Here is a 101138-nt window from a genome sequence, read left to right on the forward strand (position 1 = left end):
CGTTCCGCTCGAGCAGTGCCGCCGTGACGCCGTCTCCTGGCACCAGCTCCCCGGCGAACGACCCGTCGTAGACGACACCCCGTCCGCACGACGGACTGCGCGGCATCAACAGTGCCTCCGTGCAGCCTCTGTGCCGCGCCGCCGCAAGTGCGCGCCGCGCTCCGTCCACGAACTCCGCTGTCACGTCACGTCCAGTGTCCTCGACGACCCGTGCCGTCCCGTCGAGCACGTCGTTCCCGTCGCCGCCCACCAGCTCCGCGGGCCGTCGCGGGGTCGGGAGCCCGCCCGCCACTTCTGGGCAGAAGGAGACGACTTCGCGACCCGTCACTGCCTCCGCGATCTCCGCGGACGCCTTGTGCTGCCCGTCGAACCGGCATGGCACCCCGCGCAGACACGCGCTGACCAGGATTGCTTCCATGCCGACAGACTAGCCACAGTCACAGCCGAGGGCGCCGAGCCGTTGTGCGGCCCGGAGCGATCCCGGCCCCCCACCGTTCTCCCCCACCGGTCTGCCCGTGGTCACCACGACAGACCGGACATCAACGGTCGGCCGGGGGCGTCGACTTGGCGAGCGGCAAGGTGGCCAGGGTGCGGCGGTCGGTCTTGCCCGAGGGGGTGACCGGCAGCTCGGGCAGCTGGACGAACCGGGTGGGGATCATGTGTGCGGGCAGGGTGCGGCGGGCGTGGTCGGCCAGCCGGGTGCCGAGGTCGTCACCGGGGGCGGCGGTGTAGAAGGCGGTCAGCGCCGGTTCGCCGAGCCGGGTGACTGTCTGGACGACCACCAGCTCTCGGACGGCGGGTGCGTCGCTCAGCCGGGCCTCGATCTCGCCGAGTTCGATCCGGAACCCGTTGATCTTCACCTGGTCGTCGACCCGGCCCGCGTAGCGGTACGCGCCGTTGGGCAGCAGCCGGGCCAGGTCGCCGCTGCGGTAGGAGCGCCTCGTTTCGCCGCCGGGGACGGGAAACTCGGGGAAGCGTTCGGCGGTGAGTTCCGGCCGGTCGAGGTAGCCGGCGGCGACGCCCGCCCCCGAGACCACGATCTCCCCGGTCTCGCCGGGCCGGATGTCCGCACCGTCCGGGCCGACGACCCGAAGTTCCCAGCCGTCCAGCGGTTCGCCCAGGTCGAGGGCGAAGTCCGGGTCGGTGGACGCGTCCGGCGGGCGGTCCAGTTCCTCGTCGGTGAGCGGCCGGGAGGTGACGAAGACGGTGGTTTCGGTGATGCCGTACGTGTTGACGAAACGGGTGGCCCGGCCGAAGACCGCCCGCCATGCCCGCACGTCCCGCACGTCGATGGACTCCCCGCCGAAGATCACGTACCGAAGCGCCGGCGGGGCGCCGCGCCCGGTCCGCGCGACCCGTGTCAGGTAGCGGAAGACCGAGGGCACCACGTTGAGAACGGTGACGCCCTCGCGGCTGAGCAGGTCCAGCGTCGCCTGCGGGGAGGCCGCGACCGCCTGCGGGACCACCACCAAGGTGGCGCCGCTCAACAGCGCGCCCCAGATCTCCCAGACCGAGAAGTCGAACGAGTAGGAGTGGAAGAGCGTCCATACGTCGTCCGGACGCAGGTCGTAGCGGTGTGCGCAGGCCCGGATCAGTGCGATCACGTTGCGGTGGGGAACCGGGACTCCCTTGGGAAGGCCGGTGGAGCCCGAGGTGTAGATCACGTATGCGGGGGTGCCGGGGTCGACCGTCGGCCGGGGCGTACGGTGCGGCTCGGGATCCGGTTCAAGGGGTACATCCAGCCGCAGTACCGGCGTCGCGCCCGTCTCGGCGGGGACGGGGCGGTCGGACAGGATCAGCGACAGGCGCGCGTCCCGTGCGGTGAAGCGCAGTCGTTCGGCCGGGTATCCGGGGTCCAGCGGCACATAGGTGTGCCCGCTCCTGAGTACGGCGAGCATGGCGGTGACCACGTGGGCGCCGCGTTCCAGGTGCAGTCCGATCCGGGCGCCGGGTTCGGGGCAGTGTTTCCTCAGCAGCGCTGCCAGGTGATCGGAACGGGCGGCGAGTTGGGCGTACGTGACCTCGCCTTGCTCGTCGCGCACTGCGATGCGGTCGGGCCCGTGCGCGGCCCGTCTGTCGAAGAGGAGGTGGATGAGCGGTTCGCCCTCGAGCCCAACGGGTTCGGTGATTTCTCGGACGGCGATGTGGTCGGTCATGGGCAGCCGGCCTTTCCGGGGCGGGGAATGGTGGTCACGTGGCGGGTGGCGGCCGGGGTGTTCACAGGACCAGCCGGACGCGGCGCCGGCGCAGCCAGGCGTCGAGTTGGAGCACCATCTCGGCGTCCGCCCGGCCCAGCCAGCCGCCCCGGTCCAGTCGGCGCGGGTCGTCGACCACCTGTCCGGCCGCGGCCCGGTCGAGCAGCGGCAGCACGGGGGCGTCGCGGTCGTGGAGCAGGTCGCGCATCCGGTCCGTCAGCGACTGCTTGTACCCGGTGTGGTACGTGATGGGGAACGGCACCTTGGGACGGTCCAGCACCGAGGCGGGCAGCAGGTCGCGGGCGATGGCCCGCAGCAGGCTCTTGTCCCGGCCGTCGAACGACTTCATCCGCCAGGGAACGTTGTACAGGTACTCGAAGAGCCGGTGGTCGGAGAAGGGGAAGCGGACCCGTAGTCCGGCCGCCGCGCCGAGCCGCTCGGAGTGGTTGACGGCCTGTTCGTAGAGCCGGGTCATGTGGAAGTGGTCGATCTCCCGGGCCCGCCGGTCGTCGGCGGGGGCGTCGGGCAGGTGTGCCACCTCCTTCCTGGCCTCCGCGTACCGCTCGGCGCAGAAGCCGGTGAGGTCGACCCGGCGCAGCAGCCCCTGGTCGAACAGGCCGTTTCCGATGCCGTTCGTCAGTCCGAAGGAACGGGCGCGTTCGATCCACGGGAAGGTGCGGTGCCCGGCGTCGGCCCGTTCCTCCTCGCTGATGAGGCCGCCGAAGACGGCGTCGGCGGCCTCGCCGCTCAGCGCGGTCGGGGCGAGGCCGGCGACCCGGCGGTAGAACAGGTAGGGAGTGAGGTTCTTGTCGCCGAACGGCGACGGGTGGTCCTTGGCGTCCAGTACCGCGTCGAGGATGCGCGGGTCGGTCAGTCCGGCCGGATCCACCAGGATTTCGTGATGGTCGCAGGCGAGGTGGTCCACCACGGCCTGGGCGAACGGCCGGTCCGGTACCGGCGCGGCGCTGTCGCCGAAGGAGACGGTGAAGGTCTGTGGGCCCGTGCCGGCCCATGCGGTCACCAGGCCGGTGAGGGCGCTGGAGTCCAGGCCGCCGGAGAGGAGCACGCCGGCGGGCGGGCCGCCGGGCCCGTCCCCGGCGGTGGCCTCCCGGGCGATCGCCTCGCCGAGCAGTCCGCGGGCGGTGTCGATGGTGGTGGCCAGGTCGTCTGTGTGCGGGCGTGCCGTCAGTGACCAGTAGCGGTGTTCGCGCGTCCCGTTCTCGCCCATTCGCACCAGGTGGCCCGGACGTACCTCGCGCACCCCTCGCAGTACCCCGCTGCCCGGTCCGCGTACCTGGGCGAGGAGCGCGCACAGTCCCTCGGCGTCGAGTTCCGGCTCGAGCAGCGGATGCGCGGCGAGGGTCGCCACTTCCGAGGCGAACAACGCGCCGGTCGCCAGGGGGACGTAGCTGAGCGGCCGGATCCCGAATCGGTCCCGGCACAGCACCAGTTCCCGCGAGCGGGCGTCCCAGAGCGCGAACGCGAACAGCCCGTGCAGCCGCTCGGCCACCGCGTCCCCCCACCGCAGGTATGCGCGGAGCACCAGGTCCGCGTCGGTGGCGGGGCACGGCCCGGGGCCGGCGAGCAGGGAGCGCAGTTCCCCGGCGTTGTCGAGGACGCCGTCGAAGACGATCACGGCGGCCGGACGGCCGTTCTCCGTCACCATCGCGGGCTGCGCCCCGACCGGGTCGAAGGCGTCGGCATGGTGGCGGAGCACGGCGGACGGGCCGGCCCACCGTCGTTCGCCCGCTCCGCCGCGGCTCGAGGGGAACGCGGGCGCGGCGCCCTCGTGGGTCAGGTCACGGCCGCGGTCGATCCAGCCGCTGATCCCGGACATGTGCACCTCTGAAAAGCTCGTACGGAAAGGGGAAGCCGTGGTTCAGGACGCGACGGCCGGCGGGTCGAGCTCTTCCAGGGGGATCGTCAGCCGGTCCGGGAACGTGGTCAGCAGCGAGGCCAGGAACCGGCCGAGCCGGGTGACGTCCGCGGGGTCGAACCGGTCGCCGCGGTACGACAGCCCGGCCCGAAGGCGTGTGCCGTCCTCGACGAAGGTGACGGTGAGCCCGAACTTGGTGTCGTAGCCGTAGCGTTCGTCGGAGTGCAGCGGGGCCATCTCCGCTCCGGCGACGGACACGGGCGCCGCGGAGCGGGAGCTCATGTTGAGCATCACGTCGGCGAACGGGGTGGAGGTCGAGCTGCGTGGCGGGGCCAGCCGGGCGATGAGGTCGTCCAGGGGTGCGCGCGGGTGGTCGGCGAGGAGCAGCACCGTCTCGCGTGTGGCGGCCAGCAGATCGCCGAGGGTGTCGCCGGAACGCCGGGTGGAGCGCAGGACGGCGGTGCCCAGCCGGGGTCCCAGCAGACCGGCGAAGCCGTCGCCGGGGGAATCCGCGACCGGCACCGCGAACGTGATGTCCTCGTGTTCTGTCAGCCGGTGCAGTGCGGCGGCCAGCGCGGTGGCGGCCACCATGAACCAGGAGGTCCCGCGCTCGCCTCCCACCGCGCGCAGCCGGGGCAGCAGATCATCGGGCAGCTCCAGGGCGAAAGCGCCGTCCGGTCGGCTGGGCGACGGCGGATCCAGGGGGAGCCGGGCCGGGGCGCCGGCGAGCCGGGCGGCCCAGAAGTCCACCGCCGCGGCGGCCTCGGCCCGTGCCCGGGGGTCCTCCAGAGCGGCGACGAAGTCCCGGTACTGCCTGGCCGGCGGCTCGCTCGGCAGGCCTTCGCCGGCGACCCGGTAGCCCGTGGCCAGTTCGGCCGCCAGTGTCTGCACCGACGCGCCGTCCAGCACCAGGTGGTGGGCGCAGACCAGCAGGGCCTGTCCGCCCGCGGGCAGTTCGGCCAGGGCGAAGCGGACGAGCTGTCCGCTCTCGGGGTCGAAGCGGGTACGGGCGGCTTCCCGCAGCCACGCCTCGACGGCCGCCGACGCGTCCGGTTCGGGCATCCCGTCCAGCTCGAGGAGTTCGAGCACTGGGTTCCATGGGGCCTGGATGCTCTGGACGAGCCGTCCGTCGTCGTCCAGGAACCGGGTCCGCAGGATCTCGTGCCGGTCCACCAGCACCGCCAGGGCCTTCTCCAGAGTGCCTGGATCGAGCCGGCCGTGGAGCCGCCAGGCCAGTACGACGTTGTAGAGCGCCCGGCCGGGGTCGAGGCGTTCCGCCAGCCAGATGCGTTCCTGGAAGCCGGACGCGGGGAGCCGGGCGGCGCGCGGGGCCGGACCGGTCGGCGGTGCCGCGGGGGCGGGCGCGGTGCGCTCGTCCACGAGTGCGGCCAGTTCGACGAGCCTGGGGTGGTCGAAGACGTCCCGCAGGGTGATCTCCGCGCCGAGGTCCTCGCGCACCTGGGTGACGAGCATGCCCACGAGCAGGGAGTGGCCGCCGAGTTCGAAGAACGACTCCTCGGGGCCTGGTGGTTCGATGCCCAGCACCTGCCCCCACACGTCGGCGAGCTCGTCGAGGCAGGCCGGTGGCGTCTCCGCGTCGGCCGCCGGCCGGGTGGGTCCGCCGGGCTCCGTGGCCGGGGCGAGCAGTTCCAGGCGTGCGCCAGGCAGCCATCGGGCCCGCAGGCCGGTCCGCCGGGCGGAGTCGCCCGCGGCGGACAGCGGCTGCAGGGCCGGCAGCCGTCCGGGGTCGTCGTCCGGGACAGCGTCGGAGGCGGCGAGGGCCGCGGCCTGCCCGGACAGCCACAGCCGCCCGGGAACCCCCGGCGCCGCCGGGTTGCCGTCCTGGTCCACGACGTACGCCGTCATGTCGTCGGGCAGAACACCGTGGGCGCCGTCGTGCGCCGAGAGCAATCCCCGCCAGGGCGGCGGGAGTTCACCGGTCACCACAACCTGTGCCGGGGTTTCCTCGGTACGCCGCAGCACGGCGGCGACCTCGCCGATCGGGCGGTGCGGGGTGGCGCAGGCGTCGTCGAGCAGCGCCAGGTAGTCGTCGGCCATCGCGGTGAGCAGGGTCGGCCCCAGGGTGCCGCCCGGGTCCTTCAGCAGCATGGAGAGGCCACCCTTGTCACCGCGGAGCATGAAGGCGGCCCGGTAGTCGGCGGTGCTCTCCAGCTGTCGCAGTCGCAGGATGCACGACGGTCCGCCGGGTGCGGACAGCCGCAGCGCGCGGACGTCCACCCGCGGGTGCCGGCCGGCGTCCCACCACTGGAACACCACCTGGTGGGTGCGTGCGTGGGCGTCCGGACCGCTGAGTCCGGCGGCACGCAGGAGGGCCGGCAGGGGCAGGTCGCCGTGGGCCGTGAGGGCCCGCATGTCGTGGTGGAGGCCGGTGATCAGCGAGGCGTAGTCGTCCGTCCTGGTGACCGTGCGCAGGACCGGCAGGACGTTGACGAAATAGCCCACCGCCTCTTGCGTCCCGGGCAGGCTCCGGCCGTGGAAGGGGACGGCGGTCAGCAGCCGGTCCTGTCCGCCGTAGCGGCGCAGCAGAACGAAGAAGACGCCGAACATGACCGTGAAGCGGCTGACTCCCAGGCGCTGGGCGAGTCCGGCGACCCGGTCGAGCAGTGCGCCGTCCAGCGGGCGGCCCAGCACCTGGTAGCCGGTGGGTTCCAGGGGTGCGGGCAACTCGAAGGAGGGTGGCTCGCCGCCGAGGGCGTCGCGCCAGAACCGCCGGTGCACCTCGCCCTCCGGGCCTTCCGCCAGCGCCCGTGAGCGGTCCGCCGACGCGGCGAACGTCTCCGTGCCGTCGGGGTCTCCCAACTTCTCGCCGCGCCAGGCGCGTTCCAGCGCGTCCAGCAAGGTCAGTACTGACGCGCCGTCGCATACGAGATGGTGGATGGCGATCAGCAGCACGGTGCCCTCGGGGTGGCGGATGACGTCCGCGCGCAGCAGTGGCCCGGCGGTCAGGTCGAAGGGGTACTGCCAGGCGGCCCGCGTCGCCCGGTCGGCGCTGTCGGCGGTGGTGCGCTCGCGGACGGCGACAGGGGGCATCGCCGACCAGTCGAGGACGGGGGTGCCGTCGCCGGTGTCGCGGACCCGGCCGCGCAGGTGCGGGTAGCGCTCGGTGAGGGCGGCCAGCGCGGTACGCAGCCGCTCGATGTCGAGATCGCCCTCGATGTCGAAGGCGAGGGGGATGATGTGCGTCCACTGGTCGCGGTCGAGCTGCCAGGCGACCCACATGGCCTGCTGTCCCACGGACAGCGCGACCTGCCGGCCGTCTCCGGCCTCCGGGGCCGCGCCCCCGGACTGATCGGTTGCCATGGTCTCCTCCTGCTGCGGTGGCACAGGCGCGCTGCGCCGGTGGGTGAGGCGTGGGGGCGTGTCCGGCCGCGCGGTCCGCGAGGGGGTCCGGTCGCGGTGCGCCGGGCCGGCGGAGGGAAGCGTGCCGCCGTCCCGGAATCGGCAGGGAAGGATTTTCCGTCACATTCGGGAGCGGGTCGGCGAGCGGCGACTGTATTTGCTCGGCGAATCATCCCCGGTGCTGCCTGGCGTTTTTCTCCGGCGCGCATATACGGAGCGCCGCGTTGGTGCGTTCACCATGCAAGTAAACCGGTTCACGTGGCGAAGCCGGAGAGGCCGCCTGTGGATCAACGTAACTTCTCCGTAGCCATCACGCCAGACTTCTCCGTGATCTGACGCAGTCACACCCGGGCAGCAAATCCCTCTAATCCCGCATAAGATCGGTCATTTTGCCACGCAAAACGCGGTATTCGGGGGGAGTCATCCCCCCTCTGAGGTGATCCATGGGTGCAATTTTGGACGCTCGTATTCAGAGGTTGACGGATTCACGGATTCGCCTATGCTCATGCCGAAACAGCCGATGGATTCACATCGGACCCCCCATTCAAAAACCGTGCGCACGATGACCCGAGCGGCAGACAGCCGAATTCCCGGCGCACCGCGCGGACCTTTGCCGCGAACACATCCGAAGGAGAGTCGGCCAGATGTCTCCTGCTTTACCTTCCCTGCCCGAGGCGTTGGCCGAACAGACGCTCCGCACCCCGGACGCGACGGCCATCCGCCACCAGGACGGCACTCTCACCTACCGCGAACTCGCCGACCACGTCACCCGCTGCGCCTCGGTCCTCCACGACCGAGGAGTGCGCCCCGGTGACGTGGTCGCGCTCCAAGCCCCCCGCGGCGCCCCCGCGGTGCTCGCCCTGCTGGGGATCCTCGCGGCCGGAGCGGCCTACCTGCCACTCGATCCGGCCGAACCCGCCGCCCGCGCATCGGGCCTGTTCGCCGACAGCGGCGTAGCGCTGGCGGTGGTCGACACGGCCGCCTGCGACCCCCCGCCGACGGCCGGAGGCATCACCGTGGTGCCCCTCACCGAACTCCTCTCGGCCCCCGCGGCCTCGGGACCGCCGCCCGGACCCGCCGACGCGGGGCAGCCCGCCTACGTGATGTGCACCTCGGGCACCACCGGCCGCCCCAAAGCCGTCTCGGTACCCCACCACGGGGTGGTCCGCCTGGTCCGGGACCAGTGGTACGCCCGCTTCGGTCCCGACCACACGGTGCTGCTGCACTCCCCGCTCTCCTTCGACGCCTCGGTCTTCGAGATATTCGCCGCCCTCCTCAACGGCGGTCAGCTGGTGATCGCCCCGCCCGGCCGCATGTCACCGGCGGACCTGGGCAAGGTGCTGCGCCACTACGCGGTCACCACGCTGTACCTCACCGCGTCGCTGTTCCGGCTCGTGGTGGACGAGGAGCCGGCGGCGCTCGACGGGGTGCGTCTGCTGTTCACCGGTGGTGAGGCCGCCTCCGCGGAGCACCTGGAGCGGGTTCGCCGCCAACTGCCGGGGTGCCGGCTGGTCAACCTCTACGGCCCCACCGAGAACACGGTGTCCAGCACCATGTACCCGATCGACCCTCACTCCCCGGTCCCCAGCCCCGTACCCATCGGCCTGCCGGTCGACGGCGCCGAGGTCCACATCATGGGTGAGGACGGCCGCCCGGTGCCCGACGGCGGGACGGGCGAGCTCTGGCTCGGCGGCGTCGGCCTGGCCCACGGCTACCTGGGCGCCGCCGGACAGGACGCCTCGAGGTTCGTACCGCACTTCGACGGCGTCCCCGGCCACCGCCTCTACCGCAGCGGAGACCTCGGCCACCGCCGCGCGGACGGCGACATCGTCTTCGAAGGGCGCATCGACGACCAGATCAAGATCGAGGGGCACCGCGTCGAACCCGGCGAGATCGAACACGCCCTGCGCCGCCACCCCGCGGTCGCCGACGCCTTCGTCCACGCCCGGCGATCGCCCGGTGCCGGACAACGGCTCGTCGCCTACCTGGTCCCCCGAACCGGCGCCGCCGCCCCGCTCGACGCCCGCACGGCCCGCGAGCACCTCGCCGGACTGCTCCCCGCCTACCTGGTGCCCGGCCAGTACGTAGTGCTGGAGCGGCTGCCGCTCAAGGAGAACGGCAAGGTGGACCGCACCCGGCTGCCGGCCCCCGAGGCATCCCGGGCGGCTCCGGAGCGCCTGTCGCCGACGGAGCGTCAGGTCGCCGGGGTCTGGTGCGAGGTGCTGCGGCTGGACACCGTCGGCCCACGGGACGACTTCTTCGCCCGGGGCGGCACATCGATCGGCGCCTCCCGGGTGGTGGCCAGGATCCGCGGCCGGCTGGGCGTGGAACTGCCACTCGCCGTCATGTTCGACACCCCGACGTTGGCCGAGGTGGCCCGCGCGGTGGACGCGGCGGCGGGCCGCCCCGCACCGTCGCCCCCGCCGGCGGCGCCCCGCCCGTCGGCCGGATTCACGGTGGAACTCTCCGCCCAGCAACGCGCCCGCCTGAACGCCAACCGCGCGGCGGCCGACGGACGCACCCAGCCGGTGCTCATCGTCCACCGCCTCACCGGCCCCCTCGACGTAACCGCCCTGCGCTTGGCCCTCGACGCCCTGGTGGCACGGCACGACATCCTCGCCACCCGCTACCCCCTCGTCGCCGAGCCGGTCGGCGTGGTCGCCCCGGCCGACGCGCGCCACTGGCCCCTGGAGGTACGCCTGCGGCCGAGGGAGCGGCACGACGCCGAGGTCGACGCCCTGCACGCCGAACAGGGCTTCGGCCGCCGTCCGTTCGACCTGGCCGACGGCCCCGTGGTCCGCGGCCTGCTGATCACCGACGGCGACCGGGACCACCTCCTCGGCCTCGCCGTCGACCACATCGCCTTCGACGAACTGTCGGCCGAACTCCTCACCACCGAGCTGGCGGCGCTGTACGGAGAAGCCCGCGGCACCGCGCCGGCCGGTCTGGGCCCGGTGACCCAGTACCAGACCTACGCCCGCATGCGGGCCGAACGCTACGCCGGCCCGAAGGACGGCGGCCGTGGACCGCGCCGTCGACGAACTGCGCACGAACGGGTTCCGGCCGCGCTGCCGCTGCCGCCACCCCGGACACGACCGCGCGCGACCGGAGCGACCCGGACCTGGAACGGGACCTGCCCGCGATCCGCCCCGGCCGCCGACCGGCTCGCCGCCCAGGGCATCACCCCCAACGGCCTCCACCTGTGCGTTCTCACCCGGGCGGTCTCCGCCTTCGCCGTGCAGGAGCGCTTCGGCTTCCAGATCTCCCAGTCCGGCCGCCACCTGCCGGGCACCGACACCACCATCGGCTGCCTCACCGAACTCGCCTTCGTCCACTTCGAACGGACCTGGTGCGCCGACCTCGCCGAACTGTGCGAGAAGACCCGACGGCAGTTGGTGCGGCTCGCCACCGACCCGCCGCCGCTCGCCGCCGCACTGGCCCACTTGCGCGCGGACGGCCACCGCCAGGAGGTGGAGCGGTTGCGCGACCGCCCCTACCTGCTGTTCCACCATCGCCAGGAGACTCCCGTGACCCCCTTCGCTCCCGACGTCAGCCTCACCCCCTTACTGCGTCCGGCACCTCGCACGGGCGCCCGCCGGGATCCCGCCCTCACCGTGACCACCCGCTCCGGCCCCGGCGGTGGAAAGATCACCGTGGAGTACGTCGAAGCCGCCTACCCGCGGGAATTCGTCGCCGACCTCACCGACGCCGCCGCCGACGCCCTGACCGACCTGACCACCTGGGCCGGCTCCCGGTGAGCCCGTCACGCACCCGCCCGACCACGGCGCACCTGGCGCAGCGGGCCGCGCTGGCCGCCGTGCTGGGGTACACGGCCGTCGGCGCGCGCAACATCGTCCGGTCGGCCCGCTGGAAGGGCCGCGCCCGGGCCGACTTCACCGCCCGGCCGGCCGGCTCCGCCCCCGGCGCCGCCTACGTCTACCTGCTCGTACCGGCCCTGCGCGAGCAGAACGTCATCGAGGACACCCTCGCCCACCTGCGTCGCCTGGACTACCCCGCGGACCGGTTCGAGATCGTCGTGGCCGTCGACGACAAGGAGACCGACGAGCCCACCACCGCCCGCGTGGTCGAGGAGTACGCCAAGCACCACCCCGACGGCGCCCCCATCACCGTCGTCGCCCACACCGGACCCGGCCAGCGCCGCAGCCTCCAGCTCAACGTCGCCCTCGACCATGTGCTGGAGCGCGTGGCGGAGCGGCCACCGCAGGAGCGTGTCCTGGTCGGCGTCTACGACGCGGACTCCCGCCCCGAACGGCAGGTGCTCGCCTACCTCGACGACCACCTGCTCCGCCGCCCTGAGGCGATGGCGTTCCAGCAGACCGTCACCTACCTGGACAATCACGAGGAACTGGCCGGACGCGGACTGGTGCACGCCAACGCCGTCTACCAGAGCCTGTGGAACTACGTCTTCGAGATCCCCCGGCTGCTCGCCTCCCGGGACCGGCTCACCACCGGCCGCACCCTGCGGTTCCCGCCCTACTGCATGGGCCACGGAGAATTCTTCGACCTGCGGGCCCTGCGCCTGATCGGCGGGTTCCCGAGCACCGGACCGTGCGACGGCATCCAGATCGGCTTCGCCCTGTCCCGCGCGGGCATCGCCGTCCACCCGGTGCCCTTCGACGACGCATGCCAGTCGCCCACCTCGCCGGCGACCATCGTGCGCCAGCACACCTTCTGGTACTCCGGACTCCTCCAGTTCTTCCACTGGTACACCCCTCGTCGCCTGAGCCGGGACACCGCCCTCCCCCTGCTCTGCCACACCGCGCACTCCACCAAGTGGCTGGTCCGACCGGTGGTGTTCACGCTGGCCGCGGCCGGCGCCCACCGCGCCTACGGGCGGCGCGGCCCCCTGGCCCTGACCGGGCTGGTCTACGCGTACTACGAACTCGGCGCCGCGGCGCTGCGCCGTACCAGTGCCCCGGAAACCGGCGCCGCCGCGCGCCGGGTACGCGGACGGATCCCGCTCGCGGTGGCCTTCAAGTCGCTCGGCGCGGCCAACGCCGTCGGCCGGATGCTGCTGGGCAGATCGACGTTCAACAAAGTCGAGCGATAGAGAGGACAACACGATGGACGAGACCTGGGTCTCCGACTTCCTCGCCCACAAGGAGATGGAACCGAACCGCACCGGCCACGCGGCCCTGCCGGCCGGACCGCCCGGATGGGGCGGGCGCGACGCGCCGGACTCCGTCCGCTCCGAACACCGCGAGCGGCTCGGGCTCGGCTGGCTCTACTACGGCCTGGCCCGTGCCCTGGAACCACGCACCGTACTCAGCATCGGCTCCGGACGCGGCTTCGTGCCGATCCTGCTCGCCAAGGCGCAGCGCGACCGCGGCGCGGCACCCGTCACCTTCGTCGACCCCTCCTTCGACGACGACTTCTGGACCGACGCCGAACGGGTGCGCAAGTGGTTCGCGTCCTTCGGCGTGGAGGACCACATCGTCCACCACCTGATGACCACCGAGCAGTTCGCGACCACCGAAGCCTGTGCCCAGCTCCCTCCGGTGGACCTGCTGTTCATCGACGGCGGGCACTTCTACGAGCCGGTGGAGGCCGACTTCCGGCTGATGTCCCCCCGCCTCGCCCCCGGCGGCACGATGGTCTTCCACGACACCGTCAGCCGCAGCGCCAACCCCAAGTGGTCCGGCCCGCGCCGGCTCCTGCTGGAGATCGAGGAACGCGAACCGGGCCGCTGGCAGATGCTGGACCTGCCCTTCGGCGCCGGGGTGACGGTGGTCCGCGAACGCGCCGAGCAGTCCCTCCCCGGCTATCTCGCGGGGCTGCACGAGCGGTGGCCCGACCCGGACTCGACGGAATTCTGACGGAGGCACACACCCCGTGACGACAACACAGCGACACCTCCAGGAACGCATCGAGGCCCGCATCCGCGACAACCTGGTGGGCCTGGTCGACAGCAAGCAGTGGAACATCTACCGCGGGCGGTTCGTCAACGCGGTGGAGGCCCACGCCCGGGAACTCGTGGGCGTGCCCTGTCTCACCACCAACGCGGGCACTTCCGCCATAGAGCTGGCCCTGCGCGCCCACGGCATCGGACCCGGCGACGACGTGGTGATCCCCAGCTCCACCTTCGTCGCCACCGTCCAGGCGGTCCTGCTCACCGGCGCTCGCCCTGTGCTGTGCGACGTGGACGACGCCACGTACAACCCCGAACCGGAACACGTGGCGGCGGCGCTGACCCCCGCGAGCCGGGCAGTGCTCTTCGTCCACACCTTCGGCAACCCCTCCGGCGCCGCTCGGGTGGCGGCGTTCTGCGCCGGGCGAGACCTGATCCTGCTGGAGGACGCCGCCCAGGCGTTCGGCGGCCGGATCGGCGGCCGGCCGGTCGGCACCCTCGGCTCCGGCGCGGCCTTCAGCTTCAACAGCTCCAAGCCCATGAGCTGCGGCGACGGTGGGATGTTCGCCACCGGCGACCTCGAGGTCCACCGACGGGCGAAAGCCATCCGGCACGCCGGACTGCGCGAGGTGCCCGACGGCCGCTTCCTGGCCCACGAGATCGGCGGCAAGTCGCTGATGACCGAGTTCCAGGCGGCCGTCCTCGAACCGCAGATGGACCTGTTCGACGAGTTGTCGCGGGTCCGTACCGGGGCCGCGATGTCGCTGCGCGAGGCGCTGCCCGAGGTGTCGCCGCACGCCCGCCTCCAGCGGGTGGACGACGACGCGGTCAGCGCCTGGCAACGGGTCGCCATCACCCTCGACACCCCGGCCCGGGCCGAGGAGACACTCGCCCGCCACCCCTGGCTGGAGCGGTTCTACGCCGCGGCCCTGGTGGACGAGCCCGTCGTGGCCCGGCACGCCGTCTTCACCGACGACGTCGCCCACCGCTGCCGCGATCTGTGGGGACGCCTCATCGGCGTCACCCTGTGGCCGTTCCAGGACTTCGGCGACGTCGTGGCCAAGGCCCTCGAGGCGAAGGGAAGCCATGTCTGACCCGGCGGACCCGGCCGACCCGACGTGGGCCGCCGGCTCGACCCTCCTGGTCACCGGCGGCGGGGCGGGCATCGGGGCCGCGGTGTGCCGGGCCTTCGTCCGGGCGGGCGGTGAGGTGATCAGCCTCGGACGCTCCCCGGCCGAGGGCCCCGGCGTCCGCAACCACCTGGTGGACCTCGGCGACGCCGAGGCGCTCGACTCCGTACTCGCCCACCTCGCGGACACCGGCACCCCCGTCCGCTATCTGGTCAACAACGCCTCGCTGCGGCAGACCCGGCCGCTGCCCGACGCCGACCGCGGGCACTGGCGCGAGACCTTCGAAGTGAACCTCTTCGCGCCCATGGAGATCTGCCGGACGGTCGGCGGCCGGCTCCCGGCCGGCGGCGCCGTCGTGAACGTCACCTCCAGCGCCGCCCGCCACCTCAGCCCCGGCACCGCCGCCTACGCCGCGTCGCAGGCCGCGCTGGAGGCGGCGTCCACCGTGCTCGCCCGCGAACTCGCCGACCGGGGCGTCCGCGTCAACACCCTCGCACCCGGCCCGACCCGGACCCCCGGGCTGAGCCGCGCGGTGCGCAGCGGACAGTCCCTGGACGAGGTACGGCTGGCCGAGCGCATCCCGCTGCGGCGACTGGGGCGGGCGGAGGAGATCGCCGCGGTCGTCATGTTCCTCCTCTCCCCGGCCGCCGGTTTCGTCACCGGACAGGTCCTGCCCGCGAACGGAGGCCTGTGATGCCCGCCATCGCCCTGCGCGCCCGCCGGGACGGCCGGCAACCGCCGCACGGCCTGGACGCGGCGGCCGGCACGGCGTTCGCGGCCGACCTGCATCACTGGCGCCGGCAGGCAGAGGAGGACTGGCGTGCGCTGGGCGGTCCGGACGAGGACTCGCCGGTCTCCCGCACCGTCCCCGGATACCTGCTGGACCGGTACGCCTTCCGCGCGTTCATGCGCGCCGCCTGCGGGGTACGGATCGCCGACCGCTTCGCCCGCCCCACGGGGCCGCAGGCCGCACGCTGGGAAGAACTGACCCGGTCACGGCTGCGCGGCGCCCCCAGCGTGGGGCTGGCGCCGGTACGGCTGACGGACCCGGTCACCGACACCCCGCTCGTACGCGACCTGCTCCGCCGCTGGCGAGGCCACCTGGCCGCGCTCGGCATCGACCACGACCCGGCGCTCTTCCGACCGCCCACCGGGCAGAACTGGCTGGACCTGTACCGCGCCTCCGCCCTCTACCCGTTCTACCCGCCGGCCGTCCTCGGCCCGTCGTTCATGGAGCGGATCAGCGCGCGGCAACGCGACGAGATCCTCGCCACGCACGGCCCCACCGGCATCATGAGCCTCTACACCTTCCTCCTGGAGTCGCACGAGGACACCCACCGCGCCCAGCGCGGCGAACCCCTGCTGTGCGAGTACGTGCTGGCGATCCTGTGGTGCCGCTTCCTCGACGAACACGACCAGTGGTACTGGGAGCGCAACGAGGACACCGGTGTCTCCCTCAACGTCGAGGAGCCCTACGTACGCCGCGTCCATCTGGCGGACGGGGCCCTGCGTGCCCTGTTCCGCGACACCGCGACCGGCGTCCACGAGGTGCTGGGCCCCACCGCCTACGACGAGTTGTGCCTGACGGGGTGGCTCTTCGACGCCCGGGCCATCGCCTACCGCGACTATCTGGAACTCATCACGCTGCGTCTGACCGGCCACCCCCTGCACGACCGGCTGGCCGCGCTCACGACCGCGCTCGACGACCGCCTGGCGCAGCGGCCCCGGCCCGATGCCGGCGACACCGCCGGCTCCGCGGACCCCGCCGACCCAGCAGAAGGGACGCACCGTTGACCCCGACCGACCCGGCAGGGCTGCCCGGCACCGCCTACCTCTCCCTCCAGAACCCCTGCAACGCGAGCTGCCCGATGTGCCTGAGCTGGCGCGACGACAGCGCCCTGCCGATAGCGGCGGTCCGCGACACCGTGCGCGCCCTCGCCGACCAGGGCTGGCAGCGGCTGATCTTCACCGGCGGGGAGTTCGTCACCTACCCGGGCTACGACTCCCTCCTCGCCCTCGCCACCGACCTCGGTCTCGACCACGGGTTCATCACCAACGGCACCGCCCTCGACCCCGCCTACGACGCGCTGCTGGACTCCCCCGGGCTGACCAAGGTCGTCCTCTCCCGGGACTTCGCCGACCCCGCGCGGCACGCCAAATGGCGCAAGCTGCCGGAATTCTCCGACGAGACCATCGCGGACGTCTTCGCCCGGCTGTCCGGCCGCGGCGTCTTCTGCCAGGTGAACACGGTGCTCATGCCGTCCAACGCGGACGCCCTGGTGGACTTCCCCGCCCTGCCGTTCTGGACCAGCCTCCACCTGTGGCACCTGATCCCCGTCAAGGGTCCGATGGCCAGGCGGTGGACACACGAGGCGCGCGAGCGCTTCGCGGCCACCGCGGAGGCGCTGGAGCACGGGCCGGGCCCGGGACCGACCCTGGTGACGCCGCTGCCGTCCGGCTTCGCCGAGCTGCCGCTCGCCGACATCCGCGGCTCACGCCCCACCGAAGCCACCGTCCAGGGGCGTTCCTGCGCGGTGGAACGTGCCCAGATCTACGTCGACGCCTCCGGCCACGTGCTGCCCTGCAACTCCATCGCCTGGGAGGAGCGCAGGACGGTCGGCTTCGGCAGCCTCCACGACGACCCGGCACATGTCATCCTCGACCGCCGCCGCCGTGCCCTGGAATCCGACCACAACAGCGAACGCCGTGGCTGTCACGCCTGCGATCCGCTCAACTTCGCCGTGAACGCGAGCGCGTCCAGGGTGTGAGCGCACGGTCCCGTGCCTCGGCGGGCTGTCCCGGCCCGCCGAAGGCTGAGACTGTCTGACCCTGCCGGCCGTTCCCAACAGCCGGGCCTGAACGAAGTCCCCACCGGCGGTGACCTGTACGTGCTCAAGAACATCCTGCACGACTGGCCCGACGAGGACTGCCTGCGCATCCTGACCGTCTATCCGGTGGTGCTCAGGGTTCCAGGACTCTGGCGGTGAAGGCTGCCAGGTGAGCCCGCATCTGTTCACGGGTCGTCCCCTCCCGGCCGACGAGGTGTTCGACGAGGTCGGCGCGGGTGGCGGCAAGCAGAGCATGCGCGGTGAAGTTGCTGTCGGCGAGTCCGGGAACCCGTTCCAGCGCGGCCTGGAGCGTGCCGTGCCACCGCTCGTAGTGCTCTGCCGCGTAAGGACTGTCGCCACCGGTTCCCTCGAGTGCCAGGGCAAGGTGCCGGTTGTCGATCTTGAAGCACAGGACGGCATCGAGGAGAGCGGATACGCGCTGGAGCGGCGGGGCGGCCGGCCCCAGAGGTGGCGTCCCTTCTTCGATGGCGCGCCGGATCGGTGCGAGCCGCATCTCGTACAGCGCATGGATCAGGCCGGTGCGGTCACCGAAGCCGCGAAAGAGCGTTGCCTTGCCGACGCCGGCCGCTGCCGCGATGTCGGCCATGGTGACCGCCTCGGGGCTGTCGCAATCGGCGAAGAGGGCATCGGCGGCCGCGAGGACGGCCTCCCGGTTACGAGTGGCGTCCGCGCGCGGCTTGCGCTCGGGGCGTTCGGACCGTTCGGGCATGAGGCTCCTCCTTTACAAAACGGACCCCGGGTCCGTATCGTCGGGCCCCATGAAACGGACCCGGGGTCCGTATCGTACGGGACGGAGTAACTCATGAGCGCGAGCACCGCACCGGCGGATCTGTACCGCCACGGCCTGCGACTACTGCTGGACAAGGACATCCCCGCCTGGGTCGACCTGTGGGACGAGAACGGGATCTTCGAGTTCCCCTTCGCGCCGGAAGATTGGCCCAAGCGACTGGAGGGCAAGGCAGCCGTCGCCGACTACATGCGCGGCTACCCCGACCACATAGACCTCCACGACTTCCCCTACGTCGAGATTCACCAGACCACCGCCCCGGAGACCATCGTCGTCGAAATGCGCGGTGTGGGCCGTCTGGTAGACACCGACAGCCCCTTCGACATGTCCTACATCGCTGTCGTCACCATCAAGAACGGCCTCATCACCCGCTACCGCGACTACTGGAACCCGCTCGCCGTCCAGAACACCGCCGCCGACTTCGCCGGGAGCAACCGATGAACGAACCCCAAGAGTTCACCCTCGTCATCGGGGCCACAGGTACCACCGGCAGCCGCGTCGCCGCCCAGCTGGCCGCCGGGGGCAGGCACGTCAAGGCCGCCAGCCGACGCGCCACCCCCGTGGACGGATCGCGTTCCGTACGGTTCGACTGGGGCGACCCCGCGTCCTTCGAAGGCGCCCTGGAAGGCACGGACCGGGTCTACCTCATCCCACCGCTCGGCGATCCGGACCCGGCAGCCGTCATGTTGCCCTTCCTGCATCAGGCCCGCAGCGCAGGGGTCCGCCGCGCGGTCCTGCTCAGCTCATCGGCGATCCCCGCCGGCGGCCCTGCCGTGGGGCAGGTCCACCAGGCCCTGCCCGGCCTGTTCGACCAGTGGGCGGTCCTGCGGCCCTCGTGGTTCATGCAGAACTTCACCGGCAACCACACGCACGCCCGGACCATCAGAGCGGACGGAACCATCCACACAGCGGCCGGCGACGGCCGCGTCGGGTTCGTCGACGCCGACGACATCGCCGCTGTCGCCGTGCACGCACTGACCGAGACGCAGGCCCCCGACACCGACCTGATCATCACCGGACCCCAAGCACTGAGCCACAGCGACATCGCCGCCATCCTCACCGACGTCACCGGCCGGACCGTCACCCACCGCAGGCTGACCTACGAGCAGATGCGCGACCGCCTGGCCGCCGACATCCCCGCCGAGTTCGCCACACTGCTCGCCGACATGGACCAGGCCATCGCCCAAGGCGCCGAAGACCGCACCACCGACACCGTCCAACGCCTCACCGGCCGTCCACCGCGCACCTTCCGCGCTGTCGCAGAACGGGAACTGGGCCGGCTCCGGAGCTGACATTCCCGATTCCCACCGCGGCGAGGGTGCAAGTGAAGCGATGACCTGACGGGCTCGAGTGGAGACATCACCCAAGGCTGGGTATCGTCAAGTAGGCGTTTTAGCCGGATGCTGTCGGCGTGCAGGCATTGGTATCAAAAGCCAGAACGGCACGCCCACACATGGCCATCCCGCTGCGTTTCGCTTCGGCATTCACACCCCGATTCCCCAGCACTACGCCGCAGGCCGTGGCCGCGCCCGCCCATGCCACGGTGGCGGCCGTACCCACGGTCGCGTGGGAATACGCGACCGCGCCGCTCCTCCCGGGGACGACCAAGCAGATTCTGGACTTCTGGGGCGCGGACGGCTGGGAGCTCGTTCAGGTCGTCCCGAACCCCGCCAACCCGGGTCAGCTCGTGGCCTATTTCAAGCGGGCGCTGCCGGCGTAAAGGTCGAATCTCGGGGGTTCACGGCCGGCCCGAACGCCATCAGCTCTCGCCCCGCGCCTCCCGCCACATCGACCAGAGAGTCGGGCCGCCCCCGGGTACGTGGATCTCGCCCCGCACGGTGAACCCGAAGCGCTCGTAGAAGCCGATGTTGGCCTGCTTCGACGATTCGAGGTGTACCGGCAGTCCGGCCGCGTCCGCCTTGGCCAGGCCCGAAAGAAGCAGGGCGGCGCCGTGTCCGTTGCCCTGGGCTGCCGGGTCGGCGCCCAGCACCGCCAGGTACCAGTGAGGCTCCTGGGGGGCTGCCTCGCCGACCAGTTCCAGCATTTCTCCCAGCCGGGCCACGTGCTCGCCCAACAACCCGTCGATACGGGCCAGCGTCCCCTCGTCCGGGTGCTGCTCGGCCGTACCGGGCGGCGTCCAGAAGGCCGCTGCCGCGTCGGTGCGTTCACAGTGACCAAGTGGGCCGTACTTGTGCGTGAGCATGACGTCGAACCACTCGGCAAGACGCTCCCCACGCCCATCTTCGTCGGGGAAGAACCACAGCATCATCGGATCGTCCCCGAATGCGCGGGCCAGGATGCGTGTGATCTCAGGGGTGTCGCCGGTCTCGATCGGCTTGGGTGTGTTCGGTGACTGCATGCGACCAACGTAGGTTCCAAGATCCTTCCGGCACATCGGTCGTTCTGCCGATACCCGGGCCCCGGGTACGGCCCCCTGCAGCGCAGGGACGGCACACAGGCCGCCCCCTCGAGAGACACACGACTGACCGGATTCCCACCCGAACACCTGTCACTTTGAGTGGCGAAACGATTACCCTTTGTAGGGTCTCTCCTTGGTGCGCTCACGCCCTGCCTGAGCAGGCGAACACGGAGGAGCAGACATGCATGCTTGGAGGACGGCGGCCGCCGCCGCGTCGATGGCGATCCTGGTGCTCATCGGCGGCACCTCCCCCGTCGCGGCGAGAGGAGCGGCGGCCCCCGACCCGTCCGCTCCGGCGACCGTGCCCGCCGGGCAGGGGGCCGCCGAGGGCCACGTGGAAGCCGGGAAGTCCGGCTCGGACGCGGACGCGTCCGCAGTGATCCGCTGTGAGGGACAGGTGCAGCGCCCGCACAACTCCACCCACGTGCCCGGCACCATCAACGTCGTCGTGACGGTCTCGTGCACGGCACCGGTGCCGGAGATCACCACCCGGGCGGCCCTCTACAAGAACGGACAGCTTGTCAATCAGTCCGCGCTGAGGACACAGAGGAACACCCGAAGCGGCCAGAACAACGCGGCCGTGAGGTGCAGCTCCGGCAACTACCGCGGCTGGATGTACTTCAAGGTCGTCTTCCCGCCCGGCTACCAGCCGCCGACCGGCTCCGGCAACGGTCTCGGTCAGGAAGTGCCCATCAGCTGCTGATCCCCTGCCGCCGGAGGGGCGGCACCGCGTTGCACGGGGGCGCCGCGGGGGAAGAAGTTCTGGCATGCACCCCACCCCCACCCGGATCCTGCACCGGCGCGTGACGCAGCTCGACGCGGCATCGGACCTGACCGCCGGCACGGACGCCGGGCTGCGCCATTTCGCCTCCGTCATGACGGGGTGGACCGAGCCCGAGATGACGGCTCTGGCGGGCGGTCCGGCCGTCCTGGCCCCGTCCGAGGTGGAGGAGGCGGACGAGACGGTCGACGGCTGCCTGCTGTTGGGCCGGCTCGTCCGGGACGAGGCGAGTCTCGTCCGGGGGCCTCTCGACCGGACGCGCCAGCACTGGATCGGCACCAGCCCGCACGAGCTGGTGCCGCACCGGTGGCCCGGCCTGGACCGGGAGCGGTTCACCGCGCCCGGCGGGGACGCCGGCCCTCCCAGTACGAAGCCGTTCCGCCTGGGGCTCTACACGTCCACGGCGCGGCATGACGGGCCGGGCATGTGGCGGATATACCTCGACCTGGGGTCGAGTCTCCATCCCCGACCCTGGCAGACGTGGCAGTTGCCGGTCACCGATCCCGCCGCCGATGTCCTCGAAATCGGCGGCGCGGGCGACTGGGCGGCTTTCGTCGGGCGCTATCCGCTCGTCCACGGCAACGACGTCTACCCCGATTGGGCCAAGGTCGCCCGGGACTTCGCCGGGGTGCACATGACGCTGCGCGCGATCGTCGCGGCCCAGGGGTTCCGCATCCCGGTGGCGGACGGCCTGGCCGCGGCGCCGTTCTGGGACATCGAGTCGGTGCTGTGGCTGCGCTGGTGCTTCGACACCCCGCGCCTGGTAGAGGTCACATCACCCCACGTCCGGCCGTGACGGGGGCCGGCTCCTGACTCTGCTCGCCACCGCTACGGGCCGGCCTGCACCCGACCCGTACGTCCCTGCGGCCTGCAGGGGGAGCGCGGTCACAGTCGGATGGCCTGGATTCCCTCCGAGGACAGCGCGTACAGGACTCCTGAGGCGATGTACGGATCGGCCATGATGGTGGAGGTGTCGGGTAGTTGCCACCGAGGTCTGCCGGTGCGGGCGTCGTAGGACCACATGTTCCCCGCGTGGGTCACGATCACGTCGTCGCCGGCAACGTAGGGGCGTGACGAGCACCTCGTCATGCGGTCCACCCGCCACAGCTGCTTGCCGGTCTCTGCGGACACTGCCAGGACGTAACCGCGGTAGCCGCCCAGGCCGAGGATGCTGTCGGATCCGAATTCCAGGGCCGAGGTGACGAACACCCGGCCGGCGTGCTGGGTGACCAGCCGCTCGCAGTAGCCCTCGGCCACGGTGCGTCGCCAGCGCCGGTCGCCGCTGTGGGGGTCGTAGGCCGCCAGGTCACCGCGAGGGTGCAGACGTACACGGCGCTGCCGTCCTCAGCGACGGTGATCATCCCGTCCATGGCGGGGACGCGCCACTGCCGTCGGCCGGTTTCGGTGTCGTGGGCGCACAGCCGGTACTGCTCGTCGAGCAGGTAGAGGGCACTGCCGCCCGGTGCGACAGCGACATGTTCCTCGCCCCCGGGCGCCGGGATCTGCCAACGCACCGTACCGGTGCGCGGATCCAGTGCGCTGAGGGGGGGGTCGGTTCTGACGTCGTCCAGTTTTCCGGCGCGGGCCAGGAGGAGCTGCTGCCTGCGGAGTGACTCGAAGACGCTGGACGATTCGGCGGTCCAGCGCACCCTTCCGGTGCCGGCGTCCAGACCGCACAGGACACCGGGTGCGAAGGGTGCTTCGTCGTCGGTGTTGCGGTGCAGTCGGATACAGACGGTGGAGCCGAGGACCACCGGCGCGCTGGGCGCTCCGTTGCCGAGCGGCTCGGTGACCCACAGCCGCCGCCCGTCTTCGGACCGGAAGGCCATGGCGGTCCCTGTGGAGGAGACGAGGTAGACGGTTCCGTCGGAGACGGTGACGCCGCTGGGGTCCCAGTACTCCACTCCGACCTGCTTGTCCCATCGGCTGCGGCCGGTGGCGGTGTCCACGGCGAGGAGGCCGCCAGGCTGGTCGGTGGTGACGAAGAGGCAGCGCCCATCGCTGCTCATGCCGTAATAATTCAGCTTCTTCGGTGCAGTGAAGGACCACAGCGCTGTGCGCTGCGGCGGGGCGGGAACGTCCTTGTCCCGCCGCATTTCCCAGCCGGTGTAGCCACCGGCGCCGAGGACTCCCGCGGCCGCGGTCAGGAGAAGAGCCCGCCGCGACGGGAGACGGTTGTTCGAATTCAGGGACACGCACGGAAACTTACCGTGCAGTCTCGCGAAGAAAGGCCGCTCGTCGAGTCCCTCAAGGTGACGTGCCGGCCCGCCCCCGTGCCGTAGCTCCCGCGAGCCATCCGGCTCGGCGGCCGCGGGTTCACCTGGCCCAGCACTGCGGTCGGATCGACGACGTGGCACGTGGGAGATGACGCCGGTGGACCGCCGACGAACAGGTCGGGAATCACCGCTGCGGAACTTCGCCGAAGACCATGCGGTGCCCGCGGGCTGTGTCCGTGTACTCGCGAACTCGGTGGATCAGCCCGTCGTGGAGTTCGAAGACGAAGCAGAAGTCGTTGACGTAGTGGTTGCCATTGGCGAGCGTCGCCGCCACGGTCGCCTCTGCAACCCCCCACTCGCCGTCGGCGTGGAGGTGGTGGAGGGTGACATCGAGGTCACGCGCGAACAGGCGGGGGAAGTCCTCGGCGAAGAAGCGCACGATCACCGCCCTGCCCACCATGGGGCCTGGGGCGTCTTGAGCGCGACGGCGGTGGCGTTCCCGGGAGGCGACAGCCATTCGGCGTCCTCGGTAAGGACTGAGAAGATCTGGTCAGGGTCGCGGCTGACGAGTGCCCGGAGGGCGTTCTGGATGACGGTGTTGGTCATGGATCCACTGTCACCGTCGGTGCGCAGCGGCGTCTTGGACAAATGTTCCGACCGCTCCCGTTCTACCGCTCCCGTTCTACTGTGGGCACATGCGATCCGCGGTATGCGAGCGTGGTGGGGCTGTGGCTGGGTGGGAGGTCGTGAGGCCGCCGGGGCCCAGCCGGTTGGCGGGTGTCAGCATGGCCGGATTCCGCGATCGTGACGGAGGCCCGGTCGACATGCGGGTGGTGCCGCATCCGGCCGTCACAGTGGTTTTGGAGTTCGGTGCCGGGCCGCTCGCCGCGGCCGGGTCCGGATCGAGGAACTGGCGGCCGAGATCGGTTGGAGCCGCAAGCGCCTGTGGAGCCGGTTCCGGTCGCAGATCGGGCTTCCTCCCAAGCGTGCCGCGAAGTTGGTCCGCTTCGACCACGCCGTCCATCGCCTGGCCCTGGGTGAAAGCGCGGCCCGGATCGCGGCGGACAGCGGCTACGTCGACCAGTCCCACCTGCACCGGGACGTCCTGGCGTTCACCGGAGTGACTCCGGCGACCTGCGCCGGCGACACGGGGCTGGCGGTGGACGGCATCGCGTACGCGGAGTACGGCGCCCTCCCGCTGCGGCTGTCCCGTCTCGCGCCACCTGCCATGGCTCTTCACCTGTGATCCTTCTCAGCCCTGCGCGGGTGCATCAGGAGCAAGCGCCGTGCGGCAGGCCGACCAGGCGGATCGGCTCAGCATGGGGCGGAAGCGGGTGAACAGGGCCAGGAGTTCGGGTCCACACTTCTCCCGGAAGGAAGGATCGATGCCGGCGAGGTCGAGTTCGTTGGCGGCGGACAACTCGGCGAAGTCTCGTCGCAGTTGCCATTCCGGAGCGTAGACGCGGCCGGTGAATCGGTCGCGGAAGGCGGCGTCGGTGGCCGTGAAGGCCGGATAGGTGGCCTTCCGGTCACACGAGGCGTAGAGGAGCACGACGGCTTCGGCCTCGGCACCGATCATCATCGCGAGTTCGGCGCGACGGTCCAGCGTAAGCAAGGCGGTGGGAAAGCCGTCGGTGCCGTAGAACGCATGACACAGGCCTGCGAGCTGCAGCGCAGGCCGGGCATCCCATGCAGCGAGTCGTCCCTGGACGCGCTGGAGGTGTGCGAGGAGAGTGCCGCCCGGGTGGGCGATGGCCGCGGCACCGAGTTCGCGCAGGAGCGCGGTGGCCTGGTCGGCGGCGGAGGAGGAAGCAGGCATGGCGGTGTCCTTCCTGCGCTCGGGTCGGCACCCGTCCGTGCCTTCGCCTGTGGTCCGGACACCGCGAAGACGCCGGACGGGTTGCCGCCCTGGGCCCTGCACCGATCCTCCCCAACGTCCTGACCCCCAGTCAATCCTGAGGATTCATCGCCATATCCAAGCTGTAGCTTGGGTGTATGACTCTGGACGACCTTCGCGTCTTCGTGGCCGTGTGCCGAGCGGGAAACCTCAGCGCTGTCGCCCGGGATCTGGAGTGCACACAGTCGGCGGTGAGCCAGCATGTGAAGCGGCTGGAACGAGAGACCGGCGTCAGTCTTCTGGAGCGCCAGCCGCGGGGTGTCGTGCCCACTCAGGCGGGGCGCGTCCTGGAGGAGGCCGCCGCCGACAGCCTTGCCGGCCTGGACCTGGCCCTGCGACGCATCGGAGACCTTGTCAACGGCGACAGCGGCTCCGTGCGCGTCGCCACGGGCGGTACGACCGTACGGCACTTCATGTCCGAGGCCGTCGTCGCCTTCCGGCAGCGCTACCCCAAGGTGAGCCTGGAGTTCCAGACAGAGACGTCCGGTCGGCGGTGTTTCGACGCTCTCACCGCCGGCAACCTCGACCTCGCCTGGGTCACCATCGGCGACCCTGTGCGCGGCATCGAGCAGCGCCCCGTCGTCGACCTGCCCTGGGTGCTGGCCGTCCGTGCCGACGATCCGCTCGCCGGCCGCCCTCGTGTCGGCACCGCCGATCTCACCGGCATCCGCCTCATCCGGCTCCCCCGGAACTCCACCTCGGGTGCCCGCCTCGACGCCGCCTTCGCCGAGCTGGGCGTCCGGACCAGCTCCGACACCAGCGTCGCCGACTGGGACACCGCTCTCCTGCTGGCGGAGCTCGGCCTCGGCCGGGCCGTCATACCCGCCATGCCAGGCCGGCAGGTACCCGGCGACGGCCCCCTCCGCCTCGTGCCCCTCCCCGACCTGCCACCGCTCCCGGTCGGCTGGGCCGTCCGCCGCTGGGACGCCCTCACCCCCCTCGCCAGGGCCTTCGCCGACACCGTCGCCCGCCATTGCGTGTCGAGGGCGATGACGGGCCCGAACTGAAGGAGGAACTTCGGACCGTAGGCGAGAACGGGGACCACTCCGTCCTCGCGGCCCGGCGGCCGCCGGTCGGTGCCGGCGGCTGCATGACGGCGCGGAGGGGCCGGACAGGCCTGCTTCCCGTCCGGCCTCTCCGCGTGTGCCAGGCGCTACTTCGGGGTGACCCAGAGCTGGCGCTTGTTCGTGTTCGGGGTGTACAGCTGGATCTTGGTGCCGTTGGCGGTCCTGCCGCCGGTCACGTCGAGCACCTTGCCCGATGCGACGTGCACGATCTGGCCCTTCGTGTTCACCGACCACCGCTGCGACGGCTGGCCGTTGCAGTCGTAGAGGCTGATCCTGTTGCCGTCAGCGCTCGCGTTGCGCGCGTTGTCCAGGCACTTGCCCAGCGCGCGGAAGGTGCCGTCCTTCCCCAGGATCCACGACTGCGCCACGCCTCCGTTGCACGTGTAGAGCTGGATCTGCGTGCCGTTGGCCGCGGTCCCGCCCTTGACGTCGAGGCACTTGTCGCCGATTCCCGTCACCTTGCCCTGCGGGGGGACCGCCGCACCGGCGCCCGTGGCGAGGAGGCGCAGCCCCTGTACGTCGAACTGCTGGACGTAGGAGCCCGCGCGCTTGTCCTGATAGCCGCTGGTGATGCTGCACATGACCGGCTTCTCACCGGAGTCGCTGCCCTTGGCGCAGTCGCCTTGCTTCGCGCTGCGGTCCGCGTGCGTCAGCCCTATCGTGTGCCCGATTTCGTGGCTGACGTGGTTGCGCATGTACGTTTCGCCGCCCCAGGAAGGCAGGGGTTCGCCGTCCGCGGTGAAGAACTCACTGTCGATGTACGCGTGCCCGCTGGTCACGGTGTCGGGGACGGACGACGCGGTGAATCCGCAGCTCAGATTCTTGACCCCCGATCCGTCCCGCACGACCTTCCATCCCTTGTTGTTGCTGCCGTCCGCGGGCGGCAGGCAGGGGCGCTTCACGAGACCGACGACCACCTCGCCCTTGGGCCTGACGTAGTCCCAGCCCACCGGCTTGGTGTCGACGGTGAAGGGCAGGCCCGTGATGCGCTGCAGGTCCGCGGCCGACGCCTTCGCGTAGCGGGCCAGCCGGTCCGCGGACTTCTGGTCGTAGAACTTGACCGTGTAGCCGGTCGGCAGGTGCTTGGTCGCGCCGGAGAACTTCCATCCTTCGCCCTGGGGCGGCGCGGCGGCCGCCACCGCGACGGCGGCCTTCCTCTGCACGTGCGCCGTATTCAGCGACATCACACCGTTCTTGAACGTCGTCCCGTCGGTGTCGGAGGTTCCGAAATCCTCCGGGCCCTCGTCGTTCGCCTCCGCGGCCGCCGGTGTCACGGTCGACTGTGCGGCCTCCGGCTGCTCGTCCTGCGTGCCGAAAGCGCTGGGTGAGATCTGCAGACCCGCCGCGATCGCCACCGCGGTACATGCGGCGACGACAGATATTCGATACGTGCCTTTAAGTCGCAAGTCCCCGTTGGCCTTTCACTGAAGAATGCTCGTAAGGCCCCGGCCTGTGCCAGGCAGGTAACCGAGGCAAGGAGATGATAGGGACGGGTCTGACGTCCACCGGGGGCGGGATCAGGCTCAATCCCAACAATGGGGTCTTCCTCACCGCGTCGAACCCCGGAGGGCCGGGCTGGGACATCTCCGTCGACAACCAGAGCGACGAACCGCGCACCGTGACGCCTCTCGTGATCTGCGCGGCGGATCCGTCCATCACCCATCAGGTCGGCACCACAGCGAATGGCCCCACAGCTGAGAGCGCGGCGACGTGTCCGGCGGGCCAGTTCGTGGCCGGCGGCGGAGCCGTCGCCAAGGCCAAGAACTACCTCAGCCTGTCGATCTCCGACGCAAACCACTGGTTCGGCCGCGCCAAGAACGTCAACACCATCTTTACCGGAGTGGTCGCATTCGCGCGTTGCTCCAACCGGCCGCACTCCGCTGCGAACGGCGACCCCGTGACGCTGCAGCCAGGAACAACGGGAACGTCCCAGGCGCAGTGTCCAGACGGACAGGTACCGACTGCGGGCGGGGGAAGCGGCCACCCCAACGTTCTCCACAACGCGTCAGCCCCCACGGCGACCGGGTGGTCCCTGCGCGCCACGAACACCGACAACGTGCCGCGCCTGGTGGTCGCTCATGTGGTCTGCACCGCACCCTGAGCTGTACGCCTTGCCGATGCGACGCCTTCGCCTGCCCTGCGGCAGCAGAAGGGCTGCCGGCCGACTGCCGGCCGACGTCACACCAGCGTGACGTCGAGCGCTGGGCGGCGGGCGACCTCGGCTTCTTCGAGGGAAGCAACCTGACCCCGCCCCGGCAGCGAGCGAGGTAGACACTGTCTACCCCCATCAGGTAGACAGTGTCTATGGAAAGCGATAACTCCCTTCGGGAGCGGTTGATCGACGTCGGAGTGGATCTCGTGACGACCACGGGTTCGGAGTCGTTGGGGCTGCGCGAGATCGCCCGTCGCGCGGGGGTGTCGCATGGGGCTCCGCGTCGGTACTTCCCCACACTCCACTCCCTGCTCTCCGCGATCGCCCGGCGCGGCTTCGAAGACCTCGGGGCCCGGTTCTCGGGGGCTGTCGCCGACACGGCATCGCCGAGGGCTCAGTTGCAGGCGGCCGCGCGGGTGTACGTCGGGTACGCGCTGGAGTGCCGTGGAATGTTCGAGCTGATGTTCCGTCACGATCTGCTCGACAGCGAGAAGCAGGCATCGGACGGGCCACGGCTTCGGGAATCGACCCTCCCCCTGTTCGAGCACTTCGTCGCGCTCGTCGCCCAGTGCCGGACGGAGCAGGACACCGCGAAGGCCGGCGGGCCGGGCACGGACGCTCCCCCGCCCGCCGTGACGGCCGCTGCTCTGTGGGCGAACCTGCACGGCGTCGCCCAACTGTGGACGTGGGGCAGCCTGCAGCTCACCCTCGGCACCGAACCGCCCGACGATGCACCTCGTGGCGACCGACTCGACCGGCTCGTCGCGGCGGTGCTGGACGCTCACCTGGGCCCGGTGGCCTCGTGATCGCCCCCGCGCAGCGGCACGTCGCGCTCCTGGCCGGCGTGGCCGGCGCGATGCTCGTCGCGCTGGACGGCACGGTGCTGCTGGTCGCGCAGCCGAATCTGCAGCGTGACCTCGGCGCGAGCGTGGCGCAGGTGCAGTGGACGAGCACGGGCTATCTGCTCGCGGTGGCCGCGCTTCTCGTCATCGCCGGGCGTCTCGGGGACCGGTATGGGCACCGGCGGCTGCTGTTCGTCGGCGTGCTCGGGTTCGGGGCCGCCTCGGGCGGTATCGCGCTCGCGCCCGGGGTCGGCTGGGTGATCGGCCTGCGCGTCGCGCAGGGCGTGTTCGGCGCACTGCTCCAGCCGGCGACACTCGCGTTGCTGCGGCTGACGTATCCGGCGGACCGGCTCGGCAGGGCGGTCGCCATTCGGACCAGCGCGATCGCGGTGGCTGCGGGGGCCGGTCCGGTACTCGGGGGTGTCCTTGTCGCGCACCTGGGCTGGCGTGCCGTGTTCTGGATCAACGCCCCCGTCGCGCTCCTGATCGCCGCGCTCACCCTCGCCGTCCGGGCGCCTGTGCCGGAACGCACCGGCTCCCAGCGGCTCGACCTCACGGGCGCGGCCCTGCTCGCGATCACGCTCGCGGTCCTGGTCCACACCCTGGCCGGCGTACCGGCGCACGGGTGGACCACCGCGCCGACGCTGCTCGGACTCGCCGCCGTCGCGGGCCTCGCAGCCGTGCTCGCCGCGCACGAACGCCGCAGTGCGTACCCGATCGTGCCGCGTGCCGTGGCGCGGTCCGTGCCGGTGGCGGCGTCCATGGTGATGCTTCTGCTCACGGGCGCCGGCATGTTCGGTGCGCTGTTCACGGCCACGTTCTACCTCCAGGACGTACTCCGCCTCGATCCCCTCGCCTGCGGCTTGCGCGTCCTTCCGCTGACCGCGTTCATGGTCCTCGGCTCACCCGTCGCCGGTATCGCACTGCGCCGGTATGGCCCGCGCCGCAGCGCGATCGCCGGTACGACTCTCGTCGTCCTGGGTATCGCGGGGCTGTCCCGGCTGGGTCCGACGAGCACGTGGATGGCCATGGGCGCGACGTTCGCGGTGCTCGGCGCGGGGTGGGCCACCGTGATGGTCACCGCCACGGGGACCGTCGTCGGTGACGCCCCACCCGGGTACGCCGGGGTCGTCGGCGGGCTCAAGCAGACCGCCATGAACATCGGGCCGGCCTTCGGCATCGCCGTCGCCGCCGGCGTGACCTCGGTCGGCTCCCCTGACACGGCCTCGGCGTCCGCCCCGGCGATGGGTGTCACGTTGCTGATCCTGGCCGGATTCGCGGCCCTCGGCCTGCTACCGGCATCTCTGCTGGCCCCTGCCCGGACTACCGAGCGAGAGCTGCCGCGACCACCCCGGCCGGCACCCGCTCACGGTACAAAGGACAGGTGTGGCGAACCCGCTCCCCCGGTCGGTGACGCCTCACGCTGCGGGTGACCACGGGGCCCAGGGAAGAGCCTCACGCCAACCGGGTCGCCCGTAGGCCCAGGCCTGAAGCACCTCAGTCACAGGTTCTACGGCGAAGGTCTCGTGCTCGCGGGGTACCCATGCCTGGAAGTGCCTGTCCGGCCCTCCCTCCCGGTATTCCACCTGACAGCTCAGGTCGTCGTTGAGGTAGACCTGCATGAAGTGCTGGTCGGCAGGTTCCGCGTCGAGCCGCCTCACGACGACAAAACGCCACGTAAGGCTCATGTCGGCCAGCAAGTCGTGAAGTTGTTCCTCGGACGGGTCGTCCCAGGTCGTTCCGTCCGCCTCAACCGCTTGAAGTACTGGTGCTGCCATGCAGGTGACTCTAGTGGCCGATCAAGCCCTTGACCTCGGTGGGCTCGGCTACGTGCGGACCGGCCAGGCGCACGTAGCGGTGGCGGTCCTGCCGTTCCTCGGCCGGCAGGTTTCCGCACATGCAGGTGCGACGATCTTGGTATGAACACCTCTGAGCCGTTGCCTGCCGCGGAGAGCGCCTTCATGCTCAACGCGTTCGAGATCGACATCCTGCCCGGCGTGCGCGGGGACTTGGACGAGCCGCTCGCATCAGCTGCGCCCGAGGAGCTGCTCCGCGTCCTTCTTCCGCTCGTCGACAGGGGCTGGATCGAGGTGTGCCGCGTGATTCCGTGGGCGGGTCCGGACGGGCGGCGTGGTTTCCAGGCCGGCGCGCCCCTTGCACGTGAAGAACTGCCGAAGGTCCTGGCCGATGCCGCCAACTGGGAGTACCCCGGCAGCGGCGACTGGATCGGCTGCCTGACCCTCACCCTCACTGCCCAGGGTCGTCGGATTCCCTGGTGAGCGGCCGGTGGTCCCACCTCGGTGACACCCCGGACCATCCCGCATGCGCGGGGAGCAGACCTTCAGCGCAGCTTCGATCGCCTGCCACCCGGGCGTGCCTTCCCTGCGCGGGCCCGAGCCCGCTCGGGCAGGGCCGAGAGGTCGCGGTTGAGCCACCGCTCGGCCTGCGCCCATGCGGCCCTGGCCATGACGGCGCGCAGCCGCCCGGGCAGTGCCGCGCACTGCCGCCGGCACCGCTCGCTGCCGCAGTGCAGCGGGGAGGCCTTCGCGCCCGACCGCGGGTACTCCATCGACTTCGGCGGCAGGTAGACACAACCACAGACCATGCATGTGAACACCGGGCGCATCGTCGACTGCTCCCCGGCCGCTTCTTCGCTCGTGCTCATCAGCTCTCCGTCCCCGTACCGCTGCAGTGTGAGCAGGCCGAGACGAACCTGTGGGTGACGGCGACCTGGTTGCCGTTCTCGTCGAGCTCGACCGAGTGCTGCTCCTTCTCGGTCACCGCATCGCCGTTGCAGGCGCCGCATTTCCGCTCCCGCCCACCGGACATCGCCGGCCCCCTTCTTCCGAGGTCGCCCCGAGGCTATCGCCGGAGCTTCCTCACGGACAGGTGGCGAGCCCTGGCGCAGCAGGAAGACGGTGTCCTTCCCTTGACGGCATGCAGGCACAGTTCGTCGACCCGAACGGGGTGGACCGCGGTGTCGCCGACGGTCGCTCTTCGCCTGGGGCTGCTTCCGGACCCTGCCCACACTGTGAACAGCGTTGCGTCAGGTGCCGGGCACGCCGGCCGGGGCCAAGGTAACGGAACGGGGTCGAGGTTACCGAATCGGCCACGTCGCTCTTCGGCCAAGGGCTATACCGGTGGCGTGACTGTGCCAAGGGATGTGGACGAAACGCGCGGTGAACTGCGCGATGTTCTCGACCGGTCCGAGGCGTGGCTGCGCGATGCGGCCGCCCTCCCCGAGGTTCCGGGAGAATGGCCGGAGGAATTACGCGGGGAAGCCTCGACCGTGAAGCGGCTGAGGACGCGTGCGGCCTCGACCCTGATCAACGTGGCGCTCCTGGGGGCCTTCTCATCCGGCAAGAGCTTCCTGCTCAGCGGCTTGCAGGGCGGTCTGGAACTGGTCGAAGTGCAGACCGCCGACGGCCAGACGGCGGACAAGTTCGTGGGGCTGCTGCCGTCCTCGCCGGTGCCGACCACGGCCTGTCCGGCGAGCGTGGTACCGGTGGACGGCCAGTCCACGGTCGACGCGTCCGGGACCGGCTATCTGCGGGTGCGCTTCACCGACTCCGCCGACGGCGAGTGGGAGGACGTCGGGAACTCCCCGGCCCCGTCCGTGGTCGCGGCGTACGCGATGCAGGACGCGGACGTCACCGACCGGCTCAGGGAGCACCGGGGCCGTGAGGTCGCCGAGGTCGAGGTGCTCCTGGCGGACGCCAGGCTCCCTGCGAAGTTCTACGACCTTCCCGGCTACGGCTCCCCGAATCCCGTCCACGACATGATCGTCAGGGCCGCGATGGCCGATGCCGACTGCTTCATGTACGTCTCGCACGCCAGCCGGACGCTCTCGGAGAGGGACCTCGACCTCATCCGCTTCCTCTACGAGCACTATCTGCTCTCCGGCAAGCGGGTCGTGTGGGTGGTCACCGCCATCGACTCGGCATCGAACCTCGATCTGCGCAACGTCGTCGAGTGGAAGGCGACCATAGCCCGCAACAACAGCTACCTGAGGGAGAATTTCACCCTCCCCGACGGCCAACCGGACCTGGGTTTCATAGGCGAGGGTTTCCTCCCCGTCTCCCCCGCCCTGGAGGCGCGTGCGGCCAAGTTCGAGGCCGAGGAGGCCGAGGCGCCCGCACGGCGGTATCGTGCGGAGAGCCGGATGGACACGCTGCGTCAGGCGATCGAGGACCTGATCAGCACGGGAACCGGTACCCGGCACATCGCCGCCGTGGCCGCCGAAGCGCGTGTCCTGCTCGTTCCCCGGCTGCGGGTGGTCGAGGACCGGCTGCGGGCCGAGCGGCTCGAGGTCGACGGGCTGAAGGAACTGCTGGGCGCCCAGCAGCAGCGGCTGATGCTGCTGGACCGGGAGCTGCCGCAGTTGCGCGAGCAGCTCGAGCGCAAGCTCCAGACCCGCATCGGGCGGGCCGTCCGGCCCTTCGGCCGCCTGGCCGCCCATCTGCACGCCGCGTTGGACTCCACCATCAGGCGGACCGACGTCAGCAAGCCGGCCAAGGCGAACCAGGTCCAGGTGGCGAAGTCGCAGGCGCTCCGGGCATGGATGGAGGCCCCGGCCGGTCCGGCAACACTGTGGACCGAGCAGTTCGAGGCATTCAAGCAGGACGTGGTGCAGGCCGTGGAGCACGTCTTCGGTGACAAGGACCTCGCGGGACGGCTTCCCGACTCCGTCTTCGACGTGAACGATCTCTCCTTGCCTCAGCGGCCGCATCGCGCGACCAGTGCCCAGGACGTGGTCCAGCGTGCGGCGGCCCTGGTCGGCATCGCCACCCCCGTCGCCGCGGGCGGGACCTGGCTGTACGGTCTGGCGGCGGCCGGCACCGTCTTTCCTCCCGCCGGGTTCGTCGCGGGCACGGCCGCGATGGTCTTCATGGGAATCCAGTACCGCAAGAAGAAGATCAGCTCGCTCGAGGCCCTCCAGGAGGAGTGGATCAGCGCCATCGACGCCGAAGTCGCCGCGGTCAAGGAACAGTTCGCACTGTCCGCCGGCGTCCAGGGCACCGACGTCATCGACCACCTGAGCGACAATCTGGCGCAGTACCGGGAGCAACTGGAACAGACACGCGACTTCGTACGGCAGCGCATCGCCCACCCCGAGAACCAGGTCCGGCAGGGCCTGATCGAACAGCTCGAACCGGTCTACGAGGAAGGCCGGGCGCTCATAGAAGCGCTGCGGACCCTGGAGAAGGCCTGACAGGTCTGGAGGCGAGGGCGGCGAAGGACGCCAGCGGGGCGATCTGCCCATGCCCTGGCGCAGCTCGGTGCGGATTGCCGCACCGCTCCTGCGCGGGCCGGGCCGGAAGGGGCACCACGTGATGCGGCAAGAGGCTGTCAATGCGGAGCGGATGGACGGCTCTGCAGCGGCTCCTGCAGGCTCAGGCGCCCACAGTCCCGTCGACACCCTCACGCAGAAAGTCCGCGTGCCCGTTGTGGCGGCCGTACTCCAGGAGCACGTGCACCATCACCATCCGCAGCGATACGTCCTCGCCCCATCTTGGCTGATGCCCGGCCCGGTCCAGGGACTCGGCCTCCCGCTCGATGCGACGCGAGTTCTCCACCTCGGCCTCCCAGGCCACGAACGCCTCGTCCCTGGTCGACGCGCTCGCATCGTACGCCGCCTGGAAGTCGATCTCGTCGGACCAGACCATGGGCGCGTCGTTGTCCTCGAACACTCGACGGAACCAAGCGCGCTCCACCTCCGCCATGTGACGCACCAAACCGAGCAGCGAAAGCGTGGACGGCGGCATCGACTGCTGCCGCAGCTCCTCGTCGGAAATCCTTCGCACTTCATGGCGAGGGTCGCGCGGTGGTAGTCGAGGAAAGCCCGCAGCATCTCGCGTTCGCTTCCAAAACTGGGCGGTCCTATGCGATTGTCGCTGGTCACTGGCCATGCTCCTCATCCGCGCCTGTATTCAGGCCAGTATCCACTCCCGTCGGCTGTCCTCAGACGTCCGTTCCGGCACGTACACAGTCTGGGCGGCTCCTTCCACTGCGCCACCCTCGACCTCCGCCGCGCGGGCCGTGTCCGGGCCCGGCCTTCTGCCTCGCCTCCCGCCATTAGGAGGAGTCACGGGTGTGGCGGGATGCGGGCCGAGCGCGCCGCTCGTACGTTCAGGTGCTTGTCGAAGACCGTCAGCCGCGTGCGGCAATCCCGTCCGGAGCGCTCCCCCATGCCCTCTACCCTCCCCTCCCGTTCGCACGGGCCGACCCGACGTGGCGCGCTCGCCGCGGGACTGGCCACCGGCACCGGAGCGCTCGTCGCGGCTGCCACGCCCGCCCGGGCCACGCCCACTCCCGAACCCGACACCGGCACCAGCCCCTGCGCCGACCCGTCACCCACGTCGTCCCCGGCTCCCGGAGCCATGAGGCTCTTCGCAGACGAGTCGTTCAACTTCAGCGCTCTGATGGCACTCGGCGGCTGCGGCATGGGCGCGGGTGAGGTGGGCGAGGTGCTCAGCGCCGTCAACGCGATCAACGCCGCGGGGCTCGGCGCGCAGACGTACACCGCGGAGTTCCGACGCTGGGGAGACCGGCTCGTCGCCACAGCCGGGAACCACAAGGAGACCCGCCGGTGGCGTTTCCTGCGGGCGGCCCAGTACTACGCGCAGGCGCTGTTCTTCGTTCTCGGATCCGACAACCCCGGCGACGAGAAGAAGCTCTACCTCGCCGGGCGGCACGCCTGGGACTCGTTCGCCCGGCTCTGTGAGCCGGCCGCGCTGACGGACATCGTGCGGTACGACAAGAAGACGTCCCTTCCGGTGTGGTTCTTCCGGCCCGACGACTTCGGTAAGCCGCGCCCGACCGTCATCCTCACCAACGGCAGTGACGGCCAGAACGTCGACATGTGGACCTACGGGGTCTCCACCGCGCTGGACCGGGACTGGAACGCCCTCGTCTACGACGGTCCAGGTCAGGGCCAGTTGCTCTTCGTCGACCAGCTGACGTTCACTCCCCGCTGGGAGCGTGTCGTCACCCCGCTCGTGGACTGGCTGGTGCGCCGCCGGGACGTCGACGCCCGGCGGATCGCCCTGACCGGCCTCAGCATGGCCGGTGATCTGGCCCCACGCGCCGCCGCCTTCGAACCCCGTATCTCGGCCCTGGTCGCCATGCCCGGCACCCTGTCGCCCTGGCTGGCCTTCCCTCCGGAGATCCGGGAGATCGTCACCGCCGACAAGGCGGAGACCAATCGGATCTGGAACGAAGAGGTCGTGCCGGAACTCAACCCGCAGCAGGCATACACGCTCGAGAAGCGGCTCGAGCCCTTCTCCGTCGAGGCCATGCTTGCCGCCCGCTCCGGCCGAGTGCCGACGGACTTCTGGACACCGGCGCAGCGCATCATGGCGCTCGACATCAACGGTGTGGTGGGGCGGATCAAGGTACCCACCCTTGTTCTGGACTACGAGGACGAGCAGTTCTACCCGGGGCAGCCGGCCGAGTTCCACGAGAAGCTGCGCTGCCCGAAGAAGTACGTGAAGCTGACGGCCGCCACCGGCGCCCAGCTGCACTGCTCCCCCATGGCGCCGCAGCAGCACGGCGAGGTCGTCTTCGACTGGCTGGAGGACACGCTCGGCAGGCGCGCCGGCCGAGCTCACCAACGACGGTGAGCACCGCGAAGCCCTGGCAGGGAGCCCACTCGGCCAAGTCCTGGGGACGGGCGGCCGGGACGGCCCTGGCAGGGCGACCATGCGGCAGCCCCAATGCGAGACACCCAGTATTCGCCGACTTTGCCGTCAGGCTTGCGATGGGCTGTGCCCCACGCCAAGGTCGTCCGGCGGATGGGACCGCCACTCCTTCCGCGCCAAGGGTTCTCGCCGCACGCCGGGCTGCCACTGAGTCCGGATGCTCTCGGGACGAACTCCCACCTGATCGTGTACAGGCGTCTCCAGGGAGGCATCGATGCTCCACCTGCAACTGATACCCCGGTCGCCCACACGCGGAGGCACACGCTTCGCGCTGTGTGCCGTCGTCGCACTGCTCGCCACGCTGACAGCCCACCCTCAGACATCACACGCCACCGACAAGGCCGGTGCCAGGGCCACTCAGGCCGCCGACCTGCCCGTCATGGCATGGCGAGGCGCGGGGGCGGACAACGTGGTCTGGTGGTCGCAGTTCGACGGCACCAACTGGTCCCCCCAGCAAACGCTGACGGACCACCGCACCGAGGCCGCGCCCGCCCTCACGCGCGGCAGCAACGGACGACTCCTCATGGCCTGGCGCGGCGCAGCCGACAACCACATCTGGTGGTCCCAGTACAACGGCTTCAGCTGGTCCGGGCAGCAAGTGCTCAACGACCGCAGGACGGACGGCTCGCCGGCGCTGGGTACCGGAGCGGACGGCACGCCCGTGATGGCCTGGCGGGGCACGGGCCCTGACAACCTGATCTGGTGGTCGTACTTCGACGGCACCAACTGGTCCCCCCAGCAGGCATTGACGGACCGCCGCACCGAAGCCGCGCCCGCCTTGTCGCGCGGCGCCGACGGTCAGCTCCTCATGGCCTGGCGCGGGGCGAGCGACAATCACATCCTGTGGTCCCGGTACAACGGCTACAACTGGTCCGCACCGCAAGAGCTCTACGACCGACGGACCGACGGCGCCCCCGCGCTGGGGTTCTGACGGCTCCGGCTCTGCGCGGCCGGTAGCCGTGGGCGGGACGTCACCGCACGGCCGTGTCGACGGCCGGGCGGACGATCCGCTTGTCCAGGGTGCTTCCGCGGCAGGATCATCACCGCATGTTCGAATTCCTGCCCGAGGTCGGCATCAGGCTGCCCGGCCGCGCGGGCACGCTCCGGCTGGGAATGGACGAGCGTGCCGCGCAATGGGCCGTCGCCACGGTGGCGGACGTCCGTGAGGGGTGGGTCTGCGGCGCCGACTGGGCCTTCACCGCGCAGTACGACGGCCTGACGCTGCACGCCCACGGCGACACCCGGAACCGCAACGGTGAGTACGAGGATGTTTCCGGACTGGCCTATATCACCCTGACCCGCGCCCCGGACGCGCTCGCCGCCACGTCCGGCTGCCCCGTCGTCCTCCACGGCATCGATCTCTTCGGATATCCGGCCGCCGAGGTTCTCGACGCACTCGGCGGCGCGCTTCCCCCATTACCTTCTTTGGTGGCCCCGCAATGGGGCGCCCGGCCTCCGGAGTTGGCATGACTTTCTCCCCCTGTCGAACGTATGGCCTGGGGGGTGGTGTCACCGGCTCCGGAGGCATCGACAGACCGCTGATTAGGGGCATGACCACCGGCTTCTCCGCAGGTCGGGAGGCTCTTCGTAATGTGGATGTGGCGATCGGTGCCGTGGGACAGCCGGGCGAGGACGACCGAAGGACACACGTGATCGACGTCAGTGACATCGGTGCCTTCCTCGGCCTGGACGTCGGCAAGGGCGAACACCACGCCACCGCCGTCACCCCGGCCGGGAAGAAAGCCTTCGACAAGCGCCTGCCCAACAGCGAACCGAAGCTCCGCGAGGTCTTCGGCAAGCTCAAGACCAAGCACGGCACCGTGCTCGTGGTCGTCGATCAGCCCGCCTCGATCGGTGCTCTGCCGCTCGCGGTGGCCCGCGACATGGGCTGCGAAGTCGCCTATCTGCCGGGCCTGACGATGCGGCGAATCGCCGACCTCTATCCCGGAGAGGCCAAGACCGATGCCCGCGATGCGTTCGTCATCGCCGACGCTGCCCGCTCGATGCCGCACACCCTGCGGGAGATCGAACCAGCCGACGAAACGGTCGCCGAGCTGGAGATGATTGCCGGCTTCGACGACGACCTCGCCGGCGAAGCCACCCGCGTCTCCAACCGGCTGCGGGGACTGCTGACCCAGATCCACCCGCACCTGGAACGGGTCCTCGGCCCGCGCGTCCAGCACCCGGCGGTCCTGGCCCTGCTGGAACGCTTCGGGTCTCCGGCACAGATCCGCAAGGCCGGCCGTCGCCAGCTGGTGAACCTGCTCCGGCCGAAGGCACCCAGGATGGCCGAACGGCTGGTCGACGACATCTTCACCGCCCTGGACGAGCAGACCGTGGTCGTTCCCGGCACGGACGCGGCCGCGCTGATCGTCCCGAGCCTGGCCACTTCTCTGACCGCCGTCCTTGACCAGCGGAAACTGCTGGCCGGACGGATCGAGGAACTGCTGGAGGCCCACCCTCTTTCCAAGGTCCTGACGTCCATGCCGGGGATCGGCGTCAGGACCGGAGCAAGGATCCTCATCGACGTCGGCGACGCCAGCAGCTTCCCCTCCGCCGCCCACCTCGCCGCCTACGCGGGCCTCGCCCCGGCAACCCGAAGTTCCGGGTCCTCGATCCGCGGCGAACAACCGTCGCGGAGAGGAAACAAGCAGCTCAAACGAGCTTTCTTCCTCTCCGCGTTCGCCGCTTTGGCCGACCCCGTCTCCCGGGCCTACTACGACAAGAAGATCGCCCAGGGAAAACACCACACCCAAGCCCTCCTCTGCCTCGCCCGACGACGAGCCGACGTGCTCTTCGCCATGCTCCGCGACGGCACCTTCTACGACCCCAAGCCCGCCCCCACAGGTTGACGAAACCCATAGGGGCACCCCCCCACGTTTCGGCTCGGAGCGGAGGGCGGCGGCCTCTACCTGACCACCGCGTCGCTTCGTGCGGAAGCGCTCCGGAGTGCGGTCCCAGCAGATCCGGCCGCGCCCTTCGACGACTCCGCCAACCGGTCTGCACACGGCCGCCTCGGCGCCGTCTGAATGGGGACATGGTTACCCGCCGTCTGCACCTCCTGTGCTCCCGGGCCAGTCCGGCCGGGAGCACAGGCCCAGGCGCGAGCGCGGTACTGCCGTCGGCGGCACCTTCCCGTACTCAGTCCTCCCACGGCCAGCGGGCGTTCCGGCCGGCCTCCAGCAGCGGCACCATGCGGAACGCCGCGTCCGTCAGGCCGCCGAAGGTGTGCCGGTTGGCGGAACCCGACGGCCCGTGGGCGGGCCGGTAGCCGGCGAGGTTCCAGGTGTAGACCGGGACATTCGCCGGGATCTGCTCGGTCGGACCGCCGGCACGGTGGTAGGAGGCCTGCTCGTCGGTGACGATGAGCACCCGGTCGTGGCCGCGGTAGTGCCGCCGCACCGCCTCCGTGGTGTCGGTGCCACCCAGGTCCCCGAAACGCTCGAGCACCTTCAGGACCGACTCGCCGCGGCGGAAGGCCACGGGGGCGCTGCTGGTGCCGAACTCGACGAGGTCGGCGTCGGCAGCGCGCATCGCGACGGCCGTGCCGAAGATCGCTGCCGCGTCCGCGCGGTTGAGCTGGGAACGGTCGGACAGCGGCGCCCACATGGAGCCGGAGCGGTCGACCAGGATCAGGGTCCGGCCGGGGAGCGCGGGGACGTTCGTCAGCGAGTGGCCGAGGGCCTGCTCCAGCGGGTAGGCCCAGCGCAGCGAGGGGGCGTGCTGGTATGCGGCCAGGTAGCGGAAGGGGAACTGGCGGGAGCGGGCGACTTCTGCCGGGTCGGCTATTCGCGCCGCCACGTGCTGGGCGACCTCGTCGCTGACACCGGCCTCGTCGAAGTTCCGCAGATTGCGGACCAGGGCCATGGTGCCCATGGAGGGGATGACGGCCTCCCAGGCCGCCGCGTCCATCGGGCCCTGCAGCCACCCCGCCAGCGCCTCCCATGTCATGCCGGCCTCGGCGAGCCGCTCGGCGCCGCCGGGACCGGTGACCAGGGCGCGGCGTTCCTCGACGGGTACGGCCATCAGCGCGCGGTGCGCAGTCAGGGTGCGGTCCGAGGCGGGCGGCTCGGCGGTGTCGGGGTTGTGGCGGCGGTCGAGGGCGTACTGGAAGAGGTCACCCTGCCACGCCTTCTCGGGGTCGGGCGTGGGGTGGACGAGGTTGAGGACGTCGCCGAAGCGGTAGCCCTTGGAGGCGGTGTCGTACTTCAGGAGGCTGCGGCCGGTGTAGAGACGCCGCACGGCATCGGCGATGCCCCGCTTGACCGGCTTGGGCACATTCCGGCCGTACGTGGAGGCCCAGTACGCCAGCATCTCGCCGGGCTCGTCCGCGCGATGGAGCACCGATGCGACGACCTCGCGGTTCGTGGGGCCGTCCGTGGCGCCGGCCTCGAGCCGGGCCTTGACGTACTCGGCCGCGCCGACCAGGGAGGCGGTGCGCATCTGGCCGTCGCCGCGCAGCCACTTGAGGAGGCCTGCGGTCCAGGCCGGGTCCTCGACGGCGAGCTTGCGCACGAGCGCGGCGAACCGCTCGTCACGGCCGGTGCCGCTCTCGTGGTAGGTCTGCTGGGAGACGAAGTTGGCGATGGCGAGCAGGAACAGCTCGGAGCGGTCGTCCCGCAGGTGCCCCTTGCCACCGAGGTGGGTGCGGGTGCTTACGGTCGTGGTCACGGGCGAGGCAGCGCCGGCCGTCTTGGACGCGCGGGTGTTGAAGCGTGCCATGTGAATTCCCCCGAATTCCTCCGGGGAAGCACGACACAGGGGCGTCCGAGATCGGGATCGGCCGACGGTACGTAGACAGCTGCTCCTCCTGACTGAGCTGCACCAGCCCTTGGCTGGGACGGGATTCGAACCCGCGACCCGCTGTTCCGGGAAGTAACCGTCACCTGCGCACCGGACGCCCCGGTGCCGCGCCTCCCGAGTTCAAAGTGGCCGCGGCATGGAATTCGATCACAACGAAGTAGCCGTGGCCCGCGCACCGGGAGGTGCGTGAAGTCTTGCGTCCAGAGATCGAGGCGGCGGAACCGACAAGGCGCTCTGTCCCCTGAGCTACGCCGGCCTGAGTACCGGCGGCGGGATTCGAACCCGCGACCTCCCGATGTGGAGTCGAAGTAGGTCCTGCCTTCGCACCTGGACGTAGATCAGCTTAGGGGTGCCGGGGTTCCGGGTGCCAATGGTTTTTCGCGCGACCGCGGGATGCCTTCCCCCCTGGCGTTCAAGTGCCAGGCGCCCTCGTGGAGCCCACCTGAGGCGCAGCGCCTCGGCGACATCCGTGACGGCCCCGTGACATGCTGGCCCGCATGGGCGATCACACGCATCATGACTCGGTGCGCCGCAGCTACGACGCCGTGGCCGAGGAGTACGCGGCCCGGCTGCACGACGAACTTGCCGGGAAGCCGATGGACCGGGCACTCCTCACGTGCCTCCTGGAACAGACGGAACCCGGAACCGCGATCGCCGATCTCGGCTGTGGCCCCGGGCACGTGGCGGCCTGGCTGGCAGATAAAGGCGCGCGCACCGTGGGGATCGACCTGTCCGTGGGCATGATCGAGGCCGGTCGGCGTCGGTTCTCACAGGTGGAGTTCCGAGAAGGCGATCTGCTGAAACTGCCTGCCGAGGACGGCGAGTTCGGCTCCGCCGTCGCCTTCTACACGATCATCCACCTCGATCCCGGCGACCTGCGCCGAGCCTTCGAGGAGGCAGGACGGGTGCTGCGCCCTTCCGGGCTTCTCCTCCTCTCCTTCCACATCAGTCACGAGATCCGGCACCTGGACGAGTGGTGGGGGCATGACGTGGACGTCGACTTCCGCTTTCTCGACCCTGCGCACATCGGTGGGCTGCTCGAAGCAGCCGGGTTCACCGTGGAGATGCGCATGGAACGCGCCCACTACGCCCACGAGGTCGAGACCCACCGGGCCTACTTCCTGGCCCGCCGCGCCTGACGCTGCCACCGCAACGCGCCGCGACTTTGCTGTCATGCGGTCAGCCGGCGCTCCCGGGAAGGTTGCCGACCGCGCCCAGCCGACCGGCGGCATCGTGGACGGGCCCGCACCGCCCTCGGGCCCGGAGGGCGGTTCGCGACTGATCACCGCCCGTCCGTCGGCCGATTCGGCCGGCCCTGGAGGACGGAGTCGGTGAGGCGGTCGGCTGTTTCGGGGTCGAGGGGGGCGTGGCCCAGGAGGAAGCGGTACCCCCAGAACAGGCCGTAGATCTGGTCGGTGATCAGGTCGAGGTCGGCGTGGTCGGGGAGTTCGCCGCGCTGCCGGCCTCGGGCGAGGATCTCGCGCAGGGCGGTGCGGCGGGCGGCGGTGAACGCGCGCATCAGGTCGGCGAGATGGGAGTCGCGGGCGGCTTCGCGTACCAAGGCCTGCAGCGCGGGAGTCGTGGGCGTGCTCTGCGCAGCGGCGAAGGTGGCGGCGACCAGGCTACGCACGTCCTCGCGCAGCGAGCCGGTGTCCGGGTCGGGCACGTCCTGTCCGGCGCGGTCGGTGAGAGCGTCCAGCAGAACGGCGCCCTTGGAGGGCCACCATCGGTAGACGGTCTGCTTGCCGACGCCTGCCGCTCGGGCGATGGCGTCGACGGTGACGGGCGCGCCCTCGCTGTCGGCCGGCAGCCGCAGAGCGGCATCCAGGATGGCGCGGTGGGCGGCCTCGTTGCGGCGGCGCCGAGGTCCTCATCACCGGTCGCAGCCAGGACCGGCTGGACGCGGCCCTCGCCCGGATCGGCGGCAGGACCGTCGACCACCGGATGGATGTCGCCGACTGGTCCGCCATCGAAGCCTTCTTCGCCCGGTCGGGCACGATCGACCACCTGGTGATCGCTGCCAGTGGCGGTGCGGGCAGCGGCCCGTTCGCTCAACTCGACCTGGATCAGCTGGCGGCCGGGTTCGACGGCAAGTTCTGGCCACACATACGCATCCTCCAAGCTGCCCTGCCGCACCTGTGCAAGGACGGCTCGATCACCCTGATCACCTCCGCCTCCGGCCACGCCGCCCTCCCCGGCACTGCCGGACTGGCCGCCGTCAACGGCGCGCTGGCGGCGATGGTTCCTCCGCTGGCCGTGGAGCTGGCACCGCTGCGCATCAACGCCGTCTCGCCCGGCGTCATCGACACGCCCTGGTGGGACCAGGTCCCGGCCGAGCAGCGCGAGGCGCTGTTCCACGGGCTCGCCGCCACCACACCTGCGGGCCGCGTCGGCCGCCCCGAGGATGTGGCCCAGGCCATTCACATGCTCGCCGCCAACACCTTCGTCACCGACATAGTGCTCGACTGCACCGGCGGCGCCAACCTTCCCACCGGCCGCTGACGGGCATTCCTTCCGGCGAATCCTCATCGGGCGGCCTTGAGACGTAAGGGCTAGCGTGGAAATGACGAACGTCAGCACGTCCTGAAATTTCTCTGCCTGCGGCAACTGTTGATCCGTGCAACGGGTAGGTGCCGCCGTGGCGCGCCGGCACAACAACGAGGAGATGGTGGCGATGTCGCAGCAATTCCCAGGCGCGGACAAGGGATCCCCCGAGCCTGACGTGAGGGACGCGGAGCCCGTTCGGATACCCGACGGGCTGGCCGGTGAGTTGTCTGCTCGCCCTGAACACACCGGCCGCAAGCGCGAGCTCTACCCGGACGTTCCGCTTGTTCTCGACGGAGAAGTGGTCGAGGACCTTGAGCGCATGAACGCGGAAGTGACGCGGCCCTTGTTCATGACACGTCTGATCCACAACTCGACCCTGGCTCTGGGAGCCTTCACCGACCGCGAAGCGATGCTCTCGGAGGCGTGCCGTATGTACACCGACGCCGAGGAAGGGGAGCTGGAGGCGGCCCTCGAGGCGACCTGTACGCAGCCACCGGACGCCTTGCCCACACAGGTGTGTTTCTTCGAGGACAACGATGAGCAAGGCGACGTGAAGTGTGTGGAGGCGGGGCTGGGATATCCGGACCTGAGCAAGGTGCACAGAGGTTTTCTGGGCGCAGGGGATTGGAATTTCGTCATCTCCTCCCTCAGCAAGTGCCGATTCGATGTGTCACTCTTCGATCTCCTCGAATGGCACGGGGACGAGTTCTTCCAGCCCAAGGGATGCAACACTCCCGATCTCGGCCGATTCCGCTGGAACGACCTGGCGGTTTCCATCGCGAATTGGGGGACGTGACCCCGCCGCCTGATACCGGCGGCGGGATGCGTCACTTCGTCGGGGGCAGCAGCACCGACGCCCGCACCGTGTGGAGGTGGATCACGATGTCGAAGGCGCGGCCCAGCGCCAGCGGCGGCGTGGGGTCGTTCGGGTAGCGCCCCGGGATGACGTACGTCGGGCGCGCCGTATCCAGCCAGGCGCCGACGTCAGGGGCGCGGCGTGCCGCGCGCAGGTCGATGTAGAAGTCGCGGTGGGGCACCTGGTCAAGGGTGTACTCGTTGCTCCCGGGTGCGGCGGGGGCGACGGTGAAGACCCCGCTCTCGCCGTTCGCCGTGCGGGCGCGGTAGTCGCCGCTGTCGATGGTGGTGCCGACGGCGACGTACTCACGGCCGACGAGCTCGCGCAGGTCGGCGCCCATGGTGACGGGGAAGACGGCGGGCACGGCCGAGTCGTAGGCGACGTGCCCGTCGTGCCCGGAGACGACGATGCGGTCGCCGGTCCGCCGCTGCCACCAGACGGCGTTCTCGGCCAGGGTCCGGTCGCGGTGGCGGTTGGCGGCGGTGGCCTGGGCTGGGTCGTCGCTGTCGAAGGCGAACGAGGTGGCCATCTGGGAGACGACGCGGGCGTCCTGGAGCGCCCAGGGGTCCGTGGTGGCGTGCTGCTTCAGGAGCCGGTACGCGGCCCCGGCGTCGTCGGCCATCTTCTTCCGCTCGGCGAGCGGGAGGCCCATGTACGTCTCCAGCCGCGTCGTGACGCCGCCGGGCAGGGCGCGCAGGGCGGCGTAGTGGCGCTGCAGTTCGGGGAGGAGGCCGGGGGCGTGCTCGCCCGTCCAGCCGAGGATGCGCTCGTACTGTTCGGGATTGACGTCGGCGAAGTCCATGCCCACGAGGCGGACCTGGCGGCCGCCGGCCCGGTTGTGCTCCCGGACCCAGGTGAACAGGTGCAGGTACTCCTCGGTGTTCGTCAGGCCGTATGCGTGCTGGAATTCCTCCCGCATGATCTGCCTCAGGTCGCCACGCCCGGTGGTGAGGTAGGTGTTGAGCCGGGCGGCGGCCGACCAGTTGATCTCCATGGCGAAGGCGGAGAATCCCTCGCGCTCGACCAGTTGCCGCAGTACGCGTTCCTTGACGGTGAACACGTCCTTCGAGCCGTGCGAGACCTCGCCGAGCCCGACGAAGTTCGCGCCGCGGGTCATGGCGGCGAACGCGTCGAGGTCGGCGGCGGGCCCGACCGGCGCGGTGGTGCGCAGGGGGTGTGCATAGCGCGTCAGGCCGGCCACCACGGACCGGTCCGAAGGGGCGGAGGAAGCGGGGGAAGCGGAATGGGACGTGCCGTGCGTTCGACTGCCGTGGCGGTGGTGATACCCGCACAGCCCAGGACCGTGGTCAGGGCGAGGGCCAGGGCTGTCGAGGAGCGTAAAGATATCTGTACCATGCAGCAGTTATACAAGGCATCTCGCCTGGCGACTGAGGCAGTGGAGACGCCTCCACCGGATAGCCCGGATGGCGGGCGTCGCGGGAGTCGCCTACGGTTGTCTGGGATGTTCACCTATTCGAACATCTGAGCCTTTCATGGAGGTCAACCATGAACCGTTTTCGAACCCTCACCCTGGTAGCCGCTCCCGCCGCGATGCTGATCGGCCTGGCCGCTCCCGCGGTGGCCTCGGGCACACCCGGCCCGGACACGCCGGCAACCGTGAGCTCCAGCGCCCCCGTGAAGGTGCAGGCCAAAACCTGGCACTGGATGGGCAATTACGGATCGGTCTACGACGCGGCCAATGCCGCCAACGGCTTCGGGGCCGGGGCCGGGGAATTCCTCACCCAGAACGTCAACGGCCAGTACGCGACATTCATGTACTACTGAGCCAACGCGGCTCGGCAGTCCCGGCACCATCACCCGCACACCGCGCAGGGCCCGTCCGTGGCCGCACGCCACGGACGGGCTCCTGGGTTGTACTTCCTGTCGGTTACGCGGCATCCACCGCGGCCTCCGGCTTCGGGCCGCGAGTGGCCGACGATCAGCTCTCAGCCCACGACTCCCATCGCCTCCGCGTCAGCCGGTGGAAGCCATCCCCAGCCCGCGGGCCGCATCCACCGCTGCGACGCGCCAAGCTCCTGCGCGGCCGTCCGCAGCGCGTCGACACCCGGGTGCCGCAGGCCGCGCCGCCACACCATCGACACGGGCGACAGGGGTACGGGCTCGACCAGAGGCCTCAGCGCCATCCCCGGCACCTCGATGAACTCGACGCTCGCCAGGACCGACCATCCCCGCTTGCGTACGACCCGGACGAACTCCTCCGCCCCCTCGATCCCGGGGAACGGTTCGGCCATGACGATCCCGTGCCCGTCGAAGAGCCGGGTGGCGAGATCGGTCCACTCCGCGGTGGCGGGGTTCCCGGCACCGGCGTACACCGTCTCGCCCCGCAACGCCCCCACCGGCACGGCGTCGTGGCCGGCCAGAGGATGGTCCTCGCGCAGCAGGACGGCCATCCGCTCCAGCCGGACGGGCAGGTGATCGAGTCGGTCCCGCACCTCCGGCGCCAGCCCCGCGATCCTGCCGAAGGAGACGTCGAGCCGCCCGGCGAGGATGTCCTCGGCCGCACCGGTCAGGCCGCTGTGGTAGCGGGCGACGAACTCGAGCCCGGGCGCCGCCGCCCGCGCCGCGGTCACCACGCGCTGCCCTGTGGACACCGGTCCTCCGACGTCGACGAGCAGCGGCCGGCTCTCTCCCGCTTGCACCGCTGCCAGTTCGTCGTACGCGGCGAGGACGTGCCGAACGTACGGCAGGAGCCTGGCCCCCTCCGCCGTGAGTGAGACGGCCCGGGTGGTCCGGGTGAACAGCGTGGCACCGACGGCTTTCTCGAGCCGCTGGATGTCACGGCTGAGCGCCTGCTGAGCAATGTAAAGGCGCGCTGCGGCGCGCGTGAAATGCAGCTCCTCGGCAACGGCGGCGAAGGCTCGCAACAAACGCGGTTCCAGGTCGTACGGCACGTGAAGCAGTCAACAACAGCAACGTAGTGAATGGCCAGTGATCAGGTGTTGGACCCGTCGGCGCCGACGGGCGACCGTAGACGCATGATTCTTTTCCTCACCACCCCGCCCCGCTGGACGCCCGACGCGCGCCCCACCGTCCGCGCCCGCTTCCGCTCCGCCCTCGGCGCCGTCGTCACCACCGCCCGGCGTGCGCGCTCCTGACCGTTCGCGGGCTCACCAGGCAGGCTCCTGGCGACCCGCCGGACACGCCCGAAAGCGTGTCCGGCCGGCGTTGCAGGGCCGACAGAGTCGAGAACATCAGCGGCCGTCGTGGATTTCCTGGTGCATCTGGGGCTGCTTGTCCTTGTCGTGGGTGGCCGCGTCCTCCAAGACCGCGTTGAACACCTTGTTGCCGGCGCCGAGGGCCTCCTTGTACGGGTCGATGCCGGTGGTCTGTTTGACGGCGCCGCTCAGGGCGCTGCCCAGACCGCCGGCGAGTCCATGGCCGGTGGCGGCGGGCTTGGCGAAGAGGTCGAGCGGGCTCCTGGGGATGCCGGCCATGTCGGCGTACTTGTCGGTGAGTGCCTGGCGGACCATCGCGATGAACGTGTCGGTCACCACGGGCGTCTTCATGAGCAGTTCCCGGTAGTACTTGACGGCCTGCTCGGTCATGAAGACGCCGTCGTCGGTCTTCTTCCACTCGTCGTCGCGCACCTTGGTCCACATCCGGTCGACCAGGTCGGCGTCCTTGGGCAGCTGGAACCTCTCGAGGGTGCCGAGGTAGTGGTTGACGTAGTGCCAGGCACCCATGAAGCCGTGGCGCTGGGCATCCGAGGGATTGATGCCGAGATGGCGCATGGCCTGGAGGATCTGCACGCTGAAGACGCACGTGGCACCGGTGGTGTACTTCTGCGAGACCGGCTCGCCCCACTTGGCGTAGTCCCACTCGCCGCTCTTCTTGTGCAGCTGCCGCACCGAGGCGTGCACGAGCCGGACCTTGGTGACCGTCGCCTTCAGCGTCCCGTCCCGCATGGCGCCCTTGTCGCCCATGCCCTGGAACAGGCGCGTGGACTGCGACAGCCGACGACCGGGACCTTCGACGCCGCCGAGACGGCCCGTGGAGCGCAGCGTGTAGGCACCGGTCGGGGACAGGTAGGTGCCGATGAGTCCGACGGTGCCCTGAAGCATGGACGCCACGCCGTGGTGCTCGTCGAAGAAGCCCTCCGCGGCCTTCGCGTCCGCCTCGGTCCAGCCCGGCGGATCGGCTTCCGCCTCCCGCATGAAGTCCGCCAGCCGCGGGGGCAGCTGGGAGTAGTCCATGCCGGGCTTGAGCGTGTTGATGGTGCGGAAGAGCTGGTTGACCCCACCGACTTCCTTGTTGTCGATCAGATCGGACACGAGCTCGTCGGCGGGCGGATCGCCGGCCTGGCTCGCCGCTTCCAGTTCTTGGACGATGTTCGCTTCCGTCAGTGTCACGGCCGTTCTCCGATTCTCGGTGACTCAGTGTGCGCAGGCCAGCCCCCATGTCGGGGACGGCAGGGCGTGCGGAAGCGTCTCGCCATGGGCCGGGCGGGACGCGGCACACCAGGGAATCCGGCGTTCGTGGACTGCCTGACTCGGCATCCCGCTCCGCAGCTCCGCCGCCCGGGCAAGATCACCCTCTCCGGTCCTTCCCACTACCTTGCGTAACGACCGCGCTCCGTTAGGGGCGCACAGGGGTGCGCCGGCGCACTTGCGGGCGCACTTTGCGCCGGCCGCAGCCAGAAGCCACCCCGAACGCCGCACTACAGGGTCTTCGCATGTCTTCGCGTGCACGCGAAAAACTCGTGTGTAACGTGCCCCGCTCCCCACCTCGTGTATGGAGTGACGTCAGATCACGGAAGGGAACACGGTGGGGGAAGCACCCGGCGACTACCTGGAATTCGCGACCGCGCGCAGCGGCTATCTGTTTCGTACAGCGTGCCTGCTCACCGGCGGCGACTGGCACCTCGCGGAGGACCTGGTCCAGGAGACTCTCGCCAAGATGTTCCGGTCGTGGCGGCGGATCAACCGCAACCACTCCCCGGTCGCCTACGGGCACACCGTTCTGGTGCGTACGTTCCTGTCGCACCGGCGGCTGCGCAGCTCCAGCGAGCGTCCGAGCGATTCGTTCCCGGACGCCGCCGGGCGCGTCGACGACGCGGAGCTGCGGCTGACGTTGCTGGACGGTCTGGCCCGGCTGGCCGCGAAGGACCGTGCCGTGCTGGTGCTGCGCTACTGGGAGGACCGCACGGTGGAAGAGACCGCCGCGGCCATGAAGCTCTCGCAGGGGGCGGTGCGTGTCCGGAGCCTGCGGGCGTTGCAGCGCCTGCGTGAGCTGCTCGGCGACGAGCTGTCCGAGCTCGCGGCCCGCTAGCGTGCCCCACCGTTTCCTCCCTCGCGCTTTCCCCGCAGTTTCACTCCAGTCTCACCGCAGTGCGAGTCGCCGCTGCCAAGTCACCGCTGTACGAGCCGTACGAACGGAGCTGTCCCATGCCCCTCGACGACCATGACGACGCGTTCGAGCGGCGGCTGTCCGCCGCCCTGGAGGACGCGACCCGCGCCTGCCCTCCGCATTCCCCCGACCTGGTCGACCGCGCCACCGCGCGGGGCCACCGGCTGCGCCGGGTGCGCGCGTTCCAGGTAGGAGCGGGGTGCGCCGCGCTGACGCTGGTCGCGCTCGGCGGCACGCTCCTGGGCACCGGCGGGTCCGGCGGCGCGGCGGCCCCCGAGGCCCTCTCCCCCGCGGCCTCCGGCGCCGCGCGGCCACCCGCCACGACGATCAGTGGGGAGGAGATGATCGCGACGTTGAAGGGCCTGCTGCCGAAGGACGGGACGGTCTCCGACGCGTCCGGGACCGGGTCGACGGGCACCGGGAAGAGGGTCCCGACCGCCAAGCTCACCTACACCGACGCGCGCGGCAGTTCCAGCCTCGACATCGCCGTCGGCCGGCTTGGCCCCGGCGACCGGCCGGGCGGCTGTCTGCCCGTCCAGGTGCGGCCGTACGACCGGTGCGAGGCACGCAAGCTGCCCGACGGCTCGACGCTCTACACCACCCGGTCCTTCACTCACCCCAACAGCGACACGGGCCAGCGGCGCTGGTACGCCGAGCTCGTCACCGCGGACGGCGCGGACCTGGTTGTCCAGGAATTCGGGGGCGGCGACGAGAAGGCCTCGGACGGCACCGCCGACCCGGCGTTCTCCCTCGGGCAACTGAGCACGATCGTACAGAGCCCGCATGGCGCAAGGCCATCGCAGCCCTCCTGCCCCGGCCACCGGCGCACCCGCCACGCCCCGCGGCAGGCCGCCTCCGGCAAGCGCATGGCCGAGGTACTCACATCCCTCCTGCCCTCGGGCGGCAGGATCACGGACCTGCACACCGACACCGGCCTCGTCCAGCTCGTCCACGACGACGGTCACGGCAAGTCCATGATCGAGGCGGACGTTCAGAGCAACATGACCGACGCGCTGGCCGGGCACATGAGCTGCCCGTCCGGCGCCGACGACGCCGACTGCCGGAGCCGGACCCTCCCGGACGGCACCCGGGTCAAGGTCACCCGCGAGCCCTCGGAGAAGGGAGGCTCCGCCGTCGTCTGGACCGCCGACACCCTGCGCCCGGACGGCCGCCGCGTCCTCGTCCGCGAGATCAACTCGTATGCGGAGAGCGGCCCGGTGACTCGCCCGGAACCGCCGCTGAGCCTGGAGCGGCTGCAGGCCATGGCGCTCGAGCGGAAGTGGCTCGGCTGACTAAGCGGACGAAGCGGCACGAGGGTGCGCCCGTGCCGCACCGTCCTTGACGGTGGCACCGTCTTCTCGATGAAGCTGAGCGGTGTCCCCCTCCAGGACGAGGACAAGACGGGCCCCTACAGCACCGACAAGCTCGAGCCCCTCCTCATCAAGGACGTCAAAGCCGCCCTCACCGAGCTCAAGAGCTGACGCGCCCGTCGACCGCGCTGCCCTCCGGGTGCTCTCCGCACCGGTCGGTTGCCCGGAACACCGTCTCCGCGGCGATGGGCGCGGCCCATACGCGGACCAGGTGTTCCTCCGCGCCCCTCTCACCGTCGCGGGAGGCGTCCCGGCCGCGGGCGTGGACCCGTACCCGGTACGGTCCCGGGCCGGCCCCGGAGAAGCGCGGGAAAATGTCCCGGGCAGTCCTGGGGGGTTCCTGATCACCGTCCTCGTCGGGCTCCCAGGGGTTGGTCTCCTCCGGTAGGGAGAACACTCCGGCCTCCAGGCCTTCCAGCGCGAGCGACACCTCGACGATCTCGCTGTACCGCTCGCGTTCGGCGGCCGAGGGCGGCAGTGGCGGAGCGTCCAGCACCTCTACGGTCAGTTTCAGAGAACCGGACCGCATCCCGGTGCTCACCACGCCCCACACGCCGCCGTCCGTGACATGCCCGTCCGGGCCCACGGAGGCGACCAGGCCGCTGGACCCGGTGAAGGAGAAGTCGACCGGGCCCGCGTCGCCCTCCAGCAGGTATTGACCGTGGTCGATCTCGATCTGTGCTGTCACCGCCGCCATCTGCCGTCCTCTCACCTTCCTATGTCAGCTTCCTTTGCCGGCTACCTTTGGCAGCCCGCTCCTCGTCAGCCGGCGTCGACCCAGAACCGGTCGCCGTTGAGGATCCGGTTGTTGTCGTAGAACGTGCGGATCTGGTAGCCCTGCCGGTCGTTCTCGTTCTTCGGCACCCAGCGCCAGCCCCAGTCCGGCCACTGCGTCCGCGACGCACCCTGAAGGGTAGAGGCGAAGGGGTACTCGTCGCAGGTCTGCCCCGGAGGACGCGGACGGGAGGACGGGCACGCGGCGTCGTTGTTGTTCTTCCGGATCGCCGCGTTCGAGGTGTAGACCAGCGGGTTCGGGTTCGCACCCGTCTTACGGCCGTAGTGGTGCGGCCCGACCCGCTGGACCTTCCGGATGCCCTGGGAGATGTAGGGGAACTGCTTCATCTCCGTCATCGTGGGCCAGTACTCGGGCAGTACGCACCCGGCTCCCATGCCGCCGCGGCCCATGTTGCGTATGGAGTCGCAGCGCACGCTGGCCGAGGTCAGATCATGCTGGGCAACGCCGACCCAGCCGGGGTTGATGAAGACGGCCGTGGCGCGGTTCTGGCCCTTGCCACGTTCTCTGCCCTGCTTGTCGATCGTGGACCGCATCTTCCACTGACCCTCGTTCGTACGCCCTTCGCCCATGCGTTGCATGGGGAAGTTCGTGAACAGCGTCGTGCACTTGTCCGCGGACGCGCAGCGGCCCACCCCGTAGACGCTGGTGCCGGCGATGCGGCCCCAACCGCCGGTCTTCTTCATCGAAACCGTCTGGTCCCAGGTCAGGGAGTCGTTCTTGGCGACGATCATGCCGACCGACAGGTAGTAGAGCTGCCCGACGAGCCGGCCGGTGCGCACGTTCCGCACGTTGATCAGGCGGGACTCGGGGTTGCAGGCCCGGCCGCGGCCGGTGAACTTCCACCCCTTGTTGGGCGCGGTCGCGCAGGGGTTGGCGGCCAGCAGTTCCTTGGCGGCGGGGGTACGGAGCTGCGCCGCTGCCTCCTTCTCCCCGGCGGGCGCGTCGCACGCCGCCAGGGCCCCGTCCTGCGCGGCCTTCGCGAGGGCCGGGAGGCGCTTGTCCAGCTCCGTACAGTCCGAGACCGCGACGGCCGCGGACACGGTCCCGGGCTAGAAGCGCCCCCGGACCGCGGCGGGGTGTCGGCCGCGGTGGATACGGGGGCGAGGAGGGTTCCCAGGATGGCTACCGCTCCGACGACGGGTACGGTTATGCGTTTTAACTGCATGGATTCCCTTCGCAGACGATGGGCATGGACATGCCACGTACTTGCCTGCCGATCCTAAGCAGTCAACCGTGATCAACTCCAACAACTCCACGGAAATTGCGAGCAGTTGGACGCACAGCGTTGCCATCGGCCGTCACCCTGCAGACAAGCACGAAGGCGCGGCCTTCAAGCGGACTCACCCGTGCTGCCTTGCCCCATCTCGACCTGAAGCAGGCGCGGGGAGACCGTGAATCCGCGCCTGGAGTACGCCGAGACCGCCCGGTCGCTGGAGTGCACCGTCACTCGCTCAAGACCCAGATCGCTCGCCCACGCCAAGACCGCCTCGATCAGCTCCCCACCCAAGCCGCGGTCACGCTCGTCCGGCACGACGTACACGCACTGCACGTCCCCCGACATCCGCTCGAACGAGCGCGGGTGCGGCACACGCCGCGTGATCGCCAGCCAGGCCATGCCGATGACGACATCGCCACGGACCATCACCATGCAGCGATGCGTGGGCTCATTCTCCTGAGCCCACGCCACGAATCGGGGCACGAACTCGTCCAGTACGACGTCGGGCGTTCCGTAGGTCTCTCGCACCCAACGCCACCGCAGCTCGGCGACAGCGGCCAACTCATCGGGCCGGCCAGGGCGAACAGTCAAATCATTCACGGCTTCATCCTGGTACAACGGAGTCGCCGGCGCGGCGGCTGCTTCAACCACTCTCACATCACCAGGACGCTGGATGCGTTACGGCAGGATTTGAGTCCGTCCCGTGTCTACCGTGCAGGCCGGTTGCCTCTGACCTGGACGATCCGATCCGGCCGGCAACTGCTCGAGGACCCGGCCACTTTCGTGCTCGCTGGACGTTCGGCCACGGGCCGAGTGGTCGCCGGAGCGGTGGCAAGCCGCAGTGATCAGGTGGTCGGAATCTCCAACCTCTTCGCGCTGGACGGCGGCCCTGACGCGGCCTGGCCGGTCGTACTGGGCGCGGTGAACCGGCTGTTCCCCACGCTGCCAGTGGTCGGCTACGAGCAGGGCGACGGCCTGGCGGCCGCCATCGGCCATGGCTTCGAGCCGGTCGGCCCGCTACGGATCTGGCTGCGCCGCCAGTAACTGGACCGGCAGGACGGCAGCCCCGGGGCCGGTGCGTCAGCGCCGGAGCTGCCGGGCGACGGCGGCGAGGACCAGGCGCTGCGGCTCGTCCGACCCGGTTCCCAAGGATCCAGTGGACAGGCTTCTGAAAGGAGGGATCGCCCGTTCGGCGCAGCCTGGGGGCGTACGCGGGCGGGGCGCCGGACAATAGCGTCAGCGACGATGAGGGATCCGGGCGCTCGATGGCGCATGAGGGAGAGGCGCATGGGCTGCAGCGACCACCGCGTGCAGGCCCTGTCCTTCGGTGCCGCCGCGGCCGCCTACCAGCGCGGGCGCCCCCCGTATCCGGCCCAGGCGATCGACTGGATGGTCCCGGCGACCACGCGCCGCGTCCTCGACCTCGGGGCCGGCACCGGTAAGCTGACCCGCCAGCTCCACGAACGCGGCCTGGACACCATCGCGGTCGAGCCCGACGAGCAGATGCGCGCCGAACTCACCCGGAATCTGCCGGGCGTCCCTGTGCTGGCCGGCTACACCGAAGCCATTCCGCTATCCGACCACAGCGTGGACACCGTGGTCGCCGCGCAGGTCTGGCACTGGGTCGACACCGAACGCGCCTTGCCCGAAGTCGCCCGTGTTCTCACCCCGAACGGCACCTTGAGCCTGGTGTGGAACATCCACGACGAGCGTGCGGACTGGGTGGCCGGCCTCGACCGGATCCTGCACCCGCACGGCATTCCACGGGTTCCCAGCGTCGGCGTTGGTGTCGACGCCATCCAGCGGCCTTTCGCGCCGGTCGAGCACCACACCGTCGAGTGGTGCAATCACCTCACCCGCGCCGAGCTCCTCGATCTGGTCGCCTCCGGTAGCTCCTTCATCGCCCTACCGCCTGCCGAGCGCACAGCCCTCCTCGCCGAAGTCCGCACCTTTTGCGCCACCCATCCTGCGCTGGCCGGCACGAAGAACATCACCATGCCGTACATCACGCACTGCTACCGCACCCACCTCCTGCGATAGGGAACGATCCCCCCGCGAAGCGCGGCCGGCACGGATGTCTGCCACCCCTGCCTCACAGCACGACGATGAGCCCGAAGGTGGGCACGAGCGTCGCCAGCACGCTCACCGGCCAGTAGACGCGGGGGTCCAGCGCGATCCTGCGCCGCATGGAGCTGTTGAGGAGCCACCACAGGACGAACAGCGCCAGCAACAGCACTCCGACCACCAGCCCCGGCAGCATGCCGTCGTTCTCCGTCGGCTCCGGCCGGGACCAGCCGATCGCGGCGAGCGGCCAGTTCACCGCGAAGTACCACAGGAGCCACACCGGCACGACACCAGGAACCCCCAGCAGCAGGTTCACCGCCACAGCTGTCCACGCCCGTTTTCCCATGCGCACATTGTTCACACTCACGCCCGGTGCACTCACACACCTGGCCCGCTCACACCAGGCCGCCGCGTCGCGAGTCGCGGAAATAGCGGATGCGCCGCTCAAGAGGCGTCGGTTACGGTAGGTGCATGTCTACGCCCCGAATTTCCTAGCTGAGGACCCGCTTCCACGCCAGAAGTGTGTCCTTTTGCTTTTTCGGAGCGTAACCCTATGATCACCGTTCGTGGTGCCGAGCTGCGCGCGGGCGCCCGCCTGCTGCTCTCCGGCATTTACTTCACCGTCTCCCCCGGCGACCGCATCGGCCTGGTCGGCCGCAACGGCGCCGGCAAGACGACCCTCATGACGACCCTGGCGGGCCGGACCGTGCCCGCCGCCGGGTCCATCACCCGCACCGGCCCGGTCGGCTTCCTCGCCCAGGACTCCCGCGCGTCCGACCCGGACGTCACGGTCACCGACCGGATCCTGTCGGCCCGGGACCTCGACCGGGCGCTGCAGCGGCTGCGTTCCGCCGAGGCCGCCATGGCCGACGCGCCGGGTCCCGCCGCGCTGGAGCGGGCGATGAACGTCTACGCCCGTGCGGAGGCCGCCTTCCAGGCCGGCGGCGGGTACGCGGCCGAGGCCGAGGCCGCGCGTATCGCCGCCGGCCTCGGTCTGCCCGACCGGGTCCTGCACCAGCCGGTCGGCACCCTGTCCGGGGGCCAGCGGCGCCGCGTCGAGCTGGCCCGCATCCTCTTCGCGGGCCACAACGGCACGCTGCTGCTGGACGAGCCGACCAACCACCTCGACGCCGACTCCGTCGCCTGGCTGCGCGCCTTCCTCCAGGGGCACCGGGGCGGCCTGGTGGTGATCAGCCATGACACCGGCCTGCTCGCCGACGTCGCCAACCGGATCTTCCACCTGGACGCCACCCGCGCCACGATCGACGTCCACAACACCGGCTGGACCGCGTACCTGGCCCAGCGGGAGGCGGACGAGCGGCGCCGCGCCCGGGAACGGGCGAACACCGAGCGCAAGGCCGCCGCCCTGCACACCCAGGCGGACAAGATGAAGGCGCGGTCCGCGACCGCCGTCATGGCCAGGAGCATGGCGCGGCGTGCCGACCGGATGCTGACGGAACTCGAGCCGGCCCGGCGGACGGAGAAGATCGCGAAGATACGGCTGCCCGAGCCCGCCCCCTGCGGCCGGACGCCGCTCGGCGCGATCAGCCTCACCAAGTCCTACGGCGACCACCGGGTCCTGGGCGGTGTGGACCTGGCCGTGGACCGGGGCAGCCGCCTGGTCGTCCTCGGCCTCAACGGTGCCGGCAAGACCACCCTGTTGCGCGTTCTCGCCGGTGCGGAGCGGCCGGACGCCGGCCGGGTGACGCACGGACACGGGCTGCGCCTGGGCTACTTCGCCCAGGAGCACGACACCCTCGCCCTCGACCGTACGGTCCGGGAGAACCTGGCCGACGCCGCCCCGCACCTGAGTGACGGTGACGTGCGCAGGGTGCTGGGCGCGTTCCTGTTCTCCGGGGACGACGCCGAGAAGCGGGCCGGGGTGCTGTCCGGCGGGGAGAAGACCCGCCTGGCCCTGGCCGGCCTCGTCCACTCCGGCGCCAACGTGCTGCTGCTGGACGAGCCGACCAACAACCTCGACCCCGCCTCCCGTACCGAAGTCCTGGCCGCCGTCGACTCCTACCCGGGGGCGATCGTCATGGTCACCCACGACGAAGGCGCCATCGATGCCCTGCGCCCCGACCGCGTCCTGATCCTGCCGGACGCGGACGAGGACCTGTGGAACGAGGACTACCGGGACCTGGTCTCCCTCGCCTGATCACCCCGCCCAGCCCTTGCGGCCGACTCCCCACCAGCCGGACCCTTCACGAGGTGCGGCGCGGACTCCGTAGCGCCTGGGAGAGGCCGTGAGGGCGAGGGCGACCGCCGCGCCGGTGCCGGCAGGGGGCGGACCAGGGCCGTGTCCGGCCCACCCCCTGTCGGCCGCGGGTCGGACTCGCGGACTCGCCCTCAGGGCCTTCGTTGCTCCGGTCGCCGCTGTACGGAGCACGGGATCACACGAAGGCCGTACTCATGTCCGGCAGCTCCTCCCACGGGTAATCCTCACCTCGGGAAGGGAGTCGGGCGGCGGGACCGGGGGAAGCCTGCTCGCGATCGGCTGGGATCGTCGTCGAAGGAGTATCGCCACATGCGCACCCTGACGTTCGTCGTCGGTACAGGCCGCAGCGGGTCGACCGCACTGTCCCATATCGTCAACGCGCATCCGGATGTGCTCAGCCTCAACGAGCTGCTGTCGTCGGTGCAGAGCCGTGGCTTCCCGCAAGGCATCCTCGGCGGTGGGGAGTTCTGGCGGCTCCTCGCCGATCCCAATCAGCTGTTCGAGCGCATGATCCGCAGCGGGGTGCCGATGCCGGAGTTCGTCTACACGCGGCGTCCCGGACGGTTCGCGACCGAGACCACCGGCATCCCCGCGCTGTCCCTGATGGTGCTTCCGCACCTCACCGACGACCCGGACGGACTGTTCGACGAGCTCGAGAAGCAGGTATGCCGCTGGCCGGACCGTACCGCCGCAGGCCACTACGAAGCCCTGTTCGACCTGCTGTGCACGCGGTCCGGGCGCACAGCGGTCGTCGAACGGTCCGGCTACTCCCTGGAGCGGGTGCCGCTCCTGCGCGGAACCTTCCCGCAGGCGCGCTTCGTGCACCTGTTCAGGGGCGGACCCGACTGCGCCGTGTCCATGAGCCGGCACACGGGCTTCCGACTGATCTTCCTGCTGAGGGAAATCCTTGCGCGGACCGGTGCGCAACGCGTCGAAGACCTGACCGAGGACCAGATCCGATCCCTGCCGCCCGAGCTGTCGGAGCTGCTGGCCGAGCGTTTCGACTCCGCGCTCGTGCTGGACAGTGACCTGCCGCTGACCGGGTTCGGGGCGCTGTGGTCGGAACTCATCACCCGAGGCGTGGACCATCTCAGCGAGGTACCCGCGCCCATGCGGACCACGCTCGCCTATGAAGACCTGCTCGACGAACCCCGCAAGGAGCTGACGCGACTGGCCGACTTCATCGGCGTCGAGCCGCTCCCGCAATGGCTCGACGCCGGCAGCGCGCGTCTCGACGCCGGCCGACGCGGCGCCTCCCGGCGGCTGCCGACGGATGAATTCACCGCGCTGCGAGAGTGTTGCGCTCCCGGCGCACGCGCCCTGGAGGACGGCCGGATGTAGGAACCCGCCCCGGGGCGGAGGCGTGCGGGTGCGCTCCGGACCACCGCCGGGGCAGCCGACGCGGGTCATGAACGTGTGTCGTGGGCCATCTGTGGTAATTGAGTTCATCTTCTTTCGCGCCTGCCGTCGAACCATCCGCATCGGGGTGAACAATCACGTCGCCGTGGCCGTTGGACGCCCGAGCGGCGTACCGATGGACGCGTGAGCACATCTCAGCTCGCAGCGACGCATGGAGAAGAATCCGATGGACGCAGCAGGACACCCGCGCCGTAGAGCGCTGCTCACCGGTGGCTTCGCGGTCGCCGCGGCCGCGCTCGCCGGGTGCGCGAAAAGCACGCCGAAGGCCGGGACGCCCGCCGACCTGAAGGTGAAGGCGAAGGCGACGACCGCGCCACCGGACGAGCGTCCGACCACGGCCAAGGCGGCACTCGCGAGGCTGATGGAGGGCAACAAGCGCTGGGTGGACGGAAACCTCCACCACCCCGATCGCGATCCCGACCGGCGTCAGCTGGTGGCCCAGACACAGGAACCCTACGGGGTGGTCCTCTCGTGCATCGATTCCCGCGTACCGCCCGAGCTTCTCTTCGACACCGGTCTCGGTGACCTGTACGTGCTGCGCACCGGCGCTCAGGCGGTCGGCCCGGTGGTCACGGGTTCCGTCGAGTACGGCCCCATGACGAGCGGCACCCCGCTGATCGTCGTCCTCGGGCACCAGCGCTGCGGCGCCGTGGAGGCGTCGTACAAGGCCATGCGAGACGGCGCGACGCTCCCCGGCAACCTGCAGGCGATCGCCGACGCCCTGCGTCCGGCGTACGACCAGGCCGTCAGGCTGGACGGTAGCGACCCGGTCGACACGATGACGCGCGCCCAGATCAGACTGACCGCGAACGACCTGCGCTCCAACAAGGACCTGGGCCCGCTCGTGAAGAAGGGCTCCCTCGCAGTGGTCGGCGCCTACTACTCCCTCGACACCGGGCGGGTGGAGATCCTGGGCGGCGCTCCCTCCTGATCCTCCCCCGTGGGCGTACGACGGGGCGGCTGCCGCGGTGGCCGCAGTAGCCGCCGCGCTTCGCCGCCCGCGTACGAACGCCCATCAGGGAATGCTTGACCACCGATGGATCATGCCGTCCCGGAGGACATCAGGGGGGAGACTCCTTACGATGACCCCAGCCCAGAACATCGGTCTCGGCAGCAGGCTTGTAAGGGCGTTCCTCCGTCGCGTCCCGCCGTTCCTGCTCTGCTGCGTCCGGTGCCTTCTGCTGCCGCTTCCGCTTCTTCGCAGCGGCGCGGGCCTCGTCCCGTCCCTTCTTGTGCATCCCGACCATGACTAAGATCCAATCTCTTGCACCGCGGGATCTCTTCTCAGGTTCACACGGATGGACGAGGCGCGCATCATGCCGCGCAGCTGCGCGCCCAGGCGCAGTGCGTACCCGTACTCATGAACGCCTTCACTCTGCGCATCGCCTACGACACCCACCGCACCGAGCCGGCGAGCGACGGTGGGAACGGCATGCGCCGGGGTGGGCCGCCTCAGCGCCGTCGCAGCTTGAGCAACCTGCGGCCAGGCGTCAGGGAGCCGATCCGGCGATCAGCCGAAGTGGGCGGCGATGGTTCGCGCACACGCAAGGGACTCGGTGTGCGTCGTGTCCACCTCCAGGTCATAGAAGACCCCGTCGTGAACCACATCGGCCTGCAACGCGGCCATCCCATGGACGCGATCTCCTCGTGCGATCTCACGGCCTGCGGCGACGGCGCTCTCACACCTGACGCCGACCCACAACACGGCCAGTCCGTCCAGAGCCTTCTGCCACCGCTGCTGGGACGCCGCTCCGCCGAGGAAGACGTCATCGATGATGACCTTGGCGCCTCCACGGACCATCGCCGCTATGCCTTCCGTCCAGGCCGCCTCCAGCGCCCGGAAGTCCGCCCCGACGCTCACTCCGCCGTCCGCCGCGATCTGGATCCCCTCGTCCGACGCCTGCATCTTCGCGGGCATGGCGTCGATGAACGAGTCGCACCCGAAGACAAGCCACGGATCCGGCAGTACGTCCTGCAGGCACCGTACGATCCCGGACTTCCCCGAGCTGGACCCGCCGTTGAGAATGATCATCTGAGTCGCCACCGGGCCACAGTAGGTCGCAACCTGCACGGCACGAAACGAATTTCGGCACACACACGCCAGCGATCTCAGGCCGACGGCCACCGACGGCACGACCGTGGCACGGCGTCTCGTTTACGCCTACGACGCGGTACGGCGAGCGGAGTTCATGCTGCCCGGCTCGTCCGGTGGGCGGCGGGCTGCCGGTCCGCCGGGACGGGGGTCAGCCGGTAGCCGTCGGCGTGGGAGCTGACGTGGCCGCCGGTGGGCGGGGGGAAGTGGGTGCCCAGGACCAGGGTGCCGGTGCCGGCCAGTGAGGCGAGCAGGGCACGCCGGGTGGCCTGGGATTGTGCGGGGTCGATGTCGACGCAACTGCCGATGCCCGGGTCGGCGAGCTGGACCGGGTGATGGATGCAGTCTCCGGTGATCAGCGCCGTCGCGCCGTGACTGCTGACCTGGACCGCGATGTGGCCCGGGGTGTGACCGGGCGTGGGGATCAGGCGCACGCCCGGGGCGATGTCCATGCCCTCGGCCGGAACGTGGACGAGGTCGAGCAGCCCGGCGTCCTCGATCGGGTGCACGGAGTCGCGGAACATCTGCTGCCGGGCTGCGTCCATGTCGTGGCCGGCCCAGAACTCCCGCTCGGCGCGGGAGGTGACGTAACGGGCGTTGGGGAAGGTGGGAATCCATTGACCGTCCGCCTCACGGGTGTTCCAGCCGACGTGGTCGGCGTGCAGATGCGTGAGGATCACCAGGTCGACGGACTCCGGGGGGAAGCCGGCGTCCGTGAGGCGGCGAAGGTAGTCGGTCCGCAGGTTGTGCCAGGCCGGGTTCGCCCGCGTCTTTCCGTTGCCGACCCCGGTGTCCACGACGACCCGCCGCCCGCCGACCGAGAACGCGAAGCTGTGGCTGGAGAGGTGCAGGACACCTTCGTGGTCGGCGAAGTCGGGCTGCAGCCAGTCGTGCCGGGCGACGACGTCGGCGGTGGCGGTGGGCAGCAGCCATCGCCCGGTCGCAGGCGGGAGAGGCGCCTCGTCCACTCGGTGGAGGGCGATGTCCCCCACGATCCAGGACGGGGCGGCGGCGGAGGTGAGTTCGGGGGCGGTGGGTGTCTGCATCGCGGTGGCTTCCTTGGGAGAGGGCGGAGGCGGTTGCCCGGGCGGAGCGGGAGGCGGACACGGAACCCCTTCCGCCCACTTAAAGCAACTGGTTTGCGTTAAGTCAACGTAGCCCCTAGCGTCGACTAAGGCAAATGTTTAGCTTTTAGGTGCGCGGTCGAGGCAACACCCCAGTCGCGCCGGCCCATCCAGGTGCCGCCTAGCGTGCGGGCGAGGAGAACGACGATGCGGCCGCATGCGCTGCCCCTGGTCGCCGCCCGGGAGATGGGGCCCACCGGAGCCCCGGCCGACCCAGGGCGCGCGCCTGACGCAATTGCTTTGCAATAAGGTAAAGGTGGTCACCATGCCCAGACCAATGGCCCGCGGGTTGGCTGTGGGAGCGTTTCCTGCCGAGGCTTCCGGTGCGCGGCAGCGCGCCGTCATGGCCACCTACTTCAAGGGCGCCCCGGCGCAGGAGGCCGCGGCGGAGCGCCTCGGTCTGCCCTTCAGTACCTTCCGACGCCGGTGTCCTGACCGTTCCGGCCCGGCTCGTTCCGAGCGGCCGCTGCGGAACGTCCCCGTTCCTTTGACGGCCGCTCGGGACACCGCACCGGGCCGGAGCAGCGCCCCTCAGCGCCGCGGCCGCGCCCAGAACCGCTCCAGGGCGTCAGCCGCCGCATCGGGCCGTTCGAGCATCCACCAGTGCCCCAGACCCGTCAGCGTTTCGGTACGGGCTCCGAGACGGGCGGCCACGGCGGACGAGGTCTCGATGTCGTCGAAGGGATCGAGCGTCGGCTGGAGGACCAGGCCCGGAGCGGACGTGGGAGCCGAGAGCTCCCGGCTCCAGGACGCGAAGACGTTGGGCGTCGCCGAACGGTAGAGATCCAGGATGGAGACCGCCATGGTCTCGTCGAACGCCGCGGCCATCGCCTTCGCGTGCTCCTCCCCCACTCCGGCAGCCACAAGCTGGTCGGCGGTTCCCTCAGGAGCTCCAGGGGCGGCGCCCACCGCGGTCCGCACCCATTCCTCGCCGGCTCCGGATGTCTGCCACAGCCGCGCCGCCGCATGCCACTCGTAGTCCGGGTGGAGTACGCCGCCCACGTCCACGGCCCAACTCCGCAACGGAACACGCGAACCGGCCGCCACGCACGCCACCAGCAGCGCGCCCCAGTCATGACCGACGAGGTCGATCGGCCCCTCCATCTCGAGCAGCGCCGCCTCCAGCCACCGCACGTAGTCCTCCTTCGCGGCACGGAACCCGTGCGGCCGGGGACCACCGAATCCCGGAAGCTCCAAGGCCACCGTGTCCCCGCCCAGCCGGGCACGCAAGCCGTCCCACACACTGCTGGTCTCCGGCACACCGTGCACGAACACAGCCGTCATCGTCCTGCCTCCTGTCTCGGTCACCGGGCTGCGCAGGGCAGCCTCCTCCTCACCGTTCAACGGCGCGGACATCAGTGCGGTTCATCCGATCGGCCAACTCTCCCGCACCGTAGTCAAGCAACTCGTCCCGCGTGGCCGGGCCGCGGGGTCGGTCGGCGGCGATCAGCGCCGGCAGTTCGGCCCGGTCGGGGCCGGCATCGCCGTAGCGGGGGCAACCGGCGCCCAGTTCGATGATGCGCTCGTTGAGGCCCGGACTGGCCAGCGCTTCTTCCGGGGCGGCCGGCATGCAGCCGACCTCGGTCGGTGTGGGATGTGGCGCGCCCTGAAGAGAAGGGCCTGCAGCGGACGCAACGGGCGCTGAGCAGTGACGCAGGCAGGAGGGGCCGAGCGTACATCAACTCCCCTTAGTTCGGAGGAATTTCGGGAGAAGTTCGGAAGAGCTGTGGACGCGCGTGAGGCGCCTGTGCTGTCCTGGCGTCATGGAGTCGATCGAGGGGCTCTCCGCCCGTATCAATCAGCTGCAGAACGAGGCGAACGAGGCCCTGGCGCGCGGTGATGTGGACGCACTGACGCGCATTCGCGAACACCTGCAAGCCGCCGAACGGCAGCGGAACCGGGTCTGGGAGGAGGCGCTGGCCAGCGCCTCCTCGCCCTCCCCTCCTCACTCCCCCGGCTCCCGGGCGGAAGGTCCCGAGGAATCCCTACCGGTCGTCACGCCGACGACGGCCCGGGACGCGGTGCGGATGGCCCTGACGGATGTCGGCGCCCCCCTCGACCCGAAGCAGATCCAGCTGTGGGGGACGGCCAAGTACCGGACGAGCTTCGCCACTTCACGCGCCGTCTACTCGCTGCGCCGGGATGAGCAGAGGGCGTGGAGGCAGAACCCCGATGGCCGGTTCTTCTACATCTGCCCGGCGATCTCCCATGACACCCTGGCGCCCGCACGGGCGGCGCTGACCGTATCGACCTGGGACGACGAGGATCGGATCCTGAGCCCGTACACCCCACGGGTCGCCTATCTCAAGCTGGTGCTGGCCACCGCTGCGGCGGTCAAGGAATGCCCAGCGGCCGGGCCCGGAGACCGTAGGCAACTGGAGGTGCTTCTGGCCAAGTTGGCGCGACCGCTGCCGAATCTTCCGCCCCGCTTGGCCGACCCGGCCGTCGTCGGCGAGGTGGCCGAGTCCGAGCTGGCCCTGATCGCCACCGCCGATGAAGACATCAGACGCGCTTCCCTGGAACGACTGGCCGCCCTCTCCGACGAACAGCGCCTGTTCGGCCAGCCGCTCAAGGTCCACAGCACGTCCCGCCGCCACGCCTAGCGTCAGGAGTACGACGTTTCCCATGTCCACCGACGAGTTCGAAGCACGGCTGGAGGCCTTTCGCGGCGACCTCCCCGCCGTGCGGCCCAATGCGCGGACCGTGGCTGCCGCCCTCGACACCCCTGATTGCCGCCGCCGGCGCATCCTCGAGGCCGCCAGCGTCGACAAGTCCGAACTCGCCCGGCATCTCGGGCACCCGATTCCCGCCGCCCAGTCCCCTTTCGCACTGCGTCGGGGCAATCTCTTCGAGAGCGCCGTGAAGGAGAACGGCGATGCCCACCTCATCGCCGAGCTGCGCAAACAGATCGACCTGCCCATCCCCGCCACCCGGCACAAGGACCTGTCGTCCAGCAGGGCGCGGACCAAGGGCCTGAAGGAGATGAAGCTCCGCGCCAAGGAGACGCAGGCGGCGCTGTCGCTGCTGCTGAGCGAGGACCCTTACGCCCCGAACGTCCTCGATCACGCGGTGACGTCCCTCGAGGTCGGCGGCTCCACCGTCTATCTCGAACAGGACGCCCTGGCCCACTACACGGGCAACAAGCTCTACGTGGTGGAGATCAAGAGCTTCCCGGTGATCAACAACCAGGTGGACCCCGTGAAGCTGCGGCCGGCCACCCGGCAGGCGGCGGTCTACATCCTCTCCCTGCAGCAGACCCTGGCACGCATGGGACATTCGCCGGAGAAGGTTGCCACGGACGCGGTGCTGATCTGCCCACGGAACTACGACCTCACGCCCACGTCCGCCACCCTCGACACCCGCCAGGAGCTACGGGGGCTGAGGCGCCAGCTCGACCGCGCGGCAAGCGTGAGCGAGCTCGAGGCTCTGCTACCGCAGGGGCTGACCCTCTCCGCCGCGGATACGGAGCACTGCGCCGAAGCGGTGGAACAGCTGCCCAACGCCTACCGGCCGGCGTGCCTGGACAGTGGCTGCGAGCTGGCCTATTACTGCCGCTCCCGCGCCAGGGACGCCGGCGAGACGGTCGCGCTCGGAACCCCGGTCCGGCAGGCGTTCGGGCCTGTTGACATGATCGATGACGTGCTGGCCATGGCGGACAGCGGCATCGCGCCCAGCCGGTACGAGCAGGACCTCGCCGCCGACCTGATCCATATGCAGAAGCTGTACCGCGCCGCAGGGGGTGGTGCGGCATGAGCGGCGCACTGCTGACCGCTTTGCTGCGCGTACGTGCGGCCCAGGAAGGACGCGCGCAGCGTGCGGCGCGCTTCCGGCACCTGCACATCGCCGACGAACCGCTCGTCGTCGCCGCGTACAACCTGGCAGGAGATCCGGCCAGTCCGCTGGGGATCGTGTACGGCACGGACCGTGAACGGCCCTGCTTCCGGGTGGCCCCCGAACCGCGAAACCGTGACATCCGGTTCCGTCTTCTCAATACCTTCTTCTCCGACTTCGTCGCGTACGTGGACGCGTTGCCCGAGGGCGATCCCCCGCAGGTGATAGCCGGGAACCAGGCGACTCTCGACTACCTGTTCAGGATCGGTGACAGCGTCCGGTTCCTGCCCGTGGGCGAGGGGGTGGAGCCGGAGACGGTCCTCGGGGGCCGGCACCTCGTCCGCCTCGTCGAGCGCAGGCAGCGCCCCGGTGCGGCGACCGCGGTGGCGCTGACCCGGGACCTGGCCGCGCACTGGATCACCGGGCAAAGCGCCCTGGAGGACGCGGCTCTCGGTCCCCTTCTCGCCTGGATCGACCCTCCTGAAGGACAGACCGGCCGCGGCGCGGCCGAGTCGGCCGAGCACACCGGACTGCCGGTGGGGCCACTCCCCAAACCGGAATGGGACGAGAAGCTGGCCCGGCTCATCACGAAGTTCAACGAGGCCAGAGACGGAGCCACGGATCCGAAGCTCGTCTCGCGCCTCGGCACACCTGTGAAACGGATGGTGCGCGACGCGTTGATGGAGAGCTGGGACGACGTGTGGAGAGGCCTGGACCTGCTCGTGGACCTTCCGGAGGCGCCGCACGCACAGGAGCGCTGGGCGGAGGACTCCGAGGACTGGGCCGCCTGGCGCAAGTACATCCATGTGCCGGAGGCCCGGCTTGCACGCAAGACCAGCGCCCGCGCGGCGGTGTGGCAGCTCGGCGACCGTGAACAGGCACAACGACGGGTGGAAGCCCAGAAGATCGTGGACGATCCGCTGAAGTTCGTGGCCGCGGTGGCGGACGGCCTCGCGCTGAGCGGGCTTGTCGTCAGCGCCGACCCGGACCGGAAGATCGTGCCGCCGGGGCGTAAGAACAAGGTGTCGCGGCCCTTGTTCACACTGAGCCTGGAGCGCCCGTCACCCCTGCCACTGCACACCGAGGTCTTCTGGCTCGACCGCCTGGCCTGCCAAGGTCGCATCGTGGAAATGACCATGTCCCCGCCCCGGGTCACCATCGAAATCGCCAAAGGAACCCGAAGAACACGCGGTGAGGACCCCACCTTCCCCCGGCTCGGAAGAGAAGCCCGTTTCACCACGCTCGATCCCGGCCAGGACTGGAGGATCAAGCTGCCCGACGCCGATGAGGTGTGGACCCACAGCCACATGGTTCCCGAGACCCAGGCCGTGGCCGACCAGGATTCCGACTTCGTCCCCCAGCTCCCCGACGGCGACGACGCGTAGAGACGACACGTAGAAGGGGCGAACAGGAACGCCATCATGCCGAACGAGGAAGCGGTGCACGCGTCGGAACGCGTGACGCTGGAATTGACGTCCCGCCTGCTCAAGCTCGGTGCGCACGAGGCACTGATCGTCGACTCGCCGCCGGGGGCGGGCAAGACGACGCTGGTCACCCGGAGCACCCGGACGCTGGTGGACTCCGGAGTCGAGACCGTGCCGGTCGTCGTACAGACCAATGAGCAGGCCAACGACCTGGTCAAACGCATCAGCGCGGACTTCGACCTGCGCGTCGGTCGCCTGGTCGGCAGCTCTTACACCGTGCCTCCCTACCTGTCACGGCTGCCGAGGGTGCAGATCGAGAAGAACCCCGGGGACTTCCACCGTCCCCAGGTTGTCGTCGCCACCGCCAGCAAGTGGGCATTCTGCCAAGGGAGACAGTCGTACCCGGTCGCTGTGATCGACGAGGCCTACCAAATGCGGAGCGATCTGTTGTACCGCGTCGCCCCTCTCTTCGGCTCCTTCCTCGCGGTGGGGGATCCCGGCCAGCTCGACCCCTTCACCACCCTGGACGAGAAGCCCTGGCAGGGGCAGCCGTACGACCCGCTGCAGACGGCCGGCGCCGTGCTCGCCGAGAACGCGGACGGGGATCCCCTGCGGCTGCCGGTCTCATGGCGGCTGCCGCAGGCCGCAGCGCGGCTCGTGCAAGAAGCCTTCTACGACCAGGCGTTCATGGCCGGAACGCTGCCGACGGAGCGCCGCCTGCACCTCGACACGGTGGACATCGCGGGCTGGGCGGACAAGACCCTGACCCACGCGGCCGAGACCGGCTGGGGCTTCTGCCAGCTGCCCGCCAGACACACGCCACCGGGCGACCCCGAGGTCGCCGCCTCCCTGGCGATGCTCGTCCGTCGCTTCGTCGAACGCCACCCCTGGACGAGCAACGAGGCGTCGGCAGGCGACCGGAGACTCACCGCCGACCGCATCGCCGTGGGCACGGTACAGCGCGCCCAAGAGGCCGCCGTACGATCCGCTCTCGACCAGCTTGCCCACGAGCACGAGCACCTCGCGTGTTTGCGAGAGGTCGTGGTGGCCACCGCCAACAAACTGCAGGGAAGGGAATTCGATGTGGTGTTCGTGTGGCACCCCTTGTCGGGGCGCCAGGATGCCACCGAATTCCATCTGGAGGCCGGCAGATTATGCGTCCTGCTCTCCCGCCACCGGCATGCCTGCGTCGTCGTCAGCAGGGCCGGAATCCGGGAGCTGCTGGATGCGCACCCCAACAGCAACCCGGTGTACCTGAATGTGCCGGCGAAGTTCCCCGACGGCTGGGAAGCTCATCAGCAGGTGCTGGAACACCTCGGCGGCCATCGCGTCGATGCGCTGCCGTAGGGGAACGTGCTCTGGCTTTGAGTCGTGGAGAGCGACCGCATCACCACGCAGGCATCAGTTCTTCGCACACGTGACGACCGGCCCCTTGAGCATGCCACCGGTGTAGGTTTCCTGGCCATTGGGCAGCCAGTAGCCCATCTTGGAAACGATCGTCGAACAGTGCGCCCCCAGGCGCACCACGACCTTCACTTTCGCCGGACGTCCCGGTTGCACACCGACCAAGGCGCAGTCCAGGACGTGCGGCCGCCGTTCCTCGGACGGGTAGGCCTTCGTCAGGGGGTTGGTGCACTGGCGGTCGGAGGAGGAGAGGCGTACGCCTGTTCCTTCCTGGCCGATCAGGCCCAGACGGGCGTTGCTGTCGCCGCGCAGGTCGTGGCGCGTGACCGTGTAGGTCAGCGTCGTGGCGCGGCCCGGGCGGATGGTGGCCGGTGTGACGGTGATGGTGTGGACCGGGGCCGGCTTGGGCCAGGCCAAGGTGATCGTGCGGGTCCAGCCGCCGCGTGCGTCGAAGGCCCGTGTCGCCGATCGCGCACGCATGACGACCGCGACCTTGTACGTGCCCGGCCCGGGGTACTCGGTGCGGGTGCCCAGACGCCCCGAGGCGACCTCGCGGCCGTCGCGCGCCGTCATCCGGTACGTGCCGGAAACATCGCACGCGGAGCGTTCGCACCAGGCCGGCGTCGACAGGGTGATGAAGGCATTGTCCAAAGCCGCGCACAGTCGTGTCCTCGCCGAGCGCCCGCCCGCGCCGGTGAGCGCACTGCCGTCCACGCACCGCTGCTCCCCCGACTGCGGGGCTGCCGCTTCCAGGGCCTCCACCGCCGGCGGCGGACCCCACAACGGCGTAGCGACCAGCGAGGCAAGAACGAGCGTACGAACGAATCTCTTCGGCCCCATCACGAGCTCCCGGTGTCCAAAAATCAGCACAAACGCCCGGAATGATTCTCCGTGTGCCCACACCGACCGTTCCGACGCCACGCCGACGAAAAGGAAGCCCTCCCGGTCGAGGGCTTGCGCCCCACACTCAGGCGACGGCGGCGCGTACGAGCAGGGTGCCCAGAGCCTCGTCCCCCGGCGGGGGCACGACACGGGCGTCGACGTGGGTGAAGCCGCTGCGCTTGAGCAGGTCGGCCCACGCGTCAGGGGTGTACTGCCAGCGGAGTACGGTCAGTTCCCGCTCGCGCCCCTCCAGCCATTTGCCGCGCATCTGCTGGGGCCCGTAGGCGTCGGGGCCGGGCTCGGCGTGGCTGAAGACGAAAACGCCACCGGGCGCGAGGCGCTTGGCGACCAGGGGGAGGAGTTCTTCCGGGTCGGTGAACCACACCGCGCCCCACATGGAGTAGATCGCGTCGTACTCGGTGGCCTCGGTGAGGAGGAAGTCGCAGGCGTCCGCGTGGACGAAGGTGACGCCCGGTACGTGGGCCCACCAGCGGCGGGCGCGCTCGATCTGGAAGGCGGAGAAGTCCACGGCGGTCACCTCGATGCCGCGGCGTGCCAGGTGGACGGCGTCGGCACCTTCGCCCGGGCCCAGTTCCAGGACGGTGCGCGGAGCGCCGAGGAGTTCCGGGCCGGGGCCGTGGCCAGGGAACTGGGTCCATTCGAACGGGCCCGGCTCGGGGGTCGGCTGCTCGCCCTCCCCGCGGTGCGGTTTGTACAGGTCCCAGTATTCGGCCGGCGTGAGGGGCGGGCGGGGCATGGGCTCCTCGAGGGGGAACGGTGGGCCGGCGGAGTTCGCCACCGTACCGGCGCCCGCCCGGCCGCCGCCGGGCGTTGGCGGAATGCCGCCGGGTTGGAGCCGGCTCGAACGACACGGCACGACCGACCTCGCTCTGCTCCGCCGCGCCGCGCGGGAGGTCGGGTTACCGACAGATGTTCTGGCCGCGGCCATCGGGCTCGCCGAGACGGCAGCCACTACAGTGGCGCCGTCTGCCCGCCGACGCCGCGTTCTCCATCAGCCCGGCCGCCATCACGCTCTCGGCCCTCGGCGATGCCGGAGCCGCCCTCCATGCCGGCCGAGGCCTGCACCCTGGGCAGTTCCCCACGACCGAGCGGCGAGCCCGCATGCACACCGATCTCGCCCGCGCCTGGTGGCAGTGGGCAAGCACCAGCAGACCGCCGACGCCCGCCTCAAAGCCCTGCGAGCGTCCCCTGCCGAGGTACGTGACCGGCCCGCCATCCGTAGCGTCGCCACCGACCTGATCGACCGGCACGCCCGAACACCCGGCGCACGCGAGCGGTCGGCCGCGGTCCGCATCTCGGTGGCCGTTCGGTGGAACTCCTCCAAGGCCCAGTGGTAGGTCTCGGTCACGTCGATGTCCGTGCCGGTGGTCCAGCGGGCCGAGAGCAGGTAGCGTTCGCGGCCCACGGCGTCCGGGGTGCCGTCCGCGGCAGGCAGGTACGTCTCCCTCAGCCAGCTGCGGAACTCCTCGACGCCGACGGTGGCGTGGGCAGCAGCGGCCTCCAGTTCCTGGCGCATCCGGGGCGGGCCTTTGGCGACGAATTCGAGGAACCAACTCCTGGTGCCGTTGTCCTGGCCGGTCCAGGAGGCAAGCTGGCCGATCACCGCCCGCCTGGCGCGGCGCGGACAGCAGGCCTCGTCTGATGCCCTCGGTGAGGGTCGGGCGGTAACCGGCCAGCGCTGCCGACACATTGTGGCGCCGCGGCCCAGTCGTCCTCGGTGTCGGTGGGCATGAGGGCGAAGATCCTGCGCACCCGGTGCACGGCCGAGTTGACGTTGCGCAGCTGCCGGTAGTGGTCACCGGCTGCGTGCAAGGCGAGCTCGGCGGCGAGGCGCTCCCGCAGCAGCCGATCACAGGCCAGCTCCACAGGCCCTTCGCCAGCCGGTGCCGCGTTCAGCGCGGCGAGCGCACGACGGCACCCTTCGGCCAGGGCGTCGAAGCCGTCCGGGGACAGGTCGGACTGACGGTGGTCCCCCGGGAACAGGCCCAGCCTCGTGGAGGTCATTGGGTCGAGTGACGCGATCCGGTGGACGTAATCGTCGGCGATACGACGCGCGGTCATGGTCTTCTCCGGCACCCCGCCATCCTGACGGAACGTGGAGCGCGGTGTCACCAACGCAACCTGCACGTCACGAGCCGGGGTCAGGACCGGCTTCGTCGACATCTCACTGAAGGTCGCCGGTCTCAGATGGGCAAGAAGGGGCTTGGTGAACACCCGACAAAAGCGGTGCGGGGAATGTCGGGTGATCGGGGCTGGTGCCGCCGCACGATGGGGGCATGGATGACACGACCTTGGTATCCCGCTTCCTCCGCGACGGCTTCGTGAAGCTGGAGGGCGCCGTCGCGCCGCGCGTGGCCGCGGACTGCGCGCGGCTGCTGTGGCGAGAGACGGGCTGCGACCCGGACGATCCAGCGACGTGGACGCAGCCCGTGCACTGGGTGGCCGGCATGGCGCAGGGGCCCTTCGCCACCGCACCCAACTCTCCGTCCCTGCAGCGCGCGTACGACCTGCTCGTCGGCGCGGGACGCTGGGAGCCGCGCTACTCGCTGGGCACGTTCCCGCTGCGCTTCCCGCACGAGGAGGAGCCGGACGACGCGGGCTGGCACATCGAGGGGAGCTATCTGCCGGAGGGCGAGAGCTGGTACTTCACGAATCTGCGCTCCCGGGGCCGGGCGTTGCTGATGCTGTTCCTGTTCAGCGAGGTCGGCGAGAAGGACGCCCCGACCCGGATCCGGGTCGGCTCACACCTCGACGTACCTAAGGTGCTGGAGAAGTACGGGGAGGACGGGGCGAGCGGGCTGACCCTTGCGCCCGATCTGGTGGCGGCCTCCGACCACCGGCCACTCGCCCTCGCCACCGGGTCCCCGGGCGACGTCTTCCTATGCCATCCCTTCCTGGTCCACGCGGCGCAACCGCACCATGGGGTGCGACCGCGCTTCATGGCCCAGCCGCCGCTGATGCCGGCCGCGCCGTACGAACTGGAGCGGGCCGACGGCGCGTACTCACCCGTGGAGATCGCGATCCGTCGCGGCCTGGGACAGGACACCCTGGTCACCAGCCTTCGCTGAGAAACGCTCAATCTTCACTACGAGAGGTCAGCCGCCGTCGCGTCGCGGACACACGTCGGTCTTCGCCGGTTCCTGACTTCGGTCACGCCTGACAAGGACTGACCGGGCCGACCGGGCCGCTATACAAGGGGGATGACTTTCCCGGAGGCATCCCGGCGCCACTTCCTGCGCACGGCGGCCGCTGCCGCCCCGCTCGCCGCGCTCGGCACGCCCGCACCACCCGCGATCGCCGAGCCGCAACGCTGGAGCGGGGACTGGCCCGCACCTCTCCGGAACGCGGTGACGCGCGCCATGCCCGCCGCCGTGGACCGGGCCCGCGAGGCCCGCTGGCCGTTCGGGGCGGTCCTGGTCGGCGTAAGCAGCGGGGCCGTCGTGGCCGGAGCCCGTAACACCACGGACGTCTCCGGCGACCCCACGGAGCACGCCGAGATGAACCTGCTGCGCAAGGCCGTGGCGATGGACCTCGACCTCCACACTCACGTGGTGGTCTCCACCGCCGAGCCGTGTGCGATGTGTGCGGGCGCGCTCCTCTGGGGTGAGGTACGGGGTGTCGCCTATGGCACCTCCGTAGCCGAGCTCATCTCCTACGGGATCCCGCAGGTCGACCTGTCCTTCACCGACGTGGCCAGGCTCTCGCGGCTGAAAACGGGGCGGCCCATCGTGGCCCGTGACGTACGGCCGGACCTCACCGATCCGCTCTACCGCGATCTGATGCCCTGAGCCCCTGAGCACCGCCATGAGCTCCAGCCCGTAACGGCCAGGGCAGCCACAGGCCGATCGGGGCTCGAACGCGGGGACGGCGGCGCCGGTGCCGTTCCAGTCCGCCATGGCCCGGGCCCCGGTGGCGAGCGCCGGGTCGCGGGTCGCGTCGGCCGAGGCCGATGACGCCATCCGGCAGAGAAACCCACTTGAACGGGCCCTGGGTGGGCGTGGCAGGCTTGCGCGGTGATCGTTGAGTTGGCTCCCGGCTTTCTGAGCTGGGACGAAGTGGATCCTGCCCGTCATCCGTTCGACAGCGCGTCGGCAGCGCAGGTGGTGCAATCGCTCGGGCCGGCCCGGCGGGTGCCTCGCCGCCCCGACATCCCCTTCCACGACCTGGCGATGAGCGATTGGAGCCACGGCGAGGCCAAGCTCTGGGCCGACGCCATGTCGTATGCCCTCGTCCAGCGCTACGGCCGCTGGACCGTGGGCTGGCGCTGGGCACACGACGAAGGGGACTTCGACGGAGGGCCGGTGGGCAACTGGTGCTGCCCACGGGATTCGATCACCACCCCGGAGGAGACGCTTGCCCTCGTCGTCGCCGCGCTGTGCGAGTGGCGCGGGTGGCTGGAGAGTCTCGCCGGATGGTTCGAGACCTATCCGCTGCAGCTGAACGCCGTCGAGGACCAGCGGATCTGGTGGGAGCGCGCGGCTCGGAACCTGATCCTGCAGGTCGTCGACCGCACCGGCAGCGGCAGCGGCTGGCACAGGCACTGCCGTCAGGTGCTCACCTGGTTCCTCGATCGCTGGGGAGTCGCACCCGACATGGCGCAGGAGCTGGTCGAGGAGGCGATCGGCGGGCGGTTCCGCAGCTGGACCGGCCCCGAGACGGTGCTGGTCGACGACGTCGCGGAGCGGCTCGCGCTGTCGCTGCGGCCGGACGACGGCACGCGGTCCCCCGAGCCGGCCCCGGACCACCTGCGGCGCTGGCTCGCGTTGCGTGAGTCCGTGCCGTGGCAGGAAGCCCCGGGAGGTGGCGCGGACGGTCCGGTGATCCCATGCCGCGACGGCGCGGCGGAGGACATCCGCGCCTTCGACGGCGCCGTGGACCCCGCCCGTGCCGCGGGCCTGCTCGCCGCCCTGGAGCTGCTGCGGGCCGACGCGGCACGCGGCGTCCCGCTCGATTTCGAACTGCTCCGCCGCTGGCAGCAGCACGTCCTGGACACGCCGCAGGTGCCGCCGTTCCGCAGTTCGCCCGCCTTCGCCAAGGGGGGCCGGGAACGCTACGGCATCGGTCCGGACACCCGCGCCCGCTTCGATGCCTGCCTGGCCGAAAGCGCGACGAACGGCGGGCGCGCCCTGCCCCTGACCGCTCGCGCGGCACGCGCCTATCTCGACGTCTGCTTCTTCCATCCCTTCGACGACGGCAACGCCCGGTGCGCCTTCCTCGCCCTCGTCTTCGTCCTCGCCCGCGAGGGCATCGCACTCGAGGATGTCGGCCTGCTCCGTCGCGTCACCTTCCAGGCCGATGTCCCTCAGGACCCGCTGATCCTCGCCCGGTACATCGGCATCCACCTCACGGAGACCCGACGCACCGCCGCCTCCTCCGGCTCGTCACCGAGCTGAGCGGCTCAGTCCCACACCGCGAACCATCCGACCGTCGTTAAAGCTCGCACGCTTCGGGTACTGCGGCGGAGGGGCTTGACCCTGACCCTGCGTCAGGGTTGGAGCCTTTCCGCATGACGAACCACATCACTTCCTCGGATCGGCTCGCTCCGCCGATCGGAGGGTTCCAGGAGATCGACGGCCGCCGTGTTTTCGTGCATCGGTCGGGCAGCGGCGGACCGGCCGTAGTGTTCCTGCCGGGCGCGAGCGCGGCCGGCCTGGACTATTTCGGTGTCCAGCAAGGAGTTTCGCAGTTCACCACCGCTGTGGTGTACGACCGCGGCGGCACCGGCTACAGCGATCCCCTCCCGCTGCCGCGTACCGCCGCCGCGGTCGCCACGGAGCTGCACGAGCTGCTGCGCGCCCAGGGCATCGCCGCCCCGTACATTCTGGCGGCACACTCCCTCGGCGGCTTCTACGCGCATCGGTTCGCGCAGCTGTACCCGCAGGACGTGGCGGGACTGGTCTGGTTGGACGCCCTCCATCGCGACTGGGACACGTTCCTGCCGCCCGCAATGCATCTCGCCGCCTTCGAGCAGACGGCGCCTGATCTGGAGCAGCTCGAACAGATGCGCCCGGCCCTGCGCGAGATGCGCGACGAGTTGCTCGCGGACTACCCGGAGCACGTACGGCAGCCGCTGATCGATGCCCATGAGAGTGACGAATGGCTCCGCGTCGGCATCGCCGAGCGCAGCGCATTGGCCGAACTCGCCGGTGAATTGCGGGCCGGGCCGAACATTCCTGACGTCCCGGTGGTCGCCCTCACCGTGCTGGGCATCGACCCCGCCCAGCAGGCGCTGATGTCGGAGCGGACGTTGCAGGAAATACGCGATGGCAAGACGAGAATGGACGCGGCCCTGGTGAGCGCGGTCTCGCAGGGGGAACAACGCTTCCTCTCCGACACCCTCCACCACCGGCTCTGCTTCGACCGCCCCGATGCCGTGGTCCAGGCGATCCGCGACATCGTCGACCGGGCGGCTCGCCCATAGACTCGGCTCAATTGCCTTGCACGAAAACCAGAGGAGGACGGTGCTCACGATCAGCCGGCTCGCGGCGAGTGCCGGCGTGACCGTGCGCACCGTCCGCCACTACCACCACGTCGGCCTGTTGCCCGAGCCCGAGCGCGACGCCTCCGGCTACCGCCGCTACAGCGCGCAAGCGGTGGTGGATCTCATCCGGATCAGGACCCTCGCCGATGCCGGTGTGCCACTGGCCCGTATCGACGCGCTGCTGCATGCACAGCCGACCCAATTCGCCGTGGCCATCACCGACATCGACGCCGAATTGCAGCGCAAGATCGACCAGCTCACCGATTACCGCCGCCGGATCGCTGAACTGGCCAGCGGCGAAAGACTTGTCCTGCCTCCCGAGGTGGTCGCCCTCCTCAACCGGATGCGCAGTCTTGGGATCAGCGAACAGAGGGTACGACTGGAGCGCGACTCGTGGATACTGATGCAGGCACTGGATCCGCACGTCATGCCGCAGCGGATACGCGACAAGAACGCCGGCTTCGACGACCCCGAGACGATGCGCCTTTATCTCGCCTGTGATCAATCAGTCGACTGGGATCGGGACGATCCACGCCTGGACCGGCTCATCGACGACCTGGATGCGTGGGAGATCAAGCACGAACGAAACGGCAGCGAGCCAAAGTACGTGAAGCTGGCCATTTCCCGGATCTCCGAGTCATCACCGGCGTGGCAACGCATCCTCGATGCGCTCGCCCACCGCGCCAAGCAGCGCCGAACCGCCGGACACGACAGCTGAAGCCGGCACCCCTGGTCACGTCCGACAGCTGGTGCGCGCATATCGGCACGTCAGGACGTCGTCACTTGAGACAGTACGCGGCGTGGCAGTGGCCGACGCCATTCGCCCAGCCGGGGTACGAGGATCCGGCGAGCCGGACTCCGTACCTCGCCCCAGACCGCACCAGCAGCCAGTGCGTCGGCCCACCGACCGCCGCGATCACTCAGGTCCAACTCGCTCAGGCTCGGTCGGCCAGCAGGTCGTTGACTTCTGCGGCGAAGAGCAGGGCGGGGTCGAAGCCCATCCCGGTGAAGTGTCCGGCGAGTTCCAGGGACAGGACGCCGTGCAGCCGGGTCCAGAAGTTCAGCGCCTGGTGCAGGGTGGCTGCCGGGGCGGAGTGGCCGGCTGCCCAGTGCCGATGGTCTGCCAGGTGGGTGGCGAACGGCGCCGCGGGATCGTCGCAGGCGAGTGCCGTGCAGGCGCCGAGCAGGGTTCCCATGATCTCGGAGGCGATGCCGGTGATGTCCTCGGGCGCGTGGTAACCAGGGACGGGGGTGCCATAGATGAGGAGGTACCGCTGCGGGTCCTCCAGGGCCCAGCCGCGCAGGGCGTGGGCCAGCCCGGCGAGGTCGGCACCACTGGCGGAGGCCGTACGGAAGGTCTCGGCGAGGCTCTGGTACGCGTCCCGGATGAGTTCGGTGATCAAGTCGTCGCGGCTGGCGAAGTAGCGGTAGAGCGCGGGGCCGGTCATGCCCATCTGCCGGGCGATGGCGTTGAGGGAGAGCGCGGATGCTCCCGCCGTGGCGATCTGCTCCCAGGCGCGTTCCTTGACCTCCGCGCGCACCTGCGCGCGGTAGCGCTCCCGCGGGGTCTTCGTGTCCGTCTTCGCCACGGCCAGCCACCCTTCTCCAACTGTGGTGCGACTGCTGACAGTTAGAGGCTATCACGAACGTATTGACCAGTTGCCGTATGCGAGTTATAACCATTAACGAACGAGTGAGCTCATCACTCTCTCGCTCCGTCAGTTCACCCCACGCTCGTGCACTGCACCAGACAAGGGGAACAGTCATGAACTCGACTCCCACTACATCCAGTTCACGCCGACCTCGCACGGACTGGCGGCCCACTCCGCTGTCGCTGACCGTCGCCGCCTGGGCGGCCGCCGTGATGGTCGTCGGTCAGTTCGCTCTGATCGCGGCAGTCCCGGTCGTGATCGCCGCGTCCCTCGCACTTATCGTGACCCTCCGTCGGGCCCGACCCGCACGCCTGCCCGTGATGTGAAGGCCACCCACCGGACAACGCGCGCCACCGACCGACAAGGAGATCTGCCATGCCTGGCATCCGCAGCACCAGCATCCGCGCCGCCCTGTTCGCCATCCCTATCTCACTCACGGTCCTCGCCACCGCCGTCGCGCCCGCCGATGCCACCGCCCACCGCCCCAACGCGTCCCTCACCTGCCGTGGGAAGGGCGTGGATCCCGACGCACGCGTGCGCTACAGGACGCAGACCGTGATCCACGCACCACTGCACATCATCTGGAAGGCGCAGACCGACGTCGAGCGCTGGCCGTCCTGGCAGACTGCCGTCACGACCGCGCAACGCCTCGACCACGGCCCGTTCCGTCCGGGCTCCGCGTTCCACTGGACGACGCCGATACCCCCCAACCCCCACACGCCCGCTACGGGCTTGGACATCACCTCCACCGTCCGTCAGGTCAAGCCCGGGTCCTGCATCCGCTGGACCGGCCCCGCGGTCGGCGAAGGACTGCGCATCGACGGCGTGCACGTCTGGAACTTCACCAAGGTCAGGAACGGCGTACTCGTGAGCACGGAGGAGACCCACACCGGCCCTCAGGTCGACGCGAACGTCCCGGCCGCGACCGAGATCCTCCGGCAGGGCCTCGAAGCATGGCTGCACGACCTGAAGACCGCCGCCGAAGCCCACGATCGGGTGTGATCACCGCACCCAGCAAGACTCACATGTGTTGTCCGACTGCCCGTCGCCGCGACCCTCAGCCGGATGCAGAACAGGGTTGGGGGTCAGAACGCGCCGCAGAACCGCTTCGATCTCCCCACGGCTGGGAGCGCTGGTGCCGGCCAGGCCGCGCATGGTGAGGCCGTTCATGACGGCGGCCTCCGTTGTGGCGGTGACGGGATCGGTGTAATGGGTCAGGGCAGAGCGGTGCGGCGGCAGGAAGGCCCGATACCCCAGGGGCCGCGCCGGGTCGTCTCATTTCCCGAAGGCCGCGAGGGCGAGGCGCAGGCCTATCGCGGGGGCGCCTTGGTCGTCGGTGGAGGAGGTGCCCAGGGCGTAGACGGCTCGGCGGTTGAGGTCGCGGGAGGCGAAGACGCCGCTGCGGTAGCCGGGGTCGCTGCCGGTTTTGCCCCAGAGAATCGAGCCGTCGGGCAGGGGGACCGACATCAGGCCGACGCTGTAGCAGGCTGTTCCCTTGGTGGGACCGGTGTTGCAGTTGGAGTCGTTCGCGTAGGGCAGGGGCTTGTTGTCGGTGCCGCGCGGGACGGTGAAGAGTTCGGTGGCCTGGGCCGGGCGCAGGAGGCTGCCGTCGAACAGGCCGGTGATGAAGCGGTCGAGGTCGCCGGTGGTGGAGGTCATGCTGGCGGGCAGGCCACCCTGCTCGTTGACGTCGACAAGCTCGCCGTTGCTCCTGGGCAGGCCGGGGAGGTACGGGCGGGGTACGGGGTGCTGCGGCCGGGTGCGGCGGGGCGGTCTCGCGACCAGCGGCTTGAGGATGCGCTTGGTCACTTCGTGCTGGTACGAGTGTCCGGTGACCCTCCGGGATGAGCTTGCCGGCGACGCGGTAGCCGAAGGAGTTGTACTCCTGCTTGGTGCCGGGGCTGAAGCGCGGGCCCGGGCCGGGCCTGCCCTCGGGGCGGAGGGTCTGCTGGATGATCTGGTCGAAGGTGAGGTAGTCGAAGCGGCGGTCGATGTCCTGGTCCGGGGAGGTCCCGGGGGCGCCTTCGAAGTCCTGGGGAAGTCCGCTGGTGTGGTTGAGCAACTGCCGTACGGTGATGGGCTCCTTGAACCGGTCCTCCGGCAGCAGGCCCGGCAGGTAGTGCTGCACGCTCTGGTCGAGGTCGATGTGGCCCTCGGCGGAGAGCTGAAGGAGGATCACCGCCTCCATGGGCTTGGCGATGCTGCCGATTCTGAAGTGCGCGTCGGTCCTGATCCGCTTGCCGGTCACGAGGTCTCCGGAGGTTCCCTGCCAGGTCTGCCCGTCCTTGTGGACCTCGGCCACAGCGCCGGCGGCGCCCTCGCCGGGGCGCAGATGTATGGCCTCGTTCAGGGCTGCGCGGTCCAGGCCCGAAGACGTGGCCGTCTCCGCCTGCGCGGGGGCCATGGTGAGCATCACGGCGGCGGTCGTGACTGCGGCCAGGGACAGGGCCGATGAGCGGCGCATGCGGGAGACTCCGGTTTCGTAGGACGGCGGTTGTCGAACGATGTCGAGTCTTCCGGTCAGGGCCTGCCGGTACGACAGGGAAGACCCTGACCCGCCCCCGAGAGACCCCCGACGTCCAGGTCCAGGAAGTCCCCGACGGCCGTGATGCCCCGCCGCCTCCGCCACATCCTGTACCGCCCGCCCTCGCCTTCGCCTTCGCGTCCGGGCCAGGCAGGACGGAATACTCCGAGCACGGCCGAGGCTGACCTGATCATGAGTGAGATTCTTGTGACTGGCGCGACAGGCAATGTAGGCCGAGAAGTTGTTGCGCAGCTCCTGGCCGCTGGCAACGCTGTGCGTGCATTGGCGCGTGATCCCGAATCGGCCGAGCTACCGGAGGGCGTCAAGGTCGTAGGTGGGGACCTGTCCGAGCCGGACACGCTGGAGGGGGCACTGACCGGGAGCGAGACAGTGTTCCTGGTCTGGCCTTTCCTTACGGTCGAGGGCGCCCCTGCCGTACTGGAAGCGATTGCACGACATGCCCGCCGCGTCGTCTATCTGTCGTCGTCGGGTGTGAACGAGGACGCCGAACGGCAGACCGACCCGATCAACCAGCTCCACGCGGACATGGAGCGCCTGATCGAAAAGTCCGGCCTGGGGTGGACCATCCTGCGGTCGAACACCATCGCCTCCAACGCGCGAGGGTGGGCCGAGCAGGTCCGCACCGCGCACGTCGTTCGCGGTCCCGACATCGCCGCCACGGCGGTGATCCACGAGCGCGATATCGCGGCCGTGGCGGTACATGCGCTGACCGATGACGGGCATACGGGCGCGAAGCACGTCCTGACCGGCCCGCAGGTACTGAGCAGAGCCGACCAGGTACACACGATCGGGCAAGTGATCGGCCGTACGACGCGCTTCGAGAAGGTTCCCCTCCAGATCGCGCGAGAGCAGATGCTCGCCGACCGTCGGCCGCCCGCTCTCGTCGAGGCCCTGTTGGCCAGCGCTGAAACGCGGCCCGGATCGAACTTGATCACCTCCACGGTGGAAGAGATCACCGGAACGCCGGCGCGCACATTCCGTTCGTGGGCGGAAGAGCACGCGGGCGATTTCCGCTAGGTTCGCCGGCCGCCGTCCCCGCCCCATGCGTCAGGCCCGAGGCGTCAGACATCAGACGTCAGGCGTATTCGAAGCCGTGACTCTGGAGGGTGCGGTCGATGTGCCAAAAGGTCCTGCTGATGGCGTGGCGGGGGAAGGTCGTGGAGTAGGGGCCGGCCGCTGCGGGGACGGAGTCGCAGCCGTCCTCGATGAGGACGAGGACGCGATCGAATCCGCAGTGGCCCTGGAAGAGGCCGATCTCATGGATGACGTTCTGGCGAGCGACCAGGTGACCGTCGTCGGTGGTGTCTTCGGCGGTGAGGATGCAGACCGCGAAGCTGCACCGTTGAAGGTACTCGCTCAATGCTTCGGTGACCGGACGACTGCCCCAGGATTCGGATTCGAAGGAGTAGACCGGTACGCCGAAGCGTTCCTCGATGAAGGCCTTCACCGCCAGCCACTCCGGGCTGCGTCCGTGGGCGACGAAGACGCCGGTCGGCTGGGCGGCGGTACGTCGGGCCGCGTCCAGAGTGCGGATGAAATCGCGAGTGACGTCGGCGAGCTGTGCGTGTCCGTGGCTGCCGACGTAGCGCAGTTTGTGACGTGCCAGGGTCATGCCGAGCAGACAGCCGAGTTCGATCCGCAGCCGGTCTCCGGTGAGGACCGCGAGCAGGCCGGCGGCGAAGACGTCTCCCGCACCGGTGGCGTCCTCGATCTGGTCGTCGGGGAGGACGACCTGGGGGTAGAACTCGTCGAGCACCTTGTCGTTCTCGCGGCGCCAGGCGTGGATGCCCGTGCGGCGTTTGACGATGACGACGCCGCGTTCGTTGGCGAGTCGTTCCAGCAGCCTCGAGGCCACGTCTTGTTCGGTGTCCTGTCCTGTGCGGTGCCCGAGTTCATGGAATTCGCGGTGGTTGAGCAGCAGGTAGTCGGCGAGGCCGACGATCGCGTCCACGTCGGCCGTGTGGTTGACGCTCCAGACGTGGCCTGGGTCGAGGCTGATGCGTGTGGCGGGGCTGATGCGTTTGACGGCTCGCAGCAGCGCGAGGAGCCGCGCCGGGGTGTGGTCGTCGAGGAACGAGGTGACGTGGATGACGCGAGCGCCGGCGAGATAGGCGACGACTCGGTCGAAGGCCGCGTCGAGATGGTCGGCCATCGCGGTGTTGGCGCCCGCGTGGGTGAGGAGTGTGCGTTCTCCGTCTTCGGTGTAGGAGAAGCAGACGCCGCACAGGTGTTCTTCGTCGTGGAAGACCAGGGAGTGGTCCACCCCGAGTTCCTGGAACCTCTGGACGGCGGACAGACCGGGCCCGGGAACGCGGCCGGCGACTCCGACGTAGCCGAGGCGCAGATCGAGCTGGAGCTGGGCGAGGGTGTTGATGGCGTTGAACGCGGAGCCGCCGAGTGAGGTCTGCAAGGCCGAGGCGTTGACCGCCTCGAGCGCGGCGTAGACGGTGGCCTCGTTCACCGCCGCCTCGGTGCCCCACTCCGGGACGGGGCTGCCGTCGTCCAGCAGGGCCGCGATCCGCGCGCTCAGGGGCATCGAGCGGTCCGCGTCCGTACCGCGGTCGTCGTGGGTGATGTAGTCGAGGTTGAGGGCGCCGACACCGACGACGTCCAGGGCGAACTCCGCTTGTGTTGCCGGCGGGGATCCGTCGCTCAAGTCAGTGGTCACGTCCGCGGCCTCCTTACCAGGACTGCTTCCCGGACCAGCATGCGCTCCAGCTGCACGAAGGTGCTGTCGATACGCCCCGGCGGAAAGCTCATTCGAATCAACCCCGCGTTGTTCGAAAACTGCTCGCATCCTTCTTCAGCCAGGATCGCCACACGCCCGAATCCGTAATAGCCCTGGAAGACGCCAACCTGGTGAACGATCTCCTCGCTCGCCCGGCGCCGGCCTCCCGCCATCACCCGAGAGGCGGTGAGGACGGATACAGCGAATCCGCAGCGTCCCAGTTGATCGTGCATGAGCCGGGTGACGTCACCGCCGTCGGGCTGGGCCCTGCCGAGGGTATGGACGGTCAGTCGGCAGTCCTCCTGCAGGAACCTGCGCAGTGTCTGCCACTGGCTCCCGCCGTCGTGGGCCACCAGCACGGCTCTGGGCCGGGTACTCGGTCCGGTCAGCGTTTCGGTCGACTGCAGGAATCCCTCTCGCCCCACCGCCGGGAGGGCGGCGGAGGGGTGGAGGTCCCCTCGGGCGATGCGGTACCGGGACAAGCTCAGACCGAGGTACGCCCCCAGTTCCACCTGCAGGCGCCCCGAAAGCAGAGCTGCCAGGACGGAGGCGGAGAACACATCGCCGGCGCCCGTCGCGTCTTCGATCTGCGTCTCGCGTAAGGGTCGACGCAGGTGGAAGCGCTGTGCGAGCACTCCGGCTCTGGAGTCCCGGAACACCTCGATCGAGTCGTAGCGCTTGGTGACGAAGACGGTGCATCCCCGCGAACAGCGCGCCAGCACCCTGCGCGAGAGCACCTCGTCGGATTCGCCGAGCGAGTAGCCGCCCAGCGCCTTGAACTCCCGGTGGTTGACGAAGAGCAGATCGCTCAGGGCGAGGATTCCGTCGATGGCGTCGCTGCGGTGTGCCGCCCAGTCGAAGCCGGGGTCGAAACTGATCTTCAGCGCCGGGTTGCGGCTGCGCGCCCGGGTGAGAACCTTCAGCATCACGGGCGGTGTCACCTCGTCCAGGAAGGAGGTGACATGCACGATCCGAGCGCCGGCCAGGTACGCCGCGATCTCTTCGCCGTGGGCACGCAGGTGGTCGGCCATCGCGAAGTTGGCGCCGGGATGAGTGAGCATGACGCGCTCGACGTCGTCCAGGTAGGACAGGCAGATGCCGCAGAGCCGGGCCGGCCGGCGGGCCACCCAGCGCCGGTCGATCCCCAGCAGATCCATCTGCCGCACGAACGACAGTCCTGGAGTCTCGATCCGGCCGACCACGCCCACGTACCCCAGCCGCAGGCCCAGTCGCATCTGCGCCAGCGTGAAGATGGTCAACCACGCCGAACCACCTAATGAGGCATCCAGCGACGACGCGCCGAGCCGCTGGATCGCCTTGCTGATGGTCAGCTCGTCGACGGGCCCTTCGGTGTTCCACTCGAACCGGGCCGTCGACTCCGAGACCTGCTCGGCCATCCGGGCCGACAGCCGAGAAGCGCTCGCGATGTAGTCGACGTTCAACGCCCCGAACCCGACGACCTCCGGTGCAGAAGGCTGCACGTCGGCTGCGCGCGTGTCCCCATCCATGACTCCCCCGTCAGGCCGGCTCCACTTTCCCACCATGGGATACCCGCCCACGCCCCCGTTCATCGCGGAGCAGGCAGTCGGTCGGAGACAGGCGGTGGATCAAGGCGGTCAAGACCCTCGCGTGCCGGGCGGCCGCCGAAGCTGGGGTGCCGAGCAACGGCCGGGGCGTGTTCCCCGGCCGCTCGTCACGTCACCGGCTCACGGCTTCACGCAATCGGTCGATCACTTGTGGATTTTGATGCAGACTTCGTCGGGGTAGTCCAAAGGCTCCTGCGTCCTCTCCACGCCGGCGCACATCATCGCGCCATCGGGGTAGTTCCTGCTGCTGAGCCCTTTCATGTAGATCACGTACGCCCCGTTCTGCCAATCGGTCCAGTTCCACTCGATGTTTCCTCCGCCATACCGCACCTTCGCGAAGTAGTACCCCGAGCGGACGTGGCCGAATTGCTCGCTGATCATGACGTCCGAGACGTGCAGCCCCTTGCCGATGACCTTGATGCACGTACCGTTGTCGCACTTCGCGACCGTAGCGGACGCGACTCCGTTGGTGAACAGCGAAAGGGCCGCGCCGGTCACAAGGGCCGCCAGTAGCCGGCCTCGGTGCATACGCATGTCTCTCCTGCCCCTGCGTGTGAATTGTCCTGGACGTCACTTCTTCAGCGGTGCGGTTCAGCAGCTTGCCCACTTGATCGATGCGTAGCCCAGGAACTGGCCGCCGTTGGGCGCGTAGACGGTGAAGTTCTTCACGGTGCCCTTCGGGCCGACTAGCGGACCGTCCACCACTTCGTCGTCCCAGGTGTAGAAGCGGGTGAACGGGCAGCGTCCGTCGGCCCGGTCGTCCCTGACCCACCCTGTGGCGTAATAGCCGCAGATATAGCCTTCGGTCGTGCCTTCCTTGTTGTAGAGATACCAGTGCGTGCAGCCCTGAGGGGCCGCGATAGTGCGGGACGCCGCGGGTGCGGCGGCGCTGGCGGTTCCGGCGGTGAGCGGGACCGCGAGCATTGCGGCCGCGGCCAGGCCGTGGATGATCTTGGCTCGCATGAGTGGGGTTCCTTACCGCAGTCGTGGTGAGTGGTTGATGCGTGTGGCGCCCGGTCCGGGTGCCACTTCCCACTCTCACAAGCCGCGCCATGAAAGCGCCCCGACGGCCTATGTCATGGCTATGACAGCGCATGGGGTGGACTGGTCCAGGCCGGAGGCGAGGCTTCCAGCGCATGGCGGATGGCTTGTTCGGCCGTCATGGCGCTGCCGTGCTTCTCGGCTTCGGAGTGCTCCCCCGCAACGAGGCGCTCCTGAAGGCGTCCTACCAGTGCTCGCAACACCGGGTGTTCAACGGGCGCCGGGTGCCTGCCGGTCGTGGCGCGCAGGGTGTTCGCCGCGGAGAGGAGGGTGACCGCGCGGGTGGGGTGCCCGCGGTCGGCTTCCTGGCGTGCGGCGGTGATCAGAGCGTCCACGGCCGGCATCCACAGGCCTTTGTCGAGGCAGGCGCGCAGTACGGTACGGAGCAGGCGCGCGCTGGTGGCGAGGTCTCCGGCGGCCTGGAGGTTACGGGCGTGCTGTGCTCGGCGGCAGACCGTGGCGAACAGGTCGTGCCCGACCGCTGTGTCCCGTAGCGCTGCGGCGGAGAGCGCGGCCGCGCTGTGCGGGTCACCGCGGTAGTAGGCGAGCTCGGCCTGGGCCCAGCGGACCGTGGCCAGTGCCTCGCGGTCCTCGTGGGCGGCGAGGACGCCTTCGGCGAGTTCGAGATGGTGCGCGGCGACGGAGAGGTCCCCAAGTCCGCACCGCGCGACGGCGACGGCCACCCTGGCCCGGGCGGTCGCGGACTCGGTGGCCAGGGGCTGGACGATGGTCAGTACGAGTTCGGCGGTCCGGGCGGACTCCTCGGCGTCTCCCTGCATGCAGCGTACGACGGAAAGCTGAGCCAGGGCCTCCAGCTGCCGGGGGGCGTCCCCGCACGCCTCGGCGGAGTGCGCGGCCTGCTCCAGCAGGGCGGCCGCGCGGGTCAGGTCGGTGCTCAGGTGGATCAGCCCGGCCGCGTACAGCACCTGGGGGCGGACCGTGGGTGGGGCGGAGCCCAGTCGGGTCAGGGCCCGCTCGACCCACTGCAGTCCCTCGCCGGGGAGCCCGACCCAGATCCAGGACATGGCGCCGACCAGCCGGAGCCCGTCGTCGAGGTCGCCGGGGCCGAAGGACCAGTCGAGGCCCGCTCTCAGGTTGGGCAGCTCGCGCCGGAGGCTTCTTCTGAGCCGGATGCTCCGGTGCTCCGCCCCGTTACGGCCGTCTCCGGGGGCGTCGTCGGAGAGTTGGACGTGTTCGGCCATCTCCCGGAAGTACGCGGCGTGGCGGGATCGTATCGCCGGTCCCTCGTCGTGCAGGGTGAGCTGCTCGCGCGCGAACTCTCTGATGGGCTCCAGCAAGCGGTAGCGCGTGGGCTCGTCCTCGGGCGAGGCTTGCAGGAGCGAGCGGTCGACGAGGTCGCGCACCGTGGTGTCGACGGCTGCGGCGTGGGGCGGCGTGTGGGGCTGTACCGTCGCGGCCGGGACGTCCGCGGCGACGGCCTGGGCGGCGGCCAGGGTGAAGCCGCCGGAGAACGCGGACAGTCGGGCGAAGACCCGCTGTTCGCCCGGGGACAGCAGGCGATGGCTCCAGGCGATCGCCGCTTCGAGGGAGCGGTGGCGGTCGGGGGTGGCCCGGCGTCGTGACAGCGACCGCATTTGCTGAGGGAGTCGGGCCGCGACTTCGGCCAGTGCGTACGTACGCAGTTGTGCTGCGACCAGCTCCACGGCGAGGGGCAGTCCCTCCACGGCCCGGCAGATACGTGCGACCAGCTCCGCCTGTGCCTCGTCCGTCATGGCGAATCCGGGGCGGCGTGCGGCCACGCGGTCGAGGAACATCTGCCCCGCCGGAGAGCGCAGGACCGCCTCCATGGTGTCTTCCGGGGGTACGTCCAGCGGTCCGACGGGCTGGATCACCTCGTCCGGCAGTGCCAGTGCTTCACGGCTGGTGGCCAGGATGTGGAGCCGGGGACAGCGGGTCAGCAGGAGGTCGGCCAGCTCGGCGCAGGCATCGAGCAGGTGCTCGCAGTTGTCCAGGACGAGCAGGGCGTGGCGTGGCGCCAGAGCGCCGCAGAGCGCGTCCATGACCGGTCTGCCCGGCCCGGCCGGAATCCCGAGTGCGCCCGCGACCGCACTCGGCACCAGCTCGGGACCGGTCACCGCGTCCAGTTCCACGACGTACACACCGTCGGACAGGCGGCCGGCCGCCTTCGTGGCCCCGGCCAGGGCCAGCTGCGTCTTGCCGACCCCGGGCGGGCCGACCAGCGTGACCATCCGCCGCTCGAGAACCAGCCCCACGAGCCCTGTGATGTCGCGCTCACGGCCGAACAAGGTGCATCGCGACGCGAGAGATCCTGCTTGCCGCGGCCGGTCGGCCCCCTCCGGTGCCAGACCGGGGTCTTCGGTAAGGATCTGCTGGTACAGGGCCCGCAGGGCCGGGCCCGGCTCGACCCCCAGTTCGTCGGCCAGTGCTCTCCTGGCCTCGTGGAAGGCGGTCAGGGCCTCGGCGGGGCGCCCGGCCCGGTGCAGTGCGATCATCCGCAGCCGTTGCGCGGACTCCCGTAACGGATGGGCCACGGTGATGGCGCGCAGTTCGGTCATCAGGTCCATGTTCGGCGTCGGCAGCCCGAGGTCGAGTTCGACGCCGATGCACTCTTCAAGGACCGCCAGCCGGATCTCCTCGCATTGAGCGGCCTCCGCCTCGAGCAGCCGGGAGGAGAACCCGTCGAACGCCGGTCCTCTCCATAAGGCGAGAGCGGCCCGGAACAAGCCCACCGCCTCGCCGTGGCGGCCCGCGGCGGCTACGGCCCGGCCCTGCCGTATCCGCCCGGTGAACGACGCGAGATCCGTGCGGACGCCGTCCGCGCGCAGCGCATAGCCTCCGTTGTGGGTCTCGATGGCCTGGGAGCGGGGGTCGGCGACGGCCAGGGCACGCCGCAGCGCGGAGACCAACGCTTGGACCTGGGCGCGGGCCGTGGCCGGGGAGTCCTCTCCCCAGGCGGCTTCGATCAGCCGGTCGACCGACACCGTCCTGCCCGCATGCAGAGCCAGCACGGCGAGGACGATCCGCGCGCGCCCGGCCGGCAGCGCTAGGGGACGGCCCTCCGCCAGGACCTCCAAAGGCCCCAACACCCTTATCTCCAACTTGCTCTCCTCCGTCGACCGCGTGACGGAGCCAATATCCGCGCTCCAGCCCGGCTACCGCGACCCGAAGGCCCGACGGGGCCGGTGTCCGGCGCCGGTGTCCTACGGCCGGCTGACCGAGCCCAGCCACAGGGTGTCCCTGGCGCGTGTCATGGCGACGAAGAGCTGACTCCGGTGCAGTTCGCGGCGCTCGCGGGCGATGCCGTCGTCGGTGCCGTCGCTCGGGGCCGTCGTGGCCGGGGCGTCGTGGTCGGGCAGGTGCACGTGTTTGAACTCCAGACCCTTGGCCCGGTGGTAACTGCCGAGCTTCACGCCGGGTACCGGGCGCCCGTCGTACTGCTCCAGGGTGATCAGGGGTATGCCGGCCCGGGTGAGCAGCCGTCGGTAGCGCTCCCGCTCCGTTCCGGTGCGGCAGAGCACGGCCGAGTCGGGCCACGCCTCGGGGCCCAGTGCGTGCAGGGCGGCCAGGAGTGCCTCGTCGTGCTCGGCCCGGGTCGGCGCGGTGAACCTGGTGACCCGGCCGTCTCCGTAGGTGAGGTCGACGTCGCGGCGCCCGGTCGTGGGAGTGCCGTCGATGTCGTCGAAGGAGTCGTCGGCTACGACGGCGAGCGCGGCGTCGAGGACCTCCTTCGCGTTGCGGTAGTTCTTGCGCAGCACCTGTCCGCGGCCGCGGACGTCGATGCCCGCGTCGGAAAGGCGGAATCCACCCGGGTAGATGGCCTGCTGGCCGTCCCCGACGAGCAGCAGGCCGTTGTTCGCGTCGCCGACGAGCGCGTGAAGCAGTCGTACGCCGACGAAGGTGAGGTCCTGTACCTCGTCCACGACGACCGACGTGTACGGGGTGGCGCCGGGGTGCGCGAGGACCTCGTCGAGGGCGAGGGCGAGGATGTCGTTGAAGTCGTGCACGCCCTTGCCGGTGCGGTTGCGCTCGTATTCCTCGTACAGTGCCCATACGGCCTCGCGGTGGGGCCGGCGCAGGTTGGTGCGGCGGCGCGGGCGCGGCAGGGGCGCGTACTGCCCGAAGGTCGTGATGCCCCGGCCTTTGATGACGTAGTCGATCTCCTCCTGCCAGTAGCCGGGGGCCGCGTCGAGGGTTTCGAGGACTGTGCCGCGACCGTGGGTCTTCCAGGCCCGGCTGAAGGCGTCCCCGGCCCTGCCGGAGTCCAGCGTGCTCGCGACGCCGCGTTCGCGGAGGAACTGGCCCGCCCATGCGTGCAGGCTGCTGAAGTCGACCCGGTCGGCGACCGCCGGGGCCATCGTCCTGAGGAACGTGCTCTGTACGCGGGGCAGGTTGTTGGCGAAGGTCACGTAGAGGATCCGGCCGGGCGTACGTGCGGCGAGGTACGCGGCGCGGTGCAGGGCGACGACCGTCTTGCCGGTGCCCGCGGGGCCGCTGACGCGTGCCGGGCCGGACCAGGCGCGGCGTACGAGGGCGAGCTGGTCGGGGTGGAGGAACGTCATCCACTGCTCGATCGGGGCACTGCGGGCGGCTTCCATGGCCGCGTTCCGTATCCCCTCGACGTCGAAGAGCGCGTCGTCGGGTCCGGGCTCGGAGGGGGCCGTCGGGGTCGCGGAGCGGATGTGGGCCGAGGTGTCCTCGTAGGCGGGGAACGCGCGCTCCAGGTGGTCGGCGACGGCCCGCACTTCGGACGGGCGCAGCCGGGGCCGTTCGGCGATGAGCGCCGGTGTCACCTCGCGCTCCCCCAGCAGCCGTACGGTGCCGAGCCGGGCGGTCACGGACCGGCCGGCGAAGACCATCAGCGGCTGGACGGCCACGGGTGACAGGTTCCGCGCGGAGACGGCGTTCTCCGCCACCCGGGTCACCTTGAGCAACTTGTCGACCTCCCGGTCGTACGTGCGCCCGCCGGCCGTCAGGTGCCCGTCGGCCGCCTCGGGAGCGTGCCGCCAGTTCTTGACGTCGATGATGAAGACGCCGCCCGGGCCGACCAGCAGCATGTCGACGTTGGCCGAACGGGTGCCGGGCCAGCGCCGGTCGAGCAGCAGGCGCCACCCGTGCCGGGTGAGGATGTGCAGCTTCGCGGCCACCTTGCGTTCGCCCTCGCTGGCCGCTTCCCAGTTACGGACCTCCCACTGGGCGGCCCGTAACTGTTCACGCAGCTCGCGTTCATGACGCCGAGCCTCCTGCGCCCTCTTCCACGCCGATCCCCCCGCGCCCATGACTGCCCCTCCCCGACGACCCCGAACGTAAAGTAATGATCATATAACGCATCGGAGTGGGCGCGGGCTTCCTGGAGCGGTGCGGTCGTCGAACTGGGCCCCGCCGTCCGGGCACGCCCTGGCCCACCCCTGTGGGGGCTGGACGAGTCGCCCTTCCGGACCGCCGCCCTGCACACCGTCACCGTCGACCTCTCGGGTGATCGGACAGGCTTCGGGGTCGTCGGCACCGTCGACCTGTTCGAGCAAGTCCTCGCCGAAGCTCCCGGGCGGCACCATCACGACCGCCGCCTCCAGGGAGCCAGGACCGCCTTCCACCAGGCGTGGGCCACACCACTCCCACATTCTTGAATATTCAAGAAACTGGTTCTAGGGTGGCTCTCGAGAGTCATTGAACTTTCAATATTTTTTGCGCATCCCTCCACGAAGGAGTCGTTGTGAAGTCCACCCGGAAGGTCTGGGCCACAGCCGTCGCCCTCGGCGTGCTCGCCGCGAGCGGAGCCACCGTCGCCGCCGCCACCCCCTCCGCTCCCCGCTCGTCGCACGGCGCGAGCGAGGACGAGCAGCTGCAGAAGCTGTACAAGGACGCTCTGGCCGAGGGCGGGCGCCTGGTCGTCTACGCCGGCGGCGACAAGCCCGGCCAGGCCGATTACCTCAAGAACGCGTTCATCAAGCAGTTCCCCAAGATGAAGGTCGACACCGTCGTCGACTTCAGCAAGAACCACGACGCGCGCCTCGACAACCAGATAGCCGAGCACAAGGTCGTGGCCGACGTCGTGCACCTCCAGACCCTCGACGACTTCCCGCGCTGGAAGAAGGAAGGGGCGCTCGAGCAGTACAGGCCGGTCGGCTGGAACAAGGTCTACGACAAGATCAAGGACAAGGACGGCTACTACACAGGACTGTTCTTCATCGGCTTCGCCAACGTCACCGCCACCACGCTCGGCGACGACGCGCCCGTCGAGGCCGAGGACTTCCTGAAGCCCGAGCTCAAGAACAAGCTCGTCTTCACGTACCCGAACGACGACGACGCCGTCCTCTACTACTTCAAGCAGCTCACCGACAAATACGGCTTCGACTACCTCAACAAGCTGCTCGCCCAGAACCCCAAGTTCGTCCGCGGCACCGCTGACGCCTCCGCCCTGGTCGGCAAGGACGGCTACGTGGCGAACTTCGGCAGCTCCGGCAGCTCGAGCGGTCTGTCGAAGACGAGCATCCCGGAGAAGTCGCCCTGGGTGGCGTGGCCGCAGACCGGTGCCATCCTCAAGGACGCCCCGCACAAGGCCGCCGCCAAGCTGTACATGAGCTGGATCCTGTCGAAGCAGTACCAGGAGAAGTCTTACGGCTGGAGCTCCCGTACCGACGTCGCCACCCCGGCCGGCCGCAAGGGCATCTTCGACTACGCGAACATGAACCCGCTCGGCCTCGGCAAGTTCATGAGCGACCGCGCCGCCCTCGACCGCTACAAGGCCCGTATCAACCTCTACGTCGGCGACGTCAAGGGCGCGAACCCGGCCGACCCCGAGGGCAAGCTCGGCCTGTACCCCGTCGACCAGAGCGGCACGCAGGGCTAGTGCGACGGCGCCGCCGCCCTGTCGAGGGCGACGGCGCCGGGGAGCCTTCGTGATCGCCGACATGCGCAGGTACGCGGAGCCGTTGTCCAGCCGGGTCAGCTTGTACAGGCACTGCTCCACGAAACGGATGGGAGCGGACAGAGCGTCCGGAGGCCGGCTCCCGCGATGGATCATCTTCGGCCAAAGCCTGGGTAGAGTGTCGGCCGCATCAAGATCGACGCAGGTGAGGCAAGGTCAGCGCAATGGGCATATTCGAGCGGGCGAAGAGCCTGGGGGCTTCGGTGGGCACGACGGCCACCGCTTTCGGCAGCAACGTCGCCCAAACCGTCCAGCGGGGCGTCGACGCCGGACGCGCCGGCACCAACGCCTCGGGCGAGTGGGTGGTCTCCGCCCTCCGCTCCCTCCCGGCGCCCGCCGCGCCCGCGCACCAGGAATGGGAGTTCTCGCTCGGCGCCCTCGTCTGCCGCCACCCGCGCGTGCCCGCCGTCACCGCGAAGGCGCTGCGCCCGCTGGACGCCATCGGCGCCCTGCGCTTCGGCCCCGAGTCGGTCGGCTTCGACGGGGAGGACATCCCGTGGTCGAAGGTGGTCCACCTCCAACTGCACGACGCGTTCAGCGCCATGACGACGGAGGCGCTCGACGCCGAAATCGACCGGATCCGTGACCTGCTGCCCATGGTTCCGGGCCGGAAGTGGCTGGTCACCAAGGTCGTCGAGGGTCTCGCCTCCGTGATGCTGGCCGCGCTGGAACAGGCCGCCGATCAGCGGCTGGAGACCGTCGCCGTAGCCTGCGAGATCACCTACCGGGGTGCGCTCGGCATGAAGAAGACGCTGCACGCCAACCTGTTCACCACGGCCCTGCTGGCCCAGCAGGCGGAGGTCATGCACAGCCTGGTCCTCACCGCGCAGGCCAACGGCGTGCCCGTCCTGCCCGCCGAGGCGCCCCGGGCGGGAACGCCCACGGGCGAGCGGGTGCTCGCCCTGCGCGCCCGCACCGACGCCGTCGCCGCACAGCTGCGCATCGAGCAAGGCCAGGACGCTCCTCCCGCCCTGGAAGCCGGACCCCGCCCGTAGGCACCGCCGCCGGGACCGGGCCGGCCAAGGAAACCGGCGGGGCCGATTCCTTGGCCGGCCGGGGACGGGGTGGCACCCCCGCTGTCATCATGGGCCGCCGATCCTCACCGAGATGCTCTGCCTGCGACGGCCCGGGCTTGGGGCCTGGCGGATGGATCCCCGCCGGCCCCCAAACCGCCGCTCAACGCGGGCAGGTCGCGTCCTTGTCCGGCCGCCTGCCGTCCAGCAGGTAGTCGTTGACCGCCTTCTTCGCGCAGGGGCTGTGTGCGGAGTCGTACAGTCCGTGGGTACGGACGGGCACGGTCACGAGGCGGGAGCCGCGCATCCTGCGGTGCATGGCCAGGCCCCCGTCGTAGGGGGTGCGGGTGTCACCGGTGGCCTGAAGCTGGAGGGACGGGACGTCGTTGCTGATCCTGGTCAGCTCTTCGCGGGGCTTCTCCTTCCAGAACGCGCAGGGCACCGGGCCGTTGACCATCGGGCCGAAGACCGGCTGAGCGGGCCGGGCCCGCTCGATGGCCTTCCGGTACCAGCCGGGGTCGCGGGGCGTGGCGACGTCGCCGCAGGCGATGGCCATCGTGGCCGCCAGGTCGACGTTCGCGCCGGTGTCCTGCGGCCGGAGTGCGAAGGTCAGCCACGCGCGGAGCGAATCGGTCGCCTCGACCGGTTTACCGTCGGCCGCGTCGATCAATTGCCGCAGCACGCCGGCGTACTCCTCGTTGCCTGCCTCGTCCGTTCCGAACGCGAAGAGCACGAGCGGCAGCATGTGGTCGTCCAGTCGGAAGCCCGCAATCGCGATCGGTTTCGCTTCCGCCCGCCGGATCAGATGCTCGACGGTGGCGCGGACGGCGGCGGGGGTGGCGCCCAAGCCGTACTGCTTGTGTCGCCCTGCCGCCCAGGCGGCGAAGTCGTCGAGCGCCCGCTCGTTCGCAGGACCCATGACCTGTTGCATCCCTATCCAGTACGCGGCGGGATCGGGCGCACTGTCCAGCACAAGGCGGTCGACCCGGCGCGGGAACATCTGCGCGTAGGTGGCGCCCAGGATGGTCCCGTACGACTGTCCGAGGAACGAGGTCTTCTGCTCCCCCAGCACGCTGCGGACGAGGTCCACGTCACGGGCGATGTTGCGGGTGGAGATGTGCGGAAGGATGTCGGGGTACTTCTTCCAGCAGGCATCGGCATCGCTCTTCGCCATGCGCCAGCTCTCGTCGAAGCCCGCGCGGTCCGTGCCCACCGACCGCAGCCAGGTCGCCCGTGTCAGCCCGCAGTCCAGCGGACTGCTCTCGCCGAGCCCCCGGGTGTCCATGCCGATGACGTCGTACGCCGCCGCGACCTCCGGTGTCATCTGCGCCCGCAGGATGGCGGGCGTCCCGAGGCCGCGTCCGCCGGGGCCGCCGGGGTTGGTCTGGAGGATGCCGCGCCGCTTCGCCGGATCGGCGGCCTTGATCCGCGAGATCGCGACGTCGAGCGTACGGCCATGGGGGTCGCTGTAGTCCAGCGGCACCTTGACCGTGGCGCACTGGGTGCCGCTGTCGGCCAGTTTCGGGTCCTTGCAGGCGCTCCACTTGAGCGGCTGGTGACGGAAGCGGTCGAGGCCGTCGGCAGTGGACGCGGAGGCCTTTGTGGCCGTAACCGGTAATAGGCCGGTCATCGTGGCAGCCGTGGTCAGGGACAGGGCGAGAGCGGTGGTGGTCGCGGTGTGTCTCATGCCCCCTCACGCTAGGGAGGACATGATCTTCGCTCCAGGGTGTGCGCTCCCCAATGCAGGCTACGGATCTCCCCCGGGCCAAACGGAGGGTAGCCCCCGGGCCGGGGCGTAGCGTGTCCGGCTTCCGTCTTCGTGCCTGTCGCGGGCAGCGCATAGCCTGAGCGCCCACTGGTGACGATTCGCCACCACCGAGCTTGGGGGGACCTTCCATGCGACACGTCATACCCCGCTCTTCTCTGCGCCGCGCCGCCGCCCTGGCCACCCTCGCGGCCGCCCTCGGCCTGGGCCTTGCCGCCCCGGCCCAGGCGAGCCCCGGCCCCGTACCGCCGCTGAGCGCCCAGGAACAGGCTCTGCTCACCTCCGGCGTGCCGAAGATCGTCGAGCTGGACCCGGCCACCGGCAGAATCGTCTCCGTCAAGGAGTCGGGCCGGACCACCGATCCGGCCATCGACCGGCACAACTACTGCAACTCAGGTGACGGGTGCTTCTACAGCGGCCGTATCCCCTATGCCAACCAGGGCTTCTACGGTTCCCGGGGCATCTCCTACGGCAACTGGCCCTACCGCAGCGCCTACGACACCGGCAACTACACCGCGACAGCATGCTGGACAAGTGCCTGCACCTCGCGGCCCCTGCCCCCGAACACCTACGCGCACTTCAGCGGCGCCCTCGTGACCGGGACGTCCTTCCAGATCCACTGAGCCGGACTCCTCGGCCCATCGGCCTTGAGCGACGGCGCCACGGCTTCGCCGATTCGGTCCGCATGAAGGTCCGAGTCAGAGACGGCCCAGGCGGGCCGCCAGGAGTGCGATGTCATCCGCGGAGGCGGCCGGGCGGATGGTCTGCCTCCGCGGTGCGTCTCAGTCCCTGATCAGAGGCTCGTAGGGCTCGTCCTCCGGGGTGAAGACGAGGACGAAGTTCTCTCCTGCCCCGAGGGCCACCTCCCGCAAGCGGGCCAGAGCGTCCCCTTCGGTGGGAAGCGTGAGGCCAAGGGCTTCGGCGGCACGGTCCCGTTGGGCTGCGAGGTCCGGCGCGTCCTCCAGGTACTCGGCCGCGAGCTTGCGGCTTTCCTCCGCGGTGAACGTCTGACAGTCGCGCCACCAGGGGGCGACGAGCAGAAGCCGCAGGAGTTCGGGCAGGCCGATCGCGATGAGTGCCGCGCGTCCTTCGGAGTCGGCGTACAGGACGGGTCGTTCTTCGCCGCCTTCACCGCAGAAGAAGAAGGTGCCCCCGGCACCACCGCCCGCGAAACCCTCCAACGCGGCGCCCGAGGCGAGGTGGACCTCCTCGCCGTGGTCGCCTCGGTCGAGGTCGAAGTCGCCCGGCCAGGCAAGAAAACGGGCAGCTTCGTCCTGTGCGCGGATGGCAGTGATCAACGATTCCACGCATGGCACCGTAGTACCTGTTTGCGATCCGCAGGCGACCCGGGCCTGAGGGGGCTACGGAGCTACGGAGCTCGTCACTCATGCGTTCTCCAGCTCGCGGGCCGGCCGCGATCTCCTGCGCCGAGGCCGGCCAGACGACCGGGTCGCCCCGCTCGGTGACCACTTCCGTGCTGCCGCGGGTCGGATAGAGGTCGGTGACCGTGGCCATCATCACCCCACCTGCGTGAGCAGCGGGTAGGCCCCGCTCGCGTCGTTGACCTCACGGCTACGGGCGACGGGCCGACCGCCCGGGATGGCGACGCGCACCCGCGCCCCGCTTGGCCCGCTCCCGCCCCATACGGCACTTCCGCCACCGCTGAACGAGGCACAGGCGCGTCGCCGGTTGCAGGCCAACATCCGGGCACTTACCGTGACATTCCGGAACTTTACGTAAAGCATCGAGGTGGCGGTGGGCACTCCATTCCCCCAGGATCCGGCCGTGGCTCCGGAAAGGCGCAGCACCCTCCAAGGCCACTTCCCTGTGGCCGAGGACGGGGTCGCCCCGGCCTTCGCCCTCTGCAGCAGATACCCGCCCCGGGCATGACTCCCCCCGCATGGCAGTGGGTCGCATTCACCCTGACGGCGCTCACGGGGTTGTCGGCACAACCGGCACCGGCCCACGCTGCCCATGCGACCACCTGCCCGGCCGTCCAACAACACCTCGCAAAAACCAATGTCAGTTACAAACTGATTTTTGACCAGCATCCTTCGGATTGAGCGCGCCGGCGGCACGGAACGCCGCCCGGCACTCGGCCACCGCATCCCGGTAGGTGGTCATCGGGTCGCCGTCGAGCGTGTCCTGGCCCAGGTTCGCCATGACCCCATCGTCAAGGTCCAGGACGGACGGCGAACCCGGGGCATGAGGCTCGGGGCCCGCCGGGTGGCTCGCTCTCCCCCGCACGCGCCACGGCGGGCAGGGGGAGAGCGCCTCGTCGCCTGTCCTTGTCGGTCGTTACGAGACGGTCAGCTCGGCAATACCCGTGCGGGACTTGGCGTTGGCCCCACCGCGGACGACCACGCGTACGTACCGCGCGGGCACCGCCCCGCCGCTGACGCTGTCGGCGGCGGCATCGCGCCAGTGCCGGCCGTCGAGGGAGAGCTGGACGTTGTACGAGGTGGGTGCGGGGCCGCTCCAGACGGGGGTGGTCTTGGTGACGCGTACGGCCTTGCCGAGGTCGGTGGTCAGTTCGCCGTTCGGACCGTCGGGGATCCAGGCCGTGGCCGGGTTGCCGTCGACGGCTGCGGCCGCGTACATACCGGGTTCTTCGGAGGAGGCGGTGACAGTGGTGCAGCGGCCATGTTGTCCAGTGGAGCAGTCGGGGCGGCGGGTTTCGAGGACCAGGGCGGTCTTGGTGAGGATCCGTTCGCCCTTCGGGGTGTCGAGGGTCATGGGCGCGCCGTCGGTGAGCCGCACGGTGGTGTCGTGGGCGCCGATCTCGATGTCGTACGTGCGGCCCTGCCAGTGCAGGCCGCGCAGGGTGACGCCGCGGCCGAGTTGCGGGGGCAGCGTCGGGTCGAGGTGGAGCCGGTCCTCGCGCATGCGCATGCCGGTCAGGCCGTTGGTGAAGATCTGCAGGAAGCCGCCCTTGCCGGTGAGGAAGTCGTGGGCGGGCGTGCCGGCCAGGGGGTCCTCGGCGCCCGCCTTGGCGCCGCGGGCCTCGGAGAACTGGGCGAAGGGTCCGCGTACGAACGGCCTGATGGAGCGTTGCAGGTAGGTGTACGTCGAGCAGCCCGGTTCGCCCGTGCCGGCGGCGGCGATGGCGTGGACCGAGTCCGTCATGGCGGGGCCGTCGGGGTCGGTGCGCTGGGCGTAGTAGTCGAGGGTGCTGGTCGCGGCGCCCTGGGGCATCGGCCACTCCAGGGGGTACATCAGCAGGACCGTGTCGGCCTGTTTGATCTTGCTGCCCGAGTAGCCGTCGTACTGCTGGAAGACCTTGCGTTGTGTGTCGTAGGGGATGCGGATCCGGTCGGCGATCGCCGTCCACTCCCGCGGGGCGCGCTCGCCCAGCAGTTGTGCGGCACGGGTGGCGTTGCGCAGGGCGGTGACGGCTCCGGCGTTGGTGAAGACGGCGTCGTCGACGCCATTGCTGTACTCGTCGGGCCCGGCGGTGTCCTTGATGGAGTAGCTGCCGTCCGTGTTGCGGCTGACCCTGCCGGCCCAGAACTCGGCTATGCCCTTCATCACCGGCCAGCCGCGCTCGCGCAGCCAGTGGGTGTCGCCGGTGGCGAGGTAGTACTGCCAAGTGGCGAGGGATATGTCCGACTGGAGGTGGATCTGGGTGCGGCAGTGGGGCGGGTCGACGCTGTGGCACTCCTGGGCCAGGTCGCCCTTGCTGCCGCTGTTCCAGGGGTAGAAGAGGCCCTGGTAGCCGAGCTTGCGCGCGTTTTCCCGGGCTCCCGGGAGGGTCCGGTACCGGTACTCGACGACGGTCTTGGCGAGGTCGGGTGCGGTGGCCAGTAGGGCCGGGTACATCCAGGTCTCGGCGTCCCAGAACACGAGGCCGGCGTAGTTGTCGCTGGTCAGCCCGGCGGGGGCGATGCTGTTGGCCGCGCCCTTGCGGGTGCTGGACAGCAGCCCGTACTGGGCGGAGCGCGCCCATGCCTGCAGTTCGCGCTGCCCTGGCACCTCGATGTCGGAGCGCCACAGCCGGGCCCAGGCCGCGGTGTGGGCGCGCAGCAGCCTGTCCCATCCTTGCCGGGCGGCGCGCTGTGAGGTGGTGGTGGCGTCCTGGCGGGGCGCGTGCGACGTCAGGGCGGTGTCGACGCCTACGTACTTGGTGAGTTCGTAGGCGTGGCCCTTGCGGACGGGGAAGGTGAGGGATTGCCGTGCGCTCAAGTCCCTTTCTTCGTTGGCGGCTTGGGGCTTGGTTGCACGTACGTCGTGCCCGGCCCGGAGGGTGGAGGCGACGGCACCGTCGGTGTTCGTGCCGTCGGTGCGGAAGGCCACGTCCATGGTCCGGCCGTCGCGGCCGGACCCCGTGGTGCGGTCGCCGCCGCCGGTCTGGCGGATGCGCCGGGCGCCGCGTCCGTCTAGCACGTCGGTGACGGTGGCTTCGCCGCTCCAGCGCGGCGTCATGCTCAGCCGTACGGCGCCTGTGTGCGGGTCGTCGCGGTCGGCCAGTACCTCGTAGACCAGGTCGGTCTTGCGCCCGTCGGCGGCGGTCCAGGTCAGGGACGTCCGGACGATGCCGCAGTGCAGGAAGAGGACCTGACGATATCCGGATATTCGACCCGACTTCGTCAAAGAGTTGAAGGTATCGCTGTGTTCGCCGCCGGTGCCGACGGTGAGCCCGGTCCAGGTGGGCAGGGCGGCGACGGCCTGCCGGTCCGCGGCGGTCTGCTGGTTGTGCGCATAGAGCCCGGACACGAACGAGCCGTCGTAGCTCGGGGTGAAGAGCGGCCAGCCGGTCTTGGCGTCGCTGTCGGTGTAGCCGGCGCCGTTGGGCGGTACGCGCTGCCCCAGGTAGCCGTTGCCGACGTAGGCGTGGTGGGTGTCGTCG

The 101138-nt window shown here is 70.2% G+C and carries 91 protein-coding genes and 8 pseudogenes; 50 read left to right on the forward strand and 49 right to left on the reverse strand.

Features of this window, described 5'->3' with window-relative positions:
- From J1792_RS32735 to J1792_RS32750, 4 genes are all read right to left on the reverse strand, one after another.
- Window positions 1–418: 2-thiouracil desulfurase family protein (locus tag J1792_RS32735; RefSeq protein ID WP_207248895.1), on the reverse strand; the 418-nt coding region annotated here is incomplete at its 3' end.
- 121 nt (window positions 419–539) lie between these two features.
- Window positions 540–2156, reverse strand: a complete 1617-nt coding sequence (locus J1792_RS32740) for an amino acid adenylation domain-containing protein (protein ID WP_207248896.1) — start codon at window positions 2154–2156, stop codon at window positions 540–542.
- Window positions 2157–2217: 61 nt separating this feature from the next.
- Complete coding sequence (locus J1792_RS32745; RefSeq protein ID WP_086566286.1) at window positions 2218–4032, reverse strand: asparagine synthetase B family protein; 1815 nt, start codon at window positions 4030–4032, stop codon at window positions 2218–2220.
- Between the two features lie 42 nt (window positions 4033–4074).
- A complete protein-coding gene (locus J1792_RS32750; RefSeq protein ID WP_207248897.1) occupies window positions 4075–7392 on the reverse strand; it encodes a condensation domain-containing protein in 3318 nt (1105 codons plus the stop codon).
- Window positions 7393–8075: 683 nt separating this feature from the next.
- On the opposite strand from J1792_RS32750, the gene J1792_RS32755 reads away from it, so the two are divergent.
- Genes J1792_RS32755 through J1792_RS35595 form a run of 8 tightly spaced genes read left to right on the forward strand, consistent with a single transcriptional unit; the run spans window position 8076 to window position 17417 of the window.
- A complete protein-coding gene (locus tag J1792_RS32755) occupies window positions 8076–11189 on the forward strand; it encodes a non-ribosomal peptide synthetase (protein WP_207248898.1) in 3114 nt (1037 codons plus the stop codon).
- The gene (locus J1792_RS32760; RefSeq protein ID WP_179198733.1) at window positions 11186–12502 is read left to right on the forward strand and encodes a glycosyltransferase; all 1317 of its coding nucleotides are present in this window, start codon (window positions 11186–11188) and stop codon (window positions 12500–12502) included. Before J1792_RS32755 ends, J1792_RS32760 begins: the two co-directional genes overlap by 4 nt.
- A 13-nt stretch (window positions 12503–12515) precedes the next feature.
- Window positions 12516–13268, forward strand: coding sequence for a class I SAM-dependent methyltransferase (locus J1792_RS32765; RefSeq protein WP_086566290.1), 753 nt, complete (start codon window positions 12516–12518; stop codon window positions 13266–13268).
- A gap of 16 nt (window positions 13269–13284) precedes the next feature.
- On the forward strand, window positions 13285–14394 hold the full coding sequence (locus J1792_RS32770) for a DegT/DnrJ/EryC1/StrS family aminotransferase (protein WP_179198734.1): 1110 nt from the start codon (window positions 13285–13287) through the stop codon (window positions 14392–14394).
- Window positions 14387–15124, forward strand: a complete 738-nt coding sequence (locus J1792_RS32775) for an SDR family NAD(P)-dependent oxidoreductase (protein ID WP_086566292.1) — start codon at window positions 14387–14389, stop codon at window positions 15122–15124. Before J1792_RS32770 ends, J1792_RS32775 begins: the two co-directional genes overlap by 8 nt.
- Complete coding sequence (locus tag J1792_RS32780) at window positions 15124–16224, forward strand: hypothetical protein (RefSeq protein ID WP_207248899.1); 1101 nt, start codon at window positions 15124–15126, stop codon at window positions 16222–16224. The genes J1792_RS32775 and J1792_RS32780 overlap by 1 nt, the downstream gene beginning before the upstream one ends.
- Complete coding sequence (locus tag J1792_RS32785) at window positions 16221–17198, forward strand: radical SAM protein (RefSeq protein ID WP_086566294.1); 978 nt, start codon at window positions 16221–16223, stop codon at window positions 17196–17198. The genes J1792_RS32780 and J1792_RS32785 overlap by 4 nt, the downstream gene beginning before the upstream one ends.
- A 12-nt stretch (window positions 17199–17210) precedes the next feature.
- Entirely contained in the window at window positions 17211–17417 is a 207-nt protein-coding gene (locus J1792_RS35595) for a methyltransferase (protein ID WP_307843158.1), read from the forward strand.
- Here J1792_RS35595 and J1792_RS32795 read toward each other — a convergent pair.
- Complete coding sequence (locus J1792_RS32795; RefSeq protein ID WP_086566295.1) at window positions 17392–17988, reverse strand: TetR/AcrR family transcriptional regulator; 597 nt, start codon at window positions 17986–17988, stop codon at window positions 17392–17394. The two genes, J1792_RS35595 and J1792_RS32795, sit on opposite strands and share 26 nt — an antisense overlap.
- Before the next feature lie 93 nt (window positions 17989–18081).
- On the opposite strand from J1792_RS32795, the gene J1792_RS32800 reads away from it, so the two are divergent.
- The 3 genes from J1792_RS32800 (at window position 18082) to sp36 (ending at window position 19786) form a co-directional block, all read left to right on the forward strand.
- The gene (locus J1792_RS32800) at window positions 18082–18507 is read left to right on the forward strand and encodes a nuclear transport factor 2 family protein (protein ID WP_207248900.1); all 426 of its coding nucleotides are present in this window, start codon (window positions 18082–18084) and stop codon (window positions 18505–18507) included.
- Window positions 18504–19358 carry an NmrA family NAD(P)-binding protein gene (locus J1792_RS32805; protein WP_086566297.1) on the forward strand — a complete coding sequence of 285 codons (855 nt, stop codon included), beginning with the start codon at window positions 18504–18506 and terminating at the stop codon, window positions 19356–19358. The genes J1792_RS32800 and J1792_RS32805 overlap by 4 nt, the downstream gene beginning before the upstream one ends.
- Before the next feature lie 251 nt (window positions 19359–19609).
- Complete coding sequence (gene sp36, locus J1792_RS32810) at window positions 19610–19786, forward strand: Sp36 family protein (RefSeq protein WP_207248901.1); 177 nt, start codon at window positions 19610–19612, stop codon at window positions 19784–19786.
- 39 nt (window positions 19787–19825) lie between these two features.
- Here the strand turns inward: sp36 and J1792_RS32815 are convergent, their stop codons facing one another.
- A complete protein-coding gene (locus J1792_RS32815) occupies window positions 19826–20425 on the reverse strand; it encodes a GNAT family N-acetyltransferase (protein ID WP_086566299.1) in 600 nt (199 codons plus the stop codon).
- Between the two features lie 241 nt (window positions 20426–20666).
- Between J1792_RS32815 and J1792_RS32820 the strand changes: the two genes are divergently transcribed.
- Window positions 20667–21188 carry a hypothetical protein gene (locus tag J1792_RS32820; protein WP_143587547.1) on the forward strand — a complete coding sequence of 174 codons (522 nt, stop codon included), beginning with the start codon at window positions 20667–20669 and terminating at the stop codon, window positions 21186–21188.
- 64 nt (window positions 21189–21252) lie between these two features.
- A complete protein-coding gene (locus J1792_RS32825; RefSeq protein WP_086566301.1) occupies window positions 21253–22062 on the forward strand; it encodes a hypothetical protein in 810 nt (269 codons plus the stop codon).
- Between the two features lie 89 nt (window positions 22063–22151).
- Here the strand turns inward: J1792_RS32825 and J1792_RS34880 are convergent, their stop codons facing one another.
- The 4 genes and pseudogenes from J1792_RS34880 to J1792_RS32845 form a co-directional block, all read right to left on the reverse strand.
- Window positions 22152–22523 carry an outer membrane protein assembly factor BamB family protein gene (locus J1792_RS34880; RefSeq protein WP_242705192.1) on the reverse strand — a complete coding sequence of 124 codons (372 nt, stop codon included), beginning with the start codon at window positions 22521–22523 and terminating at the stop codon, window positions 22152–22154.
- 62 nt (window positions 22524–22585) lie between these two features.
- Window positions 22586–23362: pseudogene (locus J1792_RS34885) on the reverse strand (PQQ-binding-like beta-propeller repeat protein); the annotation flags it as partial.
- Between the two features lie 304 nt (window positions 23363–23666).
- A complete protein-coding gene (locus J1792_RS32840; protein ID WP_207248903.1) occupies window positions 23667–23942 on the reverse strand; it encodes a nuclear transport factor 2 family protein in 276 nt (91 codons plus the stop codon).
- Entirely contained in the window at window positions 23924–24088 is a 165-nt protein-coding gene (locus J1792_RS32845; RefSeq protein ID WP_207248904.1) for a nuclear transport factor 2-like protein, read from the reverse strand. The genes J1792_RS32840 and J1792_RS32845 overlap by 19 nt, the downstream gene beginning before the upstream one ends.
- A 280-nt stretch (window positions 24089–24368) precedes the next feature.
- On the opposite strand from J1792_RS32845, the pseudogene J1792_RS32850 reads away from it, so the two are divergent.
- Window positions 24369–24728: pseudogene (locus tag J1792_RS32850) on the forward strand (helix-turn-helix domain-containing protein); the annotation flags it as partial.
- A 6-nt stretch (window positions 24729–24734) separates the two neighbouring features.
- On the opposite strand, the gene J1792_RS32855 reads toward J1792_RS32850, so the two are convergent.
- On the reverse strand, window positions 24735–25301 hold the full coding sequence (locus tag J1792_RS32855) for a DUF6817 domain-containing protein (protein ID WP_086566304.1): 567 nt from the start codon (window positions 25299–25301) through the stop codon (window positions 24735–24737).
- A 176-nt stretch (window positions 25302–25477) separates the two neighbouring features.
- On the opposite strand from J1792_RS32855, the gene J1792_RS32860 reads away from it, so the two are divergent.
- Window positions 25478–26386, forward strand: a complete 909-nt coding sequence (locus J1792_RS32860) for a LysR family transcriptional regulator (RefSeq protein ID WP_086566305.1) — start codon at window positions 25478–25480, stop codon at window positions 26384–26386.
- Window positions 26387–26532: 146 nt separating this feature from the next.
- On the opposite strand, the gene J1792_RS32865 is transcribed toward J1792_RS32860, so the two are convergent.
- A complete protein-coding gene (locus tag J1792_RS32865) occupies window positions 26533–27801 on the reverse strand; it encodes a ricin-type beta-trefoil lectin domain protein (protein WP_307843159.1) in 1269 nt (422 codons plus the stop codon).
- Between the two features lie 125 nt (window positions 27802–27926).
- Between J1792_RS32865 and J1792_RS32870 the strand changes: the two genes are divergently transcribed.
- The 3 genes from J1792_RS32870 to J1792_RS32880 all read left to right on the forward strand — a co-directional run bounded on the left by J1792_RS32870 (window position 27927) and on the right by J1792_RS32880 (window position 30873).
- Window positions 27927–28547: a hypothetical protein gene (locus J1792_RS32870; RefSeq protein ID WP_207248906.1), complete on the forward strand. Its 621-nt coding sequence runs from the start codon at window positions 27927–27929 to the stop codon at window positions 28545–28547.
- A 203-nt stretch (window positions 28548–28750) separates the two neighbouring features.
- A complete protein-coding gene (locus J1792_RS32875) occupies window positions 28751–29404 on the forward strand; it encodes a TetR/AcrR family transcriptional regulator (RefSeq protein WP_207248907.1) in 654 nt (217 codons plus the stop codon).
- A gap of 50 nt (window positions 29405–29454) precedes the next feature.
- The gene (locus tag J1792_RS32880; protein ID WP_207248937.1) at window positions 29455–30873 is read left to right on the forward strand and encodes an MFS transporter; all 1419 of its coding nucleotides are present in this window, start codon (window positions 29455–29457) and stop codon (window positions 30871–30873) included.
- On the opposite strand, the gene J1792_RS32885 is transcribed toward J1792_RS32880, so the two are convergent.
- Entirely contained in the window at window positions 30859–31218 is a 360-nt protein-coding gene (locus J1792_RS32885; protein ID WP_207248908.1) for a hypothetical protein, read from the reverse strand. The genes J1792_RS32880 and J1792_RS32885 overlap by 15 nt on opposite strands.
- Window positions 31219–31252: 34 nt before the next feature.
- Window positions 31253–31333: pseudogene (locus tag J1792_RS36035) on the reverse strand (transcriptional regulator); the annotation flags it as partial.
- Between the two features lie 26 nt (window positions 31334–31359).
- Here J1792_RS36035 and J1792_RS32895 point away from each other — a divergent pair.
- The gene (locus J1792_RS32895; protein WP_086566309.1) at window positions 31360–31719 is read left to right on the forward strand and encodes a hypothetical protein; all 360 of its coding nucleotides are present in this window, start codon (window positions 31360–31362) and stop codon (window positions 31717–31719) included.
- A gap of 62 nt (window positions 31720–31781) precedes the next feature.
- On the opposite strand, the gene J1792_RS32900 is transcribed toward J1792_RS32895, so the two are convergent.
- Both J1792_RS32900 and J1792_RS32905 read right to left on the reverse strand, forming a co-directional pair.
- On the reverse strand, window positions 31782–32105 hold the full coding sequence (locus J1792_RS32900; protein WP_143587550.1) for a hypothetical protein: 324 nt from the start codon (window positions 32103–32105) through the stop codon (window positions 31782–31784).
- On the reverse strand, window positions 32105–32269 hold the full coding sequence (locus J1792_RS32905; protein WP_179198737.1) for a hypothetical protein: 165 nt from the start codon (window positions 32267–32269) through the stop codon (window positions 32105–32107). Before J1792_RS32905 ends, J1792_RS32900 begins: the two co-directional genes overlap by 1 nt.
- 316 nt (window positions 32270–32585) lie before the next feature.
- Between J1792_RS32905 and J1792_RS32910 the strand changes: the two genes are divergently transcribed.
- Entirely contained in the window at window positions 32586–34652 is a 2067-nt protein-coding gene (locus J1792_RS32910) for a dynamin family protein (RefSeq protein ID WP_143587551.1), read from the forward strand.
- Window positions 34653–34833: 181 nt separating this feature from the next.
- On the opposite strand, the pseudogene J1792_RS32915 reads toward J1792_RS32910, so the two are convergent.
- Window positions 34834–35342, reverse strand: a pseudogene (locus tag J1792_RS32915) (DinB family protein).
- Window positions 35343–35628: 286 nt separating this feature from the next.
- Between J1792_RS32915 and J1792_RS32920 the strand changes: the two are divergent.
- From J1792_RS32920 to J1792_RS32935, 4 genes are all read left to right on the forward strand, one after another.
- Window positions 35629–37062, forward strand: a complete 1434-nt coding sequence (locus tag J1792_RS32920) for an alpha/beta hydrolase family protein (RefSeq protein ID WP_207248909.1) — start codon at window positions 35629–35631, stop codon at window positions 37060–37062.
- A 292-nt stretch (window positions 37063–37354) separates the two neighbouring features.
- A complete protein-coding gene (locus tag J1792_RS32925; protein WP_207248910.1) occupies window positions 37355–38071 on the forward strand; it encodes a sialidase family protein in 717 nt (238 codons plus the stop codon).
- Window positions 38072–38187: 116 nt separating this feature from the next.
- Window positions 38188–38610, forward strand: coding sequence for a hypothetical protein (locus J1792_RS32930; RefSeq protein WP_207248911.1), 423 nt, complete (start codon window positions 38188–38190; stop codon window positions 38608–38610).
- Window positions 38611–38789: 179 nt separating this feature from the next.
- Window positions 38790–39992, forward strand: coding sequence for an IS110 family RNA-guided transposase (locus J1792_RS32935; RefSeq protein WP_207247600.1), 1203 nt, complete (start codon window positions 38790–38792; stop codon window positions 39990–39992).
- Window positions 39993–40281: 289 nt separating this feature from the next.
- Here the strand turns inward: J1792_RS32935 and J1792_RS32940 are convergent, their stop codons facing one another.
- On the reverse strand, window positions 40282–41862 hold the full coding sequence (locus J1792_RS32940) for a TROVE domain-containing protein (protein WP_207248912.1): 1581 nt from the start codon (window positions 41860–41862) through the stop codon (window positions 40282–40284).
- 578 nt (window positions 41863–42440) lie between these two features.
- Here J1792_RS32940 and J1792_RS32945 point away from each other — a divergent pair.
- A complete protein-coding gene (locus J1792_RS32945) occupies window positions 42441–43082 on the forward strand; it encodes a class I SAM-dependent DNA methyltransferase (protein WP_242647028.1) in 642 nt (213 codons plus the stop codon).
- Between the two features lie 143 nt (window positions 43083–43225).
- Here J1792_RS32945 and J1792_RS32950 read toward each other — a convergent pair whose 3' ends face one another.
- Window positions 43226–43609 (reverse strand): TetR-like C-terminal domain-containing protein, encoded by a 384-nt coding sequence (locus tag J1792_RS32950; protein WP_307843160.1) that lies wholly within the window; start codon window positions 43607–43609, stop codon window positions 43226–43228.
- Between the two features lie 42 nt (window positions 43610–43651).
- Window positions 43652–43774 (reverse strand): annotated as a pseudogene (locus J1792_RS35600) (helix-turn-helix domain-containing protein); the annotation flags it as partial.
- 86 nt (window positions 43775–43860) lie between these two features.
- On the opposite strand from J1792_RS35600, the gene J1792_RS32955 reads away from it, so the two are divergent.
- Window positions 43861–44445, forward strand: a complete 585-nt coding sequence (locus tag J1792_RS32955; RefSeq protein WP_242705504.1) for an SDR family oxidoreductase — start codon at window positions 43861–43863, stop codon at window positions 44443–44445.
- A gap of 136 nt (window positions 44446–44581) precedes the next feature.
- Window positions 44582–45286, forward strand: a complete 705-nt coding sequence (locus tag J1792_RS32960; RefSeq protein WP_143587552.1) for a hypothetical protein — start codon at window positions 44582–44584, stop codon at window positions 45284–45286.
- 31 nt (window positions 45287–45317) lie between these two features.
- Here the strand turns inward: J1792_RS32960 and J1792_RS32965 are convergent, their stop codons facing one another.
- Complete coding sequence (locus J1792_RS32965) at window positions 45318–46547, reverse strand: erythromycin esterase family protein (RefSeq protein WP_207248914.1); 1230 nt, start codon at window positions 46545–46547, stop codon at window positions 45318–45320.
- 305 nt (window positions 46548–46852) lie between these two features.
- Between J1792_RS32965 and J1792_RS32970 the strand changes: the two genes are divergently transcribed.
- A complete protein-coding gene (locus tag J1792_RS32970; RefSeq protein ID WP_207248915.1) occupies window positions 46853–47131 on the forward strand; it encodes a hypothetical protein in 279 nt (92 codons plus the stop codon).
- A 161-nt stretch (window positions 47132–47292) separates the two neighbouring features.
- Here the strand turns inward: J1792_RS32970 and J1792_RS32975 are convergent, their stop codons facing one another.
- The gene (locus J1792_RS32975) at window positions 47293–48258 is read right to left on the reverse strand and encodes a LysR family transcriptional regulator (RefSeq protein ID WP_086566321.1); all 966 of its coding nucleotides are present in this window, start codon (window positions 48256–48258) and stop codon (window positions 47293–47295) included.
- 300 nt (window positions 48259–48558) lie between these two features.
- A complete protein-coding gene (locus J1792_RS32980; protein WP_307843161.1) occupies window positions 48559–49716 on the reverse strand; it encodes an oxygenase MpaB family protein in 1158 nt (385 codons plus the stop codon).
- Window positions 49717–50131: 415 nt separating this feature from the next.
- Here J1792_RS32980 and J1792_RS32985 point away from each other — a divergent pair, with 415 nt between their 5' ends.
- Together J1792_RS32985 and J1792_RS32990 are read left to right on the forward strand one after the other, a co-directional pair.
- Window positions 50132–50635 carry a SigE family RNA polymerase sigma factor gene (locus J1792_RS32985; protein WP_086566322.1) on the forward strand — a complete coding sequence of 168 codons (504 nt, stop codon included), beginning with the start codon at window positions 50132–50134 and terminating at the stop codon, window positions 50633–50635.
- Window positions 50636–50751: 116 nt separating this feature from the next.
- Window positions 50752–52005, forward strand: coding sequence for a hypothetical protein (locus J1792_RS32990; protein WP_207248916.1), 1254 nt, complete (start codon window positions 50752–50754; stop codon window positions 52003–52005).
- A 178-nt stretch (window positions 52006–52183) separates the two neighbouring features.
- Here the strand turns inward: J1792_RS32990 and J1792_RS32995 are convergent, their stop codons facing one another.
- The 3 genes from J1792_RS32995 to J1792_RS33005 all read right to left on the reverse strand — a co-directional run bounded on the left by J1792_RS32995 (window position 52184) and on the right by J1792_RS33005 (window position 54746).
- Window positions 52184–52771, reverse strand: a complete 588-nt coding sequence (locus J1792_RS32995) for a hypothetical protein (RefSeq protein ID WP_207248917.1) — start codon at window positions 52769–52771, stop codon at window positions 52184–52186.
- 74 nt (window positions 52772–52845) lie between these two features.
- Window positions 52846–53919 (reverse strand): NucA/NucB deoxyribonuclease domain-containing protein, encoded by a 1074-nt coding sequence (locus J1792_RS35605; RefSeq protein ID WP_086566325.1) that lies wholly within the window; start codon window positions 53917–53919, stop codon window positions 52846–52848.
- A 290-nt stretch (window positions 53920–54209) separates the two neighbouring features.
- Complete coding sequence (locus J1792_RS33005) at window positions 54210–54746, reverse strand: GNAT family N-acetyltransferase (RefSeq protein ID WP_242705186.1); 537 nt, start codon at window positions 54744–54746, stop codon at window positions 54210–54212.
- A gap of 105 nt (window positions 54747–54851) precedes the next feature.
- On the opposite strand from J1792_RS33005, the pseudogene J1792_RS33010 reads away from it, so the two are divergent.
- Window positions 54852–55139: pseudogene (locus J1792_RS33010) on the forward strand (hypothetical protein); the annotation flags it as partial.
- A gap of 243 nt (window positions 55140–55382) precedes the next feature.
- Window positions 55383–56135 carry a class I SAM-dependent methyltransferase gene (locus J1792_RS33015; protein WP_207248918.1) on the forward strand — a complete coding sequence of 251 codons (753 nt, stop codon included), beginning with the start codon at window positions 55383–55385 and terminating at the stop codon, window positions 56133–56135.
- A gap of 52 nt (window positions 56136–56187) precedes the next feature.
- Here the strand turns inward: J1792_RS33015 and J1792_RS33020 are convergent, their stop codons facing one another.
- Window positions 56188–56505 (reverse strand): hypothetical protein, encoded by a 318-nt coding sequence (locus tag J1792_RS33020; protein WP_086566328.1) that lies wholly within the window; start codon window positions 56503–56505, stop codon window positions 56188–56190.
- Window positions 56506–56712: 207 nt separating this feature from the next.
- On the opposite strand from J1792_RS33020, the gene J1792_RS33025 reads away from it, so the two are divergent.
- From J1792_RS33025 to J1792_RS33035, 3 genes are all read left to right on the forward strand, one after another.
- A complete protein-coding gene (locus J1792_RS33025) occupies window positions 56713–58317 on the forward strand; it encodes an ABC-F family ATP-binding cassette domain-containing protein (protein ID WP_207248919.1) in 1605 nt (534 codons plus the stop codon).
- A 369-nt stretch (window positions 58318–58686) separates the two neighbouring features.
- Entirely contained in the window at window positions 58687–59718 is a 1032-nt protein-coding gene (locus J1792_RS33030) for a sulfotransferase (RefSeq protein WP_207248920.1), read from the forward strand.
- Window positions 59719–59962: 244 nt separating this feature from the next.
- Window positions 59963–60727, forward strand: a complete 765-nt coding sequence (locus tag J1792_RS33035; RefSeq protein WP_242647029.1) for a carbonic anhydrase — start codon at window positions 59963–59965, stop codon at window positions 60725–60727.
- Window positions 60728–61306: 579 nt separating this feature from the next.
- On the opposite strand, the gene cpt is transcribed toward J1792_RS33035, so the two are convergent.
- From cpt to J1792_RS33055, 4 genes are all read right to left on the reverse strand, one after another.
- The gene (cpt, locus tag J1792_RS33040) at window positions 61307–61840 is read right to left on the reverse strand and encodes a chloramphenicol phosphotransferase CPT (RefSeq protein ID WP_242705185.1); all 534 of its coding nucleotides are present in this window, start codon (window positions 61838–61840) and stop codon (window positions 61307–61309) included.
- 143 nt (window positions 61841–61983) lie between these two features.
- A complete protein-coding gene (locus tag J1792_RS33045; RefSeq protein WP_207248921.1) occupies window positions 61984–62934 on the reverse strand; it encodes an MBL fold metallo-hydrolase in 951 nt (316 codons plus the stop codon).
- A 609-nt stretch (window positions 62935–63543) separates the two neighbouring features.
- Window positions 63544–64296, reverse strand: coding sequence for an alpha/beta fold hydrolase (locus tag J1792_RS33050; RefSeq protein WP_086566346.1), 753 nt, complete (start codon window positions 64294–64296; stop codon window positions 63544–63546).
- A gap of 49 nt (window positions 64297–64345) precedes the next feature.
- A complete protein-coding gene (locus tag J1792_RS33055) occupies window positions 64346–64582 on the reverse strand; it encodes a hypothetical protein (RefSeq protein WP_086566331.1) in 237 nt (78 codons plus the stop codon).
- 193 nt (window positions 64583–64775) lie between these two features.
- Here J1792_RS33055 and J1792_RS33060 point away from each other — a divergent pair, with 193 nt between their 5' ends.
- Genes J1792_RS33060 through J1792_RS33075 form a run of 4 tightly spaced genes read left to right on the forward strand, consistent with a single transcriptional unit; the run spans window position 64776 to window position 69614 of the window.
- Window positions 64776–65615 carry a hypothetical protein gene (locus J1792_RS33060; RefSeq protein WP_086566332.1) on the forward strand — a complete coding sequence of 280 codons (840 nt, stop codon included), beginning with the start codon at window positions 64776–64778 and terminating at the stop codon, window positions 65613–65615.
- A gap of 22 nt (window positions 65616–65637) precedes the next feature.
- Window positions 65638–66765, forward strand: coding sequence for a hypothetical protein (locus J1792_RS33065; protein ID WP_086566333.1), 1128 nt, complete (start codon window positions 65638–65640; stop codon window positions 66763–66765).
- Window positions 66762–68228, forward strand: a complete 1467-nt coding sequence (locus J1792_RS33070) for a hypothetical protein (protein ID WP_143587556.1) — start codon at window positions 66762–66764, stop codon at window positions 68226–68228. Before J1792_RS33065 ends, J1792_RS33070 begins: the two co-directional genes overlap by 4 nt.
- Before the next feature lie 36 nt (window positions 68229–68264).
- Complete coding sequence (locus J1792_RS33075) at window positions 68265–69614, forward strand: AAA domain-containing protein (RefSeq protein ID WP_207248922.1); 1350 nt, start codon at window positions 68265–68267, stop codon at window positions 69612–69614.
- Window positions 69615–69668: 54 nt separating this feature from the next.
- Here J1792_RS33075 and J1792_RS33080 read toward each other — a convergent pair whose 3' ends face one another.
- From J1792_RS33080 to J1792_RS33095, 4 genes are all read right to left on the reverse strand, one after another.
- The gene (locus J1792_RS33080) at window positions 69669–70592 is read right to left on the reverse strand and encodes a hypothetical protein (protein ID WP_207248923.1); all 924 of its coding nucleotides are present in this window, start codon (window positions 70590–70592) and stop codon (window positions 69669–69671) included.
- A 46-nt stretch (window positions 70593–70638) separates the two neighbouring features.
- Window positions 70639–71310, reverse strand: a complete 672-nt coding sequence (locus tag J1792_RS33085; protein WP_086566337.1) for a class I SAM-dependent methyltransferase — start codon at window positions 71308–71310, stop codon at window positions 70639–70641.
- 270 nt (window positions 71311–71580) lie between these two features.
- Window positions 71581–72264 carry a DUF885 family protein gene (locus tag J1792_RS36040; RefSeq protein ID WP_207248924.1) on the reverse strand — a complete coding sequence of 228 codons (684 nt, stop codon included), beginning with the start codon at window positions 72262–72264 and terminating at the stop codon, window positions 71581–71583.
- Entirely contained in the window at window positions 72174–72737 is a 564-nt protein-coding gene (locus tag J1792_RS33095; RefSeq protein WP_207248925.1) for a DUF885 family protein, read from the reverse strand. The genes J1792_RS36040 and J1792_RS33095 overlap by 91 nt, the downstream gene beginning before the upstream one ends.
- Before the next feature lie 113 nt (window positions 72738–72850).
- Between J1792_RS33095 and J1792_RS33100 the strand changes: the two genes are divergently transcribed.
- The 5 genes from J1792_RS33100 to J1792_RS33120 all read left to right on the forward strand — a co-directional run bounded on the left by J1792_RS33100 (window position 72851) and on the right by J1792_RS33120 (window position 77773).
- Window positions 72851–73642 carry a phytanoyl-CoA dioxygenase family protein gene (locus J1792_RS33100; RefSeq protein ID WP_086571455.1) on the forward strand — a complete coding sequence of 264 codons (792 nt, stop codon included), beginning with the start codon at window positions 72851–72853 and terminating at the stop codon, window positions 73640–73642.
- A gap of 132 nt (window positions 73643–73774) precedes the next feature.
- Window positions 73775–74362 (forward strand): nucleoside deaminase, encoded by a 588-nt coding sequence (locus tag J1792_RS33105; protein WP_086571457.1) that lies wholly within the window; start codon window positions 73775–73777, stop codon window positions 74360–74362.
- 381 nt (window positions 74363–74743) lie between these two features.
- Entirely contained in the window at window positions 74744–75967 is a 1224-nt protein-coding gene (locus J1792_RS33110; protein ID WP_242647030.1) for a Fic family protein, read from the forward strand.
- A 113-nt stretch (window positions 75968–76080) separates the two neighbouring features.
- On the forward strand, window positions 76081–76995 hold the full coding sequence (locus J1792_RS33115; RefSeq protein WP_086571461.1) for an alpha/beta fold hydrolase: 915 nt from the start codon (window positions 76081–76083) through the stop codon (window positions 76993–76995).
- 40 nt (window positions 76996–77035) lie between these two features.
- Window positions 77036–77773: a MerR family transcriptional regulator gene (locus J1792_RS33120; RefSeq protein ID WP_086571463.1), complete on the forward strand. Its 738-nt coding sequence runs from the start codon at window positions 77036–77038 to the stop codon at window positions 77771–77773.
- A 217-nt stretch (window positions 77774–77990) separates the two neighbouring features.
- Here the strand turns inward: J1792_RS33120 and J1792_RS33125 are convergent, their stop codons facing one another.
- On the reverse strand, window positions 77991–78644 hold the full coding sequence (locus J1792_RS33125) for a TetR/AcrR family transcriptional regulator (RefSeq protein ID WP_086571465.1): 654 nt from the start codon (window positions 78642–78644) through the stop codon (window positions 77991–77993).
- Window positions 78645–78820: 176 nt separating this feature from the next.
- Here J1792_RS33125 and J1792_RS33130 point away from each other — a divergent pair, with 176 nt between their 5' ends.
- Together J1792_RS33130 and J1792_RS33135 are read left to right on the forward strand one after the other, a co-directional pair.
- A complete protein-coding gene (locus J1792_RS33130) occupies window positions 78821–79033 on the forward strand; it encodes a hypothetical protein (RefSeq protein ID WP_207248926.1) in 213 nt (70 codons plus the stop codon).
- A gap of 49 nt (window positions 79034–79082) precedes the next feature.
- Window positions 79083–79709, forward strand: a complete 627-nt coding sequence (locus J1792_RS33135; protein ID WP_086571467.1) for an SRPBCC family protein — start codon at window positions 79083–79085, stop codon at window positions 79707–79709.
- Window positions 79710–79982: 273 nt separating this feature from the next.
- On the opposite strand, the gene J1792_RS34900 is transcribed toward J1792_RS33135, so the two are convergent.
- Window positions 79983–80516: a serine hydrolase family protein gene (locus tag J1792_RS34900; protein WP_307843162.1), complete on the reverse strand. Its 534-nt coding sequence runs from the start codon at window positions 80514–80516 to the stop codon at window positions 79983–79985.
- A 94-nt stretch (window positions 80517–80610) separates the two neighbouring features.
- Window positions 80611–81171 (reverse strand): annotated as a pseudogene (locus J1792_RS34905) (serine hydrolase domain-containing protein); the annotation flags it as partial.
- A gap of 252 nt (window positions 81172–81423) precedes the next feature.
- On the opposite strand from J1792_RS34905, the gene J1792_RS33145 reads away from it, so the two are divergent.
- Complete coding sequence (locus tag J1792_RS33145) at window positions 81424–82269, forward strand: SDR family oxidoreductase (RefSeq protein WP_207248927.1); 846 nt, start codon at window positions 81424–81426, stop codon at window positions 82267–82269.
- A gap of 58 nt (window positions 82270–82327) precedes the next feature.
- On the opposite strand, the gene J1792_RS33150 is transcribed toward J1792_RS33145, so the two are convergent.
- The 6 genes from J1792_RS33150 to J1792_RS33175 form a co-directional block, all read right to left on the reverse strand.
- A complete protein-coding gene (locus J1792_RS33150) occupies window positions 82328–83920 on the reverse strand; it encodes a PfkB family carbohydrate kinase (RefSeq protein ID WP_207248944.1) in 1593 nt (530 codons plus the stop codon).
- Window positions 83917–85488 carry a carbohydrate kinase family protein gene (locus J1792_RS33155; protein WP_086571474.1) on the reverse strand — a complete coding sequence of 524 codons (1572 nt, stop codon included), beginning with the start codon at window positions 85486–85488 and terminating at the stop codon, window positions 83917–83919. The genes J1792_RS33150 and J1792_RS33155 overlap by 4 nt, the downstream gene beginning before the upstream one ends.
- A 222-nt stretch (window positions 85489–85710) precedes the next feature.
- Window positions 85711–86100 (reverse strand): hypothetical protein, encoded by a 390-nt coding sequence (locus J1792_RS33160; RefSeq protein ID WP_207248928.1) that lies wholly within the window; start codon window positions 86098–86100, stop codon window positions 85711–85713.
- A gap of 57 nt (window positions 86101–86157) precedes the next feature.
- Window positions 86158–86529 (reverse strand): hypothetical protein, encoded by a 372-nt coding sequence (locus J1792_RS33165; RefSeq protein ID WP_086571478.1) that lies wholly within the window; start codon window positions 86527–86529, stop codon window positions 86158–86160.
- 119 nt (window positions 86530–86648) lie between these two features.
- Window positions 86649–89687 (reverse strand): AfsR/SARP family transcriptional regulator, encoded by a 3039-nt coding sequence (locus J1792_RS33170; protein ID WP_207248929.1) that lies wholly within the window; start codon window positions 89685–89687, stop codon window positions 86649–86651.
- 102 nt (window positions 89688–89789) lie between these two features.
- Window positions 89790–91865 (reverse strand): nuclease-related domain-containing DEAD/DEAH box helicase, encoded by a 2076-nt coding sequence (locus tag J1792_RS33175; protein ID WP_207248930.1) that lies wholly within the window; start codon window positions 91863–91865, stop codon window positions 89790–89792.
- A 434-nt stretch (window positions 91866–92299) separates the two neighbouring features.
- Here J1792_RS33175 and J1792_RS33180 point away from each other — a divergent pair, with 434 nt between their 5' ends.
- Both J1792_RS33180 and J1792_RS33185 read left to right on the forward strand, forming a co-directional pair.
- Complete coding sequence (locus J1792_RS33180; RefSeq protein ID WP_207248931.1) at window positions 92300–93436, forward strand: ABC transporter substrate-binding protein; 1137 nt, start codon at window positions 92300–92302, stop codon at window positions 93434–93436.
- A gap of 242 nt (window positions 93437–93678) precedes the next feature.
- Window positions 93679–94509 (forward strand): hypothetical protein, encoded by an 831-nt coding sequence (locus tag J1792_RS33185; protein ID WP_086571413.1) that lies wholly within the window; start codon window positions 93679–93681, stop codon window positions 94507–94509.
- 181 nt (window positions 94510–94690) lie between these two features.
- Here J1792_RS33185 and J1792_RS33190 read toward each other — a convergent pair whose 3' ends face one another.
- Window positions 94691–96214 (reverse strand): alpha/beta hydrolase, encoded by a 1524-nt coding sequence (locus tag J1792_RS33190; protein WP_086571411.1) that lies wholly within the window; start codon window positions 96212–96214, stop codon window positions 94691–94693.
- Window positions 96215–96423: 209 nt separating this feature from the next.
- On the opposite strand from J1792_RS33190, the gene J1792_RS33195 reads away from it, so the two are divergent.
- On the forward strand, window positions 96424–96915 hold the full coding sequence (locus J1792_RS33195; protein ID WP_207248932.1) for a hypothetical protein: 492 nt from the start codon (window positions 96424–96426) through the stop codon (window positions 96913–96915).
- Window positions 96916–97074: 159 nt separating this feature from the next.
- Here the strand turns inward: J1792_RS33195 and J1792_RS33200 are convergent, their stop codons facing one another.
- From J1792_RS33200 to J1792_RS33210, 4 genes and pseudogenes are all read right to left on the reverse strand, one after another.
- Window positions 97075–97599, reverse strand: coding sequence for a hypothetical protein (locus J1792_RS33200; protein ID WP_207248934.1), 525 nt, complete (start codon window positions 97597–97599; stop codon window positions 97075–97077).
- A 67-nt stretch (window positions 97600–97666) separates the two neighbouring features.
- A pseudogene (locus tag J1792_RS36045) lies at window positions 97667–97810 on the reverse strand (ectoine hydroxylase); the annotation flags it as partial.
- 504 nt (window positions 97811–98314) lie between these two features.
- A complete protein-coding gene (locus J1792_RS33205; RefSeq protein WP_179198952.1) occupies window positions 98315–98455 on the reverse strand; it encodes a hypothetical protein in 141 nt (46 codons plus the stop codon).
- A gap of 135 nt (window positions 98456–98590) precedes the next feature.
- A partial coding sequence (locus J1792_RS33210; protein ID WP_207248935.1) for a discoidin domain-containing protein occupies window positions 98591–101138 on the reverse strand: 2548 nt, incomplete at its 5' end.

Origin of the sequence: Streptomyces triculaminicus, from assembly GCF_017349075.1 — a bacterium.
Classification (GTDB): domain Bacteria; phylum Actinomycetota; class Actinomycetes; order Streptomycetales; family Streptomycetaceae; genus Streptomyces; species Streptomyces triculaminicus.

Bases quoted from the DNA above. Each gene is read 5' to 3' on its own strand.
- J1792_RS32750 (WP_207248897.1), bottom strand. From the start codon at position 7,392: ATGGCAACCGATCAGTCCGGGGGCGCGGCCCCGGAGGCCGGAGACGGC.
- J1792_RS32800 (WP_207248900.1), top strand. From the start codon at position 18,082: ATGAGCGCGAGCACCGCACCGGCGGATCTGTACCGCCACGGCCTGCGA.
- J1792_RS33205 (WP_179198952.1), bottom strand. From the start codon at position 98,455: ATGGCGAACCTGGGCCAGGACACGCTCGACGGCGACCCGATGACCACC.
- J1792_RS32930 (WP_207248911.1), top strand. From the start codon at position 38,188: ATGTTCGAATTCCTGCCCGAGGTCGGCATCAGGCTGCCCGGCCGCGCG.
- J1792_RS32875 (WP_207248907.1), top strand. From the start codon at position 28,751: ATGGAAAGCGATAACTCCCTTCGGGAGCGGTTGATCGACGTCGGAGTG.
- J1792_RS32825 (WP_086566301.1), top strand. From the start codon at position 21,253: ATGCACCCCACCCCCACCCGGATCCTGCACCGGCGCGTGACGCAGCTC.
- J1792_RS32815 (WP_086566299.1), bottom strand. From the start codon at position 20,425: ATGCAGTCACCGAACACACCCAAGCCGATCGAGACCGGCGACACCCCT.
- J1792_RS33065 (WP_086566333.1), top strand. From the start codon at position 65,638: ATGTCCACCGACGAGTTCGAAGCACGGCTGGAGGCCTTTCGCGGCGAC.
- J1792_RS33025 (WP_207248919.1), top strand. From the start codon at position 56,713: ATGATCACCGTTCGTGGTGCCGAGCTGCGCGCGGGCGCCCGCCTGCTG.
- J1792_RS32925 (WP_207248910.1), top strand. From the start codon at position 37,355: ATGCTCCACCTGCAACTGATACCCCGGTCGCCCACACGCGGAGGCACA.
- J1792_RS33195 (WP_207248932.1), top strand. From the start codon at position 96,424: ATGCGACACGTCATACCCCGCTCTTCTCTGCGCCGCGCCGCCGCCCTG.
- J1792_RS33085 (WP_086566337.1), bottom strand. From the start codon at position 71,310: ATGCCCCGCCCGCCCCTCACGCCGGCCGAATACTGGGACCTGTACAAA.
- J1792_RS32900 (WP_143587550.1), bottom strand. From the start codon at position 32,105: ATGAGCACGAGCGAAGAAGCGGCCGGGGAGCAGTCGACGATGCGCCCG.
- J1792_RS32820 (WP_143587547.1), top strand. From the start codon at position 20,667: ATGCATGCTTGGAGGACGGCGGCCGCCGCCGCGTCGATGGCGATCCTG.
- J1792_RS32905 (WP_179198737.1), bottom strand. From the start codon at position 32,269: ATGTCCGGTGGGCGGGAGCGGAAATGCGGCGCCTGCAACGGCGATGCG.
- J1792_RS33060 (WP_086566332.1), top strand. From the start codon at position 64,776: ATGGAGTCGATCGAGGGGCTCTCCGCCCGTATCAATCAGCTGCAGAAC.
- J1792_RS32870 (WP_207248906.1), top strand. From the start codon at position 27,927: ATGATAGGGACGGGTCTGACGTCCACCGGGGGCGGGATCAGGCTCAAT.
- J1792_RS32885 (WP_207248908.1), bottom strand. From the start codon at position 31,218: ATGGCAGCACCAGTACTTCAAGCGGTTGAGGCGGACGGAACGACCTGG.
- J1792_RS32920 (WP_207248909.1), top strand. From the start codon at position 35,629: ATGCCCTCTACCCTCCCCTCCCGTTCGCACGGGCCGACCCGACGTGGC.
- J1792_RS32795 (WP_086566295.1), bottom strand. From the start codon at position 17,988: ATGCCCGAACGGTCCGAACGCCCCGAGCGCAAGCCGCGCGCGGACGCC.
- J1792_RS32970 (WP_207248915.1), top strand. From the start codon at position 46,853: ATGAACCGTTTTCGAACCCTCACCCTGGTAGCCGCTCCCGCCGCGATG.
- J1792_RS32940 (WP_207248912.1), bottom strand. From the start codon at position 41,862: ATGGCACGCTTCAACACCCGCGCGTCCAAGACGGCCGGCGCTGCCTCG.
- J1792_RS33050 (WP_086566346.1), bottom strand. From the start codon at position 64,296: ATGACGGCTGTGTTCGTGCACGGTGTGCCGGAGACCAGCAGTGTGTGG.
- J1792_RS33055 (WP_086566331.1), bottom strand. From the start codon at position 64,582: ATGCCGGCCGCCCCGGAAGAAGCGCTGGCCAGTCCGGGCCTCAACGAG.
- J1792_RS32855 (WP_086566304.1), bottom strand. From the start codon at position 25,301: ATGCCTGCTTCCTCCTCCGCCGCCGACCAGGCCACCGCGCTCCTGCGC.
- J1792_RS32755 (WP_207248898.1), top strand. From the start codon at position 8,076: ATGTCTCCTGCTTTACCTTCCCTGCCCGAGGCGTTGGCCGAACAGACG.
- J1792_RS32845 (WP_207248904.1), bottom strand. From the start codon at position 24,088: ATGACCAACACCGTCATCCAGAACGCCCTCCGGGCACTCGTCAGCCGC.
- J1792_RS33035 (WP_242647029.1), top strand. From the start codon at position 59,963: ATGGACGCAGCAGGACACCCGCGCCGTAGAGCGCTGCTCACCGGTGGC.
- J1792_RS33045 (WP_207248921.1), bottom strand. From the start codon at position 62,934: ATGCAGACACCCACCGCCCCCGAACTCACCTCCGCCGCCGCCCCGTCC.
- J1792_RS33100 (WP_086571455.1), top strand. From the start codon at position 72,851: ATGGATGACACGACCTTGGTATCCCGCTTCCTCCGCGACGGCTTCGTG.
- J1792_RS33175 (WP_207248930.1), bottom strand. From the start codon at position 91,865: ATGGGCGCGGGGGGATCGGCGTGGAAGAGGGCGCAGGAGGCTCGGCGT.
- J1792_RS33145 (WP_207248927.1), top strand. From the start codon at position 81,424: ATGAGTGAGATTCTTGTGACTGGCGCGACAGGCAATGTAGGCCGAGAA.
- J1792_RS33105 (WP_086571457.1), top strand. From the start codon at position 73,775: ATGACTTTCCCGGAGGCATCCCGGCGCCACTTCCTGCGCACGGCGGCC.
- J1792_RS36040 (WP_207248924.1), bottom strand. From the start codon at position 72,264: ATGTGTCGGCAGCGCTGGCCGGTTACCGCCCGACCCTCACCGAGGGCA.
- J1792_RS32745 (WP_086566286.1), bottom strand. From the start codon at position 4,032: ATGTCCGGGATCAGCGGCTGGATCGACCGCGGCCGTGACCTGACCCAC.
- J1792_RS33190 (WP_086571411.1), bottom strand. From the start codon at position 96,214: ATGAGACACACCGCGACCACCACCGCTCTCGCCCTGTCCCTGACCACG.
- J1792_RS32775 (WP_086566292.1), top strand. From the start codon at position 14,387: ATGTCTGACCCGGCGGACCCGGCCGACCCGACGTGGGCCGCCGGCTCG.
- J1792_RS32880 (WP_207248937.1), top strand. From the start codon at position 29,455: ATGCTCGTCGCGCTGGACGGCACGGTGCTGCTGGTCGCGCAGCCGAAT.
- J1792_RS32945 (WP_242647028.1), top strand. From the start codon at position 42,441: ATGGGCGATCACACGCATCATGACTCGGTGCGCCGCAGCTACGACGCC.
- J1792_RS32740 (WP_207248896.1), bottom strand. From the start codon at position 2,156: ATGACCGACCACATCGCCGTCCGAGAAATCACCGAACCCGTTGGGCTC.
- J1792_RS33110 (WP_242647030.1), top strand. From the start codon at position 74,744: ATGAGCGATTGGAGCCACGGCGAGGCCAAGCTCTGGGCCGACGCCATG.
- J1792_RS33075 (WP_207248922.1), top strand. From the start codon at position 68,265: ATGCCGAACGAGGAAGCGGTGCACGCGTCGGAACGCGTGACGCTGGAA.
- J1792_RS33155 (WP_086571474.1), bottom strand. From the start codon at position 85,488: ATGGATGGGGACACGCGCGCAGCCGACGTGCAGCCTTCTGCACCGGAG.
- J1792_RS33130 (WP_207248926.1), top strand. From the start codon at position 78,821: ATGAACTCGACTCCCACTACATCCAGTTCACGCCGACCTCGCACGGAC.
- J1792_RS33115 (WP_086571461.1), top strand. From the start codon at position 76,081: ATGACGAACCACATCACTTCCTCGGATCGGCTCGCTCCGCCGATCGGA.
- J1792_RS33165 (WP_086571478.1), bottom strand. From the start codon at position 86,529: ATGCGAGCCAAGATCATCCACGGCCTGGCCGCGGCCGCAATGCTCGCG.
- J1792_RS32780 (WP_207248899.1), top strand. From the start codon at position 15,124: ATGCCCGCCATCGCCCTGCGCGCCCGCCGGGACGGCCGGCAACCGCCG.
- J1792_RS32895 (WP_086566309.1), top strand. From the start codon at position 31,360: ATGAACACCTCTGAGCCGTTGCCTGCCGCGGAGAGCGCCTTCATGCTC.
- J1792_RS33070 (WP_143587556.1), top strand. From the start codon at position 66,762: ATGAGCGGCGCACTGCTGACCGCTTTGCTGCGCGTACGTGCGGCCCAG.
- J1792_RS32765 (WP_086566290.1), top strand. From the start codon at position 12,516: ATGGACGAGACCTGGGTCTCCGACTTCCTCGCCCACAAGGAGATGGAA.
- J1792_RS33015 (WP_207248918.1), top strand. From the start codon at position 55,383: ATGGGCTGCAGCGACCACCGCGTGCAGGCCCTGTCCTTCGGTGCCGCC.
- J1792_RS33030 (WP_207248920.1), top strand. From the start codon at position 58,687: ATGCGCACCCTGACGTTCGTCGTCGGTACAGGCCGCAGCGGGTCGACC.
- J1792_RS32860 (WP_086566305.1), top strand. From the start codon at position 25,478: ATGACTCTGGACGACCTTCGCGTCTTCGTGGCCGTGTGCCGAGCGGGA.
- J1792_RS33095 (WP_207248925.1), bottom strand. From the start codon at position 72,737: ATGTCGACGAAGCCGGTCCTGACCCCGGCTCGTGACGTGCAGGTTGCG.
- J1792_RS33185 (WP_086571413.1), top strand. From the start codon at position 93,679: ATGGGCATATTCGAGCGGGCGAAGAGCCTGGGGGCTTCGGTGGGCACG.
- J1792_RS32990 (WP_207248916.1), top strand. From the start codon at position 50,752: ATGCCCCTCGACGACCATGACGACGCGTTCGAGCGGCGGCTGTCCGCC.
- J1792_RS33020 (WP_086566328.1), bottom strand. From the start codon at position 56,505: ATGGGAAAACGGGCGTGGACAGCTGTGGCGGTGAACCTGCTGCTGGGG.
- J1792_RS32805 (WP_086566297.1), top strand. From the start codon at position 18,504: ATGAACGAACCCCAAGAGTTCACCCTCGTCATCGGGGCCACAGGTACC.
- J1792_RS32840 (WP_207248903.1), bottom strand. From the start codon at position 23,942: ATGGTGGGCAGGGCGGTGATCGTGCGCTTCTTCGCCGAGGACTTCCCC.
- J1792_RS33160 (WP_207248928.1), bottom strand. From the start codon at position 86,100: ATGCGTATGCACCGAGGCCGGCTACTGGCGGCCCTTGTGACCGGCGCG.
- J1792_RS33135 (WP_086571467.1), top strand. From the start codon at position 79,083: ATGCCTGGCATCCGCAGCACCAGCATCCGCGCCGCCCTGTTCGCCATC.